The sequence below is a fragment of the Thermodesulfovibrio yellowstonii DSM 11347 genome, from assembly GCF_000020985.1.
Taxonomy (GTDB): Bacteria; Nitrospirota; Thermodesulfovibrionia; order Thermodesulfovibrionales; family Thermodesulfovibrionaceae; genus Thermodesulfovibrio; species Thermodesulfovibrio yellowstonii.
On sequence record NC_011296.1, the window covers coordinates 691887 to 805682 of the forward strand.

Annotated in this window: 124 protein-coding genes and 2 tRNA genes (1 of these 126 cut by a window edge); 74 read left to right on the forward strand and 52 right to left on the reverse strand. The window is 34.4% G+C overall.

What is annotated here, in order from left to right; genetic code table 11:
• Positions 1-70: 70 nt before the first annotated feature.
• Positions 71-508: an OsmC family protein gene (locus tag THEYE_RS03485; RefSeq protein WP_012546638.1), complete on the reverse strand. Its 438-nt coding sequence runs from the start codon at positions 506-508 to the stop codon at positions 71-73.
• A 1-nt stretch (position 509) separates the two neighbouring features.
• Positions 510-920, reverse strand: a complete 411-nt coding sequence (locus THEYE_RS03490; protein ID WP_012545532.1) for a tetratricopeptide repeat protein — start codon at positions 918-920, stop codon at positions 510-512.
• A 90-nt stretch (positions 921-1010) separates the two neighbouring features.
• Here THEYE_RS03490 and THEYE_RS03495 point away from each other — a divergent pair, with 90 nt between their 5' ends.
• On the forward strand, positions 1011-2888 hold the full coding sequence (locus THEYE_RS03495) for a primosomal protein N' family DNA-binding protein (RefSeq protein ID WP_012545897.1): 1878 nt from the start codon (positions 1011-1013) through the stop codon (positions 2886-2888).
• On the opposite strand, the gene THEYE_RS03500 is transcribed toward THEYE_RS03495, so the two are convergent.
• The 3 genes from THEYE_RS03500 to mutS are packed head-to-tail and all read right to left on the reverse strand — an operon-like array spanning position 2877 to position 6979.
• Complete coding sequence (locus tag THEYE_RS03500; RefSeq protein WP_012546739.1) at positions 2877-3830, reverse strand: bifunctional riboflavin kinase/FAD synthetase; 954 nt, start codon at positions 3828-3830, stop codon at positions 2877-2879. The two genes, THEYE_RS03495 and THEYE_RS03500, sit on opposite strands and share 12 nt — an antisense overlap.
• Positions 3817-4428 carry a dephospho-CoA kinase gene (gene coaE / locus THEYE_RS03505; RefSeq protein WP_012546225.1) on the reverse strand — a complete coding sequence of 204 codons (612 nt, stop codon included), beginning with the start codon at positions 4426-4428 and terminating at the stop codon, positions 3817-3819. The genes THEYE_RS03500 and coaE overlap by 14 nt, the downstream gene beginning before the upstream one ends.
• Positions 4421-6979 (reverse strand): DNA mismatch repair protein MutS, encoded by a 2559-nt coding sequence (gene mutS / locus THEYE_RS03510; RefSeq protein ID WP_012545203.1) that lies wholly within the window; start codon positions 6977-6979, stop codon positions 4421-4423. The genes coaE and mutS overlap by 8 nt, the downstream gene beginning before the upstream one ends.
• Positions 6980-7070: 91 nt before the next feature.
• Here mutS and THEYE_RS03515 point away from each other — a divergent pair, with 91 nt between their 5' ends.
• The 12 genes from THEYE_RS03515 (at position 7071) to hemG (ending at position 20429) form a co-directional block, all read left to right on the forward strand.
• Positions 7071-8336 carry a sigma-54-dependent transcriptional regulator gene (locus tag THEYE_RS03515; protein ID WP_012546349.1) on the forward strand — a complete coding sequence of 422 codons (1266 nt, stop codon included), beginning with the start codon at positions 7071-7073 and terminating at the stop codon, positions 8334-8336.
• Between the two features lie 190 nt (positions 8337-8526).
• The gene (locus THEYE_RS10550; protein ID WP_255446980.1) at positions 8527-8652 is read left to right on the forward strand and encodes a hypothetical protein; all 126 of its coding nucleotides are present in this window, start codon (positions 8527-8529) and stop codon (positions 8650-8652) included.
• Between the two features lie 71 nt (positions 8653-8723).
• Positions 8724-9992, forward strand: a complete 1269-nt coding sequence (locus THEYE_RS03520) for a sulfite exporter TauE/SafE family protein (protein ID WP_012546139.1) — start codon at positions 8724-8726, stop codon at positions 9990-9992.
• A 1-nt stretch (position 9993) separates the two neighbouring features.
• Positions 9994-10740, forward strand: a complete 747-nt coding sequence (locus THEYE_RS03525; RefSeq protein WP_012545191.1) for a hypothetical protein — start codon at positions 9994-9996, stop codon at positions 10738-10740.
• A gap of 2 nt (positions 10741-10742) precedes the next feature.
• Complete coding sequence (locus tag THEYE_RS03530; RefSeq protein ID WP_012545567.1) at positions 10743-11573, forward strand: universal stress protein; 831 nt, start codon at positions 10743-10745, stop codon at positions 11571-11573.
• A gap of 183 nt (positions 11574-11756) precedes the next feature.
• A complete protein-coding gene (locus THEYE_RS03535) occupies positions 11757-13196 on the forward strand; it encodes a PAS domain-containing sensor histidine kinase (RefSeq protein ID WP_012546509.1) in 1440 nt (479 codons plus the stop codon).
• 668 nt (positions 13197-13864) lie between these two features.
• The gene (locus tag THEYE_RS03540) at positions 13865-14545 is read left to right on the forward strand and encodes a molybdopterin-guanine dinucleotide biosynthesis protein B (RefSeq protein ID WP_012545701.1); all 681 of its coding nucleotides are present in this window, start codon (positions 13865-13867) and stop codon (positions 14543-14545) included.
• Positions 14545-15351, forward strand: coding sequence for a cytochrome C assembly family protein (locus THEYE_RS03545; RefSeq protein ID WP_012545612.1), 807 nt, complete (start codon positions 14545-14547; stop codon positions 15349-15351). The genes THEYE_RS03540 and THEYE_RS03545 overlap by 1 nt, the downstream gene beginning before the upstream one ends.
• Positions 15348-16637: a glutamyl-tRNA reductase gene (gene hemA, locus THEYE_RS03550; RefSeq protein ID WP_012546522.1), complete on the forward strand. Its 1290-nt coding sequence runs from the start codon at positions 15348-15350 to the stop codon at positions 16635-16637. Before THEYE_RS03545 ends, hemA begins: the two co-directional genes overlap by 4 nt.
• The gene (hemC, locus tag THEYE_RS03555) at positions 16618-17553 is read left to right on the forward strand and encodes a hydroxymethylbilane synthase (protein WP_012545283.1); all 936 of its coding nucleotides are present in this window, start codon (positions 16618-16620) and stop codon (positions 17551-17553) included. The genes hemA and hemC overlap by 20 nt, the downstream gene beginning before the upstream one ends.
• Before the next feature lie 12 nt (positions 17554-17565).
• Positions 17566-19095, forward strand: a complete 1530-nt coding sequence (cobA, locus tag THEYE_RS03560; protein WP_012546266.1) for a uroporphyrinogen-III C-methyltransferase — start codon at positions 17566-17568, stop codon at positions 19093-19095.
• Entirely contained in the window at positions 19077-20429 is a 1353-nt protein-coding gene (hemG, locus tag THEYE_RS03565; protein WP_012545161.1) for a protoporphyrinogen oxidase, read from the forward strand. The genes cobA and hemG overlap by 19 nt, the downstream gene beginning before the upstream one ends.
• 43 nt (positions 20430-20472) lie before the next feature.
• Here hemG and THEYE_RS03570 read toward each other — a convergent pair whose 3' ends face one another.
• Together THEYE_RS03570 and THEYE_RS03575 are read right to left on the reverse strand one after the other, a co-directional pair.
• Positions 20473-20667, reverse strand: coding sequence for a hypothetical protein (locus THEYE_RS03570; RefSeq protein WP_012546041.1), 195 nt, complete (start codon positions 20665-20667; stop codon positions 20473-20475).
• Positions 20651-21160 (reverse strand): nucleotidyl transferase AbiEii/AbiGii toxin family protein, encoded by a 510-nt coding sequence (locus THEYE_RS03575; protein ID WP_012545294.1) that lies wholly within the window; start codon positions 21158-21160, stop codon positions 20651-20653. The genes THEYE_RS03570 and THEYE_RS03575 overlap by 17 nt, the downstream gene beginning before the upstream one ends.
• 212 nt (positions 21161-21372) lie before the next feature.
• On the opposite strand from THEYE_RS03575, the gene THEYE_RS10555 reads away from it, so the two are divergent.
• From THEYE_RS10555 to THEYE_RS03590, 4 genes are all read left to right on the forward strand, one after another.
• Positions 21373-21498 carry a hypothetical protein gene (locus tag THEYE_RS10555; protein WP_012546186.1) on the forward strand — a complete coding sequence of 42 codons (126 nt, stop codon included), beginning with the start codon at positions 21373-21375 and terminating at the stop codon, positions 21496-21498.
• A gap of 70 nt (positions 21499-21568) precedes the next feature.
• Positions 21569-22543, forward strand: a complete 975-nt coding sequence (locus tag THEYE_RS03580; RefSeq protein ID WP_012545151.1) for an AEC family transporter — start codon at positions 21569-21571, stop codon at positions 22541-22543.
• A gap of 44 nt (positions 22544-22587) precedes the next feature.
• Complete coding sequence (locus tag THEYE_RS03585; protein ID WP_164924828.1) at positions 22588-24807, forward strand: sensor histidine kinase; 2220 nt, start codon at positions 22588-22590, stop codon at positions 24805-24807.
• Between the two features lie 14 nt (positions 24808-24821).
• Positions 24822-25241 (forward strand): sigma-54-dependent transcriptional regulator, encoded by a 420-nt coding sequence (locus THEYE_RS03590; RefSeq protein ID WP_012546768.1) that lies wholly within the window; start codon positions 24822-24824, stop codon positions 25239-25241.
• 71 nt (positions 25242-25312) lie between these two features.
• Here the strand turns inward: THEYE_RS03590 and THEYE_RS03595 are convergent, their stop codons facing one another.
• A complete protein-coding gene (locus tag THEYE_RS03595) occupies positions 25313-27862 on the reverse strand; it encodes a PEP/pyruvate-binding domain-containing protein (protein ID WP_012545874.1) in 2550 nt (849 codons plus the stop codon).
• 139 nt (positions 27863-28001) lie between these two features.
• Between THEYE_RS03595 and THEYE_RS03600 the strand changes: the two genes are divergently transcribed.
• The 10 genes from THEYE_RS03600 to THEYE_RS03645 all read left to right on the forward strand — a co-directional run bounded on the left by THEYE_RS03600 (position 28002) and on the right by THEYE_RS03645 (position 37104).
• A complete protein-coding gene (locus THEYE_RS03600) occupies positions 28002-28742 on the forward strand; it encodes a GntR family transcriptional regulator (protein WP_012546517.1) in 741 nt (246 codons plus the stop codon).
• A gap of 17 nt (positions 28743-28759) precedes the next feature.
• The gene (locus THEYE_RS03605; RefSeq protein ID WP_012545603.1) at positions 28760-29281 is read left to right on the forward strand and encodes a CBS domain-containing protein; all 522 of its coding nucleotides are present in this window, start codon (positions 28760-28762) and stop codon (positions 29279-29281) included.
• 9 nt (positions 29282-29290) lie between these two features.
• On the forward strand, positions 29291-30802 hold the full coding sequence (locus THEYE_RS03610; protein WP_012546144.1) for an SLC13 family permease: 1512 nt from the start codon (positions 29291-29293) through the stop codon (positions 30800-30802).
• A 10-nt stretch (positions 30803-30812) separates the two neighbouring features.
• A complete protein-coding gene (locus THEYE_RS03615; protein ID WP_012544972.1) occupies positions 30813-31523 on the forward strand; it encodes an LCIB family protein in 711 nt (236 codons plus the stop codon).
• Positions 31524-31532: 9 nt separating this feature from the next.
• The gene (locus tag THEYE_RS03620) at positions 31533-33269 is read left to right on the forward strand and encodes an ArsB/NhaD family transporter (protein WP_012546477.1); all 1737 of its coding nucleotides are present in this window, start codon (positions 31533-31535) and stop codon (positions 33267-33269) included.
• A 15-nt stretch (positions 33270-33284) separates the two neighbouring features.
• Entirely contained in the window at positions 33285-34214 is a 930-nt protein-coding gene (locus THEYE_RS03625; RefSeq protein ID WP_012545320.1) for a universal stress protein, read from the forward strand.
• A 9-nt stretch (positions 34215-34223) separates the two neighbouring features.
• The gene (locus THEYE_RS03630) at positions 34224-34604 is read left to right on the forward strand and encodes a response regulator (protein ID WP_012545665.1); all 381 of its coding nucleotides are present in this window, start codon (positions 34224-34226) and stop codon (positions 34602-34604) included.
• Between the two features lie 6 nt (positions 34605-34610).
• Positions 34611-35054 (forward strand): response regulator, encoded by a 444-nt coding sequence (locus THEYE_RS03635; RefSeq protein WP_012546418.1) that lies wholly within the window; start codon positions 34611-34613, stop codon positions 35052-35054.
• Positions 35055-35261: 207 nt separating this feature from the next.
• Entirely contained in the window at positions 35262-36431 is a 1170-nt protein-coding gene (locus THEYE_RS03640) for a DNA methyltransferase (RefSeq protein ID WP_012546859.1), read from the forward strand.
• Positions 36418-37104: a BsaWI family type II restriction enzyme gene (locus tag THEYE_RS03645; protein ID WP_012545684.1), complete on the forward strand. Its 687-nt coding sequence runs from the start codon at positions 36418-36420 to the stop codon at positions 37102-37104. The genes THEYE_RS03640 and THEYE_RS03645 overlap by 14 nt, the downstream gene beginning before the upstream one ends.
• A 314-nt stretch (positions 37105-37418) precedes the next feature.
• Here the strand turns inward: THEYE_RS03645 and THEYE_RS03650 are convergent, their stop codons facing one another.
• Positions 37419-37832 (reverse strand): hypothetical protein, encoded by a 414-nt coding sequence (locus THEYE_RS03650; RefSeq protein WP_012545633.1) that lies wholly within the window; start codon positions 37830-37832, stop codon positions 37419-37421.
• A gap of 13 nt (positions 37833-37845) precedes the next feature.
• Positions 37846-38790 carry a sulfite exporter TauE/SafE family protein gene (locus THEYE_RS03655; RefSeq protein WP_012546489.1) on the reverse strand — a complete coding sequence of 315 codons (945 nt, stop codon included), beginning with the start codon at positions 38788-38790 and terminating at the stop codon, positions 37846-37848.
• A 402-nt stretch (positions 38791-39192) separates the two neighbouring features.
• Here THEYE_RS03655 and THEYE_RS03660 point away from each other — a divergent pair, with 402 nt between their 5' ends.
• Positions 39193-39651 carry a response regulator gene (locus tag THEYE_RS03660; RefSeq protein WP_012545664.1) on the forward strand — a complete coding sequence of 153 codons (459 nt, stop codon included), beginning with the start codon at positions 39193-39195 and terminating at the stop codon, positions 39649-39651.
• Position 39652: 1 nt separating this feature from the next.
• On the opposite strand, the gene THEYE_RS03665 is transcribed toward THEYE_RS03660, so the two are convergent.
• The 5 genes from THEYE_RS03665 to THEYE_RS03685 are packed head-to-tail and all read right to left on the reverse strand — an operon-like array spanning position 39653 to position 45202.
• Positions 39653-40282 (reverse strand): sensor histidine kinase, encoded by a 630-nt coding sequence (locus tag THEYE_RS03665; RefSeq protein WP_012545260.1) that lies wholly within the window; start codon positions 40280-40282, stop codon positions 39653-39655.
• On the reverse strand, positions 40279-40656 hold the full coding sequence (locus THEYE_RS03670; RefSeq protein ID WP_012545156.1) for a response regulator: 378 nt from the start codon (positions 40654-40656) through the stop codon (positions 40279-40281). The genes THEYE_RS03665 and THEYE_RS03670 overlap by 4 nt, the downstream gene beginning before the upstream one ends.
• Positions 40653-42356, reverse strand: a complete 1704-nt coding sequence (locus tag THEYE_RS03675) for a sensor histidine kinase (RefSeq protein ID WP_012545995.1) — start codon at positions 42354-42356, stop codon at positions 40653-40655. Before THEYE_RS03675 ends, THEYE_RS03670 begins: the two co-directional genes overlap by 4 nt.
• Positions 42357-42393: 37 nt before the next feature.
• Complete coding sequence (locus THEYE_RS03680) at positions 42394-43740, reverse strand: sigma-54-dependent transcriptional regulator (RefSeq protein ID WP_012545725.1); 1347 nt, start codon at positions 43738-43740, stop codon at positions 42394-42396.
• Complete coding sequence (locus tag THEYE_RS03685; RefSeq protein WP_012546582.1) at positions 43733-45202, reverse strand: sensor histidine kinase; 1470 nt, start codon at positions 45200-45202, stop codon at positions 43733-43735. The genes THEYE_RS03680 and THEYE_RS03685 overlap by 8 nt, the downstream gene beginning before the upstream one ends.
• Before the next feature lie 196 nt (positions 45203-45398).
• Between THEYE_RS03685 and THEYE_RS03690 the strand changes: the two genes are divergently transcribed.
• The 4 genes from THEYE_RS03690 (at position 45399) to THEYE_RS03705 (ending at position 50325) form a co-directional block, all read left to right on the forward strand.
• Positions 45399-47027: a methyl-accepting chemotaxis protein gene (locus THEYE_RS03690; RefSeq protein WP_012545554.1), complete on the forward strand. Its 1629-nt coding sequence runs from the start codon at positions 45399-45401 to the stop codon at positions 47025-47027.
• A 3-nt stretch (positions 47028-47030) separates the two neighbouring features.
• Positions 47031-48866 (forward strand): sensor histidine kinase, encoded by a 1836-nt coding sequence (locus THEYE_RS03695; protein ID WP_012546453.1) that lies wholly within the window; start codon positions 47031-47033, stop codon positions 48864-48866.
• 316 nt (positions 48867-49182) lie between these two features.
• Entirely contained in the window at positions 49183-49497 is a 315-nt protein-coding gene (locus THEYE_RS03700) for a hypothetical protein (protein WP_012546304.1), read from the forward strand.
• A gap of 216 nt (positions 49498-49713) precedes the next feature.
• Complete coding sequence (locus THEYE_RS03705) at positions 49714-50325, forward strand: DedA family protein (protein WP_012546050.1); 612 nt, start codon at positions 49714-49716, stop codon at positions 50323-50325.
• Here THEYE_RS03705 and THEYE_RS03710 read toward each other — a convergent pair.
• From THEYE_RS03710 to THEYE_RS03740, 7 genes are read right to left on the reverse strand one after another with little or no spacing between them, the layout of a single operon-like run.
• On the reverse strand, positions 50322-50894 hold the full coding sequence (locus THEYE_RS03710) for a dual specificity protein phosphatase family protein (protein WP_012546664.1): 573 nt from the start codon (positions 50892-50894) through the stop codon (positions 50322-50324). The two genes, THEYE_RS03705 and THEYE_RS03710, sit on opposite strands and share 4 nt — an antisense overlap.
• Entirely contained in the window at positions 50878-52251 is a 1374-nt protein-coding gene (locus tag THEYE_RS03715) for a sensor histidine kinase (protein WP_012545380.1), read from the reverse strand. The genes THEYE_RS03710 and THEYE_RS03715 overlap by 17 nt, the downstream gene beginning before the upstream one ends.
• 2 nt (positions 52252-52253) lie before the next feature.
• Complete coding sequence (locus THEYE_RS03720; RefSeq protein WP_012546325.1) at positions 52254-52922, reverse strand: response regulator; 669 nt, start codon at positions 52920-52922, stop codon at positions 52254-52256.
• A 3-nt stretch (positions 52923-52925) separates the two neighbouring features.
• A complete protein-coding gene (locus THEYE_RS03725; protein ID WP_012545656.1) occupies positions 52926-53453 on the reverse strand; it encodes a hypothetical protein in 528 nt (175 codons plus the stop codon).
• An 8-nt stretch (positions 53454-53461) separates the two neighbouring features.
• Positions 53462-54211 carry an ABC transporter permease gene (locus THEYE_RS03730; protein ID WP_012546505.1) on the reverse strand — a complete coding sequence of 250 codons (750 nt, stop codon included), beginning with the start codon at positions 54209-54211 and terminating at the stop codon, positions 53462-53464.
• On the reverse strand, positions 54208-54918 hold the full coding sequence (locus THEYE_RS03735; protein ID WP_012546630.1) for an ABC transporter ATP-binding protein: 711 nt from the start codon (positions 54916-54918) through the stop codon (positions 54208-54210). The genes THEYE_RS03730 and THEYE_RS03735 overlap by 4 nt, the downstream gene beginning before the upstream one ends.
• Before the next feature lie 48 nt (positions 54919-54966).
• A complete protein-coding gene (locus THEYE_RS03740) occupies positions 54967-55347 on the reverse strand; it encodes a PepSY domain-containing protein (RefSeq protein WP_200855678.1) in 381 nt (126 codons plus the stop codon).
• 253 nt (positions 55348-55600) lie between these two features.
• Here THEYE_RS03740 and THEYE_RS03745 point away from each other — a divergent pair, with 253 nt between their 5' ends.
• Positions 55601-55774, forward strand: a complete 174-nt coding sequence (locus THEYE_RS03745) for a hypothetical protein (protein ID WP_164924830.1) — start codon at positions 55601-55603, stop codon at positions 55772-55774.
• A gap of 38 nt (positions 55775-55812) precedes the next feature.
• Here THEYE_RS03745 and lon read toward each other — a convergent pair whose 3' ends face one another.
• Complete coding sequence (lon, locus tag THEYE_RS03750; protein WP_012545787.1) at positions 55813-57816, reverse strand: endopeptidase La; 2004 nt, start codon at positions 57814-57816, stop codon at positions 55813-55815.
• A gap of 154 nt (positions 57817-57970) precedes the next feature.
• Here lon and THEYE_RS03755 point away from each other — a divergent pair, with 154 nt between their 5' ends.
• From THEYE_RS03755 to THEYE_RS03775, 5 genes are all read left to right on the forward strand, one after another.
• Positions 57971-58390 carry a universal stress protein gene (locus THEYE_RS03755; protein ID WP_012546391.1) on the forward strand — a complete coding sequence of 140 codons (420 nt, stop codon included), beginning with the start codon at positions 57971-57973 and terminating at the stop codon, positions 58388-58390.
• Position 58391: 1 nt separating this feature from the next.
• The gene (locus THEYE_RS03760; RefSeq protein WP_012545020.1) at positions 58392-58682 is read left to right on the forward strand and encodes a hypothetical protein; all 291 of its coding nucleotides are present in this window, start codon (positions 58392-58394) and stop codon (positions 58680-58682) included.
• A 242-nt stretch (positions 58683-58924) separates the two neighbouring features.
• Positions 58925-60013 carry a sulfite exporter TauE/SafE family protein gene (locus THEYE_RS03765; protein ID WP_012546163.1) on the forward strand — a complete coding sequence of 363 codons (1089 nt, stop codon included), beginning with the start codon at positions 58925-58927 and terminating at the stop codon, positions 60011-60013.
• 17 nt (positions 60014-60030) lie between these two features.
• Positions 60031-60882: a universal stress protein gene (locus THEYE_RS03770; protein WP_012545088.1), complete on the forward strand. Its 852-nt coding sequence runs from the start codon at positions 60031-60033 to the stop codon at positions 60880-60882.
• On the forward strand, positions 60879-61487 hold the full coding sequence (locus THEYE_RS03775) for an alpha/beta hydrolase family protein (protein ID WP_012545316.1): 609 nt from the start codon (positions 60879-60881) through the stop codon (positions 61485-61487). The genes THEYE_RS03770 and THEYE_RS03775 overlap by 4 nt, the downstream gene beginning before the upstream one ends.
• Here THEYE_RS03775 and THEYE_RS03780 read toward each other — a convergent pair.
• From THEYE_RS03780 to THEYE_RS03805, 6 genes are all read right to left on the reverse strand, one after another.
• Positions 61472-62176 carry an ABC transporter ATP-binding protein gene (locus tag THEYE_RS03780; RefSeq protein ID WP_012545450.1) on the reverse strand — a complete coding sequence of 235 codons (705 nt, stop codon included), beginning with the start codon at positions 62174-62176 and terminating at the stop codon, positions 61472-61474. The two genes, THEYE_RS03775 and THEYE_RS03780, sit on opposite strands and share 16 nt — an antisense overlap.
• Positions 62176-62919 carry an ABC transporter ATP-binding protein gene (locus tag THEYE_RS03785; protein WP_012545387.1) on the reverse strand — a complete coding sequence of 248 codons (744 nt, stop codon included), beginning with the start codon at positions 62917-62919 and terminating at the stop codon, positions 62176-62178. Before THEYE_RS03785 ends, THEYE_RS03780 begins: the two co-directional genes overlap by 1 nt.
• 11 nt (positions 62920-62930) lie before the next feature.
• Positions 62931-63887, reverse strand: coding sequence for a branched-chain amino acid ABC transporter permease (locus THEYE_RS03790; protein WP_012546311.1), 957 nt, complete (start codon positions 63885-63887; stop codon positions 62931-62933).
• A 1-nt stretch (position 63888) separates the two neighbouring features.
• Positions 63889-64767 (reverse strand): branched-chain amino acid ABC transporter permease, encoded by an 879-nt coding sequence (locus THEYE_RS03795; protein WP_012544937.1) that lies wholly within the window; start codon positions 64765-64767, stop codon positions 63889-63891.
• 57 nt (positions 64768-64824) lie between these two features.
• A complete protein-coding gene (locus THEYE_RS03800; protein ID WP_012546283.1) occupies positions 64825-66027 on the reverse strand; it encodes an amino acid ABC transporter substrate-binding protein in 1203 nt (400 codons plus the stop codon).
• A 61-nt stretch (positions 66028-66088) separates the two neighbouring features.
• Positions 66089-67492 carry an NAD-dependent malic enzyme gene (locus THEYE_RS03805; RefSeq protein WP_012546123.1) on the reverse strand — a complete coding sequence of 468 codons (1404 nt, stop codon included), beginning with the start codon at positions 67490-67492 and terminating at the stop codon, positions 66089-66091.
• Between the two features lie 75 nt (positions 67493-67567).
• Here THEYE_RS03805 and sdhA point away from each other — a divergent pair, with 75 nt between their 5' ends.
• The 5 genes from sdhA to THEYE_RS03830 are packed head-to-tail and all read left to right on the forward strand — an operon-like array spanning position 67568 to position 71906.
• Entirely contained in the window at positions 67568-69301 is a 1734-nt protein-coding gene (gene sdhA, locus THEYE_RS03810; protein ID WP_012545258.1) for a succinate dehydrogenase flavoprotein subunit, read from the forward strand.
• Positions 69301-70020 (forward strand): succinate dehydrogenase iron-sulfur subunit, encoded by a 720-nt coding sequence (locus tag THEYE_RS03815; RefSeq protein WP_012546880.1) that lies wholly within the window; start codon positions 69301-69303, stop codon positions 70018-70020. The genes sdhA and THEYE_RS03815 overlap by 1 nt, the downstream gene beginning before the upstream one ends.
• On the forward strand, positions 70017-70361 hold the full coding sequence (gene sdhC / locus THEYE_RS03820; RefSeq protein WP_012544970.1) for a succinate dehydrogenase, cytochrome b556 subunit: 345 nt from the start codon (positions 70017-70019) through the stop codon (positions 70359-70361). Before THEYE_RS03815 ends, sdhC begins: the two co-directional genes overlap by 4 nt.
• Positions 70361-70675 carry a succinate dehydrogenase, hydrophobic membrane anchor protein gene (gene sdhD / locus THEYE_RS03825; protein ID WP_012545668.1) on the forward strand — a complete coding sequence of 105 codons (315 nt, stop codon included), beginning with the start codon at positions 70361-70363 and terminating at the stop codon, positions 70673-70675. Before sdhC ends, sdhD begins: the two co-directional genes overlap by 1 nt.
• 19 nt (positions 70676-70694) lie before the next feature.
• Positions 70695-71906 carry a type II secretion system F family protein gene (locus THEYE_RS03830; protein WP_012546785.1) on the forward strand — a complete coding sequence of 404 codons (1212 nt, stop codon included), beginning with the start codon at positions 70695-70697 and terminating at the stop codon, positions 71904-71906.
• 9 nt (positions 71907-71915) lie between these two features.
• Here the strand turns inward: THEYE_RS03830 and THEYE_RS03835 are convergent, their stop codons facing one another.
• The 5 genes from THEYE_RS03835 to THEYE_RS03855 form a co-directional block, all read right to left on the reverse strand.
• Positions 71916-72770, reverse strand: coding sequence for a M48 family metalloprotease (locus THEYE_RS03835; RefSeq protein WP_012546256.1), 855 nt, complete (start codon positions 72768-72770; stop codon positions 71916-71918).
• Positions 72767-73237: an SH3 domain-containing protein gene (locus THEYE_RS03840; RefSeq protein WP_012545293.1), complete on the reverse strand. Its 471-nt coding sequence runs from the start codon at positions 73235-73237 to the stop codon at positions 72767-72769. Before THEYE_RS03840 ends, THEYE_RS03835 begins: the two co-directional genes overlap by 4 nt.
• Positions 73234-75270, reverse strand: coding sequence for a CHASE2 domain-containing protein (locus THEYE_RS03845; protein WP_164924831.1), 2037 nt, complete (start codon positions 75268-75270; stop codon positions 73234-73236). Before THEYE_RS03845 ends, THEYE_RS03840 begins: the two co-directional genes overlap by 4 nt.
• A 487-nt stretch (positions 75271-75757) precedes the next feature.
• Positions 75758-75833: transfer RNA gene (locus tag THEYE_RS03850), tRNA-His, on the reverse strand.
• A 3-nt stretch (positions 75834-75836) separates the two neighbouring features.
• Positions 75837-75910: transfer RNA gene (locus THEYE_RS03855), tRNA-Arg, on the reverse strand.
• Positions 75911-76015: 105 nt separating this feature from the next.
• Here THEYE_RS03855 and THEYE_RS03860 point away from each other — a divergent pair.
• From THEYE_RS03860 to THEYE_RS03880, 5 genes are read left to right on the forward strand one after another with little or no spacing between them, the layout of a single operon-like run.
• The gene (locus THEYE_RS03860) at positions 76016-76639 is read left to right on the forward strand and encodes an indolepyruvate oxidoreductase subunit beta (RefSeq protein ID WP_164924832.1); all 624 of its coding nucleotides are present in this window, start codon (positions 76016-76018) and stop codon (positions 76637-76639) included.
• Positions 76590-77885, forward strand: a complete 1296-nt coding sequence (locus tag THEYE_RS03865; RefSeq protein WP_012546536.1) for a phenylacetate--CoA ligase — start codon at positions 76590-76592, stop codon at positions 77883-77885. The genes THEYE_RS03860 and THEYE_RS03865 overlap by 50 nt, the downstream gene beginning before the upstream one ends.
• 9 nt (positions 77886-77894) lie before the next feature.
• Positions 77895-78317, forward strand: a complete 423-nt coding sequence (locus tag THEYE_RS03870; RefSeq protein WP_012545923.1) for an ACT domain-containing protein — start codon at positions 77895-77897, stop codon at positions 78315-78317.
• A 9-nt stretch (positions 78318-78326) separates the two neighbouring features.
• On the forward strand, positions 78327-79631 hold the full coding sequence (locus tag THEYE_RS03875) for a phenylacetate--CoA ligase (RefSeq protein WP_012545534.1): 1305 nt from the start codon (positions 78327-78329) through the stop codon (positions 79629-79631).
• A 10-nt stretch (positions 79632-79641) separates the two neighbouring features.
• Complete coding sequence (locus THEYE_RS03880) at positions 79642-80073, forward strand: ACT domain-containing protein (RefSeq protein WP_012545228.1); 432 nt, start codon at positions 79642-79644, stop codon at positions 80071-80073.
• Here the strand turns inward: THEYE_RS03880 and THEYE_RS03885 are convergent.
• Entirely contained in the window at positions 80062-81612 is a 1551-nt protein-coding gene (locus THEYE_RS03885) for a thiamine pyrophosphate-dependent enzyme (protein ID WP_012546599.1), read from the reverse strand. The two genes, THEYE_RS03880 and THEYE_RS03885, sit on opposite strands and share 12 nt — an antisense overlap.
• A gap of 81 nt (positions 81613-81693) precedes the next feature.
• Between THEYE_RS03885 and cimA the strand changes: the two genes are divergently transcribed.
• The 4 genes from cimA to THEYE_RS03905 are packed head-to-tail and all read left to right on the forward strand — an operon-like array spanning position 81694 to position 84526.
• Entirely contained in the window at positions 81694-83280 is a 1587-nt protein-coding gene (cimA, locus tag THEYE_RS03890) for a citramalate synthase (protein WP_012546272.1), read from the forward strand.
• On the forward strand, positions 83277-83612 hold the full coding sequence (gene hisI, locus THEYE_RS03895; protein ID WP_012546303.1) for a phosphoribosyl-AMP cyclohydrolase: 336 nt from the start codon (positions 83277-83279) through the stop codon (positions 83610-83612). Before cimA ends, hisI begins: the two co-directional genes overlap by 4 nt.
• 2 nt (positions 83613-83614) lie before the next feature.
• Complete coding sequence (locus THEYE_RS03900) at positions 83615-83956, forward strand: histidine triad nucleotide-binding protein (RefSeq protein WP_012546430.1); 342 nt, start codon at positions 83615-83617, stop codon at positions 83954-83956.
• A 9-nt stretch (positions 83957-83965) separates the two neighbouring features.
• Positions 83966-84526 (forward strand): NUDIX hydrolase, encoded by a 561-nt coding sequence (locus tag THEYE_RS03905; protein ID WP_012545109.1) that lies wholly within the window; start codon positions 83966-83968, stop codon positions 84524-84526.
• A gap of 37 nt (positions 84527-84563) precedes the next feature.
• On the opposite strand, the gene THEYE_RS03910 is transcribed toward THEYE_RS03905, so the two are convergent.
• Positions 84564-84746 (reverse strand): ferredoxin, encoded by a 183-nt coding sequence (locus tag THEYE_RS03910; protein WP_012546194.1) that lies wholly within the window; start codon positions 84744-84746, stop codon positions 84564-84566.
• A gap of 70 nt (positions 84747-84816) precedes the next feature.
• Between THEYE_RS03910 and THEYE_RS03915 the strand changes: the two genes are divergently transcribed.
• The 9 genes from THEYE_RS03915 (at position 84817) to THEYE_RS03955 (ending at position 89584) form a co-directional block, all read left to right on the forward strand.
• Positions 84817-86091: a glutamate-5-semialdehyde dehydrogenase gene (locus THEYE_RS03915; RefSeq protein WP_420805054.1), complete on the forward strand. Its 1275-nt coding sequence runs from the start codon at positions 84817-84819 to the stop codon at positions 86089-86091.
• A complete protein-coding gene (nadD, locus tag THEYE_RS03920; protein ID WP_028841927.1) occupies positions 86088-86705 on the forward strand; it encodes a nicotinate-nucleotide adenylyltransferase in 618 nt (205 codons plus the stop codon). Before THEYE_RS03915 ends, nadD begins: the two co-directional genes overlap by 4 nt.
• Positions 86706-86713: 8 nt before the next feature.
• The gene (locus THEYE_RS03925) at positions 86714-87616 is read left to right on the forward strand and encodes an AAA-type ATPase lid domain-containing protein (protein WP_012546767.1); all 903 of its coding nucleotides are present in this window, start codon (positions 86714-86716) and stop codon (positions 87614-87616) included.
• A gap of 95 nt (positions 87617-87711) precedes the next feature.
• Positions 87712-88074, forward strand: a complete 363-nt coding sequence (gene rpsF, locus THEYE_RS03930) for a 30S ribosomal protein S6 (protein ID WP_012545875.1) — start codon at positions 87712-87714, stop codon at positions 88072-88074.
• A gap of 2 nt (positions 88075-88076) precedes the next feature.
• Positions 88077-88463 (forward strand): single-stranded DNA-binding protein, encoded by a 387-nt coding sequence (locus THEYE_RS03935; protein WP_012545299.1) that lies wholly within the window; start codon positions 88077-88079, stop codon positions 88461-88463.
• 11 nt (positions 88464-88474) lie between these two features.
• A complete protein-coding gene (rpsR, locus tag THEYE_RS03940; RefSeq protein WP_012545644.1) occupies positions 88475-88708 on the forward strand; it encodes a 30S ribosomal protein S18 in 234 nt (77 codons plus the stop codon).
• Between the two features lie 5 nt (positions 88709-88713).
• The gene (locus tag THEYE_RS10560) at positions 88714-88995 is read left to right on the forward strand and encodes a DUF507 family protein (protein WP_021013194.1); all 282 of its coding nucleotides are present in this window, start codon (positions 88714-88716) and stop codon (positions 88993-88995) included.
• Positions 88992-89270, forward strand: a complete 279-nt coding sequence (locus THEYE_RS10565; RefSeq protein ID WP_012546416.1) for a DUF507 family protein — start codon at positions 88992-88994, stop codon at positions 89268-89270. Before THEYE_RS10560 ends, THEYE_RS10565 begins: the two co-directional genes overlap by 4 nt.
• Positions 89270-89584 carry an HNH endonuclease gene (locus tag THEYE_RS03955; protein ID WP_012545366.1) on the forward strand — a complete coding sequence of 105 codons (315 nt, stop codon included), beginning with the start codon at positions 89270-89272 and terminating at the stop codon, positions 89582-89584. Before THEYE_RS10565 ends, THEYE_RS03955 begins: the two co-directional genes overlap by 1 nt.
• On the opposite strand, the gene THEYE_RS03960 is transcribed toward THEYE_RS03955, so the two are convergent.
• A complete protein-coding gene (locus THEYE_RS03960; RefSeq protein WP_012546222.1) occupies positions 89581-90444 on the reverse strand; it encodes a cation diffusion facilitator family transporter in 864 nt (287 codons plus the stop codon). The two genes, THEYE_RS03955 and THEYE_RS03960, sit on opposite strands and share 4 nt — an antisense overlap.
• Positions 90423-91142, reverse strand: coding sequence for an N-acetylmuramoyl-L-alanine amidase-like domain-containing protein (locus THEYE_RS03965; RefSeq protein ID WP_012545850.1), 720 nt, complete (start codon positions 91140-91142; stop codon positions 90423-90425). Before THEYE_RS03965 ends, THEYE_RS03960 begins: the two co-directional genes overlap by 22 nt.
• Before the next feature lie 15 nt (positions 91143-91157).
• Here THEYE_RS03965 and THEYE_RS03970 point away from each other — a divergent pair, with 15 nt between their 5' ends.
• Entirely contained in the window at positions 91158-91985 is an 828-nt protein-coding gene (locus THEYE_RS03970) for an N-acetylglucosamine-6-phosphate deacetylase (protein WP_012546736.1), read from the forward strand.
• Here the strand turns inward: THEYE_RS03970 and dksA are convergent.
• From dksA to THEYE_RS04000, 6 genes are all read right to left on the reverse strand, one after another.
• The gene (dksA, locus tag THEYE_RS03975; protein WP_012545075.1) at positions 91972-92343 is read right to left on the reverse strand and encodes an RNA polymerase-binding protein DksA; all 372 of its coding nucleotides are present in this window, start codon (positions 92341-92343) and stop codon (positions 91972-91974) included. The two genes, THEYE_RS03970 and dksA, sit on opposite strands and share 14 nt — an antisense overlap.
• A gap of 107 nt (positions 92344-92450) precedes the next feature.
• Positions 92451-92936, reverse strand: a complete 486-nt coding sequence (gene coaD / locus THEYE_RS03980; protein ID WP_012545514.1) for a pantetheine-phosphate adenylyltransferase — start codon at positions 92934-92936, stop codon at positions 92451-92453.
• Positions 92936-93451 (reverse strand): 16S rRNA (guanine(966)-N(2))-methyltransferase RsmD, encoded by a 516-nt coding sequence (gene rsmD / locus THEYE_RS03985; RefSeq protein ID WP_012544958.1) that lies wholly within the window; start codon positions 93449-93451, stop codon positions 92936-92938. The genes coaD and rsmD overlap by 1 nt, the downstream gene beginning before the upstream one ends.
• Before the next feature lie 3 nt (positions 93452-93454).
• Positions 93455-94105 carry a phosphoribosylglycinamide formyltransferase gene (purN, locus tag THEYE_RS03990; RefSeq protein ID WP_012545849.1) on the reverse strand — a complete coding sequence of 217 codons (651 nt, stop codon included), beginning with the start codon at positions 94103-94105 and terminating at the stop codon, positions 93455-93457.
• Between the two features lies 1 nt (position 94106).
• On the reverse strand, positions 94107-95123 hold the full coding sequence (gene hemE, locus THEYE_RS03995; protein WP_012545646.1) for a uroporphyrinogen decarboxylase: 1017 nt from the start codon (positions 95121-95123) through the stop codon (positions 94107-94109).
• The gene (locus THEYE_RS04000) at positions 95120-96178 is read right to left on the reverse strand and encodes a radical SAM/SPASM domain-containing protein (protein ID WP_012546519.1); all 1059 of its coding nucleotides are present in this window, start codon (positions 96176-96178) and stop codon (positions 95120-95122) included. The genes hemE and THEYE_RS04000 overlap by 4 nt, the downstream gene beginning before the upstream one ends.
• A 64-nt stretch (positions 96179-96242) precedes the next feature.
• Between THEYE_RS04000 and THEYE_RS04005 the strand changes: the two genes are divergently transcribed.
• From THEYE_RS04005 to THEYE_RS04020, 4 genes are read left to right on the forward strand one after another with little or no spacing between them, the layout of a single operon-like run.
• Entirely contained in the window at positions 96243-97766 is a 1524-nt protein-coding gene (locus THEYE_RS04005) for a sodium:neurotransmitter symporter family protein (protein WP_038058505.1), read from the forward strand.
• A gap of 12 nt (positions 97767-97778) precedes the next feature.
• Positions 97779-98729, forward strand: coding sequence for a biotin synthase BioB (bioB, locus tag THEYE_RS04010; protein WP_012546730.1), 951 nt, complete (start codon positions 97779-97781; stop codon positions 98727-98729).
• A gap of 1 nt (position 98730) precedes the next feature.
• A complete protein-coding gene (locus THEYE_RS04015) occupies positions 98731-99453 on the forward strand; it encodes a 6-carboxyhexanoate--CoA ligase (protein ID WP_051345777.1) in 723 nt (240 codons plus the stop codon).
• A complete protein-coding gene (locus THEYE_RS04020; RefSeq protein WP_012545034.1) occupies positions 99450-100343 on the forward strand; it encodes a diacylglycerol/lipid kinase family protein in 894 nt (297 codons plus the stop codon). The genes THEYE_RS04015 and THEYE_RS04020 overlap by 4 nt, the downstream gene beginning before the upstream one ends.
• Here THEYE_RS04020 and THEYE_RS04025 read toward each other — a convergent pair.
• Genes THEYE_RS04025 through THEYE_RS04045 form a run of 5 tightly spaced genes read right to left on the reverse strand, consistent with a single transcriptional unit; the run spans position 100315 to position 103870 of the window.
• A complete protein-coding gene (locus tag THEYE_RS04025) occupies positions 100315-101073 on the reverse strand; it encodes a flagellar motor protein MotB (protein WP_012546155.1) in 759 nt (252 codons plus the stop codon). The genes THEYE_RS04020 and THEYE_RS04025 overlap by 29 nt on opposite strands.
• A complete protein-coding gene (gene motA, locus THEYE_RS04030) occupies positions 101063-101929 on the reverse strand; it encodes a flagellar motor stator protein MotA (RefSeq protein WP_012546161.1) in 867 nt (288 codons plus the stop codon). Before motA ends, THEYE_RS04025 begins: the two co-directional genes overlap by 11 nt.
• Entirely contained in the window at positions 101929-102465 is a 537-nt protein-coding gene (locus THEYE_RS04035; protein WP_012545221.1) for a PilZ domain-containing protein, read from the reverse strand. Before THEYE_RS04035 ends, motA begins: the two co-directional genes overlap by 1 nt.
• 5 nt (positions 102466-102470) lie before the next feature.
• Positions 102471-103112, reverse strand: coding sequence for an OmpA/MotB family protein (locus tag THEYE_RS04040; RefSeq protein WP_012545014.1), 642 nt, complete (start codon positions 103110-103112; stop codon positions 102471-102473).
• The gene (locus THEYE_RS04045; protein ID WP_012545908.1) at positions 103109-103870 is read right to left on the reverse strand and encodes a flagellar motor protein; all 762 of its coding nucleotides are present in this window, start codon (positions 103868-103870) and stop codon (positions 103109-103111) included. The genes THEYE_RS04040 and THEYE_RS04045 overlap by 4 nt, the downstream gene beginning before the upstream one ends.
• Before the next feature lie 56 nt (positions 103871-103926).
• Here THEYE_RS04045 and miaA point away from each other — a divergent pair, with 56 nt between their 5' ends.
• The 7 genes from miaA to THEYE_RS04080 all read left to right on the forward strand — a co-directional run bounded on the left by miaA (position 103927) and on the right by THEYE_RS04080 (position 109729).
• A complete protein-coding gene (gene miaA / locus THEYE_RS04050; RefSeq protein ID WP_012546758.1) occupies positions 103927-104874 on the forward strand; it encodes a tRNA (adenosine(37)-N6)-dimethylallyltransferase MiaA in 948 nt (315 codons plus the stop codon).
• A gap of 67 nt (positions 104875-104941) precedes the next feature.
• Positions 104942-105178 (forward strand): 30S ribosomal protein S16, encoded by a 237-nt coding sequence (gene rpsP / locus THEYE_RS04055; protein WP_012545141.1) that lies wholly within the window; start codon positions 104942-104944, stop codon positions 105176-105178.
• A gap of 53 nt (positions 105179-105231) precedes the next feature.
• The gene (locus THEYE_RS04060; protein WP_028841925.1) at positions 105232-105462 is read left to right on the forward strand and encodes a KH domain-containing protein; all 231 of its coding nucleotides are present in this window, start codon (positions 105232-105234) and stop codon (positions 105460-105462) included.
• Between the two features lie 58 nt (positions 105463-105520).
• Positions 105521-106288 (forward strand): tRNA (guanosine(37)-N1)-methyltransferase TrmD, encoded by a 768-nt coding sequence (gene trmD / locus THEYE_RS04065; RefSeq protein WP_012545349.1) that lies wholly within the window; start codon positions 105521-105523, stop codon positions 106286-106288.
• Positions 106269-106631 carry a 50S ribosomal protein L19 gene (gene rplS / locus THEYE_RS04070; protein ID WP_012545830.1) on the forward strand — a complete coding sequence of 121 codons (363 nt, stop codon included), beginning with the start codon at positions 106269-106271 and terminating at the stop codon, positions 106629-106631. Before trmD ends, rplS begins: the two co-directional genes overlap by 20 nt.
• Entirely contained in the window at positions 106628-107233 is a 606-nt protein-coding gene (locus THEYE_RS04075) for a ribonuclease HII (protein ID WP_012546482.1), read from the forward strand. The genes rplS and THEYE_RS04075 overlap by 4 nt, the downstream gene beginning before the upstream one ends.
• A 3-nt stretch (positions 107234-107236) precedes the next feature.
• On the forward strand, positions 107237-109729 hold the full coding sequence (locus THEYE_RS04080) for a carbamoyltransferase HypF (RefSeq protein ID WP_012546251.1): 2493 nt from the start codon (positions 107237-107239) through the stop codon (positions 109727-109729).
• On the opposite strand, the gene THEYE_RS04085 is transcribed toward THEYE_RS04080, so the two are convergent.
• On the reverse strand, positions 109726-110379 hold the full coding sequence (locus tag THEYE_RS04085; RefSeq protein WP_012545105.1) for a DUF8548 family protein: 654 nt from the start codon (positions 110377-110379) through the stop codon (positions 109726-109728). The two genes, THEYE_RS04080 and THEYE_RS04085, sit on opposite strands and share 4 nt — an antisense overlap.
• Positions 110380-110439: 60 nt before the next feature.
• On the opposite strand from THEYE_RS04085, the gene THEYE_RS04090 reads away from it, so the two are divergent.
• Positions 110440-111462, forward strand: coding sequence for a potassium channel family protein (locus THEYE_RS04090; protein WP_012546063.1), 1023 nt, complete (start codon positions 110440-110442; stop codon positions 111460-111462).
• Here THEYE_RS04090 and THEYE_RS04095 read toward each other — a convergent pair.
• Entirely contained in the window at positions 111452-112708 is a 1257-nt protein-coding gene (locus THEYE_RS04095) for a 3-deoxy-D-manno-octulosonic acid transferase (RefSeq protein ID WP_012545427.1), read from the reverse strand. The genes THEYE_RS04090 and THEYE_RS04095 overlap by 11 nt on opposite strands.
• On the reverse strand, positions 112690-113796 hold the 3' portion of the coding sequence (lpxB, locus tag THEYE_RS04100; RefSeq protein ID WP_012545666.1) for a lipid-A-disaccharide synthase. 39 nt of this gene lie beyond the right edge of the window; the window shows 1107 of its 1146 coding nt (coding positions 40-1146); its start codon lies beyond the right edge, outside the window — the gene reads right to left on this strand; it ends in the stop codon at positions 112690-112692. Before lpxB ends, THEYE_RS04095 begins: the two co-directional genes overlap by 19 nt.

The window sequence follows — 113796 nt, forward strand, 5'->3', positions numbered from 1 at the left end:
AAGAGATGATAAGTTTATTTAATTTTATTATCCTTCTTCAGTCATTTCATTTTTTAATGATGTCCTAAAGCTATTCTATAATTACTTCAAGCGGTGTTATATTCATAAGTCCATCTGCTACAGGACAACGGCTTTGTATTTCCTTAATAAATTCTTTCTTTTCAATATCTGTTAAAGCTGCATCTAATTTTACTTTGACAACAATTTTGTAAAATCCTGGTCTTGGTTGTTTAGATTTACCGAGTAATACATCATAATCAATTTCTCCTTCTACAGAAACATCAAAATTTTTTAATTCTATATTTTTTTGTTTAGCAATAATAACAGCCATTGAACAAATACAGCTACCAAGAGCAGCGAGCAAATGTTCAAGAGGAGTTATCCCTTTATTTTTTCCACCTGAATCTTCAGGTTGATCAACATAGATTATATGATTTCGGGCTTTTACCTCAATAAGAAAATTTTCAATCCATTTTGTGTCTACTTTAATTTTTTTTACCATAGCCATTTTATTCCCTCCTGTTTTTTATATTAAGTTTTTTAATTTTTTCAAGTGTATCCTGATAAATTTTAACTTTATCTGAATTGTCTTTTTCAATTTCTAATGCTTTTTTTACCATGTCTTCAGCTTCATCAAGATTTTTATTTTTTATGCAATAAATCCATGCCAGATTATTATAGGCATCAGCGAGTTTATCATTTTTTTTGATTGCTTTTTTATAGTAATCTTCTGCTTTGTCATATTCTCCCTGATTTAAATATAAATTTCCGAGAAAGAGTAATCCTCTCGCATCGGATTTTGAAGCTTCTTCATAATGTTTTTTAGCTTCTTCAATAAGTCCTTTTTTTTCATAGTTTAATCCGAGTTGAAGATGCTCTTGAGGAGTTAAAGGGTCGTGTAAAACAACAATTTGAGGCATACTGCAGCCTGTTATTATAATAAGGCAGATTGCTATTAGCAATTGTAACAGCATTGTGTAATTATATCATAAAATAGTTATAATTAATTCATGCCTTATTTTAATGTGTCCATTCCTCTTAAACTTAAGACACTTACTTATCAATATGATGAAGAACTAAATTTAAAAGGATTCGCTGTTCAGGTGCCGCTGAGAAACAGAGTTGTTGAAGGGATTGTTATAAATAAAACAGACAAACCTGATAAAACCGTTCAAATAAAAAAAATTCAAACAGTTATTGGTAAAGCCTATGAAGAGAAATTTATAGATTTTCTTCAATGGATGAGTTCTTACTATATTTCGGAGATGGGTTCTGTTCTCAGGGTTACTTTTTTTGAAGAAGTGATAGATTTGCTTAGCGAAAGAAAAAGCAAAAAAAGATTAAAGGAAAAGAATCCGCCTGCAGAACCTATTTCATTCAATGTAGAGAATTATTTCTTAAACAATGAAACTATTTCAAAGATTATTAACCTCACAAGGGTAGGAAGTTATAAAACATTTCTTATTCAATGTCCTGATTTTTTATATGAAATAAAACTAATGATTAAAGTTGTAAGAGAGCTTTTATCTGAAGATGGAACGATTCTTTTAATAATGCCTGAAATAAAAGAGGCTCAGAGACTGTTTAATCTTTTGAGGAGTTTTAATAATCAGATTGTTCTTCTTCATAGTGGGATGAAACATTCTGAACTTTTATTTTCAATAAAAGAAATAGTTGCAAATAAAGCAAAAATTATTGTAGGGACAAGGTTTGCTGTATTTGCACCTGTAAAAAAGCTTTCTTTGATTATGGTTGGACAGGAGTCAAGCTGGCTTTACAAAGCAGAAGAGTCTCCGAGATATCATGCAAGAGATTGCGCTGTCATGAGAGGTTTTATTGAAGGCTGTCCTGTTGTGCTTACAGATTTTATGCCCTCAACAGTATCTTATTATAATGCACTTAGGAGTAAATATGAATTAATAGACGATTTCAATCAATCAAAGCATCCTAACATAAAGATTTTAAGACAGCCTTATCAAAGCATTTTTCATCCAGAAGCGTTGCTTTATCTGAAGCTTTATCAAAAAGAAGGAATTCTTGTTACATCTCCAAGAAGCGGATATAGTCTTTTGAGATGTTCAGAATGTGGAGAAGTTATTAAGTGTGAAAAATGTGGATATAGTATGATTTTTCGTAAATCTACGAGATTACTTGAATGTTTTAGATGCGGAATTGTAATGAAAATTTCCGAACAATGTCCTTATTGTTCAGGAGTAGACATGCATTCAGTGGGAGTTGGAGTTGAACGCATTACAGAGGAACTTAAAAATATTTTTTCAGACAAACATGTTGAAATTAAAGAGATAGATTTAGAATCCGAGCAGTTTCAGGGAATTTGGGTTGGACAGACAGGTAAAATAAAAAAAGGATATATTGCTGATTTTAAAGGAGCTGTTATTGTAGATTTTGATTTTTTTCTTTCTATACCTGATTACAGAACTTTTGAAAAGGCTTTTGCAAAAGTTTTATCAATCTGTCAGTTAATTAAACAAGATGGAACTTTATTTATTCAGACAAGAAATCCTGGTGGAGAGATTTTTAAATTTATTCGCTCTTACAATTTTAAAGATTTTTACCTTTATGAGTTAAAACACAGAGAACAAACGGGTTTCCCTCCTTTTTCAAGGCTTATTAAATTGATGATAAAAACTAAAAAAACATTTCCATATGAAACCTTAGATAAAGTTAAAGAGTTTTTAAAAAATCATATTTCAGGAGAGATTATTGGACCTCTTAAAAATCAAGATAAAGAAGAATTTATGTTTATTTTCCGCTCAAAGGATAAAAAAAGACTCATAGATGAATTAACAGGTGCTATTGCAACATTGAGAACTTTTAAAGGCATTTCTTTTAAATTTGAAGTAGACCCTGTGAGTTTAAAAATCTAAGAATAGTCTGGTTCTGTCTTGTTTAAAAACTTTTTTTGCCATTTCAATATCATGGGCAATATTTTTTTTAAGTTCATCAGGTGAATTAAATTTTTTTTCATCTCTAAGTCTTGCAATAAAATGGACTCTGATAGTTTTACCAAGTAGATTTTCTTTAAAATCAAAAATGTGAACTTCGTAACTCATATTTACATTGTTAAAGGTGGGATTCTTGCCAATATTTGCAACTCCTTTAAAGGTTTTTGATAAATGGGGTATGGTTACCTTAACAGCATAAACTCCTTCCTTTGGAATAATTTCCTGAATAGGTGCTATATTTGCCGTAGGATATCCAAGAACTGTTGAGCCTCTTCCTAAACCTTTTATAACATCACCGTCTATGTGATAAGCTCTTCCCAGAAAAAGATTTGCCTCTTTTATATTCCCATCATTAAGAGCATTTCTTACAGCGGTACTGCTTAATATTTTCCCTTTGCTCTTGTATGCTTTAAGTACAGTAACTTTAAATCCGTAAAATAGACCAAGTTTCTTAAGTAAGTACCTATCTCCTTTTCTTCCTCTACCAAATCTGTAATCATAACCTACTACAACCCATTTTGCATTAAGTTTCTCAACGAGTATATCCTTTACAAAATCTTCTGCCTCTATTTGAGCAAATTCACGGGTAAAAGGTATTAAGATTGTTATATCCACTCCGCATTTTTCAATTAATTTAAGCTTATCGTCCGTTGTTGTAATTAGTCTTAATGGATGCTCTTTAAAAAGAACTTTTATTGGATGAGGGTGAAAGGTAATTACCACACTTTTTCCATTTATCTGAGAAGCTTTTCTTTTTAAATAATCAAAAATTTTCTGATGTCCTATATGCACACCGTCAAAATTTCCTATGGTTATTACTGTATTTTTAGCTTCCAGTTTTTCAATCCCTCTAATTACCTGCATATTTTCTCTCCATTGCTATTAGTTTTTGAAATATTGCTTCTACCTGCTGAGCAGTTTCTTCAAGTGTCCCTGAATTATTTATTATATAATCAGACTTTGATTTTTTCATCTCAATGGGAAATTGACATTTTAATCTTCTAAAAGCTTCTTCCTTAGAGATTCCTTTTTTTTCAAGTCGTTCTAAGGCAATTTCTTCTGAAGTGAAAACAGTAATTATAAGGTCAAACTTATTCTGATATCCTCTCTCAAAAATAATTGGTGCTTCTACTACCACAATTATGGGTTCTCCTCTCTGAGGTATGTTTTTTACTATCTCGTCAACCTTTTCAAAAACTCGTGGATGAAGAATATTTTCAAGATAAATTCTCATCAAAGGATTTTCAAAGACTATGCTTGAAATGTATTTTTTATTCAGTTTGCCATTTGTTATAACTTCATTACCAAATAATTTTTTTATCTCTTCTATTACCTCAGGCTCTTCTAAAAGAGTTTCCACGATTTTATCAGCACTTATTACATAAGCACCTAATTTTTTAAAAAGTTCTGCTACGGTGCTTTTACCCATCCCGAAATTTCCTGTAAGTCCTATCTTAATCATTCTTTAGCATCTCCTTTAATTCTTTCAATTTTTTCAATGCCTTCTGAGGATTTAAAGAGTCTATATCAATCTTTGAAAGCTCTGCTTTTATAGGGTCTCCCTGAAAGAACAGATCAAGCTGTCTTGCCCTTATGGGAAAAACTTGAAATTCCTTTTTCTCAAGTCTATGAAGAATCTCTCTTGCCCTATTTAATATCTCTAAAGGAAGCCCAGCAAGACGAGCAACCTGAATTCCATAGCTTTTATCTGCTCCACCTTCCTGTATTTTTCTCAAAAATATTATTTCATCCCCCCATTCTTTTACAACAACAGTGAAATTTTTTATGCAATCAAGGTTAAATGCAAGGTCAGTAAGCTCATGATAATGTGTAGCAAAAAGGGTTCTTGCTTTTATTTTTTCAGCAATGTATTCTACCACTGACCAAGCTATGCTTATTCCGTCAAAGGTACTTGTCCCTCTTCCTACTTCATCAAGAATTATAAAACTTTTAGGTGTGGCATTATTAAGAATATTTGCAGTCTCAATCATTTCCACCATAAATGTGCTCTGTCCTTTTGCAAGATAATCAGAAGCACCTATGCGAGTGAAGATTCTATCAACAATTCCTATCTTTGCATATTTTGCTGGAACAAAGGAACCAATCTGAGCCATCAAAACTATCAAAGCATTTTGTCTCATATATGTAGATTTTCCTGCCATATTTGGTCCTGTAAGAATTATTATCCTTTGGTCAGCTGGACCGATTAAAAGATCATTGGGAATAAATCTTCCTTCATAAAGCTTTCCAAGTTGAATGAGTCTTTCAATTACAGGGTGTCTGCCATCTTTTATCTCTATAATATCCTCTTCATTTATCTCAGGTCTCACGTAGTTATATTTTGAGGCAACCTTTGCAAGTGAAAGAAGAAAATCAATAAACCCTATTGTTTCTCCATTATTAAGTATCTTATCAGTAAAAGGTAAAATTGAATTTACCAATTCTATAAAGAGTTCCTGCTCAAGTATTTTAAGCTTTTCCTCAGCGCTCATTATTTTTAACTCAAGCTCTTTGAGTTCTTCTGTAATAAATCTCTCTGCATTTGCGAGAGTTTGTTTCCTTATATAATGAGATGGAACAAGGTGAAGATTTGGCTTTGTTACTTCTATATAGTATCCAAAGACTCTGTTATATCCAATTTTAAGTGAATTTATTCCTGTTTTTTTTCTTTCCTCAGCTTCCATATTGAGTATATATTTTTTACTTTCAGTTCTTAATGCTCTAAGTTCGTCTATGGTTGAATTATATCCATCTCTGAAAATGCCACCTTCTGTTATTACAGGAGGAGGATTTTCTGTCAAAGCATTCTCTATCTTTGTCACAAGCTCATTTAGTTCGTATAGAGAATTATAAAGGCTATTTAGTATTTCTGTTTTATTTCTCAAAACTTCTCTTAATTCTGGAATTCTTTTTAAAGCATTCTTGAGGGAGTTAAGTTCCTTTGGATTTATACTTTTGCCTTTAATCTTGAGAGCAATTCTTTCAATATCTGGGAAATCCTTCAGAATTTTTTCTAATTTCTCTCTCAATAGATAATCTCCACAAAAAGCCTCAATACCATCAAATCTTTTTTCTATTTCTGATATATTTAGAAGTGGACAGGATAATGTATTTTTAAGGAAGCGAGCTCCCATAGGTGTAAGCGTTTCATCTAATACCCATATTAGAGAACCTTCCCGACTACCATCAAGGGATACAAAAATCTCAAGATTTTTTTTGGTAGAAGCATCAAGAAGCATAAACTCAGAAAGATTTAATATCTTTATACCTTTAAACTCCGTTTGCTGTTTATTTTCTTCAAGATATTTTAAGAGTGCACCTCCTGCTGAAATAGCATTAGAGAATTCCTCTGCTCCATAGCTTTTAAGAGAGGCTACTTTGAAATGCTCCAAGAGAGTTTTATACGCAAGGAGATAATCAAATTTCCAGTCTTCAATGAAAGTCTTGTTATAAGAGGATATTTCAAATTTTAGGCTATCCTCAAAACTTGCAGGAATAAGAATCTCTTTTGGTTCAAACCTTTCAATTTCATCAGTAATATTTTTATCTGTCTCATAAAGGAAAAACTGTCCTGTGGTAATATCTGCTAAGGCTATCCCGATTTTCCCTTTAGATGGATATATGGACATAATATATATGTTCTCTCTAACGCCTTCTGGTAGATAAGTTCCAGGAGTCAAAACCTTTATAACTTCTCTTTCTACAATTCCTTTTGAGGTTTTAGGGTCTCCTATTTGTTCACATATTGCCACCTTATAGCCTTCACGGAGAAGTTTTTCAATATATGAATCTGCTGAAAAATATGGTATACCACACATAGGAATAGCCTTTTCCTTTGATTTATCTCTTGATGTTAAAGTTATTCCCAGTATCTTGGAAGCAATAACAGCATCTTCTCCAAACATCTCATAAAAATCACCGAGTCTAAAAAAAACTATAGCATCCTTATATTGCTCTTTAACTCTTAGATACTGACGCATAAGAGGAGTAAGTTCTTCTTGTGAGACTTCCATAGAGTTCATTTTTTTATTATACAGTATTGACAACTCCGCCTAAAATGTTCTATTTTTAACTGCGATGGTTTTTTTGAGGTCCTTTAGTGTTTTGGTAATTTCTGACGAAGCAGAAAAGCTTTATGAAATTTTTGATTCCATAGGTATTACTTTAAGAAAAACGAATAAGACAAAATCCCCTGCCTCTACAAACTTTTCTACCTATGACATTGCCTTTATAGATATTGATTCTGAAGGATGGGAAAAAAGAGTTATTGATCTAAAACAATATATGCCTGTAATCACCATCGGTAAATCTGATATAAAAAAGGCCATAAAATCAATGAAATTAGGAGCAACAGATTTTCTTCAAAAGCCTTTAAGGAACGAATCTGTAAAGGAAATTTTTGAAAATTTTAAGGATAAACCAAAGGTAGAAATAAATGGTCTTATTGGAATAAGTAGAATCATGGAAGATGTTTACTGCGGTATAAGAAAGGCAGCACTTACAGATAGTAATGTTCTTATTACAGGTGAGTCAGGCACAGGTAAAGAACTTGTAGCAAGAGCAATTCACAATTTAAGTGAGAGAAAAGAAAATCCATTTATTGTTATAAACTGCACAGCTATACCCGATACTTTGCTTGAGTCAGAACTTTTTGGTTTTGAGAAAGGAGCATTTACAGGTGCAAATTACACTAAAAAAGGACTTATTGAATGGGCTGACAGAGGAACATTATTTTTTGATGAAATTGGTGATGTGTCACCTCTTTTTCAGACTAAAATTTTGAGGGTTATTCAGGAAGGTGAATTCATAAGAATAGGCGGAAATCACCCAGTAAAAGTTGATGTAAGATTTATAGCTGCTACGAATAAAGACTTGTCTAAAGCCTGCAAAGAAGGTGTTTTCAGAGAAGACCTTTTTTATAGATTAAATGTAATTCACATAGAGATTCCTCCATTAAGAAGTAGAAAGGAGGATATTCCTTCCCTTACACAGTTTTTTATAAAAAAGCATTCAGCTAAAAGAAAAGATATAAATATTAAAGGAATCACGGAAGAAGCCCTTGATGCTTTAATGTCCTACTCTTTCCCTGGCAATGTTCGCGAACTTGAAAACATTATTGAAAGAGCTATAGCATTCACAAACTCTGTTGAGATTACGATTAAAGACTTGCCTGCCTATTTATTAAAAACTCAACATTCTAAAAAAACACCCCACGGCAATCTCAGAGAAGCAGTGGATAATTTTGAAAAAGAATTAATATGGTCAGCCTTACAGAAAAGTAGAGGTAATATCTCAAAAGCAGCAGAATTATTGGGAATTCACAGACAACAACTTCAGAGGAAACTGAAACAATTTAAAATTGCTACATAATTTTAGCTGAAACAACTTGTTGCATTTTATATAACCTATTTACAAGCAATTTTTTTCCATAGAAACAAAAATGCAATAATATGTTGCATGAACTATTATTTCCTTCATAGTAAAGCCTCATTTTTAGTTAATTTGTTATCTGGCATGTCTATTGCATAATCAATTAATAATGAAAAAGGTTTGGAAAAAAATGAAAGATCTGCTTGTATCAATAACTTTTTCAAAACCAAAGGAGTTTGACAGACTCCGAAAAAAGCCTGAAAAAAACAAAAAGAAGGGAGGTGAAAAAAAGACAAGGGTAAGATGTTTTGTCTAACAGAAGAAAAGTGGGGCTATTTTAATTTATTCAGAGAAAAAGAAAAAAATTAAAAAGGAGGAGGCTGTGGAATGAGTAAATTAAGGAAACTATATGAACTTATGATGGCTGGTGCAATATACCAAGCCAAGTGGGAAAAGCAGATGTCAGATAACATCCTGAAGAACAAGAAAAGGTTGTTGATTTTGATAGCTCTTTTATCACCCATTGTTCTTGTATCTTTTTTAGGTGCTGCTGATTTTCTGGGGGGTAAATCAGCCTACGCACCATCGCACTACACAACAACAGTTTTCATTGCATCAATAGCAGTAGGACTTGCAGCAGGGCTAATTACAGGATGTATAGGTGCAGGCGGTGGATTTATCATAGCACCAGCACTTATGGCAGCAGGAGTTAAGGGAATTTTAGCAGTAGGAACAGACCAGTTTCACATATTTGCAAAGGCAATCATGGGAACAGTTATTCATAAAAAGCTCGGAAATGTTTGTGTGGGATTAGCTGTTGCCTTTGTCATAGGTTCTGTTTTAGGTGCAACAACAGGCGGTTATATTCAAAGGACAATTTATAATTGGGATCCTGTGGCAAGTGAAGCCTTCATCAGCATTGTTTATGCTATCATACTTGGATTTCTGGGATTTTATGGGTTAAGAGACTATATAAAGTTGAGCAAGGCTCGCAAAAAAGGTGTGCAGGCAGGTGGAGATGCTCATGGAGATGCACATGGTGGACCTATGACAACAACAAAGCTCGCACTTAATATTCAGAAGATTAATATCCCTCCAATGATAAATTTTGATGAAGACTTTGGAGGGAGAAGAATATCATGGCTCTTTGTTGCTATGTGTGGTTTTCTGGTTGGTCTTCTTGCAGCAGTTATGGGAGTTGGTGGCGGATTTGTAACATTCCCACTTTTTGTCTATGTACTTGGAGTATCAACACCAACAACAGTTGGAACTGATATTCTTCAGATAATCTTTACTGCAGGTTATTCCTCAATTTCTCAGTATGCCATTTATGGTTATGTTTTCTATACCCTTGCAATGGGATTGCTTCTTGGTTCTCTTATAGGAATTCAGATTGGAGCACTTACAACAAAGGTTGTTCCTGGAATGGTTATCAGAGGATTCTGGGTGCTTACAATTTTAGCAGGTTTTGCAAACAGAGCAAGTGTTGTTCCTGATAAATTAAGAAGCCTTGAACTGTGGTCAATATCAAAAGAAGCCTGTGACATTATCACTCTTATTGGAAATGTTGTATTCTGGGCAGCGGTTGGAGGTTTTGGAATTTGGGTTTTAGGTAGTTTCTTTAAGAACTTAAAGGCTTTTAGAGAGGAGGGATAAGATGGCTGCTGATAAAAAACATCTAACATGGGGATTGATTTTATTAATAAGCTTTATCGGTGTATTGATATTAATATTTGCTCCTATATATGGACAGGGACAGAATGGTTTGGAATACAGTGATGACCTTTTTAATAAGTTGGCAAAAGGTTCTGCCTATCAAATTCCTAAACTAAAGAAGGATGCAGAAAAATATAAAGGTAAAGTTTTGGATGTGGTAGTAGATGTAAAAAGGGCAGGTGACAAACCTGGTGATGCAGAAAAAAGAGCTGAAAGAATGGCTAAAGTATTTACCATTAATGGTGCAAAAGCAGAGGTTAATGGTTCAAAAGTACACATAACAGGTGATTTTGGTGCTATTATATCTGCTGCACTTGAAGATTCAGATCAGATGTATAATAACAATGGAGATTACATAAAGAAAAAATATGATGTCACAGATGATGAAAAGATGAAGCAGATGTTCAGGCAGTGGCATAATGCTTTAAATCTTGTCAATAAAAAGCTTACCCTTGATAAAAAAGCTGAGGATGCCAATTTTGTAAAGAAAGTTATGACAGCAGCAATTGAACCTGCATACAATTTCTATGGAATTCAAGCAGTCAAGATAACAGAAAAAGCAGGTGTTGCAACAGGTCTTCTATTATTCTATGTTTTATATACAATCTGGTATGGATTTGGAGTGCTTTATTTATTTGAGGGATTAGGACTTTCTACAAAGAAAGCAAAGGTAAAGAAGGAGGTATAAAAATGGCTATTGGTGCATGTCCTTTAACAAAATTAGATAAAATACTGATTTCAACAGATGGTTCCGAGGCTGCTAAATTCGCGGCTCAGGCAGCAGTTGACCTTGCAAAACCCTGTGGAAGTACTGTATATGCTATATGTGTTGCAGAAGTGCCAATTTTTGCAGCAGAGTTTGTAGAAACGCTTCCACAGGTAATAGATGTAATGGAAAAAAGAGCAAAGCAAGCTCTTGATGATGTGAAAGCAATCGCAGATAAAGCAGGTGTAAAATGTGAAACCATAAGTTACACAGGACCAGAACCATACAAATACATCATTGATGAGGCAATAAAAAACAGTGTTGACCTCATTATACTTGGTAAAAAAGGTGTCATGCTTGGTGCAGTAGGTAAAAAAGTAATTGGAAATGCTCCGTGTAAGGTTTTAGTTGTTCCAGTAGGAGCAACTCTCAACTTTGATAAAATTCTCATTGCCACTGATGGCTCTGTTTACAGCAATATTGCAGCATCAGAAGCAATAGGCACAGCAAAGAGATTTAACAGTGAGCTTATTGCTGTCTCAGTTGCAAAAAGAGATAGTGAAGTTGCCTATGCTGAGGAAGCAGTAAAAGCTGTAAAAGAGTCTGGAGAACGTGAAGGTGTAAAGGTTCAAACAGTTGTTGCAAAGGGAGAACCCTTTGAACAGATAGCAGATGTGGCAAACAAAAACGCTGTTGGATTGATTGTAATGGGTACATATGGTAAAACAGGAATAGAAAAATTCTTCATGGGAAGCGTAACTGAAAGAGTTATCGGCACAGTTGCCCGTCCTGTAATGGTTGTAAAAAAGAAGTAAAATAAAAAATGGATTCTGAGGGGGGCTTATAGTCCCCCTCAGAATAACAAATAAAGGGTATTACACTTCCATTAAAATAGATTCCAGTTTTCAATCTTAATGAATTAAAAGCGGAAGAGAAGTTTCTTTTGTATCATTTTGATAAATCAAATTTTTAAATCTAAATAGGGAGGAGGGCTAATTGTGGAGAATATTTTAAGAAGAATCGTGCGGTTAATACCTGATGGAGTTTTTGCAATTGATATGACAGGTAAAGTGATTGTATGGAATAAAGTTTTAGAAGAAATGACAGGTATTTTTGAAGAAGAAATTATTGGTAAGGGAGATTTTGAATATTCATTACCTTTTTATGGCTACCGAAGACCAATGCCTGTTGATTATGTTTTGAATCCTGATATGATATATCCAGAATTTTTAAGTAAAAAAGCAGACACATATGAAATAGAGACATTTCTTCCAGCACTTTACGGTGGTAAAGGTGCATGGGTAAAAATCTCAGCTTCTCCTGTGGTTGATGAAGCCTGCGATCTGATCGGAGCTGTTCAGATTGTGAGAGATATTACTGCCAGAAAAACTGCTGAGATTGAACTTATGAAGCTTTACAATGTAATTTCTCATTCACCGGTTGGAGTTGCTATTTTAGAATTTTCTGGAAAGATTATTTACTGCAATGATTCATTCTTAAAATACTCAGGTCATAAAAAATTAAAAGGGGAGAACATATTTGAAGTATTTCCTCAGGTATCTCTTTATGAAATTCATAACAGTTATCTTAAAGAACTGAAATATAATAACAAAGTTTTTCGTTTAAGAGGAATAAGATTGGAAGAGGGAGAAGTTTTAGGATATGCTCTTTTTCTTACAGATGTAACAGAGATAAGAAAATATGAAGAACAGATTATAATTTCACGCAAAATGGAATCTATAAGAAGACTGACATCAACCTATGCTCATGAGATAAAAAACATGCTTACAGGTGTTAAAGGCTTTGCTCAGGTTGCTTTGCAAACAGAAGACATGGAATTAGCAAAAAAATATCTTGTAAAAATGCTTTCTATCATTGATTCTGTATTGATTAATATAAGAGAAATTCTTGGATTTGGAAGAGATATTAGTAGAAATCCTGAAATTATAGATTTGAAAGAAGTTTTAGGAAACATTGCCACTTTTCTTAAAGGTTCATTGAAAGAAAATATTGATTTAACCCTCATAATGCCAGAGATTTCTTTAAAAGTTTTTGCTGATAGAACTGACATAGAAAAAGTAGTTACAAATCTTGTTTTAAATGCACAGGATGCATTACCAGAAGGAGGACAGATAAAAATAGAGGCATCAGTTAAACAATTATCTGATAAATTCAGAACAATAATTTCAGAAACAAAAAAAGAATTTGCAAAAGAATATATATGTTTATCTGTGACAGACACAGGAGTTGGAATGGACAAAGAAACAAAGGAAAAGATATTTGAACCCTTTTTTACTACAAAAGGAGAAAAAGGTTCAGGGCTTGGATTGCCAACGGTATATCAAATTGTTCAGCTTCTGAATGGTTTTATTTTTGTAGAAAGTGAACTAAGTAAGGGAACGAGATTTGATATATTCATTCCGTTAAAAGATTCCTAAAATTTATTAGCCTGTTTCAAAGGCTTGTAAGCTCTGATATGTTCCATTTACCTCCCTTGGTCATTCAGAGCCGAGCGAAGCCCTGAACTGTAGCGAAGGGTTTGTGGGGAATCTAAGATTTAAGGGGGAGACCCTTCGCTTACGCTCAGGGTGACAGTAAAAAAATGTTATCAGGGTAACAAAAAAAAATGTTATCAAGGTGGATAGTAAAAATGTCATTCCAATGAGCATTCCCTTTATTGTCATTCTGACGGGCATTCTATTTACTGTCATTCCGAACGGAGCGAAGCGGAGTAAGGAACTCATCTTTTTCTCCAGAGGAAGCACCCATTGAAGGTGCTCAGAATGACGGGGAGTGATTATCATTCTGAGGAGCGTTAGTAACGAGGAGTCTCCTCTGTTTTTTAAGGAAAAGATCTCTCGGGAAAAGCCCTATGAATGACCCTTTCGGATTAGATTCCTTAGTTTCATTTAGACCTCTTGGTATGCTTTACTTGTCCATGCCCTTCGGCAAGGAGTTTACTTTGAATTCAAATGCTCAGAAATTCCTCATATCCATTGAGAATATGTAAAATGAAATAGAGCTTAATTTGACTTCTAACAATAGTAAAACTTTATAATTTAAATGAATTTAGCCTTTTTACTAAACAAATTAGGATTAATAAACTATGCAATTTTCATTAATCATTGGAGTAGGTGGCAGTAAAAGCGGAACAGGGAAAACTACTTTTATAGAGAGTTTTATAAGATTTATCAAAAATCTAAATGAAAGAGTTTCTGTTATCGCTGTAAAATATTCCAAAACTTCCTTTTATTCCTCAATTATTACAGAACCATCAATAATAGGAAAAGAAGGTAAAGACACTGAGAGGATGAAGAAAGCAGGTGCAGATCATGTTTACTTTATAAGAGCAAAAGAAGAGGATTTACCAGAGATTGCTGATAAATTAAAGGAGGAGATTTTTCGCTTCTCTCATAATGGCACAAAGCTTAATTTTATAATTATTGAAGGTAATTCTATGGTAAGAGTGATGCAGCCTGATGTTATAATATTTTTTAAAAGTAAAATTGAAGAGATAGTAAAACCTTCAGGAAAGGCTATTTTTGAAATAGCTGACATTGTTATAGAAGGAGACTACTCTATGGAGGAAGTTATGACAGAGATTGAAAAGATTCAGCAAAAAAAACTCATTGAAAAGCTTCTCAGAGAAAAAAGCAATGATGGAAAGATTACTTGTTCAGAAGCAAGAAAAATAGCAGAAGAACTTAATGTTCCATATATTGAAGTGGGAAAAATGGCGAATGAACTGAAAATAAAAATTCGTAAATGTGAGCTTGGCTGTTTCTGATGGGAACAATTTTTTTTGAGCTTGCTCTTACTCTTTATTTTGCAGGATTTCTCCTTAGTATTGCCGGAATTGTAAGAAAAAAGGATGATTTAGACAAGGCAGTATTTTTTTTAAGTCTGATAGGTTTTTGCCTTCATACCTTTTATCTATTTATAAGATATATAAAATCAGGACAGGCACCTGTTTTTTCAATGCATGAGGCAAACTCCTATTTTGCATGGTGTATTTTGCTGATTTCTTTGATGCTCAGAGTTTCTTATAAAACAAAGGTTGTAAATTTTGGCGTGATTTTGGGGTTTTCCTTTATGTTTGTAAGTGCCTTTTTCCCAAGAGGTATTCCTTATTTAAAGCCTGAACTTAAAAGCCTATGGATTGATATTCATGCACTTATGGCTGTTTTTGGTATAGCTCTATTTAGCCTCGCTTTTGTTTTTAGTGTTCTTTATCTTGTTCAGGAGAAGGCTATAAAAGCTAAAAAATTTGGTGGATTGGGAAATATTCTTCCAAGTCTTGAGATTTTGGACAAGATAAATTTTCGCCTTATTTTTTGGGGTTTTCCAATTTATACCACAGCTCTTATTGTAGGACTTGTTAAATATCTGAGCCTGCTCGGATTTCTTTTTGATCCAAAGGAGATATGGAGTTTTCTTACATGGATTGTTTATTTGTCTATTTTTTATTTGCGAGTCAAAGAAGACTGGAGAAAGAAAAAAGCTGCCTATCTTACCATATTTGCCTTTCTTCTTGTAATATTTGGCTTTTTTGGTATAAATCTATTAACAGAGAGCTTTCATAAACCGCTATGAGCTTAATAGTTATTGGACTAAACCATAAGACTGCACCTGTTGAGATAAGAGAAAAGATTGCCTTCAACTCAAAGGAGGCAATTAAAGAGGCTTTAAAAGAACTGATTCAGAGGGAAGGCATTGGTGAAGTTGTAATTATTTCAACCTGTAACAGAGTTGAAATATATGTCTATACTGCTAATGTCTCTGATTTGAAGAGAGAAAATCAAGTAGAAGAAACTATCAAAGCCTTTCTGTCCAATTTTCACAACATTGAAATAGGAGAATTTGAAAATTATCTATATGTCTATAAAGATACAGAAGCTGTTGAGCATCTTTTTAAGGTTGCCTCAAGCCTTGACTCCATGATTGTGGGTGAACCTCAGATTACAGGACAGGTTAAGGAATCCTACGAAATTGCCCTTTCTGAAAGGACTACCTCTCTTATCCTTAATTACCTTATGAACAGAGCACTTTTTACAGCAAAGAGAGTTAGAAATGAAACCCGCATTGGTGAAAATCCTGTATCTGTAAGTTATGCAGCAGTGGGACTTATTAAAAAAGTATTTGATGAACTTTCCAAAAAGTCCATTCTTCTTGTTGGTGCAGGAGAGATGGCTGAGCTTGCTTTAAGGCATCTTATTGGAAGCGGGATAAAGAATGTTTATCTTACAAACAGAACCTTTCAAAGAGCAGAGGAAATTGCAAAAGAATTTAATGGAGTAGCAGTGCCTTTTGGAAACCTTAAGGAACAACTTGTAAAAACCGATATTGTTATATGCTCAACAGGTGCTCCCCATTATGTTATAACGGAGCAGATGCTTAAGGAAGTAATGCCTTTGAGAAAACATAAGCCCATATTTTTTATTGATATATCAGTGCCAAGAAATGTTGATCCAGCCTGTAATGAACTTGACAATGTCTATCTTTACAATATTGATGACCTTCAGGATGTGGTTGACTCAAACATTCTTGAAAGAAAAAAAGAAGCAGAGAAAGCTTTGAGTATTGTTCAGGAAGAAACAGAAAAGTTTTTTCAGTGGCTTAACTCCCTTGAGAGCGTTCCTGTTATTGTCTCAATCAGAAATAAGGCAGAACAGGTAAGACAGGAGGAGATTGAAAAGTTTAAAGCAAAATACAAAGATCTGCCTCCAGAACTAATTAATTCCATTGATTATCTTACACAGAGCATTATAAACAAGATAATGCATTCACCTACTGTTGCTCTTAAAAATAACTGTGAAAACAAGGAGATACTCATTTTTTCAGCAAGGAGGTTATTCGGACTTGACAGTGAAGAGGAATAAAATAGTTATTGGCAGTCGTGGAAGCAAGCTTGCAATGTGGCAGGCAAATTGGGTTAAGGACAAACTTCAAACACTTTATCCTGAATTAAAAGTTGAAATTGAAAAGATAAAAACAACAGGTGATAAAATTCTTGATGCACCTTTGGCAAAGATTGGTGGCAAGGGTTTATTTGTAAAAGAGATAGAAGAGGCTTTACTTTCAAAAAGAGTTGACCTTGCTGTACACAGCATGAAAGATGTTCCAACAGAAATTCCGGAAGGGCTGCAAATCTCAGCTATTTGTGAAAGAGAAGACCCAAGAGATGCTTTTATAAGCAAGGATGGAGTTTTACTCAATGAACTACCTCAAGAAGCTGTATTAGGGACAAGCAGCCTTAGAAGAACTGTTCAGTTAAAAGCTTTAAGAAATGACTTAGTAATAAAGCCTTTAAGGGGAAATGTGGATACAAGAATAAGAAAGCTTAAAGATGGTGAGTTTCAGGCAATTGTTCTTGCCATGGCTGGAGTTAAAAGAATGGGAGTTGAAAACTTAGTTACGCAAGCCTTTTCAGAAGATTTAATGATTCCTGCAATTGGGCAAGGAGCAATAGGGATTGAAACAAGAGTGGATGATGATTTTGTAAATGAACTGATAAAGCCTCTTAATCATGAAGAAACAGCTATTTGCATTCTTGCAGAAAGAGCTTTTCTCTCAGTGATGGGAGGAGGCTGTCAGGTTCCTCTTGCCTGCCATGCAAGGATTGTAAATAACAGTCTTAAAATAGTGGGTATGATAGGTGACCCTGAGGGCAAAATGCCAGTTATAAAAGGCTTCCGTGAAGGAAGTTTATCTCAAGCGCAAAGTCTTGGTGTAGAGCTTGCAAATGAATTACTTCACAGAGGTGGCAAAGAAATACTTGAAAAGGTCTATAAATAAAAGGAGATAAAAGTGAATAAAGGTAAAGTTTATCTTGTTGGTGCAGGTCCGGGAGATGCGGGCTTGATTACTCTTAAAGGAATAAGAGCAATTCAGCTTGCTGACTGCATTGTCTATGATTTTCACATAAATCCTCGTCTTTTGACTTATGCAAAGGATAATGCAGAATTCATTTATGCTGGTAAAAGAGGCGGACATCATGAGATGACACAGGATGAGATAAATGCAGTTTTAGTGCAAAAAGCAAAGGAAGGTAAAACAGTATGCAGACTTAAAGGTGGTGACCCCTTTGTTTTTGGTAGAGGTGGTGAGGAGGTTGAGATTCTTTATGAAGAGGGCATTGAGTTTGAGATAATTCCGGGAGTAAGCTCTGTAATAGCTGTTCCTGCTTATGCAGGAATTCCTGTAACACATAGAAAAGTAGCGTCTGCTTTTACTGTAATTACAGGAAATGAAGACCTTTCAAAACAGGAGAAAATCTTTACTCACATCAGGGCATCAAATGCATCTGAGACAATGATTTTCCTTATGTGTGTGCGGAATCTTGAAATAATAACAAACAAGCTTATTCAGGAAGGGCTTAAACCAGAAACTCCTTCGGCAATCATCCGCTGGGGAACAAGACCTGAACAAAAGATAGTAACAGGAACGATTTCAGAGATTGCTCATCTTGCAAAGGAAAATAAAATTTTACCTCCTGCAATCCTTGTAATTGGTGATGTGGTGAAATTGAGGGATAAGTTATGCTGGTATGAAAAAAAGCCTTTACATGGTCATAGAGTCCTTATTACAAGACAGTTAACCGAGGATTATCTCCTTCTTGAAGACATGGGTGCAGAGCTATTTGTATTTCCCACAATAGCTTTTGCGCCACCAGAGGATTTTAAAGAATTAGACAGAGCCATAGAAAAGATAAAGGAGTATAAATTTATTGTCTTTCCATCACCAAGAGCGGTTAATTTCTTTTTTGAAAGATTTCTGAGTCTTGGCAGGGATATGAGAGATTTAAAGGGAGTTTTGCTCTGTGCAATAGGCAGAGAAACTGCTAAAAGTTTGAGAAACTTTGGTATAAATGCAGACATAATTCCAGATGAATATAGTTCAGAGGCTTTAATAACAATGTTCAAAGAAAAAATTTTAAACTTTCAACCTTCAGCCTTTAGCCTTAAAATTCTTTATCCTCGTTCAGATCTTGCTTTAAAAGGCTTTGTTGAAGAAATGGAAAAAATTGGAATTCAAGTGGATGCTCCTGTTACATACAGAACAATAAAGCCTACTGAGCATGGTAAAAGACTTGCAAGATTTCTTAGAGAAGGCAAAATAACTATTGCAACATTTACATCTCCTTCAAGTTTCAATAATTTGATTGATATCCTCAAAGATGATGCATTGAATATGCTTAAAGAAGTGGCAATTGCTGTAATAGGCAAGACAACTGCAAAGGCAGTCGAAGAGGCAGGTTACAGGGTAAGCATAATACCTGAAAAATCAACTATAAAGCACATGGTGGAGGCAATTATAAAATGGGTTCAGCAGAAATAGTTATTGTTGGCGGCGGGATTTCCGGTCTTTCTCTTGCCTATTTTTTAATACAGAAAAATTCTCAGCTTAATATAAAGATAGTTGAAGCAGAAAAAAGAGCAGGCGGTAAAATTATTACAGAAAATATATCAGGATTCCTCTGTGAAGGTGGTGTAAATGGTTTTTTAAGTAATAAACCATCAACAATATCACTTGCAAAGGAATTAAATATAGAGCCTTTAAGAGGTAGCGAGAGCTCAAAAATAAGATATATTCTCATTGATGGAAAACTTATAAGAGTTCCAGAGAATCCCATTAAATTTTTTCTTACTCCTCTGCTTTCTTTTTCAGGCAAAATAAGAATGCTTAGAGAATATTTTACTCCACCATTAAAAGAAGAAATTGATGAGACTGTGGAAAGTTTTGTATCACGAAGAGTAGGTAAAGAGTTTTATGAAAAACTTATTGATGCCATGTCAACAGGAATTTATGCAGGAGACCCTTCAAAGATGAGCATGAAAAGCTGTTTTCCAAAAGTATATTGGCTTGAAAAGAGACATGGAGGACTCCTTAAAGGATTGATTGCTTTAAAAAAAGAAAAGAAAGATACAAAAGCTCAGCCATCTGGTGTGCTCATGTCTTTTAAAGGAGGAATGTCAGAGCTTATACAAAGCCTTGAAAGACATCTTTCATCAAGAATTTTAAAAGGTAAAAAGGTTTTAAGCATAGACAGAAAAAACACTTACTACACAGTGCATCTTGACGATGGTAATTTTATTGAGGCTGAGAAAGTTATTCTTGCCTGTCCTGCCCATGAATCTGCAGAAATACTTAAAGAATTAAGCAGTGAGCTTTCAGATATTTTAAAGACAATTCCCTATCCACCTCTGAGTGTTGTAGCCTTTGGATTTAAAAAGGAGCAGATTGGTTTTGGAACATCCCTTTATGGTTTTTTAATCCCTTACAGAGAGCAAAGAAAGATTCTTGGAACACTTTTTGACTCAAGCATATTTCCCAATAGAGCACCTGAAAGCTATGTTTTACTTAGAAGTATGATTGGAGGAAGAAGAGCCCCTGAGCTTGCAATGTTGCCTGATGAAAAACTTATTGATACAGCTTTATCAGAGTTGAAGCCTCTTTTAAATATCAAAGGAGACCCAGAGTTTATAAAAATATTCCGATGGGAAAAAGCAATACCTCAGTATGAGTTAGGGCATGAGGACAAACTTAATCGGATTGAGCAGATTCTTTCAGAGTTTTCTGGGCTTTATCTTACAGGTAATGCCTACAGAGGTGTGAGTGTAAATGACTGCATTGAAAACTCATTGAAGCTGGCTGAAGGGATTATGGTTTAAATTTTTTTAAATTGGCATAGGGCGAAGGAGTTTATTGATAAATCTACTTTCCTTTGTTTTTTATTATTCTATTTCCTATTTTTTTAATTTTCTCAGGCATTGCGTAATAGAAAAATTCCATCTGAGCCTGAAGCCAACTTAGTTTAAGCTCAACAGGTTTTTTCCTGTATTCTTCAATTTGCTCTTTAGTTTTATAGTAAAGAAGTGGACTTTTTTGGTCTTTATTCATCTTGCTCATTTTCCCATTCTTCCATGATTTTTCTTAAATAAAAAACATCTGCCTCATCCTGAATTCTTCCTGTTTTCTCTTTCATTTCAATCAATACATCAATCGGAATAATCGGGATAACTGTTTCACCGAACTTTATCTCCCTTTTTCTTCTATAAACTTCTGAAAAATCAAAGAGTTCCTCAATTAGTATGTCTATGATAAAGAAAGGTGCTTTTTCATCATAGAGGCTGAAAACTGTCATATTTTTATTTCTTTTCCATTCCTGCCGTTTTTCTGGACTGATTAACTCTTCAATTTTAACAGGTATTTTAGGTTTCAATGCCAATTTTTTAACAACTTTTACAAATTTTTTTAAGTTTTCCTCATCAAGCCTTAATACAAGATCTATATCTGCCGTAGCTCTCTCAATTCCATACAGATTTACAGCAATCCCTCCACATAAAAGATACTCAACTTTTTCTTGATTCAGTGAGTCAAATAACTTTTTGAAAAGTTCCATATTTAAATTTTACTCAATTACTCAAGTATAAATTCCACAATTTTTTCACCAAGGAGTTATAATTACCTATACAAAATATTATCAGAGAATTAAAAAAGCTTTTAAGGCTCAAAAAATATCTAACTTAGCAGCAGTTTATCTTTGTAGCTCTGTTGCCATAGGTTTATTAAGAGAAGACAGTAATATAGATATTGCCATGTTCTTTTTGATTTATGAATCAAAAAGTTAGGCAATACAGAATAGAATTTCAAAACATAGTAATAAGAGAATACTATGATTTCGTTCCACATTATATGAATGAAGTAAAAAAGAGATATGAATATGCACAGAAAGCTTGAATATTTCTCAAAAATTGAAACAGTAGAGAATTTTCTCAAAAAATATTTGAGATAAGAAGATAAGTTCTTAGTGAGTAGACTTCTTGACAGCATTCATACTACATTAATAAATATGCCTTTTGATATTTTTCTTTTTATTTTAATAGGGCTATTGTTGAGAATTCTGCTTACGGCTGGTGGTGTTTCACCTGAAAAAATTGACTATGTCCGTGACAAAATAAACTACTTTGTTTTCTACTATATTATTCCCTTTGTATGTTTTAAAACAACCTATACAATGCCCTTCAGTCTAAGTCATTTGAAGATTTCATTGGTTGCTAATCTTACAATATTAAGCTGTGTTTTTTTATCTTGGATGATTTATAAGATAATTGCCTCAAGGAAAGAAATTGAAGATGAGGTCATCGGTTCTCTCATAATGTGCTCTGCTTTTGGAAATGTGCTTTATATTGGCTTGCCTGTTTTGACAAAGCTTTACGGAACAGAAGGAATGAGCTATGCTTTTACCTATGATTTTTTAGCAAGTACCCCTCTTACCTGGACCGTAGCTGTTGCAATCTGTATGAGATACGGTAGGGCAAAGAGTTTTAAACTGAGAGATTCTTTTTTAACGATTCTTAAAATTCCACCTATCTGGGGATTAGTAGTTGGGTTTCTGTTTAAAGAATTAAGCGTAAATCTATCAAAGGAGTTGATAGGTTTTTTGAATTTAATTTCTACCTATGTAACTATGCTTATGCTTTTGATTGTTGGACTATCGGTTAAAGTTGTTACTCCTGAAAAATTTAAAATATCTTTGCCAGCAATTGCTATAAAAGTTATCATAGCTCCGCTTTTTGCCTTATTTTATGGAAATATTGCTGGAGTTTCAGGTATTCCTCTGAATGTATGTATAATAGAGGCGGGTATGCCTTCCATGTTACTGAGCATGATTTTCGCAACTGCCTTCGGAGTTGACATGAGAACCTCTGTTGAGATGATATTTCTTACAACAATATGTTCACTAATTTTCCTCACTATATCCTTATGGTTCTTTTATTTTTAGAGAATTTTGAATATAATTAAGATTAAACCATAAACGAGGTAAATGTGTTTTTTCAAAAATTAATTAACAAATTGATGGCACTTATTGAGAAGTATCATCCCTTTAATCTTAGATATTTTAAGTTTATTGTCACCTTAGCAATGATATTACTTCTTGGAATGGTGCTTTTTCTTGGTTGGCTTTCAATAAAGAAAATAACAGAGATTGTTACAGAAGATTTTAACCAGCAACAGCTAATGTTAGCAAAACATGCGGCAAATCAGATTGAAAATTCAGTTGAGCTTTTAAAAAGAGAAATAACTTTGCTCAGCCTATCTCCAGCGATTCAGTATTCAGAAAAACCAGCGCTGATAAACAGAATGAATATTACTTTTTCAAGTGTAAAGTATGAAGGTGTAAGAGAGATAAAATTTCTTGAAAACAAGACAAAAAAAATATATAGAATTGTTGAGGGGAAAAAATGTGAAATTGGGAATATGCAGAAGGAAGATGAAGAATTTTTAAATTGGGCTTCAAAAGAAGAAAATAGAGGAGGAATATTTTTTACGGAAATCACTCATTGTAAAGAAGTTAAGAATTCTCAGTTACTTATCATGAAAATGGTTATTCCTGTCTGGCAGATATCCATAGATGAATCCCATCCTGTGCCTACTAATAAATTTTCAGGTGCTATTGTTTTTACTGTTGATGTTACATATTTAGTAAGCAAGGTAACAAAAAAAATTAAGTCTGGCAAAACTGGATATGCATGGGTAATTGACCATAAAGGAACATTTCTCTATCATGAGGAGCAAATGTTTGTAGGACAGAATGCTTTTGAAGCAAGAAAGGGGAAGAAACCGACTATATCTTTTGAGAGAATAAATGAAATTCAAAGAGATAAAATGCTAAGAGGAGAAGAAGGAACAAGTTGGTATATTTCCGGATGGCATAGAGGAGTGGAAGGAGAAATAAAAAAGCTCATTGCTTACTCGCCTATTAAACTTAAAGAAAGACCCCAGCCTGTTGTATGGTCTATAGCTGTTGTTGCACCAATAAGTGAGGTAGAGGGAGCAATTCACACTGTTCACATTCAGCAGATGGTTATTCAGGGAGTAATTGTAGTTATTATTCTATTTGGTGGACTTTTTATAAATTTCATTCTTGTTACTTGGTCAAATATTCTGGAAAGGGAAGTTGCTAAAAAAACAGCAGAGTTAAAAAAATCTGAGGAAAAATATAAGTCATTAATTGAAAATGCAGAGGATATTATTTTAGCCACAGACAGCGAAGGTAAAATTCTCTCAATAAATAAGTTTGGTGCTGAATTTTTTAAAAAACAGGAAATTGAACTATTAGGACAAAGTGTATCTGAAATTTTTTCTCCTGATGGACGTATTCTTGCGATAAATATAAAACAAATTTTTAAAACAGGAGAAAGTAGACAGATTACACACAGAGTTAAATCAGATACAAAAGAGTACTGGTTTAATACGAATTTAAGAGCTTTAAAGGATGAGACAGGGAACATCTATTCGGTATTAGGAATTGCTCGTGATATTACAGACAGAAAAAAAATGGAAGAACAGAGTTACTATACTGAAAAATTGGCTTCTCTTGGAACTCTTGCTGCGGGGGTTGCTCATGAAATAAATAACCCTCTTGCAATAATCTTAGGTTTTACAGATATTTTGCTTGAAAAAACTTCTCCAGAATCTCAGGAATATGACATTTTAAAAACAATTGAAAAACAGGCAACAAATGCCAAAAGAATAGTGGAAAATCTTCTCAGTTTTGTGAGACACAAAGAGCATAAGGAACAGATTGTTAATATTAACGAATGTATTGAGACAGTTCTTGATGTAATGAATAACACGATAAGTCTAAATAACATAGAATTAAAAAAGCAGTTACAACAGGATTTACCCTATGTAAAAGGTGATGCTGGAGAACTCCAGCAGGTTTTCTTTAATATAATCAACAATGCTATTTATGTTATGAAGGGTGGCGGGGTTTTGACAGTATCAACAAAATACGATGGTCACTGGCTTGAAGTTTGTATTTCCGATACAGGATGCGGAATAAGCAAAGAACATAGACAGAGAATTTTTGACCCTTTCTTCACCACAAAAGAGGTAGGTAAGGGCACTGGACTTGGTTTATGGGTGTCCTATAACATTATAAAGAAGCATAATGGTATAATTACTTTTGAAACAAGAACAAAAGAAGAGGCAGAAGAAACGGGAACAAAATTTATAATAAGATTACCAGCAGCAAAGGAATAGAAAGGGAGGGAAGGATGGCAGAGAAAATTTTAATAGTTGATGATGAACCAGATATGTTAAAGCTTCTCAGCATGATTCTCAGAGAAAAAACTCCTTATGAGATAACAACTACGAATAATCCCATTGAAGCAGTTGAGTTGGCAAAAAAAGGTGATTTTGATCTTGTCATAACAGACCTTAAAATGCCAGGGCTTGATGGATTGCAACTCCTTGAAGAAGTTAAAAAACGTGATGAAGATGTGCCTGTAATAATAATCACAGCTTATGGAACAATTGATGCAGCTACAGAAGCAATAGAAAAAGGTGGCTTTGATTTCATAACAAAACCATTTAAAAAAGAGCAGATTCTTTTTACTATAGAAAAGGCTCTTAAATGGTTAAGAGTTCAGCGGGAAAACAAAATGCTAAAAGAAAAACTTAAAGAAGGTTTATGATATTCACTTTTTCTTTATTTAAAAAGTTGTTGGTTTTTTGTTTTGTTATTCAATCAAACTTTCTGAAATTACTAAATATCCTTAATATGTTTTTTAATGAAGTCTTCTGTGTACATTTGAGCAATAGCATCGTTAAATAAAACCATGTCAAGCTGTTTTGTATAGGCAGTAAGTTTTCCTAAAACTTCAAGTCTTTTTTCTATTTCTGGTATGCTATACTTGGTCAGCAATGCATCAATTACATCTTCTTTTACCATGACTCTGAATGCCATCTTCTTTAAGATTGTTGTTATTAAATTTACTCTTCTTAATCTTCTGTCAAGTGCTGCACCACCACCCTTAAAAAAGAATTTGATGTAATTATCATTTATATTTTCTCCTGTATAAGCTTCAATCATTGAAAAATGATATCCCAGCCTGATACTAAAATTGACATAGTTTTTAGTTACAATGCAGAAGCTTTTTTTAGCAGTTTCCATTAACTGTTCTTCGGGAATAGATACTGTATGTGCTACCATTTCAAAAAATCCCTTCGCATCAACAGGTGGAGGTCCGGGCCATTGCATAGACTGCATTCCTCTTAAAATAGCCTGAAGAGGAATTGAATATACATCTTCAGGAGTAGCTTTTTTGATTCCTTCTTTTAATCCACCTTCAATATCAAGCACTAAAATCCCAATTGGAATACCTGCTATCAAAGGTACAGCATGATGTTCGCTGTCATATCTATCCCACATGGTAAACATTTCATACATAACCATCTCATGACAGAATCTTGTAATGTCATGATAGGTTTTGCATTTTTCAGGCTTAAAGTCTTCGCTGGTTGGGTCTACAAGGTTTAAGGGAACTATTAATTTTAGAACTCTCTCAAGAGTCTTAAATAATAAAGTTTCCTTGAAAGGTTCTTTGGTTTTTTTATAAGCTTCTATTAACTCTTCTACCTTTCCTTCATAAATTATGCAATTTGTAGCATCTACTGTTATTTCCTGCCCATCTTTAATAGTCTTTGTTGCTATTTCAGTATTAATTAATGTGGGTATATTGTACTCTCTTGACAAAGATGCCATATGACCAGTAGGACTTCCTATATCAGTTACAATAGCAGAAGCTTTATTCATTATGATTACATATCTTGGATTGGTATGCTTTGCTACTAAAACAGCACCTTCGGGAAAATTTTGTAAATCATCTTCTGTTTTGAGGACAAAAGCCTTGCCATAGCCCACACCTTTACAGGCTGTGATACCTCTATCAAGAAGAATATTATAATCTTTGATTCTTGTAGGCAGATAAACCTTTGATTCAGTTTTTTTCTCAAGTATTCTCAAAGGTCTTGCTTGTAATATAAAAATACTTCCATCTTCATCAATTACCCATTCAATATCCTGTGGAGATTCATAGTAATTTTCAATCTGAATCGCTATTTTTGAAAGTGCAAGAGCCTCTTGTTCTTCTAAGGAGAATTCATCACTGCCATTGGGTAATGTAATTTCTTCAATATCACCTTCTTCCTTACATATGAGCATAATATTCTGTTTACTCGGAATTTTTTCTATAAGTTTAAGTTCAGGTTTTCTTGAAATCACATAGGTTTCAGCATTTACAGCACCGTCAACTATTAATTTTCCAAGTCCTTTAACTGCATTAATTATAATGTTATTGCTGTCAGGATTGTTAGGATTTTTAGAATACATAACTCCACCAGCTCTGGCATTAACCATTCTTAATACGCCAACTGCCATAACCATCTCATTTTCTGAAAAACCTTTTGTTTTGTAGTAAAAAATTGCTCTTCTATTAAAAAGACTTGCCACTACTTTTTTATAGTAATGGCTAATAAGATTCTCTGGTACATTTAAATAGGTAGAGTACTGCCCTGCGAAACTGTAATCAGAGTCTTCATGAATGGCACTACTTCTTACTGAGACCATGCATTTTTTCCCTGTTTTTTCTGATAACTCTTTATAAGCTGTTCGTATAGAATTTTCAATTTCTTCAGGAAGTTGTGAATTTATAATTAGTTCCTGAATTTCCCTGCTTCCTCTTTCAATTTCTTCAATTTTATTAATATCAATACTGTTTATTATCTCAGAGATTTTTCCTCTTAATTGGGTATTTTCTAAAAATTTGATAAATGCGTAAGAGGTTATAACAAATCCATCAGGAGTTGGCAAATTAAGATTATTTTTTAACTCAGCAAGATGGGCAATTTTGCCTCCTGCAATGGTTAAAGAATCCTTTGAAAGTTTTTCAATAGGAATAACAAAATCTGTAACAGGAATATCAATTTTTGAAGTAAGTGTTTTTTCTATATTTTCATAAATTTCTCTTTGAACTTGCTCTAATACCTTATATTTCCCGTCAGAGAGGGCATTAAGATTTTTTATTATATCTTCAACGCCCTCTGATATTGATTGAACACTTGTTTTTATGTAATGCATATCAAAAAGATACTCACCAGAGAGCTTTTCTTCAAGGTCTGCCATAAGACTCAAAACATGATTATTGCTGTTTAGGACTTTCTGGAAATAGGAGTATTTTTCTTTCAAAAGTTCTTTCAATTTTTCTTTCTCCTCTGTTTTTGCCCTTGATTTAAAAAACCTGAATAAATCTATCATTCCTAATTATAAACGATTTTAATCGCTTTATAATATATTTTTTTTTGACAAAGTTTTTTATTGTAAGTATGATATATAAAATTACAATGTTACATTATAACAATATAATAATGTAATAACAATATGATAAGGAGTAAAAATGGTTGAGTTAATTAGTAGGGACGAGCATGAAAAGCTATATCTTCAACTATTTGATATCCTGAGAAGGAAAATTGAAAGTAAAGAGTGGACCCCGGGTATGCAGATACCAACAGAGGATCAACTCTGCAAAATGTTTAATGTAAGCAGAGCAACTGTAAGAAATGCTGTTTTGGAACTTGTAAGACAGGGATATCTCATCAGGCAACAGGGTAAAGGAACTTTTGTAAGTAGCAATTATATTTCAGAAGGTTTGATAATGACAACGGTATTTAAAAAGCTCTGGGTTGAAGATGATGCTTTATTTAATAAGGAAATTCTTGCAAAAACAGTTATGATGCCTGTGGGAAATTTAAGTAAAGAGTTGCATATACCGGAAAACAGACATGTTATATATGTAAAAGTGAGATGGCTCATTGAGAATGAACCATCAATTCTTCAGGAATCCTTTGTGCCTTTTAATATTTGTCCTCATTTACTTGAAGAAGATATTGAAAACCAGTCAATAATTGACCTCTTTGAAAAGAAATATAGCATAAAAACAACAAAAGTCTTAAATTATTTTGATCTATCAATTTTAAATAAAGAAACTGCCCAGTCTTTACAGGTTCCTGAAAACACCCATGCAATAGAGATGATACAGAAGGTTTTTTCAGGTGATACGGTTGTTCTTTTAAGCAAATTTTATAAAAAAAATGATGGAAATAAATTATTTATTGCTTTTCAAAGAAAAGCATTATAAACCTTAGGAGGTGGGGTATGTCAGATGGAAAATTAGTAAAGGATGTTATGATGGGAATATTTGAGTATCCTCATATTCCCTACTGGTTCAGCATTGAACAGGCTATCAAAGTTGTAAAGGCTTCTTTTATTCAGCCAAGTAAACACACAGACCCTCTCGCAGTGCTTGTATTTGATGAAAAGTATAATCTTCTTGGAACTATTACTCTCAAGGATATTTTAAGAGGACTTGAGCCTTCATTTCTTAAACCACCAGCAAAAGCACAGGTTCCAGAAGAAGAAAAAACAGGGCTCAGTGTTGTCTGGGATAGCCTTTTTACTCAGGAATCAAAAAAACTTGCTCAGAAACCTGTAAGTGAAATCATGGTTCCTGCAAAACATTTTGTTGACCCTTCAGACCCTGTTACAAAGGCTGCTTATCTTATGATTCATTTTGACCTACCTGTGCTGCCAGTAATTGAAGACAAAAAGAAATTTGTGGGCATAGTAAGAATGGTTGAAGTATTTGACACAATCTCAGAAGAAATAATCAAGGAATAGGAGGAGGAAATGGCTGAGAAAAAAAGACCAGAAGGTTTACCTGAACCACCACCAGAAATCTATGTAGCAAAGGAAAAGAGAAAAATTCCATGGAAAAGAATATTTTTTATCTTCTTAGGGCTTGCCTTTTTTCTGGGAATTTACTTTTCGCCTGCTTGGCCCGATGCTGTTGACCCAATGGGCAAGCACTTCCCCTTAACAAAGGAAGCAAAAGGTGCAATAGCTTTATTTTTACTTGCAGGTATATGGTGGGTTTTTGAAGTAGTTCCCATAGGTGTTACAAGTATAGCCATAGGTGTTTTTCAGGCAATATTTGCAATTCGTTCAGCAAAGGATGCTTTCCGTGATTTTATGGACCCTTCTGTTATGTTTATCTTCGGTTCAGTTGTTGTAGGACTCGCTTTCACAAAAACAGGACTTACGAAACGTTTAGCATACAATATGCTTAATGTAGTTGGTGAAAGAACCAGCATGATTGTTCTTGGTGCTTTGGTTGTTACCGCCGGACTTGCTCACTTAATGGCACATACTGCAGCCGCAGCTACCGTTTTTCCAATTCTTCTTGCCATAAATGCCCTCTATGGTGAAGGTGATAAACCAACAAAGTTTGGTAAAGCACTCTTTATAGGGATGGCTTATGCAGCGGGTGCTGGAAGTATTATTACTTTTCTTGGTGCAGCCCGTGGTCCTGCAGCAGCAGGTATGTTTAAGGAATTTACAGGAAGAGACATTGGATTTTTTGAGCTTACAAAATATATGTTCCTCATTGGTTGGATAATGGTTTTTCTCATCTGGGTTTATCTCATGATATTCCTTAAACCTGAAAAAAGTATTATTCCAGGACTTAGAGACAAAGTAAAGACCATGATGAAAGAACTTGGACCCATGACAGGACAGGAAAAATTTGTCATAATTTGCGTTCTTGCTGTTATTGCTGTAATGTCTCTTCAATCCTTTGTTCCTGCCCTTAAACCTCTTGACCGCTCTGCCATAATGCTCTGTTCAACTCTTCTTTTCTTCCTTACCGGTGTTCTTACAATAAAAGAACTTGAAGAGATTCCATGGAACATCATACTTCTTTTCAGTGGTGCAATGAGTATTGGTTTTTGTCTCTGGAAAACAGGCGCTGCTCAGTGGATGGCAGTTAACTGGCTCGTAATGTTTCAGCAAGCACCATGGATTATATTTGTTCTTGGTATAGCCACCTTTGTTCTCATAATGACCAATTTCATAATGAATGTGGCAGCAATAGCCATATCCCTACCTGTTTCTCTTGTTATTGCTCAATATCTTGGTGTAGCACCTGATGTAATACTTTATGCTTCTTTGGTGACAGCAGGAATGCCCTTTGTGTTACTTATTGGTGCAGCTCCTAATGCCATCTCCTATCAATCAGGGCAGTTTACACCTGGAGAGTTTTTCAAACACGGTATTACAATGAGTATTGTCCTGATTTTAGTTCTTGCCGTATTTCTCGTTACAGTATGGCCCCTTTTGGGAATGCCCATACTTTTAAAGTAGGAGTAGGATTATGATTATAAAACCAATTTTAGATAGGATTTTCGGAAAATTCTATAAAGAGTATGACTTCCTCAAAAAATCCTATGATGTTCTTAAGGGTTATGGCTTTACAGATGATAACGCCATAGCCTCGGTCTGTATCTGCAGGGACGAAATTTCCCAGACTGTAAGAAGTCATGTAAAGAGGATGTGGGGTGAGGCATTTAATTTCTCCAGTCTTGCCGGACTTTTCACAGCCGGCAAGACTGGTCTTAAAGCCTTTATAAGTCATGCTCCAAAGATTGATGGAAAAGAGCGTTATGTATTCTATGCCTTTTCCCATATTGCCATTGATGAAAACGAAAACATGGGGGTATGTAAAAGAAAGGGACTTGAAAAATCTCATGCCTGTGGGGCTCTATGCCTTTTTCTTAATGAACTCAGTGGTGGGAAAATAAACATAAGACTTGATGAAGAGGACATTGAGGAAAGTCTTCTTAAAAGAAGAATTTTAAGGGAACTTAAATACGGTGAAGTTCCTGACCTTCTTACCCTTACAAAAATCACTTTAAAAGTTATTGTTGAGGATTTAGAAAACATAATTGAAAAGGTTGTGGACTCTAAAAAAGCTGACTATGCTGTAATTTCTGGAATTCAAATACATGGTCCTGAAGAAAACTACATAGTGCCAGATGAAGCTTATGTTGTTGTTGATGGTGAAAAGAAAAAATTAGAGATTTAAGGAGGAGTCATGAAAAAGCTGCTTTTAATGTCTTTTTTTCTTCTGCTTATTTTTAATTTCTCAGCCTTTGCCTCTGAAGCAGAAAAATCAAAAGAAAATGTTGACATATTTTATATTTCAGGCTCAATTCTTGATTCCCATAAAGAGCCTGTAAGAGATGCTGAGATAAGTTTGCTTGTAAATGGAAAGCCTCATAAGTTAATTACAGACCATAAAGAAACGGATAAAACTTTGACGTCTTCACACGGAACTTTCCAGATGAACTTCCATCTTCCACAGGGTGGGATTGATAAAGCAAAAATAGAAATTGAAATTGTAAAAAGTTCCTACAAAAGAACAACAATTGAGTTTAAAAAGGAGAATTTCGCTCAAAAAGGAAATGAGTTTTATTTAAGTAAAGACATAATAGTTCAACGCCATCTCGGACCAGCTTTCTGGATTGCAACAGCTGTCTTCTTACTTGCCTATGCTCTTATATCCTTTGAACTTCTTCACAGAACTGTGGCTGCTATGATAGGTGCAGCCACTATGCTAATACTTACCTACACTCTTGGAACTTTCAATCCAGAGTTTCACATAATCTCCTTTGAGAGAGCTATTCAGGCAATTGATATGAATGTCATCTTTCTTTTGATGGGTATGATGATTATCATTGGTGTGCTTAAACATACAGGAGTTTTCCAGTGGTGTGCCTACATGTCTTATAAGATTGCAAGAGGAAATATTATGATTCTTGCTGTTATATCTTGCTTTTTTATAGCATTCACCTCTGCTTTTCTTGATAATGTTACAACAATGCTACTTTACACTCCAGTTCTTATTGAGATTGCCATAGCCCTTAAGATTAATCCTTTATCTCTCTTAATTCCTGGAATCATGGCATCAAATGTAGGTGGAACAGCAACCCTTATAGGTGACCCACCAAACATAATGATTGGCTCATACACAGGACTTACTTTCATGCAGTTTGTCTACGCTCTTACACCTGTATGTATTATAGTTATGCTTGTTCTTGTTTTCTATAATAAATTTTTCTATTCCAAGGAATACAAAAAAGGCAAAGTTGATGATATTAATGCATTTATCAGCTACTTAAGGGAAGAATACAAAATCACAGACAAAACCCTTCTTGGATATGGACTTTTCATAATGGCTCTTGTTGTGTCATTCTTTGCAACTCACGGTTTCTGGCATATGGAGGTGTCAATTCCTGCACTTTTTGGAGCGGGTGTTCTCTTTACCTACGCAGTTTTAACGAAGAAAGTAAAGATGCTTGAGCTGATTGAAAAAGACATTGAATGGCCCACTTTGCTTTTCTTTATCTTTCTATTTATCATTGTTGGAGCAGTAGAAGAAGCAGGACTACTTGCTGTCATTGCAGACTGGGTTCATAATTTATCAGCAGGAAATTTAACTGTTGCGATATGTTTGATACTTTGGGTCTCTGCCATAATGAGCGCTTTTGTTGACAACATTCCGTTCACTGCTACAATGCTTCCTATTGTAGCCTATCTTACAAAGGTGATACCTGGAGCAGAAAGTAATGTTCTCTGGTGGGCACTGGCTCTTGGCGCATGCCTCGGTGGAAACGGAACATTGATAGGTGCTTCTGCTAATGTTGTTACAATAGGAATTGCTGAGTCTGCAGGGCATAAGATAAGCTTCTTTGGTTTCATGAAATATGCCTTTTTATATATGATAATTAGTGTAGCCATCTGCAATGTATGGCTATTGCTTTTCTACTAAAAAGGAGGTTGGAAAATGATAAACTGTCCCTTTGAAAAAGTTTTACTTCCTGTTGACAGAAGTGAAAACTCCTTGAGAGCAATAAAATTTGCTGGGGCTTTACTTTCGGGAGTTGATTCTTCAGAAGTCACGCTTCTTTATGTAATGACAGGAGGGTATCTAAGTGAAAGAATGAAAAATATTGATTTCAGGGCAGAGTTGATAAAAGAAACGCAGACTTTCAAAAAAATTCGTGAAAAACACATTGAGGAAAACATAATACCTTTTCTGACAGAATATGAAGATAATCTTAAGAAATCAGGGTTTAAAGGAACTTTATCAAAATTAGTTGAAGAAGGTGAAGCAGGAAATAAAATCATTGAGGTTGCGACCCGTGAAAAATTCCAAACAGTAATTATGGCAAGAAGAGGAATGTCAGAGTGGAAGGGATATATTCTTGGGAGTGTTTCAAACAAGGTAATTCATGGTTTGCTCAATCAAAATATTTACATTGTAGGACAGAAGATAACAGAAAATCCCTTATCCCACATTCTACTTCCTGTGGATGGTTCAGAATATTCAATGAAGGCAGTGCAGCATGCAGCATGTCTTGCAAAACAAGTAAAGGCTATACAAAAAATTACAATTCTAAGAGTAATTAATGTATCTCTCTATCTTGAAAGAGTAAGACAAGGAATTGACCCTGAGGCAGAAGCAGAAGAAACTCTTTCAAAAGCAAAGAAAATTCTTACAGATGAAGGGGTTGAAACTGGATTAATTGAAACTAAGAGTGTTGTAGGATTTCCAAAAGATGAAATCATCAAGGAAGTGCAAGAATTTGGCTATAATCTTGTCATAATGGGACGTAAAGGGAGGTCTGCAATTAAAGACATTGTATTAGGGGGTGTAAGCTCATCAGTTCTAAATAACTGTTTTGAACAGACCATTGCAATAATTAATCAGTAGGTAATCAAATTGGAAAAACTGAAAATTCTTCTTGTTGATGATGAGGTTGATTTTGTAACTACTCTCTCGGAGAGACTTTCTATGAGGGAGTATGATGTAAAATTTGCTACATCTTCTATTGAAGCAATGCCTCTTTTTTACAGTTATTCTCCACATCTCATTATTCTTGATATAAGAATGCCTGAGATGAATGGAATAGAGTTTCTGAAGTTGATAAAAAAAATCAATCCAGCTACTGAAGTCATAATGCTTACTGCTTATGGAGATGTAAAATATGTTGAGGAGGCTATGAAAGAGGGAGCGCTGGAATATATAATTAAACCAATTGATATAAAAGAGCTTATAATAAAGATTGAGAGAGTTAGAGAAAAAATTAAACAAAGGGGGTAATTTCAGATGTCAAATGAGGAGCTTAAGGCAAATGTTTTATTGGTAGATGATGAAGAACAGTTTTTGAAAGTGGTTTCACAGAGACTTGGTATGAGAGGACTCAAGGTAGAAGCTGCTACAACTGGTGAAGAAGCAATTAAAAAGGCTGATCAAAGGGACTTTGATGCAATTATTCTTGACCTTGTAATGCCTGGGAAAAGTGGGATAGAAGTTTTAAAAGAGATAAAAGCTAAACATCCTGATTTACAGATAATTATTCTTACAGGACACGGGACAGTTGAAGCAGGAGTTGAGGCAATCAAAGAAGGAGCAATTGATTTTATGCAAAAGCCAGTTGATTTTGAAAAGCTTATGAAGAAAATAGAGGAGGCAAAAAACAAGAGATTTCTAATAATAGAGAAGAAACACGAGGAACATCTAAAAGAAATTCTTCAGAGTAAGCCTTGGTAGAGGGTAGGCTGGGTCGCTGCGACCCAGCCATATGGAGAAACATGCTGACTTCATTTAGACAACTAAGTATGATTTTCCTCTAATGCAATGTTCTTAGCATTAAGGAAATTAATGCTTTTTGAGTTCCTTTGCCAGATATATGATATAATTTTTAATAGTTTCATTCGTAAAATCTTATGATTGTTTTAATCAAGAGGAATAGAAAGGATGCAAAATTTTAAAAGTGTAATTTTTGCATGTACAAATAAAAGTCAAGAAGAATGTTTTGTCAGAAAACTTTTTGGCACAAACAAAATCTATAGTGATAAAGTATTGTCAATTGAAAAGGGCGACATTCTTTTTCTCCTCAACATAGATACTGACACTATTTTTGGTCCTTTTATAGCTGACTCTAAGGGAGGAAAAAATATTGTGCCTGAGGCTTGGCAGGGAAGATATCCCTATCAGGTGAAAGTTGTCACAAACGGAGAGATAAAATCATTAAAAAATGCAAAGCAAATTCTCTCAAAATTAAATATTGAATGGCAGACTCATATAGTTGACCGTAAAAAAACTCAAATTTTGCTCAATTTATTAGACAATCCTAATTTAGACCTAAGTATGATTAAGCTTCCGAAATCTGAGCAACACGAAAAACCCAGATTAGAAGCGACTACCTTGTGGGATTACCCCAAACAGAGTTATGGCAAAACCCCTAAGGGAAATAATAAATATCCAGGTGTCACACCTGCCTTTATTATATACAATCTTCTAAAAAGATACACAGAACCGGGAGACCTTGTTTTAGACCCTATGGCAGGTAGCGGAACAACTTTTGATGTATGTAGAGAAGAAGGAAGAAGATGCATAGCCTTTGATATCTCACCTACACGTTCAGAGATTATTCAAAATGACGCACGTAGTATTCCTCTTGATAATGAGTCTGTTGATATGATTTTCATTGATTCGCCATATGGAGATAACATCAGATACAATGAAAATCCAAATTGTATAGGTAAAATCTCTGCTGAAACAGAGGATTTCTATAATGAACTTGAGAAGGTTATGAAAGAATGCCATAGAGTTTTAAAACCTGGAAAGATTCTGGCATGGCTTATTGGTGACCAATGGGTAAAGAAAAAATTTACTCCGGTTGGCTTTAGAATATTTGAAAGGCTATGTAAATACTTTGAACCCGTTGATATAATCTGTGTAGTGAGAAGGGGGCAAACGTCAAATACTGGTGTTTGGTATAACCGCGCGATAAGATTTAACTTTTATTTGAGAGGGTTTAAATATCTTCATATCATGCGGAAACCCGATATAAAAACTAAAGAGAGTAAAACAAAGAGAAAAATAAATTGGACTCAATACGAAAGAAAAAATGAAGATAAATAAGCTTTTGAAGCTTTATGAAGATTACAAAGAAAAGTATGGAGATAAGGTTTACAACTATATCTCAGATTTGCTAAAAGAAGCTAAAAACATTCACAAGGAAGACTGGGAAAAATCTCCCACTCCAAACAGAGATCATGAACAGTCATGGAGGGCTTTTAAAGGTAAGAATTTAGAAAAATTAATACTTTACATAATAAAAGACCAAGTTGAAAGGCTTGGTCTGAAAATTGTAGAAGGAAATACGCTTGAGAGAAAAAGTAGTGAAAATTTAACTGAAGAATTAAACAGGGTTAAGAGGAATTTACTCATTCACTACGGAGAATTTGGTTCTCATCTTCCAGATGTTGATTTGATAATCTATAATCCAAAAAATTGCGAGGTTATTGCAGTAATATCAAGTAAAGTAACTTTGCGTGAAAGAATTGCTCAAACAGGGTATTGGAAATTAAAGCTATCCACTGATTGCGTTACAAAAAATATAAAAGTTTTCTTTATAACACCTGATGAAGATGGAACACTTACCAAGAAAATACCTGCCAAAAAAGGAAGAGCCATAGTAGAGGTTGATACTGATGGTTGTTATGTAATGAGTGATGTCAAGATTGAAGAATCAGATAAAGTAAAAAATTTTTCTAACTTCATTCAAGATTTAAAAAAGTTGCTGAACAACTAATTTTCCCTGAATTCTTTTCAAAAGAAAAAATCTGGGGAAAACACTTATTCTACTTCTAAAATCAGATAAAGAATTTTGACTTTAAACAAGGGAGGAGATTCCTCGGCTACTTCCGCAGCCTCGGAATGACGAGAAGTTTTGTCACCATAAAGGAAACTTCATTTTTGTTTTTTAGAAGTCACCTACATTGTGTTGTTAAAGATTTAATGAATTTGCTAAATGATACTCCATTGAATACACTAATTTCTGTCACCCTGACGCAAAGCCGAAGGGTCTCCTTTTCTGTTAAATTAGTTATGGTTTTTGAAATGATATCAATGTCCGCCTACATGTAAAAGTCCTGATGCAGCAAGTATTAAAATCAAGCATTCCGCCAAAGCAAATATGAAATAGGCTATATCTTTCTTTCTCAAAAAAATCGGTAGTATTCTAATATAACAAAGTATGGTTACAGCTCCGAGAAATGCTACAGGAACAAAGTTTAAAAAGTCTCCTTTTGTAACCATACTTAACCATGCCCAGCCAGCCTGAATTCCTGCAGAGGACAAATATTCATGAGCCTTTAGTTTCCAGTATTTAGGAAGGTCTGATATGGGTATCTGGGGAGAAAGTATTCCTGTAATATAAATTATGAATGTTATAATAAGCAAAAGAAGTCCTATTTTCATCCCACAGTCAAGCCATTTTGCATAGGCAATCTGTTCTTCTTTAATCTGATGTTTTGTCATTTCTTAACCTCCATTATTTCCAAATTCCAAGTCCTTTAAGCAATGCTCTTAAGCCTGCAAAAAGAAGCATTGCAATAACAATATATCTAACTATCTTTGGTTTAGCTACGGCAAGGATTCTCACTCCAACTACTGAACCAAGCATTATACCCACAATACTCGGAGCAACCATCATTGGTAGAACCGCACCATTGTTAAGATAAATCCATGCTGCAGATGTATCTGTGATTGAGAGAAGAAATTTACTTGTAGCAACAGAGACTTTTAATGGTGCTCCCATTAAAAGATTCAAAACTGGAACATTTGCCCATCCAGCACCAAGTCCAAACATACCTGCCATTATTCCAATGGCGATGAAAAGAACAAGAGCTTGTGGAGTTCTATGCACTTTCCACTCAATCTCTTTTCCTGTTGATATTTCGTGATATATACCATTTATTTTTAGTGCCTGTGAAAGAGCATCTGCTTTCTTAACTTCAGGATATTCAGATTTTTTTGCAAGAAGCATTATTGCTACAATCATAAGAATTGTTGCGCCCAAAGCAATATTGACAATGTTAGGCGGAAGAGCAAGTCCTATCATAGCACCAACTATGGCAGAAGCTGAAGCAATAAGAGCGAGAGGTATTGCTAACCTTAAATCTGCAAAGCCTCTTTTTAAGAGTCCCGGTCCTGCAGCAAGGGCACCTGCCAGGGCAACAAAAAGTCCAGCACCTCTTACAAAATCCATATTAAACGGGAAGAAACCACCAACTATTGGAACAAAAAGAACACCGCCTCCGACTCCACCTAATACAGCCAAAACTCCGAGTATAAATGTAACAACAAACAAAATAAGGGGCCATGCCCACCATGGCATAGAACTGTCTGAAGGAGTTATTGTATCAGCAAAAACTGGCGAAACAGCAAGCAGAGAAAAGACTAAAAGAATAAGCAAACTCAGAGACCTTATGTTCATTCTAACCTCCTAATGTTTTAGATGTAAGATTATAAAATTATTACATAAATGAATGGGAAAAAGGTTATTATAATTTTTTATAGCCAGATAATTTATAATTGCTTTACATTTTTTTGCAGTTTTTTTATTATTATGTAAAGAACGAGACTGTTCAATAATTAAGGGTCATCCCGAGGGCTTTGCCCGAGGGATCTCTTCCTTTAACCGAGGAGATTCCTCGTCGCTAACACTCCTCGGAATGACACTTTGATTGTCACCCTGAGCGTAAGCAAAGGGTTTCCTCCTTTGGAGGCGAGGAATGACAGTTAGAGGTAATTAAGAGATCTAAGGACTTGTGGTTCATTGATTTTCAATAAACTACAAGTTTTTGAACAGTCTCTAAAGAATATCCAGGAGGTAAAAATGGGAAGGCAGATGAGAGTTTTACTTGTAGATGATGAAGTAGAGTTTGTAAAAACTCTTGCCAAAAGACTTGAGATGCGGGAACTTAAACCAGATACAGCATACAGTGGTGAGGAAGCAATAAAATATGCAGAAGAACAGGAACCAGATGTTATTGTTCTTGACTTGCGCATGCCCGGAATGGACGGAATTGAGGTTTTAAGACAGATCAGACAGGCATATCCAACAACGCAGGTTATTATTCTAACTGCTCATGGAACAGAAAAAGATAAGGAAGAAGCAGAAAAACTCGGAGCTTATGAATTTTTGAGAAAACCCGTTGATATTGAAACTTTAATGGACAAAATCAAGGGTGCTTATCAGAGAAAGCTTGAGCTTACAATGTCTGCAATTGCCTTTGCTGAAGAGGGTGAATTTGACACAGCAAGAAAAATAATGGAAAACAAGGAAGAAAAATAATTTAAATAGGTATTTCTATAGTAACTGTTTTATCGTTGCATGTAATTTTTATATTGGTAAGTAATAGTATTTCTTGAACTGTTGAAATTTGCCATATTTCTTGTGTGATATTTTCTGTAAACTCGCCCTCATATTTTACTGTTAATCTGATGAAGCCATTTTCTTTGTTAGCTGTTACAATGATATTTGTATCAGGTTTAGATTTCTTCAAAAAGCTATCTACTGCATAAAATATTGCAAATTCCAGTATAAATGGTGAATTTTCAATATCAGGTAGGGATGAGGGTAAATCATATTTTAAAGAGACTTTTTTTCTATTGGAATATCTTTTGAGTAATTCAAATAATTCCTCAATAGCAGAGTTTAATTTAAAGGAGCTTTTAAGATTGTCCATTCTGTGAGCGAATCTGTTGAAATAGTTGATAAAATTTACACTTTTGTTTATTTGATTTTCAATTGCCTCAAGACTTTCAATAACATAGGGCATTTCTTTTTTATCAATAGATTTTTTGCCTTTACATATATCACTGATTAAACCTGCAGATTCTTTTATTAAAGCAAGATGATTGTTGATTTCATGGGTAAAATCTGCGATAATCTTGCCTACAAAAGCTAAGGGTCTTTCAATCATTCCATTTCCTCCTTTTTTAGCTTTGCGCTGTTAATTTTTGATACTAACTCTTCAATATCAACAGGTTTTATTAGATAGTCAAAAGCACCATTCTGTAAACTTTTGTTTATTCTTTCATTATCACCGTATCCTGAAAGCATAATTACCTGAATAGAAGGATTTATTTCTTTTATCCTTTTTAATACTTCAAGTCCATCTGTATCCTGTAGTCCTATATCAAGGATAATAACATCAGGTATTTGCTTTATAAATGTAATGGCTTCGGAAAAACTGGTTACTCCGTTTGCATCATATCCTCTAAGATTTAGTCTTTCAGCTAAGGTTGTAACTAATTCCTGTTCATCATCAATTATTAACAATTTGGCTTTTTTCATGTAATTTCCTCCATTTCAGGATTGACAGGCATTTCTATTGAAAAGATGCTACCTTTACCAACTTCACTCATTACTTTAATATCACCACCAAGTTTTTTTATTATTCCATAGGAAATATATAAACCCAATCCAGTGCCTTTTTTCTTTGTAGTATAAAAAGGTTCAAAAATATGCTTAAGACGATCCTTCGGAATCCCTGGACCGTTGTCTTTAATTGATATTTTTATGTGATTATCGTCAATAAGCTTTGTTTTTATCTCTATTTGTCCTCCTATATCAACCACGTCAACAGCGTTATTTATTATGTTTAATAATACCTGCTGTAATTGCCCTTTATCTGTTGTAATCTTGGGCAAATTTTCTTCAAAATCGTAAACTATTTTAATTCCTTTAGCTTGAATTTCTTTTTCTATAAATCCAATTACTTCCTGTATTGCTTCGTTTATATAAAAATCTTCTCTTGCTTTATCTATCTTTTTAGAAAAGCTTAAAAGTCTGTGAGTAATTGTCCTGCACCTTGTAACACTATCCTGTATTGAACTTATAAGCTGAATAAATCTTTCTTTATTTTGAGATATGTCTCCATACTCCAGTAAGTCTTTCATTAACCCTGCTTTCTCATTTATAATTGCCAGAGGATTGTTTATTTCATGGGCAACTCCGGCAGCAAGCCTTCCTATGGATGCAAGTTTATCAGCATGCTCAGCATTTGCTATTGCAATTTCTCTTTCGTGGTCAGCTTTATGCACTCTGTTAACAAGACTATTTATTGAACTTGTTATTACAAAAAAAATCAGTGCAATACTGAAAATACTTATTAAGGTAACTTCTTTTGTAAAAAAGGAGGGAATTTTTTCATAGGGTTTTGAACATATTGTTGTTACAAGTATCCATGGAGTTTCTTTAATAGTTCCATATGCTATGTATGCCTGTTTTTTGTTTAGTTCTATATCATAAATCTTTATATTTTTGCTGTCTGCTTCTATGTTTAGAAAAGGAAGTTTTAAAGATTCAAGAGCATTACCAAAAAGCTTTGAATTGGTCTGAAGTATTTTGTTTCTATTTATAAGAAAAACATCATCCTGAGAACCAAGTTCAAGATTTGCTACTAATCTCTGTAAAATATCCATATTTATGGATACCCTTAAAAGTCTAAAATCGCTATTGGAAGGTAAATCTTTTTTTATAATTATTGAGAAATGTGGAATTTTTCTGTATCCAAGAAAAACATCTGTTACATATTCTGTCCTTAATGTCATATCTTTAAACCATTCTGTCTGAGAATAATCTTTGCCTTTCAGTTGATAGGGTCCTACATATAAAGTTTGTATACCTTTGCTATTAACTATTCCCATATCAACAATCCCTTCAAACTCTCTTTTGAAGTCAGAGTAAATCTTATAAAATTTCTTTTCATTGGTAAAATAGTCTTCGGGATAGGAACTTATAATAAATTTAAGAGCAGAAATTCTCTCAGAAATAAAAAATTCAAGGGAATGTCTTGTTTCCTGCATCTGCCATTTCAGATTATTTCTAAATTCGTCATGAACTATTTGATATATCCATAAATAGGTAATAGTTACTACAATACCAAGGGGAATAATGGCAAAAAATGTGTTAAGCAAAATAAGTCTGAATTTAAGATAAAAATATCTATCTTCGGTAAGTTTTGTTAGAAATTGTCTGAGAGGATTAAACATTTTTTAAATTATAGCAGATTTTAGAAATAAGGGGAAATTAATTTTCAATCCCGTAATTTTTTAATTTTCTCCAAAGTGATACTCTGTCAATTCCAAGGATTTGTGCTGCCACTGTTTTATTATTACCCACTTCTCTTAAAATCCATTTTATATACTCCTTTTCCAGTTCTTCTAAGGACATAAATTTACCTTCTTTTTTGGTAAATACCTCTATTTTTAGTTCTTTTAAATCCTGTGGAAGGTGTTCAACGTCAATTTGTGAGGAATTACATAGGACAACAGCCCTTTCTATGATATTTTCAAGCTCTCTCACATTTCCCGGGTATTCGTAGTTAACAAGAAGATTAATTGCTTCTTCTGAAACCCCAGTTATTTCCTTTTTCATGAGTAAAGAGTATTTTTTTGAGAAATAGGCAACTAAGAGAGGAATGTCATCTTTTCTTTCTCTTAAGGGAGGTATTTCTATATTAACAACATTTAATCTATAGTAGAGGTCCTCCCTGAATTTTCCATTTTTGACTTCCTCTTTAATGTCTCTGTTTGTTGCTGCTATGAATCTCACATCAACTTTTATTGGCTCAGTTGCACCAAGTCTGAAGAACTCTCTCTCCTGAATCACTCTTAAAAGTTTAGCCTGCATGGTTAAGGACATCTCTGTTATCTCATCAAGAAATAAACTGCCTGAGGATGCCATTTCAATTAAGCCTTTTTTTAGAGCATTAGCTCCTGTAAATGCTCCCTTTTCATGTCCAAAAAGTTCATTGCTGAGAAGTTCTTCAGAGAAGGCTCCACAATTTACTGCAAGAAAAGGTCCTTTTTTTCTTAAGGAATTCAGATGAATATATCTTGCAAAGAGTTCTTTACCTGTTCCGCTTTCTCCAGTAATAAGAACATTGCAATCGGTTGGTGCAATCTGACGGGCTATTTCAAGAAGTTTTAACATTTTGCTATTCTGGGTAATTATGTTGACTTTTTCGTGAAAATCAAGTTGTTGGCGAAGCTGTTTTACCTCTTTCTTCAGCTTCACTTTTTCAGAGGCTTCCAGTATAATCTTGCGAATGATGTCTAATTTAAAAGGTTTTGCAATGTAGTAGAAAGCTCCTTGTTTCATTGCAGTAACAGCATTTTCAACAGTAGCATATCCTGTTATCATAATGACCTCTGTATCAGGATAAAGAGCTTTACACTTTCTTAATATTTCAAATCCATCAACTTTCTCCATTTTAATGTCAGTTAATACAATATCAAACTCCTGCTTTTCAATAAGTTTTAAAGCTTCTACTCCACTGTCAGTACCTGTAACATCGTATCCTTCTTTCTTTAAGACGTGTTCAAGATTTTTTAAAGTTATTTTTTCGTCATCTATGACAAGAACTTTAATCATTTCCATTTCTTGGAAGCATTATTATAAAAGTCGTTCCTTTACCTAAAGTGCTATCAACACAGATGCAACCATTGTGGTCTTTAATCAATTCCTGCGCTATAAACAATCCCAACCCCGAGCCTTTGTTTTCCTTTGTGGTGAAAAATGGCTCAAATATTCTAAGTAAATTTGCTGTATCTATTCCGGGACCAGTGTCTTTAATTTCAATACAGATAAACTCCTTATTGCATGGCATTTCACCAATGCATTTTCCTTCTTCCTTTAAAATGAAATATCTATCAAATGCTTCCTGACTGTAAGAATAAGCTTTTATGCTTACTTTTCCCTCTTCTCCTGATGCCTGTATGGCATTCTTAATGATATTGATGAGAACTTGTTGGATTCTTTGTTTGTCCGCATAGATTGAAAGATTATCCTCTATATCAACGGATAGTTTTACTTTTGTAGGTATTTCTCCTTTAATTAAAAGGATTGTGTCATCTATTAACTTGTTGGCAGGAATATTTTCTTTTGTCAGTTCCTTTCTTCTTGAAAAATCAAGAACTGTTCTTATGATATTTTTAGCTCTCTCTGTCTGTGATTCAATTGCCTGAAGAAGTTCTTTTTTATATTCCATATCTGAATCTTCAATTTCTTCAATCAATATCTGACAGGAAGTTGAAATATTTGATAAGGGATTGTTAAGCTCATGGGCAATTCCTGACAAAAGAGTGCCAAGAGAAGAAAGTTTCTCTGCCTGTATAAGTTGCTTTTGTTTTGACTCAAGTTCTTTGAGGAGTTTATTAAAGGCATTGACAAGGGATATAATCTCTTTGTCATGAGATTTAGTCTGAATTTGATATACCTTCCCTTCTGCTAACTCTTTTATCTGACTTTCAAGATGTTTCAATGTTCCAGAAATAAGTTTTGTAAAACCTAATCCAAAAAAAATAAAGGGAATAACAAAAAATATAATTATCACAAAAATGCTATATTTTAAAATGTTATTCAGACTGTCTTTTATTATTTTGCGTTCAGTAGTTTTAATATTTTCTGCAATATGTGTAAGGAGTTTGCCTTTTTCTCTAATTGATTTTTCAAGCGCATAGGCAGAGGGTGAGTTAATTTTTCCCTTTAACTGTAACATCAATTCTTCATAACTTTGAAGAGTTTCAGAAAATTCTTTTATTGCATTTTCTATTTTCAACCCTTCAAATTTGTTATTTTTTATGAAATCTTTGACATTTTTTATATATTCCAGATTTTCATTGTAGTCTGATTCGTTTTTATAGAGAAAAAAGTTTTTTTCAGTTCTTCTAATTTCCTGCATTGTTTCAAATAAGTTTGAGATATTTTCCTCAAGCTCTATCTTTTGTTTAACTATCCATACATCAGACAAAAGAATCATTGACAATCCAATGGTCACAGCTATTCCTGAAATATAAAAAAGCATAATCTTCTGTGCAATACTTTTAGGAAACATAGTATAATTTAAATTAATTGCATTGCAAAATGCAACGGATAGTTAATTTTTGAAACAAGCTCGATTAATCTCAATAGTTAATTTTTCAGAAAAGAACATCAATTTATTTTTTGGCATAAAAAATGCAAAAAGGCAAAGCAGACCTTTATTAAGATATATTTAGGGCATTTTCATTAATATATGAGGAGGTTTTGTTATGAGGGTTAAGGACATTAAAATGGGTTTTCGTCTCGGATTGGGTTTTGGGGGTATTCTTTTTATTACTGTTATTATTGTCTTTATCGGTTTATTTAATGTCCAGAAGGTACAAGCTTTGCTTTTCAGGGTTGTGAATGGTGATGTTAAAAAGCTGGAAATAGCTGAAAATATGAAAGAAATAATTCAAGAAGAAGCTATTGATTTGAGAAATATTCTTTTACTTAAAAATTCAACCGAGAAAGAAATGAATGTAAAAAAAGTAAACTCAGAAAAGGAGAAATTTAGGGAACTTCTTTCAGAACTCAAAAAACAGTGTAGTAGTAGCGAAGCAAAGACATTACTACAAAAGATTGAAGAGGATTGCAAGACAAGAGAAATTTTGATAAACAAAAGCATTCAGCTTGCTCTTGATAATAAAACAGTAGAAGCGGCCAATCTCCTTGAAAAGGAGCTTAGGGATGTAGGTAAAAAATGCAGAGACGATATAAATGGTCTTCTTACTTATATAGATGATAAGGAAAATAAAGATATACAGGAGGAGGATAAAGTATTTCGCAAGGAGCGAAACATAGAGTTTGCTCTCAGCGGAGTGGCTGTAATTTTCGGTATAGCATTTGCATTTTATACCATCAAAGGAATTACCAGTCCTGTTTCAGAATTGAAAGAAAAACTTTCAAGAATTGCCGAGGGGGATTTCATTGTAGATATAAAATCTGACAGAAAAGATGAAATCGGAGAACTTCTCAATTCAGTAGATTCAATGAGGTTAAAGCTCAAGGAAAATATGCTCAGAATTCTTGACGCCTCCAATCAACTCTCTTCTGCTTCTGAGGAGCTATCTGCTACGGTTCTTCAAATGGCAAAAAGGGTAGATGAGCAGGCAACAAAGACAAATCAGGTGGCAACAGCAAGCACAGAAATGTCTCAGACTGTTCTGGATATTGCAAAAAATGCATCAAATATTGCCTCTGCAGCTACAGATGCATTGAATGTTGCAGAGGAAGGCAAAGATGTGGTAAATAGGACTGTTACTGAGGTCAAGGAAATAGCAAATAAGGTTTCAGAAACCTCCTATGTTATTCAGTCTCTTGGAGAACAATCAAAGCAGATAGGAGAGGTTGTTAATATGATAAAAGAAATCGCTGACCAGACAAATCTTCTTGCTCTCAATGCAGCAATTGAAGCTGCAAGGGCAGGGGAGCAGGGAAAAGGTTTTGCAGTAGTTGCTGATGAGGTCAGAAAGCTTGCTGAAAGGACAACAAAAGCAACAGAACAGATAAGTGAGACTATAAAAACTATACAGAATGAGACGGTTGTTGCTGTATCCGCAATGCAGGAAAGTCTTCAAAAGGTGGAAACAGGAGTTAGCCTTTCAAAAGAGGCTGAAAATGCATTGCTCAAGATAGTCAACAGTGTTAATAGCCTTCAGTCTATGGTTCAACAGATAGCCTCAGCAACAGAGGAGATGTCTATGGTCTCCGAACAGATAAGCGGTGACATCGCTGTTGTGGCAGATGTTTCAAAGGAAACAGCATTGGCTTCTGAACAGATTGCCCAAGCATCTCAAGACCTTGCAAAGTTATCTATGGATTTAAAAAATATTGTCAGTCAGTTCAGAATGGAGTAAGCCATGAAATTCTCTCATCTTAGCATAAGAACTAAGATATTCCTGTCGATTATAATTGTAGTTCTTGTAGTATTCATAGACACTTTTTATATCACTTTTTACAAGAGTGAACAGGCAATTGTTAAGCAGGCAAAGGAGGATAATCTGCAACTTCTTAGTAACTGGATTTTAAACATCAATAATGAGATAACTTACACTGAAAAAATAATGGACTTAATTGCTATTGAAATTGACAAGGATAAAAATTTAGAGGAACAAGTTGAGATAATTAAAAAGAAATGCAGCAGGTTTTATGCATTTTTCGCATTTGATTCTAACGGCGGAATTGTTTTTAGCTCTGACCATAGTAAGATTGATTTCAATCCTTCAATGGTTTATAAATCTTTAAAAGATGGATATCCGGAGTTTCTTAATTTAAAAAAATCTTTTATATTTGCACCTTCTAATTCGGCATTAAGGGATTATGTATTTGTTTTTACACCCTTCATAAAGATAGGAGATGACGAAAATAGGAAAAATGTAGTTATAGCGGGAGCTATAAAAAAGGACTATCTGTTTAGAGAGCTTAAGGAGTTTTCTAATTCAAATCCCGAAGGCTCAGAATGGATTATTTCAGAGAGGGGAAATATCATCTGGGGAAGAGATAAGACATTAATTGGTAAAAGACTTCAGGAAGTTCAAAATTATTTTCATGTAAACATAGATAAGCTACATGAATCTCTACTTCAAAGGAAAGAAGGGGCGATTTCTTATGAGTGGCAGGGGAAAACAAATCTTATAGTATATAAACATATGGAAAATCCTGACTGGAGCATTGTTTTAGTTTTCAATAACATCCTGAGTATAGAAACATTGGAGAAACTTAAAAAATATCTAATAGGTATTGTTTTATTTAACATGTTTTTTGCACTAGTTCTGGCAAAACTTTTAGCTCAAGGAATTACAAAGCCTATAGAAGGGCTTATTAAAGAGGCATCTAAACTTGAAAGAGGTGATTACAATCTCTCACTTCCAGTACATAGAAAAGATGAAATCGGTGTTCTCGCAAAAGCTCTTAAAAAAGCCATAGAGGAGATACAGAGAAGGCAAGAAGCTGAGAAAAATCTTCAATTTCAACTCTTAAATGAGCATAAACTTGCTGAAGTGGGACAGCTTGTAGCAGGATTGGTTCACAATCTCAATAATCCATTGAATGGAATTCATGGTTTTGCTCAGTTGCTAAAGATGAAAAATTCTGATAATGCTGAAATGTGTGATATGATTCTTTCTGCTACTGAAAATATGAAAAATATTATAAAAAATGTTTTAAGCAAAACTCGCTTAGAACAATCAACACAGGAAATTCCAGTAGATTTAAATAAAGTATTATCTGTTGAACTTGATTTTCTTCAGGCAGACATGTTTTTTAAACATGAGGTTGAAAAATTTATTGAATTGGATAAGTCTTTACCTTTAATAAAAGGAGTTTACAGCGATTTCAGCCAGAGTTTCAGTAATATAATTAAGAATGCTCTTGATGCAATGCGAAATACAGATAAAAAGAAATTAACTGTAAAAACATACTTTGCAGACAATTATATACATGTACAAATTAGTGATACTGGGGAAGGAATTCCTGAAAAAAATATAAAATATATATTTGAACCATATTTTACAACTAAACGTTATATAGAAGAAGGGCAGGAAAGCAGACCTGCAGGCACAGGACTTGGTTTGTACATGGTACAAGAACTTTTGAAGAAATACAACGCAGAATATGATATCCAGAGCAAAGTTGGAGAAGGAACAACTTTTACAATTAAATTCCCCTATGCAAAGCAGAATAATAGACAAGTATAAAAATATTTTGTGACAATATGAAAAATCAAAGTTATTCAGTAAGAGGCTGTTCAATTATTAAAGGTCATTCCGAGCACCCTCAATGGGTGCGAGGAATCTGAGTCGTAGGTCCACCCTGAGGCAAAGCCGAAGGGTCGCCTCCTTAAATCGGAGATAAGGAGATTCATCGCAGACCCTTCGCCTACGGCTCAAGACTCGCTTCGCTCGGCTCGGAATGACAGATGGAGGTAATTGAAAAATTTTAGAGCTTGTAATTTATTGAATTTCAATAGGTTACAAGTTTTTGAACAGTCTCCAGTAAAAAAGGGAGGGGTAAATGTCTGAAAGCACCAATGATTTTAAAAATGTATCAAAACATATTTTACCAACATCCTCAAATCTACTGGGTTTGTGTTTTATATTAATCAGTTTTCTCAAACTATGGAAAATGGACAAAAAGATTGACTTTATTCTTGATATTTTCGTTGGAATAGCTATAACACTTTTCCTTCTCTCAAGCATATTTTCCTATATGTCCATGCGTGCGAGAAAAAAGTCATTATTTTATGAAAAAATAGCTGATGTAATTTTCCTCATAGGTCTGTTTTTTATAACACTTATTTCATTAATGATAACCTTTGAATTGCTATAAAAGGCTGTTCAATTACTGACTGTCATTAATATGCATAGATGGAGGAGATTCCTCGTCGCTAACGCTCCTCAGAATGACAGACTTGGAGTGTTTCTGAATTAGACAGAGGGGCGATTGAAATATAGTTTATATTTTAGTAACTTTTTAGAAATTACAGTCCTTTGAGTATTATGATTGCCATAGGCAAGGGGGGCACGTTAAAGTAGTATTGTAAAAGTGATAGAGCTGAAAGGTCTTATAGGGCATGTTCCATACTTAGGTCTTTTTCTTCTCCTCATACTTGGGGGTATCGGCTTGCCTTTTCCAGAAGATGCTACGCTAATTCTTTGCGGCTTTTTAATCTCAACGGATGTGATAAAACCTGTTCCTGCTTTGCTCGTTGTTTATTTGGGAGTATTATTTGCGGATGTTTTTCTATATTTTGTTGGTAAAAAATATGGTCGCATGATTGTTACTCATAGGAAATTTAAGAAAATATTGACTTCTGAAAGACTTGCATGGCTTGAAGATAAATTTAGTAAGTGGGGAGTTATTATTATCCTTTTGGGAAGGCATATTGTTGGACTAAGGGCTCAAATAATCATTGTATCTGGCGTAATGAAACTCCCCTTTTTAAAATTCCTGATTGCCGATGGAATATCGTCATTATTTACGATTGCTCTCATGGTTGGAGCAGGATACATGGGAGGCAATAGCTTACAGATCATAAAAAATGACATAACAAAAATTGAACATATAGGAATTTTGCTGGCTGTAATCGGACTTGCAGGATATGTAATTTTTAAATATTTTAAATCACTCTATCGCAAAAAACCTGAAAAAATTTAATTTTTTAAATCAGAATAAGCGCCTCTTGTCCATTTTTCAAAAAATTCATCAAAAAACTGATCCATAGCTTTTGTCTTACCAGTAGAAAGATGTCCATAAAGAAGTGATAACTGTTTTCTTGCCTCTGACTTTGGCTCTCCGTCAACTACAACTTTCCACATTGCCGCAACCAGTCCTGATCTGTCTGCACCAGACTTACAATGTATTAAAACAGGACGTGGTGCAGATTTGAAAATCTCAATTAATTTGCGAACCTCTTCATCAGTAAGCTCACGTGTTGCTGAAAGAGCAATATCATAATGTTTAACATTTAGCTCTGAACTTACTTGTAGTTCTTCTATATACCAGGCAGCATTAGGATTTTTCCCACGAAGATTCAGTATGCTTTTAATGTTATATTTTTTGATGTAGTATTCAAGTTCGTCTCTGTCAAGCTGAGCTGACCTGTAAGCTTCTCCGGGAGTAATTATGTGAAAATTGCCCTGTTCTTCCAGGTACAGATGAAGACAAAGTAGTAAAATAGTTAAAGATGAGATGAATATGAGAATAAGTTTAACCCTGAACGACATTTTTGCCTCTCTCCAGATATATGCTTACTGTAGTTCCTTCCCCAATTCTGCTTTTTATCTCCATTTTTCCTCCATGCAATCTCACGATTTCCTTACAGATACTCAATCCAAGTCCTGCTCCTTTAATCCCTCCTGAACGAGCCTTATCTATCCTGTAGAAACGGTCAAAGACCTTATCCAAATCTTCCTCAGGCATGCCAACACCTGTATCTTTTACCTCAATGAGAGCATAATCTTGGTTTTCTTTGATATAAATGTCTACTTTCCCTTGTTGAATGTTATATTTTATGGCATTATCTACTACGTTTGTAAAAAGCTCAAGTAGAGATGCTCTATCTCCGAAAGTTGTAAGCTGCTCATATCCATGAATAGATATCTTGATATCTTTTTGCTCTGCAAGGGGATTTAAAAGTTTCACCACATCCTTAAGGATTGAATATAAGTTTATCTCTTCAAATTTAAGCTCTGCTCTGTCAGAACTTAAACGAGCAAGCATGAGTAGTCTTTCTATCATATTGAGCATAATTTTAGCTGCATCCTTAATAGCAATAAGGGCATTTTTGTATTCTTCTGTGCTTCTTTCTCTTCTTAAAGTAATCTCACTATGGCTTAGAATTACTGACAGCGGTGTTCTTAGCTCGTGGGAAGCATCACTTACAAACTGTTTCTGTCTGTTAAATGCCCTTTCAAGGCTATCAAAGGTCTGGTTAAAGGAAGAGGCAAGTCCTTTAAGTTCCGATGGGATATTTTTTTCATCTACTCGCTCGGAGAGATTAGATTCTGAAATTCTGCCTATGGACTCAGATATTTTCTTGACCGGAGTAAGAGCTTTCTTCGCAATAAGGAAACCACCGAATGTAGAGATAACCATCAAAGCAAGTATGGACAGAGACAGAATCCTTCTATAATCCTCAAGAAGCTCAACTCTACCGTCTATATTCTCTGCACATTGTATGACAAGGTTTGAGATGGGGAAATTGACGACTCTTACTGGTTTTTTATTTAGATAGATAGTTTTAAAACTTATTTGCTCCTCTCCTTTTTGAAAGGGAAGTTCAAGATTTTTAAGAGATGCAGATTTTTCAACTGTTGTGCCATCAAGTTTTCTAATCTGAAAGAAATATCCTGATTTCTGAGAGCTATACTCCCACATGAGCTCATCGGAAAATTTAAATTCCCTTCCATCTTCACTTATCAGAGTTGCCAGAGCCTTTGCCCTTGAAAGGAGGCTTGAATCAATAGAGTCATAGATTATTTTTTCAAGACTAAGATAAAGAAACAAACCAAGAGCAAATAAGCTTAAGGATATAATGATTAAGTAGAAGATTATGATTTTTGCCTTTATAGATGAAAACATTTTTATTCCTTCAGGATGTATCCCGCACCGCGCACAGTATGGATGAGTTTTTTGCCAAATTCTCTGTCTATCTTGTTTCTCAAACGATTTATGAATACATCTATGACGTTGCTGTCAAAGTCTGAATTTTCATCATAAATGTGCTCTATGAGTTCAGTTCTGCTCAGCACCTTATTTTTATTTATAGCCATATACTCAAGCAGAGCATACTCCTTTGGCGAAAGTGAGATTTGCTTTCCTCCTCTCATTACCTCATGAGTTGCCATGTTGATAACAAGGTCATCAATTTCAATAATTGAAGCTTTTATATCAGAGCGTCTTCTTAGCAGTGCTCTTATACGTGCCAGAAGTTCTTCAAAAGAAAAAGGTTTTGTGAGGTAATCATCAGCACCACTATCAAGTCCTGATACTTTATCCATAACAGTGTCTTTTGCTGTGAGCATCAAAACAGGAGTTTTGAGCCCTGCTTTGCGAATTTTCCTGAGAATAGTCATTCCATCAACAATCGGTAGCATTATATCAAGAATTATCAGGTCTGATGGTTGATTTTCTGCCATGAAAAGCCCTTCCTCACCATCATATGCCACATCTACAGCATAACCTTCCTCTTCAAGCCCCTTCTTTATAATGTCCGCAAGTGATTTTTCATCTTCCACAATCAATATACGCATAATTTATTTTAATCCTTTCATCCTTCTTAAAGCGATAAGCATAGAGACAATTCCGATTAAAAAAGGCTCGCCTATAGCTACTGGAAGCACATTATTCGGATTGAGCCTAAGTATCTTGTTTATTTCAAGACGTGACATCGTGCTGCTTATTGGAATGTCATCATTTTTATCCACAACTGTTATATAAACTAAGTAACTTCCTGAGTCGATCAATCGCATGAACCATTTGCCCTCATATGTTCCATGAGGCGGAATTGAGTCTATTTTGATTGCTTTATTAGCACTCCAGTCCTCAAGATCCATAGGCGATTCCTTTCCCTGAGTGACATTAATCACGGAGATGTAAGCAATGATATTATTAACTGCCTTGTCTGAGTTATTGGTTATCGTTCCTGTATATGTTATTTTGTCTCCCATATTTGCCTGAATGGATCCCGGCTTAATGGAGATCTCGATACTGCTTGCTGCATATGCATAATTCGCAGAAATTACCAGAACAGCTAATGAAAGAGTTAATATTAATTTTTTCATTTTGCACCTCACATTTCCAATTTGGATATGCTTCTTTTTAAGAACCATAAAGACAGCACTGTATATCCGCAAATAATAGCAACTCTAACTATCTGATAGCTGAATCCCTGACTATCTATGACCACACTGTCAAAGGTATTGATAGCATCTGCAAAAGGATTTATGAGATCGAGTATTATGCCGAACCATGTCTTACGCAACACTGCAGAAAGAAAGATTGGTGCTCCTGCCAGCAGGAATATAAAAAAGGAGATGATAAGGGAATTTTTCATTGACTTTATTCTTGCTGAAAGCGAAATAGAAAAAGCAGAAAAAATAATGACAAGAAGCGTTCCAATAATTGCAAGATAAACAATGCCGATAAGGAGATTTTGCGCACCTTTGCCAACGACTAATAAATAAGGCAGGGAAATAGCAAAAATGACTCCCCAATTTATCAATATGCTTCCTAATTTTCCTCCTGCAATTTCCCTATTGTTTACAGGGCTTAGTAATAGTGCCTCCATTGTTCCTCTTTCTATTTCTCCAGCAAAGGCATCTGATCCGAGCACAAGTCCCATTAATATTCCGAGGGCAGTGATAAAATTCATGATCATATAAAGCATCTGTCCTTGATCAAGTAGGCTTAATTCATTATTAGTCAGAAACAGATAGCTCAGAATACTCAAGATAATTGATGTGAGGATATACCATAAAAAGCCCTTTGGAGTCAGGATGCTTTCCCTTATTTCTTTTTGCATAATGTAAGCTGTCTTCATAGAGTTCCCTCCTTTGTGGACATAAAGAATATATCTTCTATGCTTCCCTTCATATCTTTTACCTCAGCTGTCCAAACTATCTTTCCGTAATTGATAATGGCTATCTTGTTACAGAGCCTTTCCACATTATCTAACAGGTGAGTGGATAGAAAGATGGTGGTGCCGTGTTTGCGATTAAGATCTACTAACAGATCGTGAATATCTCTCCTGCCTTTTGGATCAAGTCCATTGGTTGGCTCATCAAGAAGCAGGAGTTTTGGCTTGTTGATAAGCGCTCGTGCAATGCCGAGCCTTTGCTTCATGCCGCGGGAATAACTGCGGATGAGGTAACCTTCCTTTCCATTTAATCCAACAGCCTCTAAAAGACTGTTGATTTCATGTTTTGACATCTTTTCTTCATAAAGCTTTGAGAAGAATTCAAGGTATTCATAGGCAGTCATCCATTCATAATAGCCATTGGATTCAGGGAGAGCATTGATAATTTTTTTTACCGTCATTGGTTCGTTGAAGACATTGTATCCGTTTATTATTACATTCCCCGAATCAGCTTTCATGATGCCAGTTAAGATGCGTATGGTGGTTGTTTTCCCTGCACCATTTGGTCCGAGAAATCCGAAAATATCACCTTCCTTAACACTAAAATTCAAGCCATCCAGTACTGTGTGGACATCATATTTTTTTACCAAATTTTCTACTTTTACAATCATTTGTCCCTCCGTTTTAAACAAAGGGGCGGAAACCCGCCCCTTTTATTACTATCTTTCCCTTTTTTCATTGTTATTGTCATGATCTTCTCTTTCATTGTCTTGGTCAGTATCAATCTTGAGAACTTTTCCATTTCCTGCATCAATCTTCACATCAGCGATAGTTTTATCAGCTTTAACAATCTCAACACCGTAGACAAGATAACCGTTTTCATTTTCAAGTTCTACCTTAAGCACCTTGCCTGGCACTTGCTTCAAGGCTGCGTTAACGGCATCATCCATAGAGATAGCCGCTTTCTCTGCAAATTTTGCCTCCTCCCTATCGCTCACTTTTATACTTCCAGCTATACCTGCCTGTTGAGCATATACAGCACCAAGAGCAATAAAACCTACAAGCAGAATGCCACCGATTAGCATTAATATTTTTTTCATCTCAATCACCTCCTTTCTTTTAAGTTTTGTAAGCATTCACGTTAGCTTACGATTTCATTTTATAAAATGGAAGATTACAGAAAGATGAACATTTTATCAGGTCGCATTTTTTATATGGTGATGCATTTTGTAACATTGAGTTTGAACCCTTAAAATAAAAAAAAACTAATAAATTCAACAGTTTCATATTTAAATGCTTGTTGGCATAAAAAATGCATTATCAAAAACAGAATCTTTCAAAGAGGAGGAATTTATGAAGAGGCTAAGAGATTTTTTAAACAGATTTTGTGATTATATGGCTGCTATTTCCTTTGCCGAGGCAGGAGAGTTTGATACAGCAAGAGAAATTTTAAGAGAGACAAACAGAGATAGACAGATAAAAAGACAGCGGACTACACAAGTAAAAAGATTTCAGATGAGAGCTTAAAAAGGGAAGGGGGATTAACTCCCTCTTCTGATTAAATTTTAAACCAGGATTGTGTCTATAACATCTTCAATTTTTTCAATGAATATTATCTCCACTCCCTTTTTAAAATCATCAGGAAGGTTTTCTATATCTACTTTATTTCTATAAGGAACTATCACTGTCTTTACTCCTGCTCTTTTAGCAGCAAGGATTTTTTCTTTTATGCCTCCCACAGGAAGTATTCTTCCGCTAAGGGTAAGCTCTCCTGTTACTGCTACATCTCTTCTTGCAGGCCTGTTTGTAAAAAGGGAAATTAAAGCCATTGCAATTGTTGCTCCTGCTGAAGGACCATCTTTAAGGATTGCTCCCTGAGGAATATGAATGTGTATATCAAAGGCATCAAAAGCCTCTTCAGAAATACCGAATAAAGAGGAGTTGCTTCTTACATAACTTAAAGCAGCCTGAGCTGATTCTTTCATAATATTTCCAAGTGAACCTGTAAGAATTAACTCTCTTTTTCCTCTCATTTTAGCAGCCTCTATAAATATAATGTCACCACCTGTCTCAGTCCATACAAGCCCTGTAACAACTCCTACCCTGTTTTTTGCATCAGTTACTTCAAAGAAATATCTTCTGGGACCGAGATATTTTTCCACTACTTCAGGCGTTACTTTGATTGAGTTTTTAGGTTTATTTTCCCTCACCACTTCAGTAGCGATTTTTCTGCATATAGTTGCAATCATTCTTTCAAGATTTCTTATCCCTGCTTCCCTTGTATATTCCTGAATTATTTTTAAAATAGTCTCTTCACTAAACTCAGGTGGAAACTCAGTAAGCCCTTGTTCTGTAATCTGTTTTGGTATCAGATGTTTAAGAGCTATGTTCTTCTTTTCTTCCTCAGTGTAGCCTGAAAATTCAATAACTTCCATTCTATCAAGAAGAGCATGCTGAATATTATCAGGGATATTTGCAGTAACAATGAACATAACTCCTGAAAGGTCAAAGGGAACATCAAGATAGTGGTCAATGAAGGCATAATTCTGTTCTGGGTCAAGAGCTTCAAGAAGTGCTGAAGCAGGGTCTCCCTTAAAGTCCTGACAGATTTTGTCAATTTCATCAAGCATTAAAACAGGATTAGCTACTCCTGCTCTTCTTATTTCTTCTATAATTCTTCCAGGTTTTGCTCCTGCATAGGTTCTTCTGTGTCCTCTAATTTCAGCCTCATCTTTTATTCCACCAAGAGAGATTCTCGCAAACTTTCTCCCAAGAGCATCTGCTATTGATTTTCCAATTGAAGTCTTTCCTGTGCCTGGAGGACCTGCAAAACAAAGGATTGAGCCTTTTGTTGAAATTGAACTAAGTCTGTCTTCAACAGCTTTGTTTATTGCTAATTTTACCTCTTCAATTTTGAAAGGCTTGGCAATGTAGTGAAAAGCTCCTCTTTTTATTGCTTCAACAGCACTGTCTACAGCTGCATAGGCAGTAATCATTATGACCTTCGTGCTTGGATATTTTGCTTTTACTTTTTCAAGCACTGCAAAGCCGTTTAATCCCTCCATTTTGATATCAGTAAGAACAATTTCAAACTCCTGCTTGTCAAGAATTTCAAAGGCTTCTTTACCGTTTTTTGCAGCCACAACTTCATAATTTTCTTTTTTTAAGACATGTTCAAGATTTTTTCGTGTTATATCTTCATCGTCAACGATTAAAATTCTTGAGTTTCTGTTTGATGAAAGGATTTTTACTGCAAGATGCTCAAGAATTCTATTCTTAACATCATTAAGTCCGTAATGCCTTTCATTTAAAATTCTTTCTGCTCTTTCAAGATTAAGGTTATCAGATGTTTTTATATTCCACGGGAGACTGACAAGATATTCAATGTAGGTTAATGTAATGGTATATTCTGCTGTGGAAGGATTCATTTTTGAGAGAAGTTCAAGCTCTTTCATGGCAACATCTTTAACATGAGAAGGCATGCCTGATTGAGAAATCTTATTGCTTAGTTCTTCAACTATAGTGATTTGAGATTCTTCTGTCTGGTTACTTTTTTTAAATAAACCCATCTTTATATCTCCTATTGCATTTTACAAATATGACGATGCAAATTGCAACATAAAATTTTAGGTCGTAATCAAAAAATCTAATAAATTCAAGAGCTTAATGCTATGGCATAAAAATTGTTTTTTCTTTTAGTGAGGTTTTCAAGGAGGGAATACGATGAGAATAAAAGATTTTATGAACAAGTTTGATGATTATATGGCTGCTATTTCCTTTGCCGAGGCAGGAGAGTTTGATACAGCAAGGCAGATTGCAAGAAAGAAGACTAAAATTTTAGTCATTTGCTCAGGTTCAGAAGAAGATAACTATGCAATAAAGTATGCTGTGAGTTTAGCAAAAAGAGTTCAGGGAGTCGTAAAAATTCTTGTTAATGGAGGGAGTTCAAAAAATTTAATAGAACAGCTTGGGGGAGGAGTTTTTTATGAAATTTTAAGTTTCAGTGATTTTTTAGAAGTTGCTCGTTACATTGAAGAATCTGACTTGATAATCATAGCAGATGAAAAAATGTTTGATGAAATCAAACTTAGGAATATCCCATTGATTTTTGTTCAGCCAAATAAAACTTTATTAGGAGGATAAGATGTCAAAGAGGAAAAAAAGTTTTGTCAGAGTTTTATTTTTCGGAGCAATTACAGGGATTCTTTATGCTGGCTTGTTCTTTAATGAGCCAATAATTAATGCATTATGTGCAAGAGGTGGGCTTTATGCCTTATTCCCTGTGGCAACTGCTTTTGTTTTTTCCTTTGCACACGGTAATTTTACAAACTACTTCTGGCAGGCACTTGGAGTTGAAGCAAAGAAAGGTGCTGAGAAAACTTTACGTGACAGACCTGTTGAGAGAAAAGAAATAAGAACACAATTAAGAGCTTAAGGCTATTCAATAAAGGGTCATCCCGAGGGCTTTGCCCGAGGGATCTCCTTCGCTAAAGATTTGAGGAGATTCCTCGTCGCTTACGCTCCTCGGAATGACAGAGGGGGTGTATCTTGAAAGGTGAGAATGTTTTTTCTGGGAATGACAGAGAGGTAATAAAAAAATTGAGGGACTTGTAGTTTATTGATTTTCAATAAATTATAAGTTGTTAACAGTCTTAATTTTTTAAGTAGGAGGAAAAGATGATAGAGTTAACAACAAATTTTATTGATTTAAACTGGCTCAATGTAATGTATCTGTTTTTTGTAGGTCTTGTTGGAGGACTTGTAAGCGGATTTATAGGCTCAGGAGGTGCCTTTGTGCTTACTCCAGGAATGATGAGCATTGGGGTGCCAGGGCTTGTTGCAGTTGCATCCAATATGTGTCATAAATTTCCTAAAGCACTTGTGGGAGCAATTAAAAGAGCTAAATTTGGGCAGGTTGATGTAAAACTTGGGCTTGTTATGGGAGCTTCTGCCGAGGCAGGAGTTTTATTTGGTGCTCATATTCAGGAATACATTAAAAAGACCTTTGGAGATGCTGGTTCAAATCTTTATGTAAGCGTTGCTTTTGTAATTGTCTTAGGTATTGTTGGAAGCTATGTTCTTCTTGATGCCCTTAAAACAAAAGATGATAGCCAGGCAAATAAGCCTGAGAAAATAACAAAAATTGCAAAATGGATTCAATCAGTTAATATTCCAGGCACTATGGTTTATTTCAAAAGCCTTAATGCAAAAATTTCTTTTCTCTTTACCATACCTCTTGGTTTTGCAACAGGAATGCTTGCTGCTACAATAGCAGTTGGTGGATTTTTAGGAGTTCCTGCAATGATGTATATACTTGGTGCACCAGCATTGATGGCATCTGCAACAGAACTTGTTATTGCCTTTGTTATGGGGCTGGTTGGTTCTTTTAAGTATGCAATGGGAGGTTTTGTAGATATAAGGCTTGCCATGATTATTCTTGCAGGTTCTCTTTTTGGGGTTCAACTTGGTGCAATAGGAACAACCTATGTTAAGGACTACATGATAAAAATCGTAATGAGTGTGATAATGCTTGTAGTTCTTGTAAGCAGAGGTTTAATGATACCAGTTTATTTAAGTCAACTCGGGGTAATTTCACCTCTTTCAGAAATGACTGTTAAAATTCTTAAAAGCTCAAGTTTTATAATAATGGTTGCAGCGCTTTTAACAGGGGCATTGATTATATGTTCAGCTTTGTATAAAGGTTTGAGAGAGGAGAGAAAATTACGCAGACTCGTTGAATTGCCGTCTTCAGATACGGTGAAATAAATCTCAGGAGAAAAAAGATGAGACTTTATAGAAAAATTCTTGCATGCCTTGATGGTTCAGAGGAGAGTTTTCATGCCTTTGAAGAAGCAGTGAAATTCTCAAAAGACAGTGGCATAACAGTTTTTGCTCTAACTGTTGCTCCTACCTATCATGGAGATATAAGCCTAATTGGTATAGGACTCTCACTGGAAGAGCTAAATAAGCCCTATAAGGATACACTTTCCCGAGCTAAAGACATAGGCAATAGATACGGAGTACTCGTTAAATCTTTATATGAAGAAGGTGAGCCTTTTGAAAAAATTGTAGATATCAGTGTGGAGATATCAGCAGATTTAATAGTTATGGGCAAAAAGGGAATGAGTGCTCTGAGAGAAGTTTTACTGGGAAGCGTTACAGAAAGAGTTATAGGATACAGTAACACTGATGTCTTGATAGTTCCAAAGGACGCTTTAATTAAATGGGATAAAACTCTTGTAGCTGTGGATGTCTCTCCTTACGGAGACAGGATATGTAGCAGAGCAATAGAAATTGCTAAGAATTTTTATTCGGAAATGAATATAATATCTGTGTTAGAGGTTCCTTCTGAGGTTTTCGCAATAAAACCGGAAATTTTTGACAATCAGATGGAAAAGGTGAAGAAGTATCTAAAAAATTTGGAGATGAAATTTCAAAAGGAAAACATATCGGTGAATACAATTTTGGAAGAAGGCGAGCCATACAGGAAGATTCTTGAAACAGCAGAAAAGATTGATGCAGACCTGATAGTTATAGGCTCTCATGGCAGAACAGGACTTAAAAGACTCCTTATGGGAAGCACCTGCCAGAGAGTCATTGGTCTTTCAAAAATACCTACTTTAATTGTGAAATGAAACTTTTTATTTCAGGATGGGCAGGATTTAGGGAGGCTTTGGAAGATATCCCTGAGGATTGGGATTTTATCTGTCCATTTATTGATTTTAATGAGGAAGGGATTTTGGATTTTCTTAAGGATAAATCAGGTGATATATTAGTTGGTTGGTCAACTGGTGGGCATATTGTTTTGAAGAATCTGGATTTTTTTTCTGATAAGTTTAGTGAGATATTAATTATTGCAGGATTTAAGAAATTTACCCAATATGTAAGCCCAAGAATTCTAAAGAAAATGATTCAAAAGATGCAAATAGAGCCTGAAATTGTTATAAAGGATTTCCTTACTAATGCAGGATGTGCACCTATTTTGCCTAAAAAAATAGATAACATTTCACTTATTAATGGACTTAATTTTCTGCTTACCTCCGATATTCATATTAATAAAAGTAACAGGCAGGTTAATTGTGAACTAATTTTAATTCATGGTAAAAAGGATAAAATCATTCCCCCTCAGGCGGTTTATGACCTGAGAGAGTTTTATCCACAGGCTAAAACTTATTTAATAGATGGTGAACACTGGCTTACTTTTAAAAAAATTGAAAAATTTTTTTACATGCCAAGATAACTTTCCTTTATTCGTGCATCATTTATTAATTTTTTAGATTCTCCAGATATTGTTATTTCTCCGACTTCCATAACATAGGCTCTATTACTTATTTCTAAAGCCATTTGTACATCCTGTTCCACTATAAGTAGGCTTACGCCAGATTTATTAATTTCTTTTATAACTTCTATTATATTTTCCACTATAGTTGGAGCAAGTCCTAAAGAACATTCATCTATTAAAAGAAGGTCTGGCTCATTCATAAGAGCTCTTCCTATGGCAAGCATTTGTTGTTCGCCACCAGATAGATCACCACCAAGATGATTTCTTCTTTCATAAAGTCTTGGGAAAATAGAAAAAACTTTTTCTATTCTTTCTTTAAATCCGTTTCTTCTTTGATATGCCCCAATTTCAAGATTTTCTTTAACTGTCATCCCTGAAAATATTCTTCTTCTTTCAGGTGCGAGGCTTATTCCAAGTTTTACTATTTTTTCTGGAGGTAAATTTGTTATATTTTGTCCTTTGAATACTATTTCTCCTGACCACACCCTTAATCTGCCGACTATACTTCTCATCAGAGTGCTTTTCCCAGCTCCATTTGAACCAAGAAGTGCAACAATTTCTCCTTTATTAATCCTTAAAGAAATATTTCTTAAAATCTGTAAATCGCCATAACCTGTATTAAGATTTTTGATATTTAGTAGTTCCATTATGCGATACCTCTCTGTGCAAATTTGTTTCCAAGATAAGCTTCTATAACTTGAGGATGATTACATACTTCATTGGGTTTTCCTTCACAGATTAATTGTCCAAGATGAAGGACTACAACTCTATCAGAAATGCCCATGATAACCTTCATTACATGTTCTATAGCAATTATAGTAATTCCTCTTTCTTTAAGAAGAAGTATCTCTTTCATTATATCATCAAGTTCCTTTGGATTAAGTCCTGCCATAACCTCATCCAGTATAAGAAGTTCAGGATCCATTGCAAGTGCTCGTGCTAACTCCAGTTTTTTCCTTTGCGCTATAGGAAGTATACTTGGTTCTTTGTCTTTTTCATTTATTAATCCTACAATTTGCAATGCTTCCATAGCTATCTGTCTTGCTTCTGTTTTATTTTTAGCTTGTTTTTTCCCATAAAATGCTCCAACCATAACATTTTCTAATACAGTAAGTCCTTTAAAAGGTTTTACTACCTGAAAGGTTCTTGATATACCCATTTTTGCTATTTCATAGGGTTTTCTGTCATTTATTAATTGTCCTTTATAAAATATTTCGCCAGCTGTAATATCTGTTAGTTTACATATTAGATTCATCAAAGTAGTTTTGCCAGCTCCATTTGGTCCTATCATCCCCAAAATTTCTCCTTTGTAAACTTTAAGATTAACATTGTTTAATACTTCAACGCCTCCATATTTTTTTGCAAGATTTTTTGTTTCTAATATAACCATCTCTTAACCCCTTAAAGTCTATTTTCTCTTAAATTTATGACCAATTTTCTAAAGGAAAAGCCACCCTTAAATGTTTCAAACAACCCCTTAGGGATAAAAAGCACGACAAGTATAATCAATAAGCCAAGTATCATTCCATGAATCTCTATAAATTTACTCCATACAATCTCTGAAATTAATTCAAGTATAAAGGCACCAAGCATTGGTCCAAAAATAGTTGTTGCCCCTCCAAGTAAAATCATAGCAAACATTTTTACAGAGTAAGATGTGACAAATACAGTTGAGGGGTCAATATAAGTTAACCAATAGGCATAGGCGCCTCCTGCAATGCTTACCAATGCACCGCTTATCCCCCATGCAAATGTTTTATACAGAGCTGTATTGATTCCCATTACACTTGCTGCGTCTTCATCAATTCTTATTGCTCTTAAAGCATAGCCAAATTTTGATTTCCATACTATAAAAGCAATGGCTATTGAAAGAAGCATGATTAGTAAAATTGTGTAGTAAAAGAATTTATAAATGTAAGCAGGGTCTCCTTCCATGATGGGTAAAGTTAACCCTAATCCACCGCCTGTTATTTCAGTCATGTTGTCAACAATTTTTTTCATTGCTTCCATAACGCCAACGGTTGCAATAGCAAAATAGTGCCCTTTAAGTCTTAAAAGAGGGATACCTAACAGTATAGCGACTATAAATCCTCCTAAAGCGCAAAAAGGGAGCGTTGCTATAAAAGAAATTTCATATTTAGTCATTAATACACCTGTTACATATGCTCCTATACCAAAAAATGCTATATTTCCAAAGGCAGGATATCCAGTATAACCAATTATAATATTACTGCCAGTAGCAATTGCGGCAAACATGAATGTCTGTGTAAGCACTCTTAACCAGTATCCAGATATAAAAAAAGGTAATAAACAGACAGCTACAATAAAGATTATAAAAAGAGCAATATTTTTCTTCATTTTAATGTTTTACCTCCGCAAAGTATTTCTTGCCGAGAATTCCTGTAGGTTTAATAATGAGAACTAATACCATTATTCCAAGAGTAATGGCATTTTTATAACTTTCACCAATGAAGTATGAACTTAGCGTTTCAACAATCCCAAGAATGATTCCACCAATCAAAGCTCCTTCTACTCTACCCAAACCACCTAATATGCTAACAATAAAGGCTCTTAGTGTTAAGGAACCTGCTATTGAAGGAGAAAATGCTTGAGTTAATGAAAAAAGACTTCCTGCAACTCCTGCCAATCCTGAAGCTATTGCGAAGGTTAAAGCGAAGATTTTTGCAGGATTTATACCTACCATCATTGCAGCTTCTATATCAAGAGATGTGGCTTTTATTGCTTTACCAGCCCATGTTTTATTAAGGAAAAGACTTAAAATAAAGGTTATGAATGTGCATATAAGGAATACTATAATTCTTATATATGGAATAACAATATCTCCAATAATTAAGCTTTCTCCTGCATAATCAGGAGTGACAGAACGAAAGTCTGCTGAAAAGAAAGTTGTCATAAAGTTTACTAAAAAAATTTCTATGCCAAAAGTAAGAATAAGGAGCATAAATATTTGCGCTTTTACAACAAGATTTAATAAATATCTTTGTATGGCATACCCAAAAATGAAAAGAGCAAGAAAACTGAAGGGTAAACTTAAAAAAGGGTCAATTCCATAGTTTTGAAAAAGAAAGAAGGTAATGTAGGCACCAAGAAGTGCAATAGCTCCATGGGCGAGATTAATTATGTTTGTAACCCCCCACACAAGTGAAAATCCAACTCCTATTAAAGCATAAAATCCACCAAGAAGAAATCCATTAATAAGAACCTGCAGAATTATCATCTTCACCTCACCTGAATTAAAATAAAAAAGCCCAAGCAAAAGCTTGGGCTAAAAAATTTATCTCCATGCTGGTTTTGGATAAACTGGTTTTGTTTCAGCAACATTTTCTGGATAAACTGTTTTTTGAGTTCCCTTAAGTATTTGAATAACAGGCATTCCTTTACCAACAACCTTTCCACTGGAGTCAAATCTAATTTTTCCAAATAATGTTTCTTCATTAAAGCTTAAAAGTGACTCTCTGATCCTGTTGATATCTGTAAATGTTCCTGCTTTTTCAATAGCTCTTTGGAAGATTACTGCTGCTGCCGCGCCTCCTGCTGCATGATAGTTAGGTTCTACTCTAAATTTTGTTTTAAAAGCTTTTACAAAGTTTGCATTTGAACCAAAAACAGGATCTTTGTATTTCAGGGTTGGGGTCCATTGAGCAGAACCTAAAATATATTCTGCATCTGACTTTAAAGCACTTACAAAATCAGGAAGAGTTGGTCCAACTGAAAAAGCTATTGCCTTAGGATTAAGCTTATAATCTTTACTTTGTTTAACAATGACTATAGTATCCTGAAAATGTCCACAACCAATAAGTATGTCAGGATTTTTTGCTTTAATTTCAACAATAACAGTTGACAGGTCCTGCGTTCCTTTTGGGTAGTCTTTGTAGTAAACTACCTTATATCCATATTTCTGAGCAGATGCTTTAGCACCTTGAGCAACCTGTGTTGAGAAAAGATCATTGGAATAGACTATCGCGACAGTTGTTGGCTTAGGAGCTTTATTCATTAACATTTTTAGTGTATCATCCATATACTCTGTGGCTACTGTGTAAATTCCAAAAAGATTTTTAAATCCTCTTGTGTAAAGTTTGTCTGCAGCAGCTCCTCCCTGAACCATCAAAGCCCCATATTTTTCTGTAATTGCAGAGGTTGAAAATACTGATTCACTTCCATATGGACCAAGAATAAGTTTAATTCCGTCTTCAGTTATTAATTTTTCTACAAGTTTTGCTGCTCTGTTTGGATCACTCTCATCGTCATAGTATTTGATATCAACTTTATAGTATTTATTCCCAATTTTAATTCCGCCTTTTTTATTAACAGTTTCCTTCCAAAGTTCATATCCATTTTTTACAAGATTACCTTCTTTTGCAAGTTTACCCGTGAGTGAAAGCGCGGCTCCGAATTTTATAACATCTGCTGCAAAAGAAAATGTTATTAAACAGAAACTTAACATAACAGCTAAAATTAAAATACTCAGTCGTTTCATAATACCCCTCCTTCTTAAAGTTTCTAATGATAATATTAAAAATATTTAAAAAAGTCAATAGTTATCTTGCTAATTTTAGTTTTTTAGCCTTCTCAGCTACCGCATGGGAGACTGCCTGTGCAACTTTTTTATTAAAAATGCTTGGTATAATATAGTCTTCATTGAGTTCTTCGTCCTTAATTATGTTAGCAATTGCATTGGCAGCGGCAAAAAATATTTCTTTATCAACACCCTTTGCTCTGACCTCAAGTAAGCCTTTGAATAATCCTGGAAAAGCAAGAACATTATTTATCTGGTTTGGATAGTCAGACCTGCCAGTTGCCATGATTCTTACAAGGGGCATTGCAAGTTCAGGCGCAATTTCAGGGTCAGGATTTGCAAGAGCGAATACAACTTTGTCTTTTGCCATTTTTTCAATGTCCTCTGGTTTAAGAATGTTTGGAGCAGAAAGTCCTATAAAGACATCGGCGCCCTCAAGGACATCAGTGAGTTTTCCCTTGATTTTTCTGGGATTTGTTTTTTGGGCAAGTTCTGCTTTGTGTGAATCCATATCTTCTGTTCTTCCTTCGTATAAAGTACCTGCTCTGTCACAGACTGTTATATCTTTTATGCCATATTCAAGGAGCATATAAGCTGTAGCTGTGCCTGCAGCACCTGCTCCTGAGATTACAACTCGAAAATCTCTTATATCTCTTTTTAGAACTCTTCCAACATTTATTAGCGCTGCAAGAGTAACTATGGCTGTTCCGTGCTGGTCATCGTGAATTACAGGAATATCAAGCTCCTCACGAAGCCTTCGTTCTACTTCAAAACATCTGGGTGCAGCAATGTCTTCAAGATTTATCCCACCAAAGGGAGTTGAAATTTTTTTTATAATGTTAACAAGTTCATCCACATCTGTGGTTCTTACTGCTATTGGGAAAGCATCTACACCTCCGAACTCTTTAAAAAGCATGCATTTTCCTTCCATCACAGGCATTGCTGCATCAGGTCCTATGTTTCCAAGACCTAAAACCGCTGTTCCATCAGTTATCACCGCCACAGTGTTTCCTTTTATGGTATAGCGATATACATGTTCAGGATTTTTATGAATATCAAGGCAGACTCTTGCTACGCCTGGTGTATAAACTCTTGAGAGGTCTTCTCTTCCCTTTACATTTATCTTATTGTATATGCCAATTTTGCCTCCTTCATGGACAAGAAATGTTCTGTCCATGACTCTTAAAATTTTAACTCCTTCAATGTGTTTTAACGCCTTAATGATTTTCTTTTCATGTTCTTCGTCTCTGGCATTTACAGTAATATCTCTTATAATTCTTCCTTTTTCAACTTTTACAATATCAATTGAGCCTAAATCTCCTCCTGCACCACTGATGGCTGAAGCAATTTTGGCAAACATTCCTATTCTGTTTTCAATCTCTACTCGTAACGTTATGCTATAACTTGGACTTGGTACATATCCCATTTTTGTCCTCCTATGCTTGACATTGTGCTATAAATTATACAAAATAAAATAATTTTTGCAAATAAGGAGAGGGTGATGGAGATTAATAAACACTATTTTGACACAGTTATTATCGGTTCTGGCCTTGCGGGATGCCGTGCTGCCATTGAATGTATCAATCACGGAACAGTTGGAGTTTTAAGTAAGCTTTATCCTACTCGTTCCCATTCTACCGCAGCACAAGGTGGTATTGGAGCTGCTCTTGGAAATGAAGAAGAAGACAGCCCCGAATGGCATACCTATGATACGGTGAAGGGAAGCGATTTTCTTGGTGATCAGGATGCCATTGAAATTATGTGCTACGATGCTATTCCAACAATTATTGAGCTTGAGCATATGGGCGTACCTTTCTCTCGCACGCCAGAAGGTAAGATTGCCCAGAGGAGATTTGGCGGGCATACAAGGGAGTTTGGTAAAGCACCAGTTAGAAGGGCATGCTACTCTGCTGACAGAACAGGTCATGCAGTGCTTTTTGCTCTTTATGAGCAATGTCAGCTCAAAGGCGTTAGATTTTTTCAGGAGTTTCAAGTGCTTGATATTGTCGTAGAAAACAATGCTGTTCAGGGTATAATTGCCGTTAACATAAAAGATGGCTCTCTTCATGTCTTTGAATCAAAGGCAGTGATAATAGCAAGCGGTGGATATGGAAAGGTCTTTAAAGTAACCTCAAATGCCTATGCAAGTACAGGTGAATGTCTTAGCATGCTTTTTAGGCAGGGACTGCCCCTCGAAGATATGGAGTTCTTTCAGTTCCATCCTACAGGACTTTACGGGCTTGGAATATTGATTACCGAAGGTGCAAGAGGCGAAGGCGGAATTCTCATAAATGGGAAAGGCGAAAGATTTATGGAACGATATGCACCAACAATAAAAGACTTAGCCCCTCGTGATATGGTATCCCGTGCAATTCTAACGGAGATAAGAGAGGGTAGAGGTATTGATGGGAAAGACTATGTTTATCTTGATTTAAGACATGTAGATAGAAAAATTCTTGAAGAGAGACTTCCTGAGATAACAACTTTTTGCAAAATATACATGGGAATTGACCCCTCTGAAGCACCAATTCCTGTTGTTCCCACTGCCCATTATGCAATGGGTGGCATTCCAACGGACAATGATGGGAGGGTTTTGAGAGACATAGATGGCTCAGTTGTAGAAGGTCTTTATGCTGCTGGTGAGTGTGCCTGTGTGTCTGTTCATGGTGCAAATAGACTCGGTTGTAACTCCCTCCTTGATACTGTTGTCTTTGGAAGAAGAGCTGGAAAGGCAGCAAGTTCCACCTTGAAGACTGCTACAAAAGGCAAGGTTAAAAAGGAAAGAATTTCTCTCATTGCCGATTGTGTAGATATGATAAGAAGAAGCAATGGAAGAGAAACAGTGGCTTCAGTAAGAAGAGACCTGCAAACTGCCATGATGGATAAATGCTCTGTTTTTAGAAAAGAAGAAGAGCTTAAAGTTCTTCTTGATGAATTACAAGCATTAAAGGAAAGATACAAAGACATATCAATTGCTGACAAGTCAAACACATTCAATACAGACCTTCTTGAAGCAATTGAGCTTGGGCACATGTTAACTCTATCAGAAGTTATTGCCTCTTGTGCATTGCAGAGAACAGAAAGTAGAGGAGCTCATTGCAGGGAAGACTATCCAAAAAGGGATGATGAAAACTGGCTTAAGCATACCTTTGCATTTCAAGGAGACAAAGGCATTACCTTTAAATACAAACCTGTTAAATTAACAAGATTTAAACCAGAGGAGAGGAAATACTGATGAGCAAATATTACACTTTCAAAATTAAAAGATACTTGCCCGATGAAAACCCTTCAACAAGATGGGACGAATTCCGGGTAAAACTTAACAGCATGGAAAGGGTGTTAGATGGACTTGTAAAAATAAAAGAAACAATGGACGGCACTTTAACTTTCAGGAAATCCTGTGCCCATGGCGTATGTGGTTCATGCGCAATGAAGATAAATGGACAAAATCGCCTTGCCTGTCAAACCCTTGTAAAGGATTTGCCTGAAACCATAGAGATAGAGCCTCTGCCAGCATTGCCTGTTATTAAAGACCTTGTGGTAGACATGACAATGTTTTTCCATAAAAACGATAAAGTTCTACCCTATCTCATCAATGATGAACCTCCACCTGAAAGGGAGAGAATTCAGTCGCCTGAAGACCAGCATAAGATTCTTGAATCCATAACTTGTATAATGTGTGGAAGCTGCACTACCTCTTGTCCTGTATTCTGGGCTGACAAGGAATATCTTGGACCTTCAGCATTGCTAAAGGCATATAGATTTCTATTTGATACTCGTGATAGGGCAACTGAGCAAAGGCTTGAAGCTATAACAGGAGAACATGGAGTATGGCGATGTCACTCAATTTTTAACTGTGTAGAGGTATGTCCAAAGGAGATAGATATAACAAAACACATACTCAAGCTCAAAAGACTGGCTGTGAAAAAAGGCTTTACAGGAGGTGAAAAATGAGATACCGTTGGAACACAGGTTCTCTCGCATGGCTTGTTCATAGAGTAACCGGCATAATACTCAGCCTTTATCTGATAGCTCATATCTATGTTTTAAGTCATTTAAAAGACCCTGTTGCATACAATAAACTCATGGCATTTATGAAAAATCCATTGCTTAAAATAGGCGAATTAATCCTCTTTGCCATTGTGCTTAAACATGTCTTTGCAGGAATAAGAATTACTCTTCTTGAAATTGGAGTTTCCACGAAATATCAAAAGCCTATGGCATACGTAGGAGTTCTTTTAGTTTTTATCGTATGGCTTGCAGGAGCTTTTTATTTTCTCAGGGAGGTGTTCTAATGTGGAGTTGGCTTTTGCATAGAATAACAGGTGTGATTCTTGTAGTTGGATTGCTATATCATTTCATTCTAATGCACTTCATGGGGCATGATAACTATTCTTATAATGCGGTTATGCAGAGACTTAGTGAGCCTTCATGGAAAATTTTTAATATTGTTTTTCTCTTTTCAGCCTTATATCACGGATTTTATGGACTCAATGGAGTTGTAACAGAGTATGTGAGAAATAATTCATTGAAAAGAATATTGAAATTTATGGCATTTACTGTTCCGATAGGTCTTGCATTTTATGGATTTAAAATAGTTTTTTTCTAAAAAATTAAAAGGATTGCAAATGCCTACAATTTTTATATGGAAAGGTAGAACAGAAGAAGGTGCTTTAGTTACAGGCGAAACTGAAGCAGAAAGCGAAGGCGAGCTTCTTTTATCGTTAAGAAAAAGCGGGATAATTCCAAGATACGTAAAAGAAAAGCAAGAAAAAAAGTTTTTCAGTTTAGGGAAAGTCTCTCAGAAAGATATTTTGTTTTTTACGCGTCAGTTCGCAACTCTTTTTGCTTCAGGTGTTCCTGTTGTTCAAGCTTTTGATGCATTGATAGGTCAAATTAAGAATAAAAATTTCAAAAAAATCCTCATTCAGATGAGAAATGATATAGAAAAGGGTTCATCTTTAGCTGATTCAATGAGAAGACATCCTCGGGTATTTAGTTCTCTTTTTGTGAATATGGTAAGGGCTGGTGAAGAAGGTGGAATGCTTGATAAAGTGCTTCAAAGAATGGCTGACTATTTTGAAAAGATGATAAAACTAAAAAGAAAAATTATTGGCGCTATGATTTATCCCAGTCTGGTAATAGCTGTAGCTATTCTTGTTGTTGCAATTATTATGATATTTGTTATTCCCACATTTGCAAAATTGTTTGCTGAAATGGGACTTGACCTGCCACTTCCTACAAGAATAACCATTGCTATGAGTAATTTTATGGCAAAATCAGGAATTTTTATATTTCTTGGAATTATTATATTTTTTGTATTTGTAAAATTTTTCAGAAGATCTGAAAATGGCAGAAAAATCACAGATAGTATTTTTCTTAGAATTCCTGTACTCGGCACAATTTTGCTCAAAGCTTCATTGTCAAGATTTTCAAGAACGCTGGGAACGCTTCTTGGAAGCGGTGTTCCAATACTTAATAGTATGGAGATTTCTGCAAGAGCCTCAGGCAATAAAGTTATAGAAGATGTTGTTATAGATATGAAAGAGGACATAACTGCTGGTAAATCTTTAACAGAGGTTCTAAAATCAAAGCCTGAGATTTTTCCTCCAATTTTTGTGCAGATGGTAAATGTGGGTGAGTCAACAGGTGCAACAGATGAGATGTTAAATAAAGTAGCTGATTTTTATGATGAAGAAGTTGACAATGCTGTTGCAAATCTTATGAGCATGCTTGAACCTGCATTAATAGTATTTCTTGGAGTAACAATTGGATTTATAGTAGTATCCCTTTATCTTCCAATATTCAAACTCGGAGAAATTGCTGGCAAAGGTGGCTAAAAGAAACTTTTATTCTTTAACAAAAGAATTGAATCTTAAGGATCGTTTTTTAAAAGCATTTAAATCAAGGGAAACAACAGGTATTTTATCTTTTAGATTATTTATTCTATCAGTTGTATCAGGGTGTGTATTTAAAATTCCACCTTCTGATTTTGTGCTCTGTCTAAGTCTTTCAAGAACATTAAGCAATGCATATGGATTATAGCCTGCTTTTGCAAGATACTGTAAAGCTTTTTCATCTGCTGCATATTCTTGAGTCTTACTATAACCATTCACAATGAGAGTTTTTAAAATATCATCTATTGAATTCTCAAAAATATTCACAAGTTTTAATAAATCCTCATCTCCATATTGTTTGGCTGCTGTGGTGCCAATTATTGTAAGAGCTTCTGTCCATCTTGCCTGCTTGATAGAATTTATTCCATCCCGATGATTTACATGCGCAATTTCATGAGCAATTATTGCAGCCAGTTCATCTTCACTCTTTGCCAGTTTAAGCATTCCTTTTGTGAGGAATACTATACCACCAGGGCATGCAAAAGCGTTAATTTCGTTACTATTTAATAGGGCAAAATGATATCCTCCAAAAGTAAAAGGCTTTTCAGAATGTAAGGCTATAACTTTTCCTATAGAATTAATATAATTAGTCAATTCATGATTTTCATAGAGGGTATAATACAAAAACATACGTGCAGCAACAGCCCTTCCAATATAATATTCTTCTTCATCTGATATAGGTCTTGCTGCCTTCTCAGTAGCTTGAATTGTTGTTAATGTAATATCCAATGTTTTATTTATATCAACTGTTTTGCACGAAAAAAGGCATAGAAATAAAATTGCTATCAAAACAAATTTTTTTATCATTTTGGTTCTGAAAGTCCTCCAGCCTTTATAAAAGATATTAAATCTTTTTCAGAAATATCGTATTTTTCAACTTTATCCACAAATTCATATTTCATCTCAGGATGTTTATCTTTATAAGCTTTTTCAACCTGAGAATTAAATCCTTTTCCAGCAAGTGTTATTTCATCTTCAGTTGTGCCAGTCTTTTTCTGTAATGAAATTCCTGAAGTTGAAGCAGTTCTTTTTTCTACAGCAGTTCTATGTATATATCCGATTTTATTTTTAAATTTTACTTTGAGCCAGTCTCCTTCTTTGGTAATTACATCAAGGGTGTCATTGTATTTTACAAGAGCTTTTACAGGTGAAAAAAATCTTGGAGATTCCCTAATTGCATTTTCTTTTGTAATAACAGTAACTATCTCTGCCCATGAAATAGAAGCAATTAAAGAAAGTAAAATGACAAAATTTATTATGAATCTAAGTTTCATTTTTCTTCCATTTTAACAATAATCCAGTCTTCTGTCAATTGCTTTCCAGATAAGAATTCTTCTATTTTCCTTAGGTAAAATTTTGACGGACCATCTTCGGGAAAATCATTTAGTATTGATTTAAATATTTCTTTTGCATCATTCCACTTTTGTTCTTTATAAAGTGAATATCCTTCGTTGTATTTCTCAACAAGTGAGATTTTTTCAAAATTGATATTATCCTTTTGTCCTAAAATTTCAAAAATGGTTAATGGCTTGGTTTTTCCTTTAACTGTTATAACTCCAAGTTCTCTTGCAACAAAACTATCTGTGAGCTTACAATAGGTTTCTTTGCTGATTATAATACTGGTGTTGAAAAACTTATTGAGAGATTCAAGTCTGGAAGCTATGTTTACTGTATCACCGATTACAGTATAATTAAAAAGTCTGTCACTTCCAATGTTGCCTACAATTGCGTCTCCTGTATGAATTCCTATTCTGATTTTAATTGAAGGCATTCCTTTTTCAGAAAATTCTTTATTAATTTTTTCTAAAGATTCTATGCATTTTATAGCTGCCTTGCAGGCATTAATTTCGTCAGACTCTGTTTTCAAAGGTGCTCCCCAAAAAGCCATAATACAATCGCCAATATATTTATCAACAATGCCAGAATGTGTAATGACAACTTCTGTCAATGAATTGAGCACTTTATGAAGCATTAAAGCAGTATTTTCTGGAGAAAGTTTTTCAGCTATAGTAGTAAAACCTGCTATATCCGCAAAGAATACTGTAACTGTTGTTTTTTGCCCACCAGGAGTTATAAATTCAGGATGGGTAAGTAGATAATCAACAATTCTTTTGTCCATATATTGCGTAAAAGTTCTTTTAATAAAACTTCTTTCTTTTCCTTCAACAGCATAACTATAAAGTAATGAGATAATAGAGCTGAAGATAAGGCATACAAAAGAAGGCAAAAATTGCATATATATTGATAATTTAAATAAAACTACTTCAATACAAATTAGAAATAGTCCTGAAAATATAAAAATAAGCATATTTATTTTTAGAGAATGTTGTTTCAAAAAAGCGTAGGGAATAAAGATGGCTAAAATCAACATGATTGAAAAAATGATGGATTTTGGTGCCACTTTGATAAAGTTTTTATTAATTAAGTTTTCAAAGGTAGTTGCATGAATAAATACACCTGGTGTTTTTGAGGACATGGGAGTAGGTTTAAGGTCAAAAAGTCCTGGAGCTGTAAGTCCAATAAAGACTGTTTTGCCTCTAAAAAAGTTTTTCTTGATATTTGAGCTTTCTTTTTTTGAGTTTTTAATTGATGCATCAAGTAATTCCGCAAATGAAAATAGATGAAATGGATATTTATCTTTTGAAAATTTTAAAAGTAAATTCTCTTCATCTAAAGGGATGATTGTGTTATCTATTAAAATAACATTATTTTTTACATGGATCATGTTCTTTTTGATAAAATAACTCATTACAAAATTTGGAACAGTGAAATCTTCAACTTTAAAAAAAAGCGGTATTCGCCTGTAAATACCATCTTCATCTGGAAGAATACTGACATTTCCAAGTCCCTGGGCGCTGTTTTTCAATTCATCAATTGGAGAAATCAAAGAATCGTATTGAAGTTTTGTATCTATAACAGCTGGATATGCAATTTTTTTAATATATTTTTCATCAATTTTCCCCTTTTCTTTTGAAAGTGCAAATGGCAGATACACATTTTTTGACTTTTTAAGTGATTCAGCAAAAATTTTATCATCCTCAATGCCGTAGGAAGAATTTTCAGTAAACAGAATATCTATAAAGACAGCATCTGCCTCTGAAAGATACTCTATAACAGGAGCATAAATCTGCCTTGGCCAGGGCCACGTTATTCCTTGTTTATTCAATTCTTCTATACTGAATTGATCTATATAAATAAGGCAGATATTATCAGATTTATCAGAGGGACTTAAATGTTTTGAAAGCAAATCATAAACTTTAAATTCAAAATTTTTAAGACTTCCAGATAAAAAGAATAATACTGGCAAAATATAGGAAATGCTTGATAGGATGAGAAGGTTTTTAAATAATTTTTTTCTCTTTATCATTATACAAGAAATTCGGTGTTTTTATAGTATAACATTTTGAGCTAAATTGGGATTTAATTTAACAAGCACCAATGCTGACTCAAAGATATTTTCTCGCACCTTAATGTTTTTTTGGTCATTCCGAACACTCTAACGGGTGTGAGGAATCTGACCCGTAGGGTCTATCCTGAGGCTAAGGTCCCCCCTTAAATCGGAAAGAGGAGATTCCTTGACGCTAACGCTCCTCGTAATAACACTTTTACTGTCACCCTGAGCATAAGCGAAGGGTCTCCTCCTTTGAAGGCTTGGAATGACCAATGGAGTAATGAAAAATATTAGGACTTATAATCCATTAATTGTGCAATAAAACACAAATTTTTTAAGGGTCTCAATCTAACAATTTTATTCATAATAAGTAGAACACTATTTAGCAGGATTTTTTTAGTTTTGGGGCGGACGACGGGACTCGAACCCGCAGCACCTGGAGCCACAGTCCAGTGCTCTAACCGTTGAGCTACGTCCGCCTACGCGCCTGGAGGGATTCGAACCCCCGGCCCACTGCTTAGAAGGCAGTTGCTCTATCCGACTGAGCTACAGGCGCAGGACAAATATATTTTAAAAATTTTGATTACTTTATTGCAACCTCTGAGGATATCTCAAAAATTATGGTTGCAAACTATATTTGTCCTATGTTAGAATTTTCCCTGTGTCAACAACCAATATAATCATAACTGGAACAGGTGGACAAGGTATAGTTCTTGCCAGTAGAATTATTGCTCAAGTTGCTTTTAAAAGCGGTTTTGATGTAAAAGAAAGTGAAATTCATGGAATGGCTCAGAGAGGCGGAAGTGTTATCAGTCATATAAGATTTGGTGCTTTAGTTTACTCTCCTAATATTCCATCTGGAATGGCTGATATAATGGTGGCTCTTGAAGAGCTTGAGGCTTTGAGGCATCTTCATTTCTTGAAATCAGGTGGTATGGTTATTTTGAACAAGAAAAAGATCCTTCCAGCAGTGGCAGAAAATAAAGATTACCCTCAAAATGTTGAACATTTAATCAAACAAGAAGCTTTTATAGTAAATTCAATAGATGCAGAAAAAATTGCAAAAGAACTTGGTAATTCAAAGGTTGAAAATTCTGTAATCTTAGGATTTTTATCCATCTTTTTACCATTTAAAGAAGAGATATGGTATGAGGTAATTACAAACTCCGTCCCGCCTAAGACAGTTGAAATTAACATAAAAGCATTCAATGAAGGCAGGAGGTTAGCAAAGAAAAATGCAATTTTGGAACAAGGAATTAGAAACAGTACCGAGGCAAAAACTTGAGCAGCTTCAATTAGAGAGACTTAAAAAAGTCCTAAAAAGAGTTTACCAGAAAGTTCCTCATTACAGAAAAAAATTTCAGGAAGCAGGAGCAAATCCTTTAAATATCAAATCCCTTGATGATATAAAATTTTTCCCATTCACTACAAAAGAAGACCTTTTTGTTGATTATCCCTATGGACTTTTAACTGTTTCCCCTGAAAAAGTAATAAGGCTACACACATCAAGTGGAACCACAGGTAAACCTAAAGCTATATTCTTTTCTAAAAAAGATATAAACAACTCAGCAGAACTTATTGCTCGTTGTCTTGTTATGACAGGTGCAACAAAAGGAGATATCCTCCAGAATAGCATGACATATGGACTCTTTACAGGAGCTTTTGTTATGCATTATGGGGCTGAAAAGGTTGGAATTCTTGTTATTCCTGCAGGACCAGGAAATACGGAAAGACAGATTAATTTAATGAAGGATTTTGGGACAACGATGCTTCATATAACACCGAGTTATGCGCTTTATGTTGCTTCTGTGCTGTATGATAAGGGAATTGACCCAAGGAAAGACTTAAAACTTAAAAGAGCATATCTTGGAGCAGAACCATACTCCGAAGAAACAAGAAAAAAGATTGAAAATATGCTTGGCATAGATATTTATAACTGTTATGGACTTACAGAAATGAACGGTCCAGGGGTTGGTTTTGAATGTATCTATAAAGATGGGCTTCATATATGGGAAGACAATTTTCTTATGGAAATAATTAACCCTGAAACAGGACAATCGGTTGCTGATGGAGAAATTGGAGAACTTGTCTTAACAACTCTCAACAGAGAGGCTATGCCTCTTATAAGATACAGAACAAGAGATTTAACAAGAATTATTTTAGAACCTTGTAGATGTGGAAGAACTCACCGAAGAATTTCAAGAATTCTTGGCAGGTCTGATGACATGTTTATAGTTAAAGGTGTAAATATATTCCCACAACAGATTGAACAGGTCTTGATGGGAATAAAAGGAGTTGCTCAGAATTACCAAATTATACTTGAAGCTTATGATGAGATGGTGATTAAGGTTGAGATAGATAGAGAACTTTTTGATGGTAAAATTGAAAAGCTTATTAGATTAAAGGATGAAATCGTAGACAAAATACGTTCAGCTACAATGGTAAAACCAAAGGTAGAGTTATTGGAACCAGGAACACTGCCTGTCAGTGAAGGAAAAGCAAAGAGAGTGATTGATAAAAGAACTATTTAGGAGGTTTTTATGAGCAAGGTTTACATTATTTCAGTATTTGCTGAGAATAAACCAGGAAGACTTGAAAGGATTACAAAGGTCCTTGCTGAAGCAAATATAAACATTCTTGCCTTTTCTATTACAAGCACAAATGGATTTGGCATAATCAAATTTATGGTTGACAGATGTAAAGAAGCTTACCAATTACTTAAAGATAAAGGATTTACTGCATCGTTAAATGAGGCAATCGGAATTGAAATGAAAGACCAGCCAGGTGGGCTTTATGAAGTTGTAAAAACCTTATCTTCAAAAGGTATAAATATTGAAAGTGCAGCTGTTTATGTTGCTGAGACAAGAAAAAAAGCTTACTTAATTGTAGAGGTGGAAGATACTCAAAAGGCTATGGAAAGCCTCAAAGGTGAAAATCTTAAATTTTTAGAATCCACTGAATGAGGTGAGAAGATGATTTGGAATAAAGAGTTTGAATGCATGTCAGAAAAAAAACTTAAAGCTTTACAACTTGAAAGACTTAAACAAACAGTGCAAAGAGCTTATGAGAAAGTGCCTTACTACAGAAAAAAATTTGATGAGGTTGGACTCAAGCCAGAGGATATAAAAACTCTTGATGATATAAAAAACATTCCTTTTACATCTAAGGCTGACCTCAGAGAAGTTTATCCATTTGGAATGTTTGCATCTTCATTAAGTGAAATTGTGGAAATTCATATGTCAAGTGGAACAACTGGAAAACCTGTAGTTGCAGGTTATACCCGCAATGATATTGATATATGGGCAGAGGTTATGGCAAGGTGTCTTACAATGGCTGGTGCAACTAAAGATGACATTGTGCAGAACTGTTATGGCTATGGACTTTTTACTGGAGGATTTGGAGTTCACTATGGTGCACATAAAATTGGTGCAATGGTTGTGCCTGCCAGTGCAGGAAATACCAGAAGACAGATTGAGATAATGAGAGATTTTGGAACGACAATTCTTACATGTACTCCTTCTTATGCTCTTTATATGGCTGAAGTTGCACAGGAGATGGGGATTGAACCTACAACCCTTAAACTTAAAGCAGGTTGTTTTGGTGCAGAAATGTGGACAGAACAGATGAGAAAGGAAATTGAAAAAAGATTTAATTTAAATGCGCTTAACATATACGGATTAACAGAAATAATAGGTCCAGGTGTTGCCCATGAATGCATTGAAAAAAAAGGACTGCATGTATTTGAAGATCATTTCTATGTAGAAGTTATAGACCCTGATACAGGAGATTCTTTACCAGATGGAAAAAGAGGAGAGCTTGTTTTAACAACTTTAACCCGTGAAGGAATGCCAATGCTTAGGTTCAGAACCAAAGACATAACTTCATTAATAAGAGAAAAGTGTAGCTGCGGAAGGACATTTGCAAGAATTGAAAGAATTCGCGGAAGAACAGATGACATGATAAAAGTAAGAGGAGTAATGATTTTCCCATATCAGATTGAAAGAACAATCTTAGAAGTTCAAGGAGTTGAACCACATTATCAAATTATTATTACAAGACCTCAACATCTTGATGAAATAGAGGTTATGGTAGAGATGTCAAAGGAAACTTTTTCAGATGAAGTAAAACATGTTGAAAATCTTAGGAAAAAACTTGAAAAACGTATTGAAGAGACCATTGGTATAAGAGTTAAAGTTACACTTGTTGAACCGAAGAGTTTGCCAAGAAGCGAGGGAAAGGCAAAAAGAGTAATTGATAAAAGAAGTCTTATAGATTAGGAGGAAAGTGATGAAAATAAAACAAATATCAGTTTTTCTGGAAAACAAAAGAGGAAGACTTTATGAGGCATTGAAAGCCTTGTCAGAAGAAGGAATAAATATTAGAGCACTTTCAATTGCTGATACATCTGAGTTTGGTATTTTAAGATTAATTGTAACAGACCCAGAAAAGGCAAAAGAAATCCTTGAAAAAAATGAATTTACAGTTAAGCTTACAAATGTGGTGGCTATAGCAGTAAAGGATAAACCAGGTGGATTGGCTGAAGCATTGAAATATTTGTATGATGCAAACATAAATATTGAGTATATTTACGCATTTGTTGAAAAGTCAGGTGAAAAGGCTGTAGTGGTTCTTAGAACAGAAAATCTTGATAAAACAATATCAATTCTTCAAGAAAAAGGAGTAACTCTTTTAAGCTGGGATAATGTTTTAGCTCTTTAGTTTTTTAGCAACTAATATACAGGCTCTGCGAGCTATTACAACATTAACACCGGGTTCATTAAGTCCTTTTTTGATTGCTTCAAAAGTAGATTTTTTATCATATGGGTCTACTACTTCAACTGAGTCTGCTCCGCAAGCTTTACATAGTTCTACAAGGTCTATTTTTTTTGTTTCTTCTCCTTTAGCAGTAATTCCAATAGCAGGTGTTGGTTGATGTCCTGTCATTGCAACAGAAGAATTATCAAGAATGCATACAAGGATATCTGACTTGTTATATACAGCATTTATTAATGCAGGGATTCCTGAGTGAATAAAAGTAGAGTCACCAATTACTGCTGCAACCCTTTTTATACCTTGAGAAGAAATACCTGATGCTTTACCTATACTTGCTCCCATACAAAGGCATGTATCAATTGCTTTAAGTGGAGGATTCGCCCCAAGAGTGTAGCATCCAATATCTCCTGTAACAAAGTTTGGATGAGCTTCATTTAGTGCTTTATAAAACTCTCTATGAGGACAGCCAGGGCAGAGCACAGGTGGTCTTGGAATAAGAGGAAAATTTTTGGTGTAAGACTTTATTTTCCCGAAAAGTTTCAATAAAGGCTCTACACATAATTCTCCTTCAAGTGGCAGGTCGCCAGATAGTTTTCCTTTTACATTAGGGCAGTATTTTTTTACTAAACTTTCAATAAATGGATAACCTTCTTCAAGAACAACTACTTCATCCAGATTTTTTACAAAATTTTTAATTAAATCTTCATCTACTGGATAGGCTGAAATCTTAAAAATTGGTAAGTCTTCTCCTAATTCTTTAGCATAAAGATAAGTGATTCCACAGGCAATTATTCCAGTTTTTCCTTTTCCTGAAAAAATTTTATTAAATTCATATTTTTCAAGTAGTTTTTTGATTTTCTCTTGTTTTTTATTGAGTTCACTATGAAGTCTTACAACATTTTTGGGAATTGCAAGCAGGTATTCAGGGTTTTTCTCAAGCTTAATTTCTTTTTCAGGTTTTATATTTTCCAGTGTTACAGGGCTAATACAATGAAGAAGTCTTGTAATGCTTCTAATCATCACAGGTAACCCTAACTCTTCAGAGATATCAAAAGCTAATTTTGTCATATCTTTGGCTTCTTGAGCATCAGAAGGTTCAAGGCATGGTATTTTCGCAAAAGAAGCATAAAAACGTGAATCCTGTTCATTTTGAGACGAATAAGCACCTGGGTCGTCTCCTAATACCAGAACAAAACCGCCTTTTATTCCAAGATATGCTGATGTCATAAATGGATCTGATGCTACATTTAATCCAACATGTTTCATTGAGCAAAGAACTCTTCTACCAGTTAAAGAAACACCGTAAGCGACTTCATATGCTACTTTTTCATTTACAGACCATTCAGCTTTTACAGAAGAGTTTTTAGCAATATATTCAAGAATCTGTGTTGCTGGAGTTCCTGGATAGGAAGAAGCATAAGAAATTCCTGCTTCAACAGCTCCACGAGCAATTGCATCACATCCTAACATGAGAATTTTTTCCATAAATTCCCTCGCAAGAAAAATTAATAGTATTTAATATAACATATCTTGCTTAATGCTTCAAAAATGTAATATATTACTTTTATGCAAAAAATCATTGAAATTTATGATACAACTTTGAGAGATGGCTCTCAGGCAGAAGATATATCTTTTTCAGTAGATGACAAACTAAGAATTACAGAAAAACTTGATGAACTTGGTATTCATTACATAGAAGGTGGCTGGCCAGGTTCAAATCCAAAAGATGCTGAATATTTTAAAAAAGTTAAAAAACTTCCGCTAAAAAATTCAGTTATAACAGCCTTTGGAAGCACACATAGGCCAAAAATAAAAGTAGAAAATGACTCAAATGTAAAATCTCTCATAGCATCAGAGGCAAAAATATTTACGATTTTTGGTAAAACATGGGATTTTCATGTGACTGAAGCACTTAAAGTGTCTCTTGAAGAAAATCTTGAATTGATTTTCAACACGATTACTTATTTAAAAAAATATGCAGAAAAGGTATTCTTTGATGCAGAACATTTCTTTGACGGATACAAGGATAATTCTGAATATGCTTTAAAATGTCTTAAAACAGCTGAAGAGGCAAAAGCAGACTGTATAATTCTATGTGATACAAATGGTGGAACACTCCCGGCAGAAGTAGCAAAAATTGTAAAAGATGTTAGACAGTCAATAAATGTTCCTTTGGGCATTCATGCACATAATGACTCGGATTGTGCTGTTGCAAATAGTATAGTTGCTATTATAAATGGAGCGGTTCAGGTTCAGGGGACTATAAATGGATTTGGTGAAAGATGTGGGAATGCAAATCTTTGTTCTGTAATTCCAAACCTGCAACTGAAGCTTGGATACAGATGTATTGATGACTATAAATTGAAAAAACTTACAGAGGTTTCAAGGTTTGTATATGAGATAGCTAATCTAATTCCTTTTAAAAGACAGCCATTTGTTGGAGAAAGTGCTTTTGCTCATAAAGGTGGAGTTCATGTAAGTGCTGTAAGAAAGAGGCCAGAAACCTATGAACATATTAGACCCGAGCTTGTTGGTAATCGTCAAAGAATACTTGTTTCTGACCTTGCAGGCAAGAGTAATATTTTAAAGAAAGCAGAAGAATTTAATATCCCTCTTGAACCTAACTCTCTTGAAGTTCAGGCAATAGTGGATGCTATAAAAACTCTGGAGAATGAAGGATATCAATTTGAGGGAGCTGAAGCCTCGCTGGAACTATTATTTAGAAAAACATTGGGATTGAAAAGAAAATTTTTTGATTTGATAGGATTCAGAGTAATAGATGAAAAAAGAAAAGGAGATGAACCTACACTCAGCGAAGCAACAATAATGGTTAAAGTGGGTAAAAATATTGAGCATACAGCCTCAACAGGCAATGGTCCTGTTAATGCTCTTGACAATGCTCTCAGGAAAGCTCTTGAAAGATTTTATCCTGAACTTAAAAGGGTAAGGCTAAAAGATTATAAAGTTAGGGTAGTTAATTCAGGTAAAGGGACTGCTTCAAAAGTTAGAGTTTTGATAGAATCAGGCGATGATGAAGATGTTTGGAGCACAGTAGGAGTTTCTGAAAACATAATTGAAGCATCATGGCAAGCAATAGTTGACGGTATTGAGTATAAGCTTTGTAAAGAAAAAATAAAGAAAGGAGAAATATGAGCTTTCCAGAGCTTAAATTTGATGAAAAAGGGCTAATTCCTGCTGTAATTCAGGAAATAGATACAAAGGAAGTTCTAATGGTTGCATATATGGATAATGAGGCATTAAAAAGAACCATTGAAAGTGGATTTACTCATTTCTGGTCTCGTTCAAGAAGGACATACTGGAAAAAAGGTGAAACCTCAGGAAATGTTCAAGAAGTTAAAGAGATTTATTATGACTGCGACGCTGATACTCTGCTTATTATGGTTAAACAACATGGCAAGGGAGCATGCCATACAGGAAATAGGACATGTTTTTTTAGAAAAATTGAAATTATGAGGGTTTCTTAAAAATGAATTGCATATTTTGCAAGATTGTAAAAAAAGAAATTCCATCAAAGATTCTCTATGAAGATGATCTGGTCATGGCATTTGAAGATATTGCTCCGCAGGCTCCAATTCATATTCTTGTGATTCCTAAAAAACATTATTCTACAGTGCTTGATATAAATGAAAATGATAAAGAACTCATAGGACATATTTTTATGGTTATAAAAAAAATAACTGAACAAAAAGGCGTTGATGAAAAAGGTTTTAGAGTTGTTATGAACTGCAATTCTCAGGGAGGGCAAACAGTTTTTCATGTTCATTTTCACATTTTAGCTGGTAGACAGATGCATTGGCCTCCAGGATAGTTTTTCCTGATGAAAATTCTCAAAAAGGAAGTAGTCTGGCAGGGCAAATATCTTAGAATTGTATTGCTTTCTTACGAGGACAGCCACGGCAATATAAGGCAGTGGGAAGCTGTTGAAAGAGTAAACTGTAGTGGAATTGTTATAGTTATTCCTGTGACAAAAGATAAAGAATTTGTTTTTATCCGACAATTCAGACCAGTTCTTGCCGGATATGTGATAGAATTTCCGGCAGGATTGAATGATAGGAAGGAGTCCTTGATTGAAGTGGCAAAAAGAGAATTAATTGAAGAGACAGGTTTATTTTCCGATGAAATTGTCTTTCTTGCAGAAGGACCTGTTTCTTCAGGACTTTCATCAGAGATTCTAACAGTATTTATTGCAAAAAATGTCAGAGAAGCTCCCGAAGATGTAAGAAAAAGTTATCCTCCTGATGAAAGTGAAAATATAGAAGTTTTAAAAATCCCTGTAAATGAAATATTTGAAAAACTTAATGAATTAAGAACTCAGGGAAACTATTTAGATTTAAAAATTTTTGGTTTTTTAGAACTTGCTAAAAGCTTTATAGATTAATTTTTGAGGGCAGAGGTCGTCCTCCACCCTCAAAAACTTACTCCAATCTGATAGCCTGAGATGGACAAAGATCAGCAGCTTGCTGACAATCACAGGTTGAACACTTATCAGGACCAACTACCCATGCTTTGTCATCCCTCATTTCAAAAACTTCAGGACATACTTCAGCACAGCTTCCGCAACCTACACAAAGGTCATAGTCAACTACTGGTGTTGGCATACTACCCTCCTCCTTGTTTAAATATTTTTATAAAATATACCAAAAAAAGTTAAAATATGCAAATTGGAAAATTTCTAAGGGGGGTAAAATGGAGATAAAGCAATTGGTTTTAAACAAAGCAAAGGAAGCTAAAGAATCTTCAAGGTTTATAGCAAAAGCATCAACAGACTTGAAAAACAAAATAATTGTTAGAATGGCTGATTATCTTAAACAGAATAAGGATGAACTTATTAAGGCAAACAGAATTGATGTAGAAAATGCACAGAAAAAAGGGATTTCTAAGGCTTTAATTGACAGACTTACTTTAACAGAAAAAAGAATTGATGAAATGATAAAGGGACTTCAAGAGGTTGTTGCACTGCCAGATCCTGTTGGAGAAATAACAAAGATGTGGCTCAGACCAAATGGAATGCAGGTTGGCAAGATGAGAGTACCTATAGGAGTCATAGGTGTAATTTATGAAGCAAGACCAAATGTTACTGTAGATGTGACAGGATTATGTCTTAAAGCAGGGAATTCAGTAGTTTTAAGGGGTGGTTCTGAAGCAATAAATTCAAATATTGCCTTAGTAAAGATTTTGAAAGAAGCCTTAAAAGATGAGGGAATGCACGAGGGAGTTGTGACTTATATAGATATCTCTCAAAGAGAAGCTGTGCTTGAAATGATAAAACTTGAAGGAATTATTGATCTTATAATTCCTCGTGGTGGAGAGGGACTTATAAGGACTGTTACAGAAAATTCAAGAATTCCTGTATTAAAACACTACAAAGGTGTATGTCATGTTTTTGTTGACAGAGATGCTGATTTAGCAATGGCTGAAGAAATTTGCTTTAATGCTAAAGTGCAGAGACCTGCAACATGTAATGCAATGGAAACAATGCTTGTTGATGAAAACATAGCAAAGAAATTTTTGCCTAATATGTTAAAAAAGTTTGAAGATGCAGGGGTTGAACTTAAAGGCTGTTTAAAAACAAAAAAAATATATCCAAAAGTAAAAGATGTAAAAGAGGAAGATTTTTATCAGGAATATCTTGACTTAGTACTTAATGTCAAAGTTGTAAAAAATATTGACGAAGCTATTGAACATATAACAAAATATGGCTCAGCTCACTCAGACTCAATAGTAACAAAGGATTATAATAAAGCTATGAAATTTTTGAAAGAAGTTGACTCTTCTGCGGTTTTTGTAAATGCTTCCACGAGGCTTAATGATGGATATCAATTTGGTCTGGGTGCTGAAATAGGAATTTCAACTGACAAAATTCATGCACGTGGTCCTATGGGACTTGAGGAACTTACATGTACAAAATTTATCGTTTTCGGAAATGGACAAATAAGGCAATGAGAATAGGACTTTTAGGAGGCACTTTTAATCCTATTCACTTTGGACATTTAAGAGTTGCAGAGGAAGTAAGAGAGGAGTTTTCTCTTGATAAAATTATTTTTATTCCTTCAGGAGTGCCGCCATTAAAAAGACAAGATATTATAGATGCTAATCATAGATTAAAGATGACAGAGTTAGCGATAAATGGGAATCCTTTTTTTGAAGTTTCAGATATTGAAGTTAAACATAAAAAACCTTCATATACTGTGAATACATTGAGTCATTTAAAAAAACTTTACCAAAGGGATAGTCTTTTTTTTATAATGGGTATTGATGCTTTTTTTGAATTAAAATTCTGGTATAAATATGAAGACTTGTTAAGGATGGTTGATTTTATCATTATGTCAAGACCTGGTTTTAATAATTTACAGAATTCAGAATTTATTGAATATAAAGAGTCAGATAATTGTTTTAAAATAAAAAACTCGGACAAAACAGCTTTTTTTATATCAGTTTCACCATTCTGGATATCTTCTACCATGCTAAGAGAGATGATTAGAAAAGGGAAAAGCATTCGCTATTTGTTGCCAGATAATGTGAGAAAATATATTGAAGAAAATGAACTTTATAAGTAGGAGATTATATGAAACTTGGTGTACTGGAAATAAAACATAGCAATTTCCCACTATACTTAGCCAAGGTATACAAAAGTCCTCCAATGCGACAAATTTTAGAAGACATAAAAAAACTTTCTTTTGAAAATGAGATATTTTTTCTATATGGAGAAAAAGGAACAGAAAAAGATTATGTAGTTAAGATAATTCTTGGATACATGAATCAGCCAGATGTTATGGCAATTCCAGAAGACTTAAATAAAAAAATGAGTTCCTTTAAACAAAAAAATATAGTTTATATTGTTAAAAATCTTGAAAATATTGACACAGCTTTTCTTTTTAATCCAGAAAAATGCTTTAAATGTGCTATTTTTATATCTGACTGTGATTATGAACAGCTTTATAAAAATGGCATAATAACTTTTGAATTGTATGAAGCTTTGTTAAATTCAAAGAAACTTTATATTCCACCTTTAAGAGAGAGAAAACAGGATATTATCCCTCTTGCTAATTTTTTTCTGCAAGAGATTTCAGAATTTTTAAAACTTCCCAAAAAAGAGTTATCAAAAGATGCTCAGGATGCTTTATTGGATTATTCATGGACAGAAAATGCATATCAATTAAAACAATGTTTGGCTAAAGCTTTTTTACTGACCAGGCATCAGAGACTTACGTCTAAGGATTTGTTTGGTGAATATAATGATCAATTTTCAATAAGAAATTTTCTTGAATTAAAGCTCGGCAATCTTTTGAAGGAATTTGCCAATATTGGGAATTCAAATTTATATGAGACTGTTATTCAGGAAGTTGAAAAGGCATTGTTTATTCTTGCAATTAATGAAACAGGAGGTAATCAGGTAAAAGCTGCAAAGATTCTCGGGATAAATAGGAATACTCTTAACAAAAAATTGAAATACTATAGTTTGATTTAAAAATGATAAATATGTTATAAAAATATTTGTAACTTTTGTTTACTCCATGCTCTTATCTAAAGGATAAGGGCTAAAATCCAGGTGGAGGTTATATTATGAATAATTTTTATGAAAAGGTAGTGCTTCTATTACCAACTCTTACTGAAGAAGAAGTACAGGAAGCGGTTAAAAAAATCTCATCTCTTATTGTAGAGAATGGTGGAGAGATTTTAAAAGTTGATAACTGGGGCAAAAAAAAGCTTGCATATAAACTTAATAGGCAAACTATGGGATATTATGTTTTATTTCTTTTCAAAGCTCCAGCTTTGTCAATAAAGAAGATGGAAGAGTTTTACAAAGTTTATGACCCTGTTTTTAAATTCATGGTTTTTAAACTTACAAAGCATCAAATTGCTGCTTTGCCACCTGAGATAAAAGGAATTCCTGTAGAGCCTTCAGAAATAGCTTCTCAAGGATAGAGATGTTTAACAGGATAATACTTATAGGAAATCTTACCAGAGACCCTGAAATAAGATATACACCTTCAGGAGTAGCAGTTGCCACAGTGCCTATAGCTGTTAATTCAAGATATAAACAGGGAGAAGATATGAGAGAGGAGACTCTATTTATTGACGCTATAGTTTTTGGTAAACAAGCTGAAACATGTACTCAGTATTTGAATAAAGGAAGAACTGTATTGGTTGAAGGCCGTCTGCGTGAAAGAAGATGGGAATACGAAGGACAGAGAAAAAGTAAATTTGAGGTAATTGCAAATAATATAAGATTTTTTCCTAAGAGAGAACCTGCTCAGTCCGAAGAATTCAATCAGGTTCCTCCAGAAGAATATTCAGATTTAGAACCATTTTAGAGGAGGTCAGTGTGCAACAGTCAACACAAAGAAGATTTTTTAGAAAAAAATATTGTAGATTTTGTGCAGAGAAAATTGATTTTATTGATTACAAAAATGTTAAGCTGTTGAGAGGTTTTATGACTGAAAGAGGTAAAATTCTCTCAAGAAAGTTAACAGGGACGTGTTCAAAGCATCAAAGAGAACTTACAAAAGCAATAAAAAGAGCAAGAGCTGTTGCTTTATTACCGTATATTGAGATTTAAAAAAAATGAGGATACCCAGAAACTGGATACCATACATAACAAACAATATAATAGAGAATCTTCTAAAAAAAGATATGATCGAAATAATGGTGTCTAAGGAGCAACTTTTACAAGAGGCTGAACAGATTATTCTTGATGAATTGATGGTTGAAGACAGGCTAAATGAAGAAATAAGAGAACTTCTTAAAAAATATGAATCTGAAATAGAAAGAAGTAAGCTTGACTACAGAAAACTTTTTGAGATGACAAAACAAAAACTTGTTAAGCAGAGGAATTTAGTCTTATGATGCTTTCAGATGAAAAAATAACCCATACATCTCATATTTTATTCAATAGCTTGATAAATAAAGGATTAATTAAATTAAAAGTTGAAGAACAAGAAGTAAGAAGAGAAATTAAAAGAAGTTTTATACAGGCTTTAAAAATTGGTGAATCAATTGACGAGGTTGTAAGAAGAAAACTTCAATCATTTTCTAAGAAAGTTGTTGAAGGAAGTCCTGAGTGGAATATTCTTTATAAGAAGTTTTTTGAAGAAGAGGAAAAAAAGAGATTTGGACGTTAATGGAAAAATTCATACCTGCTGTCTCATATGAAGAAATAAAAATAGAAAAACAAAAAGCCAGAGTTTTGAGGAAATCTTCGTGGTGGCGAAATAAAATATCTAAGGGAAAATGTTATTATTGTGGTAAAATTACCCCTCCAAATGAGTTAACTATGGATCATGTGGTTCCTTTAATAAGGGGAGGCAAATCAACAAAAAGTAATATTGTTCCCTGTTGCAAAGAATGCAATAGTAAGAAGAAGTATTTAATTCCAATTGAATGGGAAGCTTATTTGCATCAATTTGATTTTTCAGATCCGGAAAAAATTCTTTAGATTTTCTTGCCAGGTTCAATATGAACCACCACATCAACTACGTCAGGGAATTCTTTTTTGATTATTGCTTCAACTCTTTCAGCTATATCATGCCCTTCTTTCACAGAAATAGAGGAATCAACAAGAATTTTCAAATCAACAAAGATCTGTCCTGCTGTGCCTCTTGTTCTTATATCTTCACAGGCTTGAACATCATTACAGGTAGTTACTAATCTTTCAATTTCTGAGCTATCAAGAAGAGCTTTATCAATAAGGATATCCGTAGACTCTTTAAGTATTATAAATGCTTCTCTGGCTACTAATACTCCAATTATTAAGCCTGCAAAGGAGTCAAGAATGTAAAAGCCTGATTTAATAAAAATTATAGCTAAAATTATTCCTGAGGTTATGAAAATATCAATCTTAGTATGAGAAGAGTCAGCAATTAGAAATTCACTTTTTAGTTGTTTTCCTCTCTTTCTTTCATAGGTAAACACGAATATGTTTATGATAATAGTAAATAAGAGAATTATAAATGCTTTTTCATCCAATTCAGGTCTTTTAGTTTTTATTAAAGACTCATAAGCTCCTTTTAAAATTTCAAGAGATGTAAATCCCATTAAAACTCCAATAAATACAGCGAAAATAGTTTCATATTTTCTATGCCCATAGGGATGCTCTCTATCAGGAGGACGGCTGGCAAGATATATTCCAATTATGCCACCTATATTGCTAACTCCGTCAAAGAGAGAATGAAAACCATCAGAATAAATAGCAAGAGAGTTGACTTTTAGTCCATAGATTATTTTGGCAAAAGAAACCAATAAATTTAAACATAAAGTTATCAGTAGAACTTTTCTTATTTCTTTTCTTCTGTCCATTTATCTGATATTGGTTTATAAAGTATAATGCCTTCTTTATTCATTACATATTCTATAAAAGGCTCATCAACTACTTCACCTTTTATACTGGATGCATGTCTTAGTGTAAGGGGCTTTTCTTTATTTATTAATATGCCTACATGCTCAACATCAAGTCCTTCTTTTGAAGAATAAAATCCACAATAGCATACAGAAGGAAGTTTGTCTACAATTTTTTTAATATTATTTCGTGGAATGTAATTGATTTTTTTTAAACTAACAGGTAAGCCTTCTATCCATCTTTTATGTTTGTTAATTTTATTTAACTTCTTTAATGATGTTTTACAATAGGACATGCCAATCTCAGATGTGATGTTTTTCAATGTAGGAATATAGTCCCAGTCAGAAAAAAAATGTCTTCTTTTTTGAAAGTCAACAATGCTATCAAAATATCTTACAGCTTTGAGGTTTTCAACGAATGATTCAAAATTGTTGGAAAGTCTTAAAGCCTCTACATATTCAATAAAAGTCATACAATCAACTTCTTCAAAATCTATTGTTAATTCTTCCTCTATTTTGAAACTTCCTTTAAGTGTGTTCTTTTTGTAGGGTATGTTCATAAAAATTTTTGAAATTTTAATTATTCTGTCTTCGCCTTCCAAAGGCAATAATTCTTTCAATATTGTTTCAATTTTAATTTTTCCTTCTTTAAATATCATATGCTATGATAAAACATGTCCATATTTGATATCCACTTTCACGGCACAGAAAAATTTGATGTAAAAGAAGTCAAGGATTATGAACAAATTCTTTTAATAGCAGAGGAATATGGGAAAAAGGAAACAGATGGATTTTTATTGAGTCTTTATCCAGATTCTTTAGATAAAATGAGAGAGAAACTATCAATTATAAAAAAAGCAATGGAAAATCAAACAGATGGAGCGAAGATTTACGGAGCTTATCTTGAAGGTCCATTTCTCAATCCTTTAAAGGCTGGTGCTCTTGATAGTAATAAATTTTTAATGCCTGATATTGATAAACTTGAAGAACTTGTTTATGGATTTGAAGACATTATAAAAATAGTTACTGTAGCTCCGGAGTTACCTGGTGCTTATAAGTTGATTGAAAGATGTATTGAGTTAGGTACAGTAGTAAGCATGGGACATTCAGATGCTACATATAGAGAGGCAGAGGAAGGATTTAAAGCAGGTGTTCGTCTTATAACTCATTTATTTAATGCCATGCGAGGTATTCACCATAGAGAACCTGGGATAGCAGGATTTGGACTTATTAATCAGGAAATTTATATTGAATTAATAGGAGATGGAAAACATTTAAGTGATGAACTTTTGAAATGGATATTTCAAGTTAAAAATCCAGAAAGAATAATTTTGGTTTCTGATATGGTAAAGCAAAAGAAAGGAATGCAAAAACTTCAAGGTGGTTCAATGAGCCTTAAGGATGTCATAAATAGGCTTAAAAAATTAAATATTGATGAATATAAGCTAAAACTTGCTACAGAAAAAAATCCTGAAGAATTGCTTAGAATTAACTCTCTTTAAGCTTTTCTGCTTCTTCTTGTTCTGTCTTGCATTCAATACACAGGTCAGTCACTGGCCTTGCTTCAAGTCTTTCAATAGGTATTTCTGCACCACAGGCTTCACATATGCCATAAGTACCATTGTTTATTTTTTCCAGTGTTTTTTCTATTTTTTTTAGAAGTTTTCTTTCCCTATCTCTTAATCTCAAAAGAAAGCTTCTATCAATTTCTTGAGAGGCTATATCCCCTATTTCAGATAAATTACTTTCAGAGGGAAGATTTGAAAGCATAATTCCTGCATCAATAAGAATCTGCTGTTTTTGTTGTAGAAGTTTCTTTTTAATCTCTAAGATTCTTTTTTGTCTTGATTTTTCTTTCATAATTTATTTGATTTTTTTCCTTTAAAATTAATTTAGCCTAAGTTGTCAGTAATAATCTTTTACAATATCAAAAAACTTCATAAACAGTCAAATAGTTCAGAAAAATTTTATTTTTTAAATTTATTTCTCAAAGCCTTTTCAACAATTGGTGGGACAAGGCTTTTTACAGAACCCCCAAAATATGCGATTTCTTTAACAAGGCTTGAAGAAAGGAAGGAATATTCTTCGGAAGGCATTAAAAATACAGTTTCAATATCTCTGAAAAGTCTTCTATTTGCATGGGCAAGTTGAAGTTCAAATTCATAGTCTGATACTGCTCTTAGTCCTCTTACAATAGCAACAGCTTTTTTTTCTTTAATAAAATTGACAAGCAGTCCATCAAAGACTTCTACTTTCAAGTTTTTAAGGTCTTTTGTTGTTTGAGCAATGAAGTGTACCCTTTCTTCAACAGTAAAAATAGGAGTTTTTTTATAACTTGACATAGCAACAGCAACTATTAGCTCATCAAAAATTTTTAAAGCTCTTTTTATTACATCAAGATGTCCATTTGTTATAGGATCAAATGTTCCTGGATAGACTCCTGTTTTTGTCATTATTCACTCCTCCTGTAAACAGTTAAAAAAGTATCACCATATCTATAACATTTATGTATTTTAAGCCCTTTAAGCTTTTCTCTCAATGACTCATTTTTATAATGCTGCAATATCAGCACACCGCCTTCTTTTATAAGATTTTTATTCTCAAAGATTTTAAATATTTTTTCTAATTCACCTGATTCATATGGAGGGTCTGCAAAAATTATATCATATTCATGAGAACTGTCTTGAAGAAAAGATACAGCATCCATATTGTAAACTCTTGCTTTATCAGAGAGTTTCTTTTTCTGGAGTGAATTTTTTATAAAAATGCATAAAACAGGGTCTTTCTCTACAAATATAACTTCATTAGCACCTCTTTTTAGTGCTTCCACACCTACAAAACCCTTGCCTGCATACAAGTCAATAAATATTTTATCCTCTACATCTCGTAAAATATCAAAAATAGCTTTTCTTACAATTGCAGGAGTTGGTCTGACTCTGTTTTGAACTTTTGATCTGTTTTGAACCATTTTTTATTGTCCTATTTCTGGATTTGTGAAATATTTATCTGGAAGCTTATAGTTTAAGATTTTAACTTTTCTTCCTTCTACCTTAAGTCTTCCTTCTGCAAAAAGTCTGATGGCTTCAGGAAAAATTTTATGTTCCAGTTTGAGTATTCTTTCTGAAAGACTGTCTTCTGTATCATCAGGATGAACAGGCACAGCAGCTTGAATTATTATGGGACCTGAGTCAACACCCTCATCTACAAAATGAACTGTGCAGCCGCTGATTCTAACTCCATAATCAACAGCCTGCTTTTGCCCGTGAAGGCCAGGAAAGGAAGGAAGCAGTGCTGGATGGATATTCATTATTCTGTTTGGGAAAGCATCAAGCAAAGGCTTTTTTACTATTCTCATAAAACCTGCGAGTATGACAAGTTCTACATCTTTTGATAAAAGTTCATCTCGTATTTTTTCATAAAAGGCTTCTTTTGACTGGAAATCCTTAGGATTAATAAAAAGATAAGGAATTCCATGTTTTTTTGCTCTCTCAATAGCATAGGCATTAGGATTATCAACTATGAGAATCTCTATCTTTGCAGGAATTTTCCCTGCCTCAATCTCGTCAATAATTGCCTGAAAATTAGACCCCCTTCCTGAAGCTAAAACTCCTATTTTTAGCATATCAGTCCTCCATAAATTTAAATTCATGCACAAAATCAACTAATTTCTTTAGTTTATCAACAGAGGTATTAATATTAACTCCATGTCCAAGATTAAATATATGTGATTTTGCTCCTCTTGCACCTATTAAAACTTTCTCTACCCTTTTAAAAAGTTCTTCATCACTGCCTAAAAGGGTTAAGGGGTCTAAATTTCCCTGTAAAGGCTTGTTTTTCAGTAAATCAGTGGCATCTTTAATATCAATCCTCCAGTCAATACTTAAAACATCAGCATTCAGTTCTTTTAAGTGATTGATAAGTCCTGCTGTGTTTGAAGAAAAATATATCACAGGAACAGTTTTCAATGATTCAATTAACCTTTTTACATAGGGCTTTACAAAACTTTCATAATCAAAGGGTGACAGAATACCAGCCCATGTATCAAAAATCTGAACAGCATGAACGCCTGCTCTTATTTGTTCATTTAGATATTTCTGAGTTGCCTTTGTAAAAAGGCTCATAAGTTTATGAAAGCCTTCTGGCTCTAAGAACATAAATCTTTTTGTATTTACAAACTCCTTTGTTGACCCTCCCTCAATAACATATGTTGCTAAGGTAAATGGTGAGGCTGCAAAACCTATCAATGGAACATTTAGTTCATTGATTAAAATACGGATAGCGTCAAAGACAAAACCTATTTTCTCAAGATTTAATTCTCCCAAGATTTCCAAGTCTGCAACTGTTCTTATATTTGGTAAAACCTGAGGTCCTTTATCATCTATGAATTCTATTTTGAGCCCCATTGCTTCAAGGGGAATCAGAATATCCGAAAAAAGAATTGCTGCATCAACTCCTAAAACTTTTACAGGTTGTAGTGTCACCTCTGCAGCTATTTCAGGTGTTTTGCACATGGTGAGAAAATCGTATTTTTGCCTGAGTTTCTGATATTCAGGCATATATCTTCCTGCCTGTCTCATAAACCAAACAGGTGTGTAATCAGTGCGTATTCCTCTACAAGCTTTAAGAAAGGCTTCTTTCATCTGGCTCTCCGTGGTATATATTTACAGTAAGGGTCTTCCTCCATGTAGTCATCTTTAATACAGTATGCACGGGCTCTGCATCCACCACATACATTTACATACTCGCAAACACCGCAACGTCCTTTGTAGGAGGAAAAGTCTCTTAAATTTTTAAAAAGTTCAGAATTCTCCCATATTTCTCTGAATGACTGTTTTTTAATATTTCCTGCTGGAAGAGAAAAGTAACTACAAGGCATTACATCTCCATCCACATTTATAAGGCATATAAGCTGTCCTGCCACACATCCCTTTGCTCCACCTGTGGAAAATTTAAGAGACCTTCTTTCAAACTTCTCTCCCTCTTTTTTTGACCTTTCAAAAATAACTCTATAATACTGAGGTGCACAGGTAGGTCTTACAAGAATATCCTTTTCGCCTTTTTCCATGTCATAATGCCAGTTAAGAATTTTTTCATAATCTTCTTGGGAGATTAATTCATTTAAAAGTTCTTCAGCTCTTCCTGTAGGAACTATCATAAACATATACCATGCAGTTGCTCCAAGCTCTTTTGCTAATTTATAAACCTCTGGAATGGTCTCTTGATTTCTTTTTGTAAAAGAAGAGTTTATTAAAAATGGTATACCATATTTTTTCAACAGCTTAGCAGCATTTATTGTCCCTTGAAATGCTCCTTTTTGCTGACGAAAGTTATCATGCACTTCTTCATTAGGTCCATCAAGACTGAGGGAAACCATCTTTATCTCTACTTCTTTAAGTTTTTTGCAAATCTCTTCACTAACAAGAGTCCCATTTGTAGCAAGGCAAACCCTTAAACCTTTACTATTAGCATACGCAGCTATTTCAAAAAAATCTTCTCTTAAGAGAGGCTCTCCACCTGTAAGAACCAAAACAGGCTTAGCGTAAGATGTGATATCATCAATGGTTCTAAAACACTCTTCCTTTGAAGGATCAGGATGTTCTTTTACAATTTCCTCAGATGAAGACCTGCAATGAATACATCTAAGATTGCATCTGCGTGTGATTTCCCATGCTATCCATTTAGGTTCAAACTGCATTTAATTATTATAACTTAAAATAATTTCTTTTATTGAGCCAAAAATAATGATTATAATAAATAACATGGCAAAACGAGAGAAATGGCAATCAAGAATAGGACTTATTCTTGCAACAGCTGGTAATGCTGTAGGTCTTGGAAATATTCTAAGATTTCCTTCAAAGGCTGCGTTATATGGTGGTGGAGCTTTTATGCTTCCATATTTTATTGCTTTTTTATTAATGGGACTACCTCTAATGATTATTGAATGGGTTATAGGAAGGTATGCTGGCAAACATGGGCATGGTTCTATGACAGGAATTTTGGGACTTTTTTTCAATCATAGTAGTTGGGCAAGGATTTTGGGATCAATCGGTGTTGCTATACCTGTGCTTATTTGTATGTATTATATCTATATTGAGTCGTGGACATTAGGTTTTGCCTTTATGTCTCTTTTTAAACAAATGCCTGTGCCTATTAAAACAGCAAATCCTCAAGAAGCAGTTAAACCATATGTAGAATTTTTTAGAACATATACAAATCCTTCCATGATTGCCTATATCTTTCTTTTGATTACTATAGCTATAAACTGGTTTATTCTTCAGAAAGGTGTTGCAAAAGGCATTGAAATAACAGCAAAAATAGGTATGCCAGCTATAATTATTTTTGGTATTTTACTTGGAATAATATCTCTTTCCGCAAGAGACTGGGCAGGACTTGAAGGATTGAAGTTTATTTATAATCTAAATTTTTCCGGTATTAAAGACCCAACAGTCTGGATTGAAGCCTCTGGCCAGATATTTTTCACCCTTTCCTTAGGTATGGGAGCAATAGCTGTTTATGCAAGTTATGTTAAACCAAAGGAAGATGTTGTCAAGGCAGGCTTTTGGACTGCTGGAATCAATGAATTTGTGGAAGTTATAATCGGTGCTTCAATTGCCATTCCTGCTGCATTTGCTATGTTTTCAGCTGTTGCAATTCCAGAACTTGCTAAGGAAGGAACTTTCAGACTTGGATTTATGACTATGCCAGCAGTGCTTATGAACTTACCCTTAGGATGGATAGCTTCATTTATATGGTTTTTATTACTTTTTCTTGCTGCTCTCACTTCTTCCTTAGCTCTTATACAACCTATCATAGCTTTATTTGAGGATGAAATGAAATGGGAGCATACAAAAGCTGTAAGTGTATCAATGATTTTAGTGATAACAGGAGCTCACTTTTCTGCTTTTATGCCTAATTTTATAGATGAACTTGATTTCTGGGCAGGATGCGTGATGCTTCTCATATTTGGTTTAATTGAGATTATTGTCTTTATATGGATCTTTGGAATAAATAATTTTTACAATGAACTTATTCAAAATACTTCAATTAAGCTTCCAAGAGCATTTGTTTATGTAATAGCATTCATTTCTCCAGTTTTTTTATCTTTTATTTTATATTTTTGGGTAATAAAGGATTTTGGTAACTTAATAACTGCTGGAGAATCTACAAAAATTATTGCTCGTCTTTTTATTCTTGCTTTTTTAGCATTTTTATCATTTATAGCAGTAAAAAGCAGAAAAATTATTTTGAGAGATTTAAGATATACAAAGATAATCAAGCAATAAAGGGAGGAAGCGTTGAAACCTGAAATACAGAGTTCTCTGGAATATTATAGTGACCTTATAGAACACATGGATGACAGTCATATTTACTCTTTAATATTTCAAGCTAATTCAATAAGGGAAAAATATAAAGGTAAAAAAATTGAACTATGCGCAATTGTGAACGCCAAGAGCGGTCTTTGTTCAGAGGATTGTGCTTTTTGCGCTCAGTCTTCAAGATATAAAACAAATTCTCCTGTATATTCTTTGCTTGAAAAAGATGAAATAGTAAAAAAAGCTTTGGAAGCCAAGAAATACGGAGTTAAAAGATTTTCTATAGTAATTAGCGGTAAAAAACCTTCAAAAAAAGAATTAGAAAAAATTGGTAATTCCATTGAAGCAATAAAAAAAATCGGCATTTATCCTTGTGCTTCCTTAGGGCTTTTAGAGTATGATGAGATATGCTACTTGAGAGACAAGGGGCTTGAAAGACTTCATTGTAATATAGAAACTTCTGAAAGATTTTTTAGTAATATATGCACAACTCATAAGTTTTCTGATAAAGTAAAAACCCTTGAAAATGCTAATAAAACAGGGCTTTCAATATGCTCTGGCGGAGTTTTTGGTATAGGTGAATCATGGGATGATAGAAAGGAAATGGCAGAGTTTTTAAAGAATTTGAATGTAGATTCTATTCCCATCAATTTTCTTACTCCTATTAAAGGAACACCTCTGGAAAGTAAAAAACCTCTCAATCCAATGGAAGCTTTAAGAATAATTATTCTATTTAGACTTATACTGCCTGATAAAGATATAAGGGTATGTGGAGGAAGACCTTTGCTTGGAGAGTTTGCTTCCTGGATTTTTATCGCTGGAGCAAATGCTTTAATGACTGGCAATTATCTTACAACTACAGGTAGACATTATAGTGATGACATAAAATTTATAGAAGCTCATGGACTTGAGGTAGACAGTGTGGTCAGTTAGAATGAGAGCATCTAAAAAAGAAAATAATATAGAAAAACATATCTCTGGAGCAGAGGGGATATACGATTATTCACAGATTGAGAGAGTTTTAAAACAACTTTTTAAAAGAGCTTTTGAACATTCAAAAGGCAAGCCAGATAAGGTTGTGATTACAGTAGAGAGAATAAATGAGGAGATTCAGACAGTCTCTGCGCTTCCTGTAAATACATTTTTCACTAACTCTCCAGAAGAAGCTTTTTGTCTAATAAGTGAAAAGCTAAGCTCCATAGGTATTTCTGATAAAGCTTTATTTTCAGCCTTTGAAGTAATAAAAAAATATCCAATGAGAGGAGCTACTCTTATAGATTCAATTACAGGAGAGCGATTGGAAAGAGATAAAACAAGAGGCATTAGAGTATCCCGAATTCATATGGATAAGAGGAAAAGAATGAAACTTATAAGGCAAATTAAAAATCTCTCAACGCAGCCTCAAAGAGTAATTGAGGCTATTACAATTGCCTCTAAGGTCGCATCATATCCTGAAGTAGTTGCAGAACTATGCATTTCTGATAATCCAGATTATACTATAGGATACATTGCATCAAGAGATTTAGGATATTTAAGAATAACAAATATAAAAAATAAGGGCGAAACTATTGGAGGAAGGGCATTTTTTGTTAAAACTCCCTGTGATATTGAAAAATTAACAAATTATCTTGAAAGAAAACCTGTGTTAGTAATATGAGGTATGATAAAGTTTTTCTTATAGGAAATCCCATTGCTGGTGGAGGAGGAGCTCTAAAGAGGATAGAAAAAGCACAGGAAATCCTCAGACAAAGGGGTATTCACTTTGAAACGCTTCTTACCAAAAAGCGAGGTGATGCAGAGCATTTTGCTAAAAAAATAAAGGAAAATCATAGTGGCAAAATTCTTGTTATTGTAGCAGGTGGAGATGGAACATATAATGAAGTTGTAAATGGACTTGCCTTTTCTCAGATTCCAATGGCAATTCTTCCAATGGGAACAACTTCAGTGCTTGCAAAAGAGTTAAAAATTCCGAAAAATATAGAAAAGGCAGTTGAGATAGCAGTTGCAGGTAAAACTCAAAGGGTTCATCTTGGCATTATAGAAAATCAACAAAAACAAAGACTTTTTATTCTTATGGCAGGAGTTGGTTTTGACGGAATGGCTGTATTTGGAGTAAATCCGCAAAAAAAGAAATATCTCAGAAAAATCGCTTATATTTTAAGTGGTATTAAAACATTATTTAAATATACACCCACTGAACTTATAGTGAATAATTCAGAACCCAAGAAAGCATATAGTGCTGTTGTATGCAAAGCATCATGTTATGGAGGAAACTTTAAAATTGCACCTGATGCAAATTTAACAGATCCTTGTTTATATACATTTCTATCAAAAACCAAATCCAGGATAGGGCTTATTTTTCAAATATTAGGAATATTATTTGGTTTTCATCTTAAGATGAAAAATACTGATTATTTTAAAACTGAAAATTTAAACATTTCAGGTGACGCTCATATTCAGATAGATGGTGATTATTTTGGGAAGACTCCAGCAGAAATTAAAGTCATAAAGAATGCACTTACCCTTGTTTTTCCTTTTCAAACATAAGTATAATGCTGATTCTTCTGTTTCTTGGGTCCTTGGGATCGTCCTTTATTAAAGGTAGTGTATCAGCATAACCAACAACCCTTGCAATTTTTTCTGGTGCAACTCCGTATCTTTCAATTTCTCTTCTTGCTGAAGATGCTCTTGCTGTTGAAAGTTCCCAGTTTGTTGTTTTACCTCCCCTGAATGGCACAGCATCTGTATGTCCTTCTACTGCCACACGTGCTGGTTCATCTTTTATGTTTTCTGCAACCACCTTTAAAATTTCACGAGCTTTTTCAGTGGGTTCAGCAGATGAAAGAGGAAACATTGGTTCACCTTCAAGATCAACAATCTGAATCCTCACGCCTCCTTCAACTGTGTCTATCATTATATGGTCTTTTAGTTCTTTAAGTTTTTCCTCTATTGTCTTTTTAAATTGTTCTTCAAATCTTTTGGCACGCGTCTCTGATGGTGTTGATTCTTGAACTGATGTTTTAACTTCTTGTTGAATTGCTGAGGACTGCTGCATAAATGACTGTCCAGATTCTAAAAGATTGAAGTATCTAAAATAATCAGCAATTGCAGCTCTTTTAACAGGATCAAGCATTGAAAGTAACCATAAAAGCAAAAAGAAAGCCATCATAGCTGTTGTAAAGTCAGCATAGGCAACTTTCCAACTTCCGCCATGATGGGCTTCATGCCCTTTTTTAATTTTTTTAACTATAATTGTTGTTTTGGATTTATCTGCCACTCTTTAAAGCCCTTATTTCTTCTTCTAATTCATGGAATGTAGGTCTTAAATGGGGAGGTATAGTTCTGCGAGCAAACTCAACAGCAATCTGAGGAGCAGAGCCACTCACAAACGCTACAAGTGCTGCCTTAATTATTTGTAGATATTCCTTTTCGTGATTTACACTTGCTTCAAGGCGTTTTGCAAGCGGACCAACAAATCCATAGCACATTAACACTCCCATAAATGTTCCAACAAGTGCAGCTCCTACAGAGTGTCCTATAACTTCAGGAGGTTCTTTCATTTTGCCCATTGTTAAAACAACTCCTAAGACTGCTGCAACAATTCCAAGTCCTGGAAGGCTATCAGCAATAGTAAGAAGATTTCTTACAGGTCCTGATTCTGTTTCATGCAATGTTTCAATTTCACTATCAAGAATACTTTCAAGTTCGTATGGAGAAACAGTTGTTGTCATTACTGTCCTCAGAGTATCTGTGAGAAGTGCCATTGCATGATGATTTTTCAGAAACTTTGGGTATTTAGAAAAGATAGTGCTATTTTCTGGTTCTTCTACATCCTGTTCAATTGATATAAGTCCTTCTTTTCTAATTTTTGTAAAAAGTTCACTTAAAAGGAGTAGTGTATCCATATAGTCTCTTTTTGAATAACCTTTTGCGCCTGTAATTGTGGTAATTGTCCCTTTTATTACTCCTCTTAATACATGAGGGGGAGAGGCTATCACAAGTGCACCTATAGCAGCACCGAATATTATAAGAACTTCAGCGGGTTGAAAAAGTACAGAAAGGTTACCTTTTTCCAGAAGATAACCACCAACTATACTGCCTAAAACAACTAATCCACCGATTACTACAAGCATTATATTTCCCTTTTTTGTCTGAGTAACTGTCTTTGGCGGTGGAAAACAAATCTTATAATGTAGTCTCTGATATCCTCCTCTATATTGATAAATTTTACAGCTACTCTGTAAGCATTATTTATCATTTCACATTTTACAACTTCTCCGTAAAGGAATAATGCCACAGGAGAAGGTGATTCAAGAACTGCTTTCAATTCAAGGATATCTCCTTTGTTATAGGATAAATCAGAGACAAAACTCATTCCACCCCCACTTATATTTACTTCAGTTGTTGCTAAAGATGAAAAACCTTCTTCTTTAAAGCTCCAGAGATTGATAAGATAATCAAGCTTTGAATTAATCATTTTTATCCATTCTGCCAGTGCTTTATCCGCTGGTTCATCAAGAGGAGGACGGGCAAAATTAATTTCTCCAGAGATTCTTGCCTTTATTCTCGGTTTTTCTTCAGAAGAAATTAATCTTACTCCAAGAGGGATAACAGCATCCACTCTTGAAAACTCTCTCATTCTTTGATATGTTTCTTCCATATTTCCCATTATAATTACCTCAATATAATAAGTTCAACTCTTCTATTTTTTGCTCTTCCTTCATCAGTATCATTAGTAGCTACAGGTTTGTATTCTCCGTATCCGGCAATCAAAAATCTATCTGGAGAAAGTCCTCGTTGTAATAAAAAATGAAGTACTGATGACGCTCTTGCTGCTGACAATTCCCAGTTTGATTTATAAACAGAAGAACTAATGGGAATATTATCGGTATGTCCCTCTATTGCCACTTTCCCTGGAAGTTCTTTTAATTTCTCAGCAATTCTTGTAAGTGCGTCAGTGGATTCAGGCTTTAGCTCAGCAGAACCTGAACTGAATAGAAGTGAATCAGGCAGGGTTATTACAATGCCTCTTGCATCTGACTTTATATTTATACCTGAAATATCATTTAAAAGTTTTCTGAGGTCTTCAATAATTGCTTTATTACGATCTTCTTCAAATGAGACAGGTTCATCAATAACCTTGAAGACCTTTCTTAAAGAACTTGTCATTTTTTCTGCCTTTGTCACATCAACTGAAGATAGAGCATAAAGAGCAACAAAAAAAGTGAATAAAAGAGTTAAAAAATCAGAATATGATATAAGCCAGCGATGTACATTTTCCTCTTCATTATTGTTGTTTCTTTTTCTAACTCTCATATTCTTTCCTTTTGACGTTCCCTGACAAATGACTCAAGCTTTGCTCTTAAAAAGTATGGATTCATACCTGCCTCAATGCCCAATATGCCTTCAATCATGAGTTCCATAAGAAGAATTTCATCTTCAAGTTTATTAACTATTCTTTTTGCAATGGGAATAAATATAAGATTTGCTGAACCAACTCCGTAAATAGTTGCAACAAAGGCTGTTGCTATTCCTATGCCGATTTTTGATGGATCTGCAACATTTTTAAGAACATGAATAAGTCCTAAAATAGCTCCAATAATACCAATTGTCGGTGCATATCCCCCGGCAGAATCATAAACCTTAGCAGCTCTCTTTATAATTTCTTCATATGCATAGATTTCCTGATTAAGTGATTCTTTAATAATGTTCGGAGAGACTCCATCAATTACGTAAGTAATACCTCTTCTTAAAAATGAATCATCAATTCTATCCAACTCTTCTTGAAGAGCTAATAATCCTCTTTTTCTGGCTATAACTAATAAATCAAGGATGGTATCAATAGTCTCATCAAAATTAACTTTTCTACTCAGGAATATAAATTTTAAGCTCATAAATGCTGTAACAATATCTTTAAACGGGAAACTTAAAATAACAGCTCCAAATGTTCCACCAAATACGATAATAGCTGCAGCTGCCTGAATGAGATGTGCCGTTGTGCCTCCTTCAGCTATATTACCAGCAATAACTGCACCGATACCTATAATTAAGCCAAGTAGTGCTATCAAATCCATTTTTTAATTATAAATATATTAAAAAGATTTATCAACAGATTTTATTATAATAAATCATGAAAAGAAAAATTGTTATACTTTTAGGTCCTACAGGTGTAGGTAAAACCGAGCTTTCAATAAAAATTGCTAAACTTTTAAATGCTGAGATAATAAGTTCAGATTCAATGCAAATATATAAATATATGGATATTGGTACAGCAAAACCTACATTAGAACAAAGAAAGGAAGTCATACATCATATGATTGATATTGTTAATCCATGGGATTATTTCAGCACAGGTGCATATATTGAAATAGTTAAAGAAGTTATAGAAAAAATTTTTGAAAGAGAAAAGATTCCTCTGGTTGTTGGAGGAACAGGTCTTTATCTCAGAGCAATGACTGAAGGAATTTTTGAAGGTCCTGATGCTGATTGGAATTTAAGAATGGAGTTAATGAATAAGGAAAGAGATAATCCGGGTTTTCTTTATAATCTTCTGAAAGAAATTGATCCTATAAAAGCAGATAAAATCTATCCTTCTGATTTGAGAAGAATTCTCAGAGCATTGGAGGTATTTTTTAAGGAAAAAAAGCAGATAAGTGAATTACAAGAGAAATTAACCAAACCTTTGTCTTACAATTTCATAAAAATTGGCGTGACTCGGGAAAGAAAAGAATTATACAGAATAATTGAAGAAAGAGTTGATAAAATGATTTGTTCAGGTTTAATTGAAGAAGTTAGAAATGTTTTAACTTTGATAAAAAGAAATGCTACTTCGTTGTCTCCTCTTCCTGCCTTGCAGGCAATTGGATACAAAGAAATAGCAGGTTGTCTTGCAGATTTATACTCTATTGATGAAGCAGTAAGGCTTATAAAGAAAAGAACAAAAATGTATGCAAAAAGACAATTTACATGGTTCAGAAAAGAAAAAGATATTATGTGGTTTGATATCTCAGGAAGGCATGATTTTGAAATAATTGCAGAGCAAATTTATTCTGCTTTATCAGAAATTTTGCATAAATAGTTGCATTTAATCAACATAATATAATATATTTAAAAGTTATAGGATTAATATTTTTTGGAGGTTGAAATTGGTTAGAATAAGACTAATGAGATTGGGAGCAAAAAAGAAGCCTTTCTACAGAGTTGTTGTGGCTGATGCAAAAGCCCGAAGGAATGGACCTTTTATTGAGATTATTGGAACATATAATCCTAAAACAGACCCGCCAGAAGTTAACCTGAATATGGAAAGGGTTAATTACTGGATTGACAAGGGTGCACAGCCTTCGGATACTGTAAAAAAGTTGATTGAACGCGTTTCTGCTTAACATACCCATTTGGGTATTTACTACTCTTTTTGCACGGAGGTTAGAACATGAGCATGAAGACACTCATTGAGACAATGGCTAAGTCACTGGTTGACAAACCAGAGGAGGTTAAGGTTACTGAGATTGAGGGTGAAAAAACAACTGTTTATGAACTCAGAGTTGCTCCAAGCGATCTTGGTAAGGTTATCGGAAAACAGGGTAAAACTGCAAGGGCTATGAGGACAATCTTAGGCGCAGCTGGAACAAAAGTTGGCAAAAGATGCGTCCTTGAAATCTTAGAATAGTCCAATTAAGTGAATTAAATAAAGGGCGTGCTTTACACGCCCTTTTCTTTTGATTTTTATGATATTTGAAGTTTTGACCATATTTCCTGAATTTATTGAATGCTACTTGAAGCATGGCATTGTTGGAAGGGCTTTAAACAGAGGGATTGCTCAGGTGAAGGTTTATAATTTAAGGGATTTTACAACAGATAAGCATAAAAAAGTTGATGACTACCCCTATGGTGGCGGAGCAGGCATGGTTATGCAGATAGAGCCTTTTTCTAATGCCATAAAGCACATAAAAAGCGATGGGAAGAAGAGGAAGATAATTTTACTTTCTCCTCAGGGAAAGAGATTTAATCAAAAATTAGCTCTGGAGTTTACAAGGGAAGAGGCTGTATTGACCTTTATCTGTGGAAGATATGAGGGAATTGATGAGAGAATTAAGTCTTTCATTGACGAAGAAATATCTATTGGTGATTATGTTTTAAGTGGTGGAGAACTGCCAGCATTGGTTATAATAGATAGTATTGTAAGATTGCTACCCGGAGCACTGGGAGATGAGCTTTCATCAGAAGAGGATTCTTTTATGAAAGGTTTTTTGGATTATCCACATTATACAAGACCTGAGGAGTTTGAAGGAATGAGAGTGCCTGAGATTCTTTTAAGTGGAGACCATAAAAAAATAGCTCTCTGGAGAAGAAGGGAAGCTTTGAGAACTACCTTTCAAAAGAGACCTGACTTGTTGAAGAACTTATCTCAAGAGGATATGAAAATTCTAAAGGAGCTTTGCTCTGAAATAAATAAAAAAATTCTGGAGGATGCCCATGAACCAGTTAATAATTAGAGCCATAGAGGAAAGATTTAAAAAGTCTAATATTCCTGATTTTAAACCTGGTGATACCGTAAAAGTTCATGTAAAGGTTAAAGAGGGAGACAAAGAGAGAATTCAGGTATTTGAGGGAGTTGTAATTGCCCGTAGAGGCGGAGGATTAAGGGAGACCTTTACAGTAAGAAAAATCTCCTTTGGAGTAGGTGTAGAACGTGTATTTCCTCTTCATAGCCCTATAATTGACAAAATTGAACTGGTAAGAAGAGGAGATGTAAGAAGAGCAAAACTCTATTATCTGAGAACAAAGAAGGGTAAAGAGGCAAAGGTTAAAGAAAAAACAGACTATCAAAAGGCATGAGCCTTTTTGCTTTTGATGAGTCTTTTCGGCTTCAAGGTTATAACTTAATTGCAGGAATTGATGAAGCTGGAAGAGGATGTCTTGCTGGACCTGTTGTCGCAGCATGCGTAAGTTTCAGGGATAGTGTTTTTATTGAAGGCATAAAGGATTCAAAGGAACTCAGTCATGAGCAAAGAGAAAGCCTTTTTCAAGAAATAATTAAGCATGCCTTTGTAGGCATTGGCATAGTTGATGTAGATTTGATTGATAGAGTTAATATTCTTGAAGCAACTCGTCTTGCAATGATGGAGGCATTTGAAAATCTCGGCAGAGAAATAGAGCTTTTATTAATAGATGCCGTAGAGTTACCGGCATTAAAAGTAGACCAAAAAGCCCTAATAAAGGGAGACCGGAAAAGCGCCTCAATAGCCTCTGCAAGCATTGTAGCGAAAGTAACAAGGGATAGAATAATGAGGCAGTATCATGAAGCCTATCCAATGTATGGTTTTGATAAACACAAGGGATACGGCACAAAAGAACATCTAAATGCCCTGAAAAAATTCGGTCCCTGCCCAATTCATAGAAAAAGTTTCTCACCTGTAAGAGAGTTAATGTTATTCTAATACATGAAACGCCTTCATATTGAAATCAAGGGAGTTGTTCAGGGAGTAGGCTTCAGACCATTTGTTTATAATCTTGCACAACATCTTAATCTAAAAGGCTTTGTTACAAATACCTCAAAAGGTGTGACAATTGAGATTGAGGGTGAAAGAGTTGAAGAGTTTATTAGTAAACTTCAAAATAATCCTCCTCCGCTTGCTAAGATTTACTCAATTAAAAAAACTGAGCTTTCACCAAACAATTATAAAACCTTTGAAATAATTGAAAGTATTGACGAAACAGGATTTACCCATGTCTCAGAAGATGTCTCCATATGTGAAGACTGTCTGAGAGAGCTTTTTACTCCTACTGACAGGAGATATCTCTATCCCTTCATAAACTGCACAAACTGCGGTCCCCGATACACAATCACCATGAAAGTTCCCTATGATAGACCAAACACAACGATGGCTGTGTTTAAAATGTGTCCTGAATGTTTAAGTGAATACAAAGACCCAAGTAACAGAAGATTTCATGCTCAGCCCAATGCATGCCCGGTCTGTGGTCCTCAGGTAAGGCTTTTTGTAAAGGAAGGCAGTGCTTTGAATGAAATTGAAAATCCAATTCCAGAAGCCATTAGGGTCATAAAAGAAGGTAAGATTTTAGCAATAAGAGGACTCGGAGGTTTTCATCTCTGCTGTGATGCAAGAAATGAAGAGGCAGTTAAAGAATTGCGGAAGAGAAAAAAAAGAAGCAACAAGCCTTTTGCACTCATGTCTCCCTCTGTTGAGGCTATTGAAAAATTCTGCTTTGTAAGCGATGAGGAAAGAAAAATTCTTATATCTCTCATGCGTCCTATAGTTCTATTAAGAAAAAAGCCCCAGTGCAATCTTCCAGAGGCATTAGCACTAAAGAATGCCTATCTTGGCTTTATGTTGCCGTACACACCACTTCATTATTTGCTGTTTTATTATCCAGCTAAAGTAGGAGATTCCTCGTCGTTTTCACTCCTCGGAATGACAGAGGAGGGTAGGAGGGGATTCCTCGTCGTTAACGCTCCTCGGAATGACAGTAAAACAGATACTACTCAGCCTTACAAGGACAACTCAGCCCTTCGGACCTCGGACTTCAGTCTTCAGCCTCATTTTGATTGCCTTGTTATGACAAGTGGAAACATCTCTGAAGAGCCGATTATTACAAAAAATGAAGAGGCTCTTGAAAAACTCAACAATGTGGCAGATGCTTTCCTCATACACAACAGAGAAATATTCATGAGAGTGGATGACTCTGTGGTAAGAGAGCTTGAAGGCAAAATCTATTTCATAAGAAGGACAAGGGGATTTGTTCCAAAGGCAATACCTTTAACGGAGGAGTTGCCCGAAGTTATGGGTGCTGGTGCTGACCTGAAGAATACTTTTACCCTGATAAAATCAGACTATGCCATAATGAGTCAGCATATTGGTGATATGGAAAACCTTGAAACAATAGAGTTTTATGAGGAGGTTTTAAACAATCTCAAATCCGTTTATCGCACAGAGCCATCGGCAGTTGGGCATGACCTTCATCCCATGTATTTTTCAACAAGCTGGGCAAAGGAGTATGCTGAAAAAAAATGCATTCCTGCTTTTGCCCTTCAGCATCACTACTGCCATATTGCCTCCTTAATGGCAGAATACGGACTGAATGAGCTTTTTGGCATTGCCTTTGATGGCACAGGCTATGGAACAGACGGCACAATCTGGGGAAGTGAGTTTTTATACTGCACTGTTAAGGATTTTCAGAGACTTGCTTATCTAAAACCTATAAGCCTTCCAGGAGGTGAGAATGCTATAAAAGAATGTTCAAGAATTGCTCTTTCTTTGATTGATGATACTTTTGGTGAGGATATGGATTTGATAAAGAAACTGCCTCTTTATAAAGTAGTTTCAGAAGAAAAAATCAGGCAAATACTTAAAATAAAGAGACTTTTTCAATTCAGTCCCCTTTCATCAGGTATGGGAAGACTTTTTGATGGTGTCTCTTCCCTGATTGGTGTATGCCATTACAACACCCATGAAGCAGAGGCAGCAGTAGCCCTTGAAAGTCTAATAGAGCAGGGCACGGAGTTTTCTGAGAGGGACTGCTACCCCTTTGAATTAGTGAACTCCCTTGAGGGAGAGGCTTTAGTTATAGACTACAAGCCAATGATTAGAGAGATTGTAAAGGATTTTTTAAAATCTGAAGCCAAGCCGATTGGTCATTCCGAGCGTAAGCGAGGAATCTCCTTTATTTCATGGAAATTTCACAATACAATCGTAAAAATTATCCTTGAGCTCACAGAGCATTTCAGAGCAAAATTTGGCTTTGATGCAGTTGGCTTAAGTGGAGGAGTGTTCCAGAATGCCTATTTGATAAGGGAAACCATAAAAGCTTTAAAAAAACTTGGCATAAAACCTCTTTATCACGTAAATGTTCCCAGCAACGATGCCTGCATATCTCTTGGACAAGCTTACATTGTTGGGAAGAGAATTAAAACTTAAGGCATCTGGGGTATTCTTTCAGAATTATCTTTAAACCAAGTCATAAAGCATAGCTCTACCTCACGGTAACCTGTCTGTTTGGCAAGGGTTTCAACTTTATGAATGAACGCTATATCATCATATAAAGGTTTTTCGCCTGCTTTTATGAGGATTTCGTTTATGACTCTCTTTACAATTTTATCTGGCATAACTGTGTCAATGCCTCCCATCATTCTTAAGTATTGATAGGTTATCAACCCAACTCCCTTTATTTTTCCAATAGGGTCGGATTTCCAGTTTGAAAGAGATGAGCTTTTAGCCCACGTTCTTAAGGCTTCTTTATCGTTGTTCGATAGAGTTGACAGATACTTAGCAATTTCCTTCGCAACCTGCCATGAACGCCTGTTTTTCCATATGTGGAAGGCTTCTTCATAGTTAAAATTGGCTAAGTTTGACAGAGAATTGACTTTTCCAGTTTTTATAAACTCTTTTTCAAACTCTCTTACCTTTGGAACAACTACTTGAAAATAATTCACTCCAACAGATGTAATTGCTGCATCAAGTAAGATTAGGGGAACATTGCCATTCCACCTTTCAGTAGTAAGGCATCTTTCAGCAATTTCCTTAAGGGCATCATAATCGCTAATATAGGATTTGATTAGCTCCAGCACGTTTACTACAAATAGTATAACTCTAATGAATGTCCATTGTGCTATAATTTATTTCAGCCTATGTTGCCAGTAATTTATATAGCGATTGTTAATCTTATTCACAGAAAGTTTGTTTTTGTATCCATTCTTCTTGTGAGTATCCTTCTTTTTGGCACATTTGGATATATGATTATTGAGGATATGCGGTTTATTGATGCACTTTATATGACAGTAATTACCCTCGCTACAGTTGGATTTAAAGAGGTTAAAGAGCTTGATGAGAATGGTAAAATTTTCACTATTATTTTAATACTTACAGGATTCGGAGTTTTTACATATACTCTGACAGTAGGAGCAAAAATATTAATTGAAGGTGAAATAAAGGAGGTTTTCAAAAAGAGAAAAATGAGAAAAAAAGTTGAAAACATATCAGGGCATTATGTTATTTGTGGCTACGGTAGAATGGGTAGTATTATAGTTAAAGAACTCAAAGCCAACAACATTCCTGTTGTAATTATTGAGAAAAATAAGACTAATTTGCCTGAAGATGAAGATATTATATATGTTGAAGGAGATGCCACTCATGACGAAGTTTTAAAATCTGCAGGTATTGAAAAGGCTGCTGGGCTTATTACAGTATTGCCATCTGATGCAGAAAATCTCTATGTAGTTTTGAGCGCAAGGGAGCTTAACCCGAATATGTTTATAGTGGCAAGAGCAGTTGATAAGGAAGCAGAGCCTAAACTTAAAAGAGCAGGAGCAAATAAAGTTGTATCACCCTATTTTATAGGTGGATTAAGAATTGCCCACACTGTTTTGAGACCTACTGTTGTTGATTTTCTTGAATTTGCAACTCGTTCTGAACATATTGAAATTCAGATAGAGGAAATAGAAGTTTCTCACCGTTCAACTCTTATCGGGAAAACAATTGCTCAGAGTGGAATAGGGAGGGATATTGGAGTAATTATACTTGGAATAAAAAGAGCAGATGGAAGAATGAAATTCAACCCTACATCTCAGACTTTGATTAAAGAGGGAGATACCTTAATTGTAATAGGACAAATTGATAAACTTTTATTGCTTGAAACTCTTGCTAAGGGATGAATTTTTTAAGTAGTTTAAGAGTTTTTTTTGTAGCACCTGATTTATTTAAAAAAAGTTGATAAGCTTTATTGCCTATTGTTTGTCTAAGTTCATAATTCTTCACCAGCTCTCTCATAACATTCATTAATGAGTCTTTATCAGCCATTAAGCAGGCTTTTTCTTTTATGAATTCCTCAATAAAGGGGAAATTATGCATATAAGGACCGCATATTATAGGTTTTTTCCAGTATGAAGGTTCAAGAGGATTTTGTCCACCGTGTGGAATAAAACTTCCACCTACAACAGCAATGTCACAGATACGGTAGAGTGAACCAAGAATACCCATCTGGTCAACAAGCAGAATTAAGGCTGATGTCCGAGGGCTGAAGAATGATTTTATTTCACTTAATTTTGAAAATTGAATCTTTGTGAGTGATTGTGCAATTTTGCGATTTATCAGAGTTTCAACTTCACCAAATCTCTCGGGATGTCTTGGTGCAATGATTAGAGTTCCATTGATACCGAGACTTATAAAAGAATTTAAAATAATTTCCTCTTCAGGTTCATGGGTACTTCCTGCAAGAATTACAGGATGGGGGATATTATTTTCCCATGGAAAGTTAATTGTCTTTAGCTCAATATCAAATTTCATATTTCCTGTAACATGAATTTTTTCTTCCTCTGCACCGAGAGTTATAAATTTTTCCTTGTATGAATTTTCCTGAACACATATAAGGCTTAGCTTTTTAAGTAGATGTTTTATAAAAAATTTAATTTTATAGTAACCTTTAAATGACTTATCACTCATCCTTCCATTTACAAGGATTATAGGAGTAGTTTTGCTTGCAATTCTTATTAAATTAGGCCAGAGTTCTGTTTCAGTAAGAATAATAGCCACTGGACTAAAATATTTTAAAAATCTGTTAATAGCCCATGAAATATCAAAAGGCATATAAACTACTTTCACATTGCAATCTTTAAACCTCTCCTGTGCCACTTTTTGTCCGGTATCAGTAATTGTGCTTAGAATTATTTTATAATGTTCAGAGAGTTCTCTAATCATTCTTGATACTGCAATTACTTCTCCGACTGAGACTGCATGAATCCATATTTTAGGCAAATTTTGTTCTTTTTCTTCTAAAAATCCAAATTTTTCTTTTATCCATCTTTTTCTTAAAAAGGTAGGTCTTTTAAAATATTCCAATGGGAGAAAAAATATTAATGCAACTAAATATAAAAGATTGTATATCAAAAAAGCTGTTTGCATATTTCGGCAACGTTCTCTGATGCTTTTTTGTTGATAAAATATCTTCTAATATTATCAAGAAAATTGATAATTTTTCCTCTATAATCAGTATCATGAAGCAACAGGTTAATGTTTTCTACAATTTTTACAACATCAATTTTTTGAATAAACTCTGTAACTCTTGTGTCTCCTACATTCATAAAATCAGCTATTACATTTGGCAAAGCAATATGTTTGACTCCTTTAATAAACATTTTCCCAATTATGTAAGAAAAGGGATTTACTCTGTAAATAACTATCATTGGAACCTTTAGTAATGTCGCTTGAAGAGTTGATGTGCCTGATGTAATTACTGCGGCATCACTCATTGCAAGGGCTGTGTAGGATTGTTCATTAAAGATTGTAACATTTCCAAAGGATGTGAGCTTTTTAAGAGTTTCTTCATTAAATTCAACATTAGGAGCTTTTGGTATTATAAAATGAGTTTTCTGTCTATCAAAGTAGTTTATCAGGCTCAACATTAGGGGCATTTTCATCTTTATTTCAGAAGGTCTGCTTCCAGGCATGAGAGTAATTATATTATCCTGTTTGATTCCAAATTTATCTTTCAATAATTTTTTATTTTGAATTATGAAATCTTCAGAATCAGATTTTAGTTCTTCAATCATCGCTTCAAATATAGGATGTCCTACAAACTGAGCTGGAATACCTGCTTTTTTATATATCTCTTCTTCAAAGGGTAAAACAACAGCCATGTAATCTACAACTCTTTTAATAATATTTAGTCTCCCCTTCCTCCATGCCCATATTTGAGGACTTACATAGTAAAGAACCTTTTTACCGGATTGTTTCGCTTTTTTTGCAAGCCTGAGATTAAAATCTGGAAAATCAATTAATATAACTCCCTGAACATCTTTCAAAGCTTTTATTGCAACATCCATATTTTTTTTAATTTTTCTTAATTGACTTACTACTTCAAGAACTCCAAAAGAATGAGTAACTTCTCCAATAAGCTTAATCCCTGCCCGAGACATATGTTTTCCGCCTAAACCAATAAGTTCAAAGTCTTCTTTCAGATAAGAAGCAAGCAAAGAACCGTAGAGTTCTCC

Excerpts from the sequence above, each read along its gene's own strand:
- THEYE_RS03485 (WP_012546638.1), bottom strand. The coding sequence starts at position 508 with ATGGCTATGGTAAAAAAAATTAAAGTAGACACAAAATGGATTGAAAAT.
- THEYE_RS03490 (WP_012545532.1), bottom strand. The coding sequence starts at position 920 with ATGCCTCAAATTGTTGTTTTACACGACCCTTTAACTCCTCAAGAGCAT.
- THEYE_RS03495 (WP_012545897.1), top strand. The coding sequence starts at position 1,011 with ATGCCTTATTTTAATGTGTCCATTCCTCTTAAACTTAAGACACTTACT.
- THEYE_RS03500 (WP_012546739.1), bottom strand. The coding sequence starts at position 3,830 with ATGCAGGTAATTAGAGGGATTGAAAAACTGGAAGCTAAAAATACAGTA.
- coaE (WP_012546225.1), bottom strand. The coding sequence starts at position 4,428 with ATGATTAAGATAGGACTTACAGGAAATTTCGGGATGGGTAAAAGCACC.
- mutS (WP_012545203.1), bottom strand. The coding sequence starts at position 6,979 with ATGGAAGTCTCACAAGAAGAACTTACTCCTCTTATGCGTCAGTATCTA.
- THEYE_RS10550 (WP_255446980.1), top strand. The coding sequence starts at position 8,527 with ATGAAAGATCTGCTTGTATCAATAACTTTTTCAAAACCAAAGGAGTTT.
- THEYE_RS03520 (WP_012546139.1), top strand. The coding sequence starts at position 8,724 with ATGAGTAAATTAAGGAAACTATATGAACTTATGATGGCTGGTGCAATA.
- THEYE_RS03525 (WP_012545191.1), top strand. The coding sequence starts at position 9,994 with ATGGCTGCTGATAAAAAACATCTAACATGGGGATTGATTTTATTAATA.
- THEYE_RS03530 (WP_012545567.1), top strand. The coding sequence starts at position 10,743 with ATGGCTATTGGTGCATGTCCTTTAACAAAATTAGATAAAATACTGATT.
- THEYE_RS03540 (WP_012545701.1), top strand. The coding sequence starts at position 13,865 with ATGCAATTTTCATTAATCATTGGAGTAGGTGGCAGTAAAAGCGGAACA.
- THEYE_RS03545 (WP_012545612.1), top strand. The coding sequence starts at position 14,545 with ATGGGAACAATTTTTTTTGAGCTTGCTCTTACTCTTTATTTTGCAGGA.
- hemA (WP_012546522.1), top strand. The coding sequence starts at position 15,348 with ATGAGCTTAATAGTTATTGGACTAAACCATAAGACTGCACCTGTTGAG.
- hemG (WP_012545161.1), top strand. The coding sequence starts at position 19,077 with ATGGGTTCAGCAGAAATAGTTATTGTTGGCGGCGGGATTTCCGGTCTT.
- THEYE_RS03570 (WP_012546041.1), bottom strand. The coding sequence starts at position 20,667 with ATGAGCAAGATGAATAAAGACCAAAAAAGTCCACTTCTTTACTATAAA.
- THEYE_RS03575 (WP_012545294.1), bottom strand. The coding sequence starts at position 21,160 with ATGGAACTTTTCAAAAAGTTATTTGACTCACTGAATCAAGAAAAAGTT.
- THEYE_RS10555 (WP_012546186.1), top strand. The coding sequence starts at position 21,373 with ATGAATCAAAAAGTTAGGCAATACAGAATAGAATTTCAAAACATAGTA.
- THEYE_RS03590 (WP_012546768.1), top strand. The coding sequence starts at position 24,822 with ATGGCAGAGAAAATTTTAATAGTTGATGATGAACCAGATATGTTAAAG.
- THEYE_RS03595 (WP_012545874.1), bottom strand. The coding sequence starts at position 27,862 with ATGATAGATTTATTCAGGTTTTTTAAATCAAGGGCAAAAACAGAGGAG.
- THEYE_RS03600 (WP_012546517.1), top strand. The coding sequence starts at position 28,002 with ATGGTTGAGTTAATTAGTAGGGACGAGCATGAAAAGCTATATCTTCAA.
- THEYE_RS03605 (WP_012545603.1), top strand. The coding sequence starts at position 28,760 with ATGTCAGATGGAAAATTAGTAAAGGATGTTATGATGGGAATATTTGAG.
- THEYE_RS03610 (WP_012546144.1), top strand. The coding sequence starts at position 29,291 with ATGGCTGAGAAAAAAAGACCAGAAGGTTTACCTGAACCACCACCAGAA.
- THEYE_RS03615 (WP_012544972.1), top strand. The coding sequence starts at position 30,813 with ATGATTATAAAACCAATTTTAGATAGGATTTTCGGAAAATTCTATAAA.
- THEYE_RS03620 (WP_012546477.1), top strand. The coding sequence starts at position 31,533 with ATGAAAAAGCTGCTTTTAATGTCTTTTTTTCTTCTGCTTATTTTTAAT.
- THEYE_RS03625 (WP_012545320.1), top strand. The coding sequence starts at position 33,285 with ATGATAAACTGTCCCTTTGAAAAAGTTTTACTTCCTGTTGACAGAAGT.
- THEYE_RS03635 (WP_012546418.1), top strand. The coding sequence starts at position 34,611 with ATGTCAAATGAGGAGCTTAAGGCAAATGTTTTATTGGTAGATGATGAA.
- THEYE_RS03640 (WP_012546859.1), top strand. The coding sequence starts at position 35,262 with ATGCAAAATTTTAAAAGTGTAATTTTTGCATGTACAAATAAAAGTCAA.
- THEYE_RS03645 (WP_012545684.1), top strand. The coding sequence starts at position 36,418 with ATGAAGATAAATAAGCTTTTGAAGCTTTATGAAGATTACAAAGAAAAG.
- THEYE_RS03650 (WP_012545633.1), bottom strand. The coding sequence starts at position 37,832 with ATGACAAAACATCAGATTAAAGAAGAACAGATTGCCTATGCAAAATGG.
- THEYE_RS03655 (WP_012546489.1), bottom strand. The coding sequence starts at position 38,790 with ATGAACATAAGGTCTCTGAGTTTGCTTATTCTTTTAGTCTTTTCTCTG.
- THEYE_RS03660 (WP_012545664.1), top strand. The coding sequence starts at position 39,193 with ATGGGAAGGCAGATGAGAGTTTTACTTGTAGATGATGAAGTAGAGTTT.
- THEYE_RS03665 (WP_012545260.1), bottom strand. The coding sequence starts at position 40,282 with ATGATTGAAAGACCCTTAGCTTTTGTAGGCAAGATTATCGCAGATTTT.
- THEYE_RS03670 (WP_012545156.1), bottom strand. The coding sequence starts at position 40,656 with ATGAAAAAAGCCAAATTGTTAATAATTGATGATGAACAGGAATTAGTT.
- THEYE_RS03675 (WP_012545995.1), bottom strand. The coding sequence starts at position 42,356 with ATGTTTAATCCTCTCAGACAATTTCTAACAAAACTTACCGAAGATAGA.
- THEYE_RS03680 (WP_012545725.1), bottom strand. The coding sequence starts at position 43,740 with ATGATTAAAGTTCTTGTCATAGATGACGAAAAAATAACTTTAAAAAAT.
- THEYE_RS03685 (WP_012546582.1), bottom strand. The coding sequence starts at position 45,202 with ATGTTTCCTAAAAGTATTGCACAGAAGATTATGCTTTTTTATATTTCA.
- THEYE_RS03690 (WP_012545554.1), top strand. The coding sequence starts at position 45,399 with ATGAGGGTTAAGGACATTAAAATGGGTTTTCGTCTCGGATTGGGTTTT.
- THEYE_RS03695 (WP_012546453.1), top strand. The coding sequence starts at position 47,031 with ATGAAATTCTCTCATCTTAGCATAAGAACTAAGATATTCCTGTCGATT.
- THEYE_RS03700 (WP_012546304.1), top strand. The coding sequence starts at position 49,183 with ATGTCTGAAAGCACCAATGATTTTAAAAATGTATCAAAACATATTTTA.
- THEYE_RS03710 (WP_012546664.1), bottom strand. The coding sequence starts at position 50,894 with ATGTCGTTCAGGGTTAAACTTATTCTCATATTCATCTCATCTTTAACT.
- THEYE_RS03715 (WP_012545380.1), bottom strand. The coding sequence starts at position 52,251 with ATGTTTTCATCTATAAAGGCAAAAATCATAATCTTCTACTTAATCATT.
- THEYE_RS03720 (WP_012546325.1), bottom strand. The coding sequence starts at position 52,922 with ATGCGTATATTGATTGTGGAAGATGAAAAATCACTTGCGGACATTATA.
- THEYE_RS03725 (WP_012545656.1), bottom strand. The coding sequence starts at position 53,453 with ATGAAAAAATTAATATTAACTCTTTCATTAGCTGTTCTGGTAATTTCT.
- THEYE_RS03730 (WP_012546505.1), bottom strand. The coding sequence starts at position 54,211 with ATGAAGACAGCTTACATTATGCAAAAAGAAATAAGGGAAAGCATCCTG.
- THEYE_RS03735 (WP_012546630.1), bottom strand. The coding sequence starts at position 54,918 with ATGATTGTAAAAGTAGAAAATTTGGTAAAAAAATATGATGTCCACACA.
- THEYE_RS03740 (WP_200855678.1), bottom strand. The coding sequence starts at position 55,347 with ATGAAAAAAATATTAATGCTAATCGGTGGCATTCTGCTTGTAGGTTTT.
- THEYE_RS03745 (WP_164924830.1), top strand. The coding sequence starts at position 55,601 with ATGAAGAGGCTAAGAGATTTTTTAAACAGATTTTGTGATTATATGGCT.
- lon (WP_012545787.1), bottom strand. The coding sequence starts at position 57,816 with ATGGGTTTATTTAAAAAAAGTAACCAGACAGAAGAATCTCAAATCACT.
- THEYE_RS03755 (WP_012546391.1), top strand. The coding sequence starts at position 57,971 with ATGAGAATAAAAGATTTTATGAACAAGTTTGATGATTATATGGCTGCT.
- THEYE_RS03760 (WP_012545020.1), top strand. The coding sequence starts at position 58,392 with ATGTCAAAGAGGAAAAAAAGTTTTGTCAGAGTTTTATTTTTCGGAGCA.
- THEYE_RS03765 (WP_012546163.1), top strand. The coding sequence starts at position 58,925 with ATGATAGAGTTAACAACAAATTTTATTGATTTAAACTGGCTCAATGTA.
- THEYE_RS03770 (WP_012545088.1), top strand. The coding sequence starts at position 60,031 with ATGAGACTTTATAGAAAAATTCTTGCATGCCTTGATGGTTCAGAGGAG.
- THEYE_RS03775 (WP_012545316.1), top strand. The coding sequence starts at position 60,879 with ATGAAACTTTTTATTTCAGGATGGGCAGGATTTAGGGAGGCTTTGGAA.
- THEYE_RS03780 (WP_012545450.1), bottom strand. The coding sequence starts at position 62,176 with ATGGAACTACTAAATATCAAAAATCTTAATACAGGTTATGGCGATTTA.
- THEYE_RS03785 (WP_012545387.1), bottom strand. The coding sequence starts at position 62,919 with ATGGTTATATTAGAAACAAAAAATCTTGCAAAAAAATATGGAGGCGTT.
- THEYE_RS03790 (WP_012546311.1), bottom strand. The coding sequence starts at position 63,887 with ATGAAGAAAAATATTGCTCTTTTTATAATCTTTATTGTAGCTGTCTGT.
- THEYE_RS03795 (WP_012544937.1), bottom strand. The coding sequence starts at position 64,767 with ATGATAATTCTGCAGGTTCTTATTAATGGATTTCTTCTTGGTGGATTT.
- THEYE_RS03800 (WP_012546283.1), bottom strand. The coding sequence starts at position 66,027 with ATGAAACGACTGAGTATTTTAATTTTAGCTGTTATGTTAAGTTTCTGT.
- THEYE_RS03805 (WP_012546123.1), bottom strand. The coding sequence starts at position 67,492 with ATGGGATATGTACCAAGTCCAAGTTATAGCATAACGTTACGAGTAGAG.
- sdhA (WP_012545258.1), top strand. The coding sequence starts at position 67,568 with ATGGAGATTAATAAACACTATTTTGACACAGTTATTATCGGTTCTGGC.
- THEYE_RS03815 (WP_012546880.1), top strand. The coding sequence starts at position 69,301 with ATGAGCAAATATTACACTTTCAAAATTAAAAGATACTTGCCCGATGAA.
- sdhC (WP_012544970.1), top strand. The coding sequence starts at position 70,017 with ATGAGATACCGTTGGAACACAGGTTCTCTCGCATGGCTTGTTCATAGA.
- sdhD (WP_012545668.1), top strand. The coding sequence starts at position 70,361 with ATGTGGAGTTGGCTTTTGCATAGAATAACAGGTGTGATTCTTGTAGTT.
- THEYE_RS03830 (WP_012546785.1), top strand. The coding sequence starts at position 70,695 with ATGCCTACAATTTTTATATGGAAAGGTAGAACAGAAGAAGGTGCTTTA.
- THEYE_RS03835 (WP_012546256.1), bottom strand. The coding sequence starts at position 72,770 with ATGATAAAAAAATTTGTTTTGATAGCAATTTTATTTCTATGCCTTTTT.
- THEYE_RS03840 (WP_012545293.1), bottom strand. The coding sequence starts at position 73,237 with ATGAAACTTAGATTCATAATAAATTTTGTCATTTTACTTTCTTTAATT.
- THEYE_RS03865 (WP_012546536.1), top strand. The coding sequence starts at position 76,590 with ATGCAATTTTGGAACAAGGAATTAGAAACAGTACCGAGGCAAAAACTT.
- THEYE_RS03870 (WP_012545923.1), top strand. The coding sequence starts at position 77,895 with ATGAGCAAGGTTTACATTATTTCAGTATTTGCTGAGAATAAACCAGGA.
- THEYE_RS03875 (WP_012545534.1), top strand. The coding sequence starts at position 78,327 with ATGATTTGGAATAAAGAGTTTGAATGCATGTCAGAAAAAAAACTTAAA.
- THEYE_RS03880 (WP_012545228.1), top strand. The coding sequence starts at position 79,642 with ATGAAAATAAAACAAATATCAGTTTTTCTGGAAAACAAAAGAGGAAGA.
- THEYE_RS03885 (WP_012546599.1), bottom strand. The coding sequence starts at position 81,612 with ATGGAAAAAATTCTCATGTTAGGATGTGATGCAATTGCTCGTGGAGCT.
- cimA (WP_012546272.1), top strand. The coding sequence starts at position 81,694 with ATGCAAAAAATCATTGAAATTTATGATACAACTTTGAGAGATGGCTCT.
- hisI (WP_012546303.1), top strand. The coding sequence starts at position 83,277 with ATGAGCTTTCCAGAGCTTAAATTTGATGAAAAAGGGCTAATTCCTGCT.
- THEYE_RS03900 (WP_012546430.1), top strand. The coding sequence starts at position 83,615 with ATGAATTGCATATTTTGCAAGATTGTAAAAAAAGAAATTCCATCAAAG.
- THEYE_RS03905 (WP_012545109.1), top strand. The coding sequence starts at position 83,966 with ATGAAAATTCTCAAAAAGGAAGTAGTCTGGCAGGGCAAATATCTTAGA.
- THEYE_RS03910 (WP_012546194.1), bottom strand. The coding sequence starts at position 84,746 with ATGCCAACACCAGTAGTTGACTATGACCTTTGTGTAGGTTGCGGAAGC.
- nadD (WP_028841927.1), top strand. The coding sequence starts at position 86,088 with ATGAGAATAGGACTTTTAGGAGGCACTTTTAATCCTATTCACTTTGGA.
- THEYE_RS03925 (WP_012546767.1), top strand. The coding sequence starts at position 86,714 with ATGAAACTTGGTGTACTGGAAATAAAACATAGCAATTTCCCACTATAC.
- rpsF (WP_012545875.1), top strand. The coding sequence starts at position 87,712 with ATGAATAATTTTTATGAAAAGGTAGTGCTTCTATTACCAACTCTTACT.
- THEYE_RS03935 (WP_012545299.1), top strand. The coding sequence starts at position 88,077 with ATGTTTAACAGGATAATACTTATAGGAAATCTTACCAGAGACCCTGAA.
- THEYE_RS10560 (WP_021013194.1), top strand. The coding sequence starts at position 88,714 with ATGAGGATACCCAGAAACTGGATACCATACATAACAAACAATATAATA.
- THEYE_RS10565 (WP_012546416.1), top strand. The coding sequence starts at position 88,992 with ATGATGCTTTCAGATGAAAAAATAACCCATACATCTCATATTTTATTC.
- THEYE_RS03955 (WP_012545366.1), top strand. The coding sequence starts at position 89,270 with ATGGAAAAATTCATACCTGCTGTCTCATATGAAGAAATAAAAATAGAA.
- THEYE_RS03960 (WP_012546222.1), bottom strand. The coding sequence starts at position 90,444 with ATGGACAGAAGAAAAGAAATAAGAAAAGTTCTACTGATAACTTTATGT.
- THEYE_RS03965 (WP_012545850.1), bottom strand. The coding sequence starts at position 91,142 with ATGATATTTAAAGAAGGAAAAATTAAAATTGAAACAATATTGAAAGAA.
- THEYE_RS03970 (WP_012546736.1), top strand. The coding sequence starts at position 91,158 with ATGTCCATATTTGATATCCACTTTCACGGCACAGAAAAATTTGATGTA.
- dksA (WP_012545075.1), bottom strand. The coding sequence starts at position 92,343 with ATGAAAGAAAAATCAAGACAAAAAAGAATCTTAGAGATTAAAAAGAAA.
- coaD (WP_012545514.1), bottom strand. The coding sequence starts at position 92,936 with ATGACAAAAACAGGAGTCTATCCAGGAACATTTGATCCTATAACAAAT.
- rsmD (WP_012544958.1), bottom strand. The coding sequence starts at position 93,451 with ATGGTTCAAAACAGATCAAAAGTTCAAAACAGAGTCAGACCAACTCCT.
- purN (WP_012545849.1), bottom strand. The coding sequence starts at position 94,105 with ATGCTAAAAATAGGAGTTTTAGCTTCAGGAAGGGGGTCTAATTTTCAG.
- hemE (WP_012545646.1), bottom strand. The coding sequence starts at position 95,123 with ATGAAAGAAGCCTTTCTTAAAGCTTGTAGAGGAATACGCACTGATTAC.
- THEYE_RS04000 (WP_012546519.1), bottom strand. The coding sequence starts at position 96,178 with ATGCAGTTTGAACCTAAATGGATAGCATGGGAAATCACACGCAGATGC.
- THEYE_RS04005 (WP_038058505.1), top strand. The coding sequence starts at position 96,243 with ATGGCAAAACGAGAGAAATGGCAATCAAGAATAGGACTTATTCTTGCA.
- THEYE_RS04015 (WP_051345777.1), top strand. The coding sequence starts at position 98,731 with ATGAGAGCATCTAAAAAAGAAAATAATATAGAAAAACATATCTCTGGA.
- THEYE_RS04020 (WP_012545034.1), top strand. The coding sequence starts at position 99,450 with ATGAGGTATGATAAAGTTTTTCTTATAGGAAATCCCATTGCTGGTGGA.
- motA (WP_012546161.1), bottom strand. The coding sequence starts at position 101,929 with ATGCTTGTAGTAATCGGTGGATTAGTTGTTTTAGGCAGTATAGTTGGT.
- THEYE_RS04035 (WP_012545221.1), bottom strand. The coding sequence starts at position 102,465 with ATGGGAAATATGGAAGAAACATATCAAAGAATGAGAGAGTTTTCAAGA.
- THEYE_RS04040 (WP_012545014.1), bottom strand. The coding sequence starts at position 103,112 with ATGAGAGTTAGAAAAAGAAACAACAATAATGAAGAGGAAAATGTACAT.
- THEYE_RS04045 (WP_012545908.1), bottom strand. The coding sequence starts at position 103,870 with ATGGATTTGATAGCACTACTTGGCTTAATTATAGGTATCGGTGCAGTT.
- miaA (WP_012546758.1), top strand. The coding sequence starts at position 103,927 with ATGAAAAGAAAAATTGTTATACTTTTAGGTCCTACAGGTGTAGGTAAA.
- THEYE_RS04060 (WP_028841925.1), top strand. The coding sequence starts at position 105,232 with ATGAAGACACTCATTGAGACAATGGCTAAGTCACTGGTTGACAAACCA.
- trmD (WP_012545349.1), top strand. The coding sequence starts at position 105,521 with ATGATATTTGAAGTTTTGACCATATTTCCTGAATTTATTGAATGCTAC.
- rplS (WP_012545830.1), top strand. The coding sequence starts at position 106,269 with ATGAACCAGTTAATAATTAGAGCCATAGAGGAAAGATTTAAAAAGTCT.
- THEYE_RS04075 (WP_012546482.1), top strand. The coding sequence starts at position 106,628 with ATGAGCCTTTTTGCTTTTGATGAGTCTTTTCGGCTTCAAGGTTATAAC.
- THEYE_RS04080 (WP_012546251.1), top strand. The coding sequence starts at position 107,237 with ATGAAACGCCTTCATATTGAAATCAAGGGAGTTGTTCAGGGAGTAGGC.
- THEYE_RS04090 (WP_012546063.1), top strand. The coding sequence starts at position 110,440 with ATGTTGCCAGTAATTTATATAGCGATTGTTAATCTTATTCACAGAAAG.
- THEYE_RS04095 (WP_012545427.1), bottom strand. The coding sequence starts at position 112,708 with ATGCAAACAGCTTTTTTGATATACAATCTTTTATATTTAGTTGCATTA.